This window comes from Corynebacterium uropygiale (assembly GCF_021568315.1).
Classification (GTDB): Bacteria; Actinomycetota; Actinomycetes; order Mycobacteriales; family Mycobacteriaceae; genus Corynebacterium; species Corynebacterium uropygiale.
The window spans coordinates 112,083-196,076 of sequence record NZ_JAKGSI010000005.1 but is presented as its reverse complement, the minus strand read 5'-3'; the positions used below and the strand labels follow the sequence as shown (position 1 = coordinate 196,076).

Sequence of the window (83,994 nt, the reverse complement as noted above, 5' to 3'; positions counted from 1 at the left end):
CCGCCAGCGTTCGTCCTGAGCCAGGATCAAACTCTCCTAAAAAGAATTTCAGAAAAACAACCAAAACCCCACCCACACCACCACCAGATGATGCGGCAAGAGCCTGATACCTGAAACAAACAAAAAAAAAGAATTGCTCTTGAACCAAAAAACAATCAATCAATCATGACACAAACCACAACCATCAATGCCAGCAAGAGCACCAGCAACCACCACACCAAAAGGCATGATGTCAGTCGTATCCTATGCCACGAGGTCATGATCACCCACCCCACAACGGGGCAACATGGCCACCCACATGGTGGTCATGCCAGGTCACAAGACAAGGCAAAAAAGTACATTGGCTCACTATTGAGTTCTCACACAACACCACCACACACACCCCATACACACACCACCCCACCACCTGCCCACCAGAGCAAGAAGAAAACTTGGGATAATGCCGCGTGTCATGGTTCCCGTGTGCGGCAACAAACGACTACCTTACACCCACCACCAGGTGGACACAAATCATCGCCTGGCCAGCATCTTTTGTCCCAGGATGTTGCCACCCTGTCGCGCTGACTCCGGTAAATGTACACACCCCACCCAGGATCACACAAACCCCCAGCACAACACGGGTTTTTCCGGCTAGTGGTAACAGGCCATGAGGCCTCCGTCGACGTTGATGACGTGGATGGGGGTGTCGAAGACGTCGGTGAGGATGTCATCGACCATGACGCTTTCCATGGGTCCGGCGTGCTCGACGGCACCGTTCTTCAGCATGCAGACGTAGCTCGCGTAGCGGGCGGCGAAGTTGATGTCGTGGAGGACGACGACCACGGTCCGGTTGAATTCGTGGGCAGCGCGCTCCAGATGCTTCATCATTTGGACGGAATGGGCAATGTCGAGGTTGTTGAGCGGCTCGTCGAGGAGGACGTACTCCGTTTCCTGGCTCAGAACCATGGCGACGTAAGCGCGCTGCCGCTGCCCTCCCGACAGTTCATCGAGGTAGCGATGCTGGAGCGGCTCTAGGTTGAAGAACTCAATATAGCGGTTGATGATCGTTTCATCCTCGGCCGTGAGCCGTCCCTTGCTGTGCGGGAAGCGCCCAAAGGCAACCAACTGGCGCACCGACAGCCGTGTTACGAAATGGTTCTCCTGGCGGAGGATGGAGACGACCTTGGCGAGGTCCGTGTTGCTTGTGGCGTCGACGTTGAAGCCGCCGATATTGATCTCCCCGCCGTCCTTTTTGATGAGGCGGCCGATCATCGAGAGCATCGTTGACTTCCCTGCCCCATTCGGCCCGACTAGCGCGGTGAGCTCGCCTTTGGGGATCTCGAGATCGATGGGGCCGATGGTGTTATCAGTGGAATAGGTTTTTGTGACGTCGTGGAGGTGAATCACAGTCGGCCCTTTCGCAGAAGAACAATGAGGAAGACGACACCGCCGACCATTTCGATAATGATCGACACCACTCCCTCGCTGTAGACGACGTAGTTCATGATGAAGTACGCAGCAGTGAGGATGGCATACGCGACGAGTGCCGTCATCGGGAGGATGAATCGGTGATCGTAGCTATCGCAGAATTGGTAAGCCAGGGTAGCTGCCAGGAACCCGAGGAAGACCATGGGTCCAACGAGCGCCGTCGAGACTGCCATGAGAACCGCAACGGCGATGAGAATGATGATGGATACTGCCTTGTGGTTCACACCCAGGTTGGCGGCAACGTCCTTGCCCAGCGCAATGACATTGAGCTTCTTCGAGAGAAGAGCGATGACAAGAATTGCCACGAGGCACAGCGGAATGGCCACGGGGTAATAGGATCGATCAGCATTTGCCACGGACCCGTAGAGGCGCGACGTGAGGACATCGAACTCGGTCGGTGTGAGCAAGCGCTGCATGAATGTTGAGACCGACCCGAGGCCCCCGCCCAGGATAATGCCGACGAGCAGCATGACGTGCATATTTCCATGCTTGCCCGTCAGCAGCCACCCGTACAGCACGAGGGACAACCCCACCATGAGGACGATTTGAAGCCCGAACATCCCGACGGAATCCGCCGCGACCATCCCCGCAACACCAAAGAAGAACACTGTGCTCGTATGGATGGCGCGGTAGAGGGCGTCGAAGCCCATGATGCTGGGCGTGATGATCCGATTTTCCGTCACCGTTTGGAAAACCACCGTGCCCACGGCCTGACACAAGGCCGTGAGGGCAATGGCGATGATCTGGTCCGCCCGCCGGTTGGCGATTCGCCAGAAAGCGACAGATCCTGGCTCGGCGGGGTTCTTATACGCGAGGAGAATCGCAGTGCATGCCGCGGCGATAAGCACGAGGATAAGAAGGATCGCCCAGTATTTCCGGCGCCCGGTGGCGTCGCGAAATGCACCTGTGCGGGGGCGTGATGCCTGGTGATTCGAGAGCTTAAGCACGGCGCTGCCTCCCCACGATGAGGGCAATAAACACGATGGCGCCGATGATTCCCAGGATCACAGCGACGGGCATCTCAAAGGGGGAAATGATGAGGCGCGCGAAGATGTCGCACACGGCGACCATTCCGATTCCCATGAGGCAGACCCAGGGGAGGTTGGAGCGCAGGTCGTCGCCTCGGAAGATCGACACGATATTCGGGACAATGAGCCCGATAAAGGGAAGATTGCCGACCACAACTGTGACGACGCCGGTCGCAATGGCCACCAGGCCGGTTCCCAGGAACACGATCCGCTGATAATTCACTCCGACATTCGTCGCAAAATCCTCACCCAAGCCGGCAACAGTGAGATAGTCCGCCATGATGAACACCACAATGACGACGAGGAGGACGATCCAGAGGACTTCATATTGACCCTTGTAGACGGAGGTGAAGCTCCCCTGCAGCCAGACGCCGAGGCTCTGGGTCATCTCGGTCTTTAAGGCGAAATACGTGCTCACCGCGCTCACGACGGCACCCAACATAATGCCGACGATCGGCACGACGAGAGAAGAGCGCAGTGAGATCCGGCGCAGGAAGAGGAAGAAAACCATCGTGCCGATGAATGCGAACACGATAGCGAAGACCATCCGCGTGAGGATCGTGGCCTCGGGCAAGAGGAACAGGACGACGAGGAGACCCAAGCCTGACCATTCCGTGGTGCCCGTCGTCGTGGGCTCAACGAAGCGGTTGTGCGTGAGCATCTGCATGATGAGCCCGCACATGGCCATGGCGGAGCCGCTGAGGACAAGGGCGATTGTCCGCGGAACGCGGGAATCCATGAATTTCTCGAAGCCATCGGCCTGCTCGAAGATGTGGTATTCGCCGGTCAGGAGCGAAATGACCAGCACGATCGCGACGACCAGGATGGCGAGGAGGAGACCTCGGGAAGCCAGCGGCGGCCGCGTGCGCTGTCGGCGGGAAGTCCGGGTGGTCATGGGAACCTTTTCTAGACGGAGTGTCTGGTCTGGGGACAGCAAGAACCGGAGTAACCGCCTCAGTGCGGCTACCCCGGTGCAGGCTTAGTGGAGAGAGCTCATTACTTCTGAGATTCGAAGAGATCGGCCATCTCGTTGAGGATCTCCGTGTAGGTGATGATGTTCTCGTTGGTGTAGGTGTCATCCGGCGCGTAGTACACGGCCTTGCCCTTGATCGCCTTCACGTTCTTCAGGAGATCGTTGTTCTCAATGACGTTCTTGGCGGGCTGGTAGTCCTTGTCCCCACGCTTGATGGCGGCGTCGCGATCCATGACGAGGATGATGTCCGGGTCGGACTGCGCGATGGCCTCGACGGAAATGTCATCACCCTTGTGGTTGTCGGAGGCGTTCTCCACCTCGAGCGCCGGCGTGAGGCCGAGCAGGTCGAAAATCGCGCCGTAGGTGCGGCCCTTGTGCGGAGCAATGTACCCGATCTCACCACCGGACACGTTCACCGCCATGACCTTCTTGGAGGGATCATAGGCCTTCTTCGCGCGCTCGACGGCGGCCTCGAAGTCAGCGATGAGCTTGTCCGCCTCGGACTCCTTGCCGAACACCTCGCCCAGCGTCTTAACCTGGCGCTTCAGTTCGGAATCGAGGGGCTGATCCTCGCGGGGGTCGAGCTCGATGATCGGGACGTCCGGGGTCAGCTCCTTGATGGCGTCATACTGGCGAGCGAAGCGCTGGCCGTTGATGATGAGGTCCGGGTTGGCCGCCACGATGGCCTCGAGGTTCGGGTCGCGGTGGCTGCCCAGGTCCACGATGTCATCGTTGTTCTTGTAGTGCTCCACGGTGAAGGGCACGATGGGCTTAGGAGCCGCAACGAGGTTAACGCCCCAGTTGTCCAGGATTTCGAAGGCACGGTTGTCCGTCGCCACGACGCGTTCCACCGGGCGCTGGATGGTCTGGGTTCCGTGGTTGTCCTCAATCTGGAGTTCACCGGAGGCGGCCGCCGTCGACACGGCGGAGGAGGCGCTCTCCGAGGCGCTCGAGGCAGTAGAGTCACCGCCCTGCGAGCAGGCCCCCAGAGTGAGGGCCATAGTGGTCAGCACAGCAGCGAGGTAGAAGGGCTTCTTCATGATGTCCTTTTCGTCCACACGATCACAGTCGAGTTCTCACAGCACAGCTCATTTATCAGAAAAACCTGAATTTTCACCCAGTGAGAACTTAGTAGTTGAGTCTAACCAAAGAGTCCCAACTAAAGCAACCCTTGCCTTGATAACAGAACTCAGCAAATGCGCCGGTAGGCACGCATTAGGTGCAGCGAACTGTGCTTTAGTCTCCCTATCGGGAGTGCTTTCCATCCCACATGGGTCCATCTTCACCCCCAATGGAAGTCAAACTCCCCGCCTTCTCGACGCGTGACTCGCCGCACACTGGGTCCTCGTCACGTATAAAAATGGAGCATTGGATAAGGAAATTCGGGTAACGTCGAGGCCATGAATCTGTACCGTGGACGTCGCCGTGGACCCAAGCCCCAATTCACCGAAGCTCATCTGATTGAGGCTGCGCTCAAGGAGGGGTTGGATAACTTCACACTCACGGGGGTGGCCAAAGACCTCGGCGTGTCCACGCCCTCCCTCTACCGGCTGATTCGCTCGCGTTCTGACCTCGTCGACCTATGCCTGCACCACTTGGCGCGGCAGTTCCCGCACAAGAAGCCGTCGGTCTCCGAGAAGGAGCCGGATAGCCCGCGCTGGCGGGCGCTCCTGTGGGGCTATGTCGATGACTTCTGGGATCTCATGCAGCAGCACCCCGGTCTGGGGATTTCCATCGCCACGCACCCCGGTGCCCATGCTCACGCGCAGCCCTATATCCATGCTCTGTCCCAGGAGTTGATCGAGGCCGGCTTCCCGGGGAATCCGAAGCAGGTGGACTTTGTCATCGACTACATCGGTGACCTGGTGATTACCACCGATATCTTCATCACCAGCATGCGCGCCCACTACGACAACGGCGACCGTGGCATCGATGTTGCTCGCCGGCGTCTTTCCGAGCAGGCACAGATGACCGGGCAGAACACCCACATCCCTGCCACGGAAAGCTGGGTGGCCCGAGGAGGACTGGACGCGAAGGTCACCTACCTCCTCAACTCCATCGAAGCGGGCATCCCCCTCCCCGAGATGGAGGACTAAGCCCCAGAGCTCGGGGCCCGGCACCTGCGGCGAGCGGCTTAGGCGCCGTAATGCAGCCAGACGGCCTTCGTCTCGGTGTAGCATTCGAGCGCCTGCGGCCCCATCTCCCTACCCCATCCCGACTGCTTGTACCCGCCCCATGGCGCAGCCATATCCGGGATGGGAAGCATATTGACAAAGACCGCACCAGAGCGGATGCCGTCGGCCAGTCGCTGACTTTCGGCAATATCGCGCGTCCATACCGACGCGGCCAGCCCATACTGCGAACCGTTGGCGCGGGCGATGACCTCATCGAGGCCATCACTGCCGTCGTAGGACATCACGCTGAGTACTGGGCCGAAGATCTCCTCCCGGGCAATGGTCGCGTCATCAGTCACACCGCTGAAGATGGTGGGCTCAATGAAATAGCCCTCGCGGTCCAGACGATTACCCCCTGTGACGAGCTCCCCTTCGCTCCTGCCGGCGTCGATAAGCCGCGTGACGTGCTGAAGGTGCTTCTCCGAGACAACCGGGGTGAGCTGGGCATCTTCCTCTTTACCAGCGCCTGCCCGCATGGAGGTGACAGCCTTCGCGAGCTTGTCGACGAACTCATCGTGCTTGCGAGAATCAACATAAAAGCGGGTATATGCCGCGCAGACCTGACCAGAGTTGAGGAGAGCGCCACCCACATTCCCGGCAACGGCCTGATCAATGTCAGCGTTCGCCGTGATAATGGAGGGCGCCTTGCCGCCGAGCTCGAGCGTCAGCCGTTTGAGATTCGAGTCAGCGGAGGCCTTGGTGATGATCTTGCCGGTGGCCGTCGAGCCGGTGTAGGAGAGGTGGTCGACGTCCGGATGCGAGGACAGTACCGCGCCGACTTCTCCCCCACCGGTCACAAGGTTCACGACGCCGGCCGGGACGCCCGCCTGTTCGCACAGCTCCACGAGCCGGATGGACGTCAGCGGCGTGACCTCCGAGGGCTTAATGACCACAGTGTTTCCCGTTGCCAGCGCGGGAGCGAGCTTCCAGGCCAAGATCATGAGCGGGAAGTTCCACGGCGTGATGAGGGCATTCACCCCCACGGGTTCGCGGCGGGTGTAGTGCAGGGTGTCGGGGAAACTCACCGGATTGGTGGTCCCTTGAATCTTGGTGACAAAGCCGGCGAAGTAGCGGAAGTGATTCGCTGCCCCCGCGACGCTCACGTCCCGAGCCACGCCGATGGGCTGACCCTGGTCGAGGGTCTCGAGCTGCGCGAGCTCCTCGGCATGAGATTCGATGAGGTCAGCAATGTCAAAGAGCAGCTTAGCCCGCTGAACGGGCAACAGTCCCGCCCACTCGGGTCGGGTGAGAGCCTCACGCGCAGCGGCGACGGCATCGTTGACCTGTTGTTCGCTGGCGCTGGCGACGTCGTGAATGACGTGTTCCGTGGCCGGATCGATGGTCGGGATGCTCTGCCCGGCACCTTCCACCCAGGAGCCGCCGATATATTGCTGCTGCGTTGACTTGACGTGCGACATTGTGGTGTAGCCTTTCTCTTTCCCGCGTTGGTGATGCGGGTCACGTATGTGGCTCACCAGTGTAGGTGATTCGAGTCACGCGAACTTGCGCGCACGTGCAGACGAGTAGTGGATTTCGGCACGGAGTTCCGAGCGAGCTGGAGATGGGGTTGCGGGGAACCTAGCGGCGAGCGGCATCACGGACCGCGCGACGCGCAACTCGGGGCGAGACACCAAAACGCTCCTTAAAGACCCGCGAAAAGTGAGCGGCATCCGGGATACCGCAGCGCGTGGCGATGGTGCTAATCGATATGTCGTCGAATGTCTGGTCATGGATCATGGAGTAGGCCTTATCGAGCCGCTTGCGCTTAATCGTTGCCGCCACACTGGCCTCCGAGGAGGAGAACACCGCATAAAGCTGGCGCAAGGAGATGAAATGAGCTTTCGCGACCGTCGCGGGGTTGAGGTCGGGATCCCCCAAATGGGCCTCGATAAAGCTATGGACACTGCGGATGAGCTGGCTATTGCGGTCGAGAGAGTAGCCCTCCCCTTCAGCCGTCGCGAGGAGAATGGGACGCAAAATAGCCACCGACATATCGGCAAGCTGCCCGCCCGTTCGCGTCTCCAGCTCATCAAAGTTCTTCGCCAACTCTGAGAAGAAGGCGCTGACGACGGAGCTCAGTCCCCCGCCCTTCGTCAGAGTGATAGCAGTAAGATTATCGAGGATATCTCGCGGAATTCGGGCGTCTTTCTTGGGAACCATGACGATGAGGATCCGGCACGAGGTGGGGAACGAAATATCGTAGGGGCGGGCGGTGTCATAAATGGCGATGTCGCCCTCATTGAAATACGCCGTGCGGCCGTCTTGCTGGAGTACGCTGGTCCCTTCGAGAACGACGGTGACCTTGATCTTCCCTTCCTCAGAATCCGAGATGAGATCTTGCGTACGGCGAACGGCGTGCGGACTCGCCTCAATGAGGATAAAAGTCGTGCGACCCACATCCTGGCGCTTCACTGATCCAGAAAAAGGCTCTGCGCTACGCGGAAAGATGGCAAGAGGAACAACGCTGGAGCGCACAAACTCGCTGAATACGGGCATATCAACCTTGCCGGGAGTCTGCATCATGCCCACCACCGCCCTTCACGAGTCCGAGACTTTTCCCGATATTTCCCGCGGCCCGGCGCATGGTCCGCGGAATGAGCTCCCCGGGTCCAGGTGCCGCGCTACGCATCTATCCTAAGCGCACGGGGAGGCAGACGTGCGCAGATTCGGGCACGAGGGCCGCATTGGGATTCGAGGAGACGGTTCGGACGCTCCTGGCCAGTTGCCTGCGGCAGCGTGGCGAGCACAGCAGTGAGCAGGCTAGAGTTGTTTCATCTGGCGGAACCTGCACCGAGATGAGGTACGTAACATCGGGGGTAATTCCTTAAAGGGGAGATTGACGGACGAAACGGGGTGTTTCGTGGGGCTTGTGCGGAGCTTCCGTTAGGGTTGTCGAGGTACAAGCAGTGTTTATATATCCATAAATGCGCCCTGCCTTTCGCTGCTCTTTCCCGCTATAACCCCTGCTAGAATGCGAAAAATCCCCGGTCAAACGACCGGGGATTGAATCGCTATTGTGGAGCTGCCGGGGATCGAACCCGGGTCCTCCGACATCTTGCCAGGGCTTCTCCGTGCGCAGTTTGCGCAACATCTCTGCTCGGCTCTCCGGATCAGGCAAACATGTCCGGATGATGAGCCCAGCCACCGGTGAAAAGTCCCCTCAGGCCCCGTTGGCCCGGCCTGAAGGCAAGTTCCCTGAGTCGATGCCGGCGTCCGGGGCGGGAACGACCCCGGGGCCGACAGACACGCGCTCGCTAATTAGGCAGCGAGGGCGTAGTCACGCTGAGAGTTCTTCTCGGCGCTTATTCGTTGCTACGACGCTTACGGTGGTCTCTAGCCTGCACCGGCACGCTTCCCCTGGCTCAATGCGCGAAGTCGAAACCATGTCAGCCCCTTGTTCACACATCGCGATGGTGGAGCGCACAATCGCGAGAGGTAATCCTAGTTCATCTCCATCGCTGCGGCAAGTCTCCACGGGGAGGATGAGACTTTAGGGCGGGGATCACGTATTGTGACTCAACACGCGATTGAGAACTTGCTTCGACTGCACGGCGAATGCGCACGGCACGTCGTTTTCGAAGCCCGACACACAGCAAGAAGGTGGGCCGGTGAGCTCGAAACAACGTACTGAAGAAAGAACTATCCAGACGAAGGACACGTCACAGGAGTCCTCGTCGCGGCCCAAGGGGCTGCTGGGGGTCATCGAATGGCTCGGGAATAAACTCCCCGATCCTTTTTGGCTCTTTGTGATTTTGGGGATTCTTGTCCTTATTTCCAGCTGGATCGGCGAGCATCTGGGAATGTCGGCCATGAACCCCTCCACTGAGGAGGAGGTGCACGTCGAGAATCTTCTCTCCGCCGAGGGCTTCCATAAGATCTTCACGGAGGCCGTCAATAACTTCATCTCCTTCCCACCCCTGGGGCTGATTCTCACCGTGATGCTTGGCATTGCGGTGGCGGAGCACTCGGGGTTGATCGGGGCGGCGATGCGCGGCGTCGTGAATAAAGTGAGCCCGAAAACCCTGACGTTTACCGTGGCGCTCTTGGGAGTGACGGGCTCCATTGCCTCGGATGCGGTGTACGTCATCCTCATTCCACTTGGGGCGGCCGCGTTCAAGCAGATGGGAAGGTCCCCCGTGGTGGGCGCGATGGTCGCCTTCGCGGCGAGCTCGGCTGGCTTTAACGCCTCGCTCATCCTCAATATCACCGACGTCCTTCTCGCTGGGATTTCCACATCGGCGGCGTCGATGATCGATCCGGAGTATGAGGTCGGGGCTCTGGCGAACTATTTCTTTGTCATTCCCTCGGCGATCGTCCTTGCGCTCATCATTACCGTCGTGACGGAGCTCTTTATGTACCGGCGGACTCATGAGCTGGTGGACCACGATGATGTGGATTATGAGGCTGCGAGCTTTACTCGCCCCACCGCCTCGCACGAGGACGAGGAGGATGTTGAGTCAGAAGACGTCGAGCTCACGCTCCAACCCCATGAGAAGCGAGGGATGCGCTGGGCGAGCGTGGTGAGCATCGTCGTTCTCGCGGCATATTTTGCGTTCCTCTTTATCCCGGGATCTCCGATGCGCGGAGAGGGCGGCTCGATTATCCAGTCGCCGCTCATCACGGGTGTGGCCGTGGCGATCACGGTGTTTTTCCTTGCGGCGGGCATCGCCTATGGCCTGGGGGCCGGCACCATTTCTTCGGGTAAAGATGTCCCCGAATTCATGGCCGAGGGCCTCAAAACGCTGCTCCCCATGCTGGTGCTGTTCTTTGTGGTTGCGCAGTTTATTGCGTACTTTAGCTGGTCGAACCTGGGAACATGGACGGCGATCAAGGGGTCGGAGCTTCTCACCCACTTGGATCTCCCTCACCCGGTACTGTTCCTGTGCTTTGTGCTGCTCGTCGCGGTGCTGAATCTGCTCATCACGTCGGGTTCTGCGCAGTGGGCGCTCATGGCCCCGATCATTGTGCCCATGATGCTCCTTGTCGGCGTCTCGCCGGAGGTGTCTCAGATGCTGTTCCGCATCGGTGATTCCCCGACGAATATCATCACCCCGATGAGCCCGTATTTCGCTCTCGCCCTCACATTCCTTCAGCGCTATCACAAGAATGCTGGGGTGGGCACGCTTATGTCCCTGGCTATCCCCTACTCGGTGAGTATGTTGCTGGGCTGGTTCGTCTTCTTCCTGGTGTGGTATTTCCTAGGAATCCCGCTGGGGCCGGGCGTTCCCATCCGCTAGCCTATCCGCTAGCCAGGAGGCAAGAACCACCGCATGGTTCACGTCCCGGTCACGCGCCGCAAAAAGCAGCGTGACCGGGCCTTTTTCTGCCAGCTTTTCTAGCGACTCCACGTCATTATTGGAGACGGCAAGCTCCTCCCTATAGCGACGGGAAAACTCCTCGAATCGCTCAGGTTCATGGTGGAACCAGCGGCGCAGATCTGGGCTCGGGGCCACGTCTTTCAACCATGCGTCCAGCGGCACATCCGCCTTCTTGATCCCGCGCGGCCAGAGGCGATCCACCAACACCACGGCGCCCTGGGCAAGCCCAGGATCCTTGAGATAATCGTGAATCTTCAGCGTGTGAACGTCAGTTTCTCGCGCCATAATCAGGCGGTCATCCCCTTCACCCGGCGGCCCAGCTCGCGGACCACTTCGCGCTCTTCAGTTCGGCGCTTAATGTCCTGGCGCTTGTCATAGTCCTGCTTACCCTGAGCCAGCCCCAGCTCCACTTTCACGCGCCCGTCCTTGAGGTAAAGGGACAACGGGACGAGGGTCTTATTCCCATCGCGGACTTTTCCATAGAGGCTGTCGATCTCGCGGCGGTGCAGAAGCAGTTTCCGCGTCCGACGAGGAGAGTGATTAGTCCACGAGGCCATCGAGTACTCCGGGATGTGCAGCTGGCGGAGCCACACCTCGCCGTCGTCGATTGTGGCAAAGGCCTCCGCGAGGGAGGCCCGCCCCTCGCGTAATGACTTAATTTCCGGCCCGACAAGCACGATGCCGCACTCGAATGTATCGAGGATGGTGTAGTCGTGCCGCGCCCGCCGGTTTGTCGCGATGACCTGCCCGCCAGGCGCCTTCTTCTTTCTGTTCTTTTTCGCCATAATGCCCCCTACCCTACTCAAGGGACAGGGGGCACGGGAAGAGAGGCTCGGGCTGTCATCCAGGCCGAGTGCCTGGCTTACTTCCTTACGTAGGCACGCAGCGTGACCTGCGCCGTCACCGCCGCGAAGATAATGCCCACGATCACCACAATGGGCACCACTTCCCAAATCTGGCCATTCGTGATGGGCGCAATGAGACGGGATTGATACAGGCCGGCCAGGGCCTTATCCAGCACCACGGCCTTCCCGAGGAAAAGCCCCGCCGCCGCAAGAATGGCACCGAGAATGGCCGCGACCGCCGCCTCAATAACGAAGGGCGCCTGCGTATACCAGCGAGACGCACCCACCATACGCATGATCGACATCTCGTGACGGCGGTTAAACGCCGCAATCTGCACCATATTCGCGATCAGGAAGATGGCTGCCACGGCCTGAATCGCTGCGATAAGGAAGGTCGCGTTACGGACGGAGTCCAAGTTATCGACGGCGCCTCGCAGGTCATCGACCTGATCGACCACGGCAGACACCTGCGGGAGATCACGCACCGGATCCAGCGCCTCCGTGTTCAGCGGATCCTCCAGGCGGACGTGGATGGCCGCCGGCAAAGCATCCGGCGAGGTCTCCTTCACCAGCTGCGGGTCAGTGTGCTGGAAGATCTCCACAAAGCGCTCCCAGCTGGCCTCGCGCGAACGGTACGTCACGGACTGGATGCCGTCGGCACCCTCAATCTTGTCCATGACTTCGCGGCAGGCATCGGAGGAGCAGTCCTTGTCCTTGGCGGAGATGTCCTCGTTGAGTTGGACCATCACCTCCACTCGGTCGAGGTAAATCTCCTTGGTTCCCTGCGACATGTTGGTCACAAGGATGCCCGTTGCGAGCAGGGCGAGGGAGATCGCGGTGGTGATGACCAGGGCGATCGTCATCGTGATGTTGCGGCCGAGACCCCGGAAGGCCTCCCGAAAGACAAATCCAGTTTTCATCCTCAGTTCCTCCTCCCGGGCTTAGCGGGATTCCCCGTAGACGCCGTGGGCATCGTCGCGCACCAGGCGGCCGAGGTTTAGCTCAATGACGCGCTGGCGCATGTCGTCGACCGCGCGCTTGTTGTGGGTGGACATGACAACCGTGGTGCCAGTGCGGTTGATGCGGCTCAAGAGGTTCATGATGCCGTCGGCGGTCTCGGGGTCGAGGTTGCCGGTGGGCTCATCGGCCAGCAGCACGAGCGGGCGGTTGACGAACGCCCGCGCGATCGCGACGCGCTGCTGCTCGCCGCCAGACAACTCGTGCGGCAGTCGGTTGGCCTTGGCCTCCAGGCCCACGAGTTCGAGGGTTTCGGGGACGAGCTTCTTAATCGTCTCCTTCTTCTTCCCGATGACCTCGAGGGCAAAAGCCACATTGTCATAGACCGTCAGCTTGGGCAGCAGGCGGAAATCCTGGAACACGTAGCCAATGCGCTGGCGAAGCTTATTCACCTGGCGCCCCCGGAGCTTATTGACGTGGAAATCAGACACCCACACATCGCCAGATGTGACATTCTCCTCGCGGATGAGGAGCTGCAGGAACGTCGACTTCCCCGAGCCCGACGGGCCAATCAGAAAGACAAACTCGCCCTTATCAATGGTCAACGAGATGTCACTGAGCGCTGGCCGCGTGGAAGTACGGTAGGTCTTGGTTACCTTGTCGAACGTGATCACGTGACCACCATAGCGTGACTAGTGGTACAGATGAAACACGTGTGACTAAAGATAAAGCTCGACGCCGGCCCGGGCGGCCCTAGTCCTTCTTCTGCTGCTCCGACATCCGCCAGCGGATCCCCGCCTCAAGGAAGCCGTCAAGGTCGCCGTCGAGAACCTTCTGTGGGTCATTGACCTCGTAGTTCGTTCGCAGGTCCTTGACCATCTGATAGGGGTGCAGCACATAGGAACGCATCTGGTTACCCCAGGAGGCGTTGCCGCCGGCGCCCAGGGCGTCGAGCTCCGCGCGCTCCTCGGCGCGCTTCTTCTCCAGCAATTTGGCCTGGAGGACTCGCATCGCCGACGCGCGATTCTGCAGCTGAGACTTCTCGTTCTGGCACGTGACCACAATGTTGGTGGGCAAGTGCGTGATGCGCACCGCGGAGTCCGTCGTGTTGACCGACTGGCCGCCAGGACCGGAGGAGCGGAACACATCCACGCGAATGTCCGTGTCGGGGATATCAATGTGATCCGTCTGCTCGACGACGGGAAGCACCTCGACCTCCGCGAAGGACGTCTGGCGCCGGCCCTGGTTATCGAAGGGGCTGATACGAACGAGGCGATGCGCCCCCTGCTCCACAGACAGCGTTCCGTAGGTGTACTCACCATGAATGACCAGCGTGGCGGACTTAATCCCGGCCTCCTCGGCGTAGGAGGTGTCGTAAATCTCCACCTTGTGGCCTTTCTTCTCCGCCCAGCGGATATACATACGCATGAGCATTTCCGCCCAGTCGGATGCGTCGACACCACCAGCGCCCGAGCGGATGGTGAGAACCGCCTCGCGCGCGTCGTACTCCCCCGAGAGCATCGTCTTCACCTCGAGGGCCTCGATCTCCTCGCGCAGGTCCTTGAGCTCCGCGAGGGCAAGCTCATCGCCCTCCCCTTCCTCTTCCGCGAGCTCGAAGAGGACCGGCATGTCGTCGAGCCGCTGCCGCAGCCCACGCAGCTTCTTGAGGCTGCCCTGCACGTTGGACAGCTCGGAGGTCACCTTCTGCGCGTGCTCGGGGTCATCCCACAGGGAAGGGTCGGCCGCCTGGGTTTCGAGCTCGCGAACCCGATCAGACATCTCATCCGGGTCCATCACCTTTTCGATGGTCCCGAGAGTGGTCTCCAGGTCGTCAAGAGAGGCGCTGATTTCCGGTCGCATGACTTCGCAGTGTAGCGCCCCACCTCCTGCCCCGACGCTGCAGGGCACGCAAAGGGAGGGCACAATGGGCGCCATGCAGGAGTCAGTGCGCACCTTTCTCGATACTCATGACACCGCCGATGACCTCACGCTTGCCCGGGACGTCGTCCGGGAGGCGGGGCAACTCGCCCTCCGCATGAGGCGGCAGGGCCTAACCACCGAGTTCAAGACCTCCATCTCCGACGTCGTCACGGAAGCCGACCGCGCCGCCGAGCACTTCGTCTCCACCGTCCTCCGCGAACTCCGTCCCGACGACGGCATCCTCGGCGAAGAAGGAGCCAGCGCCCCCTCTACATCAGGAAGGACATGGGTCATTGACCCCGTCGACGGGACGTACAACTTCACCTCGGACTTTGATTACTGGTGTTCCGCCCTCGCCCTGGTGGAGGGCCCCAGCTCTGCACCGACGAGGATCCTGCTCGGAGCCGTGCACCGCCCGAGCACTGACCACACCTGGGTGGGCGGCCCGGAGATCCCCACCTCCTGCAATGGCGAAAAGCTGCCCAGTATGAGTACGGAAGGGCGGTCGCCGCGCCTCGCTGAGATTAGCCTGGGCACCTACCTGCACCCCAGCTGGATGCACCGCGAATCCGTTCTCTCTGCCTGGCTCGGCGTCGCCCGCTCCCCCGCCACGATCCGGATGTTCGGCGCGGCCTCCGTCGACCTCGCTCTCGTTGCCTCCGGGGACCTGGGTGCCTGGATGCAGCACAGCGTGAAGGACTGGGATTGGCTGCCGGGGCTCGCGCTGGTAGAGGGCGTCGGCGGTGTGGGACGCGGCGTTGAGGCCGGCGGAGTCGAGTGGAAGATCGCTGGCCCGCGGGAGATTGTCGACGAGATCGAGGCGCTGCTCAAGGACTAAGCACGCTCCCGAGGCCCGGAGAACGCCGCGGCGGGCGCTGGCCATAGAAACCGGGCGTGCGCCGCCGCACACGGACCGTACAATGAGGCCCATGACCTCTTATGCTGATGATCTTGCCTGTGCCCTGGAGCTCGCCGATGCGGCGGATGCTCTCACCCTCGATCGCTTCGGCGCAAGCGACCTGCGCGTAGATTCCAAGCCCGACATGACCCCGGTCTCTGACGCGGATCTGGCCGTCGAGAAGGCCATCCGCGAGAAGCTCAGCGAAGCCCGGCCCGTGGACGCGGTGCTCGGTGAGGAATTCGGCGGGGATGTGGCTTTCGAGGGGCGACAGTGGGTGATTGATCCCATCGACGGGACGAAGAACTTTGTGCGCGGGGTGCCGATCTGGGCCACCCTCATCGCGCTTCTCGACGACGGCGTGCCTGTCGTTGGCGTTATCTCCGCGCCAGCGCTCAAGAGACGCTGGTATTGCTCGCAGGGGGGCGGCGCCTGGCGGACGTTTGACGGCAGCTCCCCCAAGCGCCTGGAGGTCTCGGGCGTGAGCGATCTGTCCGATGCCTCGCTATCCTTCTCCTCGCTGTCCGGGTGGAAGGAGCTGGGGCTGCGGGAGCGCTTCATCGACCTGACAGACCGCTGCTGGCGGCTCCGCGGATACGGGGACTTTTTGTCCTATTGCCTCGTCGCGGAAGGAGCCGTGGACATCGCGGCCGAACCGGAGGTGTCCCTCTGGGATCTTGCGGCGCTCTCCGCGCTGGTCACTGAGGCAGGCGGCGCCTTCACCTCCCTCGACGGCGAGCCGGGACCTCACGGCGGCAACGCCGTGGCCACGAACTCGCACCTCCACGAGGTGGTTCTCTCCGCGCTGCGCTAAGCAGCGGGGCTAGCTGGGGTGACTAGCCAGGGAGGTTAACCAGCGAGCTGGAATCCGGCCCCTGGCCCGCCGCTGGCGTTGAGGTCGGCCATCGTGGCATCGGCTCGGCTTACAACCGTCGGCATGTGCAGGGGCCCCTGCAGCGGGCTACGGCAGGCGAGGGCGTAATTCGGGTAGGCCCCGCCCGACACCGTGCCGACGAGGCGGTCGCCCTGAGTCACGGGTCCGCCGGAATCCCCCTGCATCGCGCACACCTGGGTGAGGATGACGCGCGGCTGGGTGCTCCAGGTGATGCCGCACGTGGTCCCGGTTCCCACCCCGGACTTGCACACCGTCTGTCCCGGGGCTGGCGCCCCGCCCACGCTATTCACGGTGACCCCGTTGTAGCTCCGCGTGACCTCGGCATTCTCGCCGAACTGGATGACGGCATAATCCTGCCCCGGGTTGCTCGCCACCACTCGACCGCTGGGCCCGATCTTCCACGAGTCAGCAGACATCACGGCATCTCCGACCTTCCCGCAGTGACCAGCGGTAATCCCCACCTTGTTGCCCTGCGCGTCATAGCCTGCCACCGCCAAGGTGCAAATCATGGAATTCCCCACGAACACCGGCGTGCCCGGACCGTACAGGGACTTGCCTTGAGCCTCGAGCTCGCGAGACGCGGCGGGGATATCCGGGGCGTCAAAGAAGCTGCCTGCGACGCGCTGGAGCACCACCGGGTCCAGGGGTTTTCCTGCCAGCACGCGAGCAAGCAGGTCATTCGTCCAGTGATAGTTGGGACCATCCGGGCCGGGGTTCGCGGGGAAAGCCTCCGGCGCAATGGCGGCATTACCGTCCGAGGCCTCCGCGGCGTCCAGCGATGGCGTCGACACCCTCGAGCGCAGCTGTTCCGGCACTGCGCGGAACAAGGATTCATCCACGGCTCGGGTAACCGAGGGATCGACGTCGGGAACACTCATTCCGACCTCGGCGAGCTGGGCGCGCACGCGCTGGAGAGCATCCGCGCTGTCGATCACCGCGAGAGGCGGCTGCGCAGGCTCAGCATTCACGGGGGTGTTCTGCGAGGTAGGCGCAGGATCGGCCTGCGCTGCCGGCACAGAAAGGATGGGGCTGAGGGCAACCAACCCCGCAAGACTCAAACACGCGGCCGCCCTGCCGCGTCGGTGGAAGAAGGAGCGCATGACCTCATAATGGCACAGGGGTCGGACATGACTTCGGCGTTTCTCCTGGACACGAGGCCCAATCCAGGAGGTCAGAAGATTACAATTTGACAACACTTCCTTAAGCGCTGGTGGCTTTCCCGTTTTCCGGCTGGCCATACAGACGATGGTGGCCCCTGACGCAGAACGCGCCCCCGAATGGAGGTAGCCGCCAGGGGATCGCTCCCCTCGACCACGCGGGGAGTTCAGCCATAGGGTGACAGCGTGAATGACACGACAACGCCTGGAGCATGGGGCTCGACGGCAAGAGCAGATGGGGCTACCCGCACAGCTGCGACCCGCCGCATGCTGGTGGACTGGGTGGGAGAGCTCCCCGGAAGCCCAGAGAACCCCATGGCCTGGGTATCCGGCATCCGCGCGCTGCGCCGGGCGTTGTGCAGTCCGACCCGGGCGAAAGCTCTTCAGGCGCTGGATCTGCTGCGCATCGTGGCGTCGGCCCATGGTCAGCGTGTCATTCGCCAGAGGGGGTGGGCGCCGTTCATTGATGTGTGGCGGGCTGCCCTGTGCTCGCCCACGGGCTCGGAGGAGCTCGCCGTTCTTCGCACGCTCACCAGCAGATTTCTGGCCCCTGACCCGCTCTATTCTCCGGGGACGCTCTTTCGCGCCGGAATAGGGCTCACCACGCAAAAGCTCCTGCTCACGGAGGAAGAAAAGCGGATATTTCTCAATTTCAGCATGCTCTCTGAGGATCCCACGTGCCCCATTGTTGCGTGTGAGCCATGGGGGCGGCCGATGAGCCCGCGGGATCCTCTCGAGAAAGAACTGTGGCTGGCTTTCATTCGTTTTCGACGCCGCTATCCCCATGTCCGCTGTTTGGGGGATATTCTTCATCCGGGTTTTCGTTATCAAGGCCCGGGAACTATTGACGGGATTCCCATTGATTCCACGGTGATTCGTGAGCTGGCCGCCGGGCGCACCGGGGGAGAACATCGGGATCTTGCCGCTATTCTCCTGGCGCAGATTCATCCGGGTGATGCCGTGTATCACCACACGTTGAGCCTCATTCAGCGAAGCCCGAACCCGCTGCACACGGCGGTGAGTCTCGGTTTTCCGGAGTGGCTAGTGGACCACGAGAATCGCGTCCGCCGGCCTCTCTTTCTCCCCGTCCCCGGCCGATGAGAGAGCGTGGGGCTTCGGGGCGAAACACTGCAGCCCCGCTGAATTACTCGAGAATTACTCTGCGTGGGCCTCGCCCTCGCCTTCCCCACTACCCTGTTCGGCTTGCTGGCGTGCCCGCTCTTGCTTGATGAGGACAAGGTCATCCGGGGTAATGAGGCGGGTTTCAATGCAGTATTGAATAGCGGAAATCCGGCGATTCACCGCCATCTTGGCATTCGACCCAGTGAGCCCGGGTACTCCCCGGAGAGCCAGCTCCTCACACAACTTGGTGATGCGCTTCTCCATGCGTTTGGGGTGTTTCTCCCAGTGGAGGCGGCGGGTCCCCTCGGTGAAGGTTTTCAGTGCGCCGAGGTCTCCGGTTTTCAGCGTCTCTTCCGCGAGGGCGACGACGGCCACCTTGATGTCCTCATCCAGTGGGTCGACTTTCCACGTTGCCGAATACGTCTCAGCAGAGCGGTGATCCCTTCGCGGGCTACCATCCGGGGCGCAGCAATCGGCGTCGAGAGTATAGCGCTGATCCTGGATTCGAATGTCAATGATGAAGTACTCCCACTCCACACACACGCTGGTTAGAGGCATGATCGTGTGGAGTAAGTTGCCGGAATAGTCCGTGATGTAGACGCGATAATGCGGGGAGGCGTTGGCGATATGCCAGCGGTTATTGATGACTGCGATTTCGAGGAGAACGCGGTGCATAAAGGGGTTGTCCTCGCCGACGAGGAGGTCCCCCTGGCGGCCGATGGTGAATGGGCGGTCCGGTGGAATGCACGCTTCGCCGTTCGTGCTCCCGATATACAGCGGCGGCAATTGATTTTGCTGGTTGTGTCCAGAGTCAGTCATGATCGCGTGAACCTCGCTCTCTTAGTGGGTTGAGTTCTGATGAGACCATGCTTCAAGGACGCGCATGGCCTGGCCACATTGTCGTTCTTCTTTGCTGATCCCGTCCCCGGTGCTCCACAGGTCGGGGGCACCGCGATCGACTTGGATGGCAAGGGCGTCATGCCCCCAATCCTCGACAGCGCAGACCGTCGATCTGATTCCATCCGCATCCTGGTAATCACTCGTGGTCTGGACGCGCACCCGCGTGCCGTCGGATAGCGCCTTATCGCGATTCTGTTGCACCCTAAAGAAGGACTGAAGCGCGCTATCTTTCGCGCGGCGGACGGATTCAGAATCCGAGGAGCCAGAGGGATTGAAGAGATAGAGGGTCCATCCCTCGCTGTGCTGAATCGAAGGATTCGGGCTCTTCATACCTATCGCGAGGGCACAGCCCGCGTGAACATCCACGTCCTCGTCCTGCGGGGACGCGACATCAAGGGCTTCGATCGCATCGAATCTGGAGCCCTCCTGAGCAGCGTTGACGCTCGCCAGGACATCCGTGCTGGGGCATGCGCCCTGCAGGTGAAGCGAGCCCTCGGGTGCGAGCCGGTGGCGAGGGCCGCTCCCCCGCCCACCACGATGAGCGCCGCAGCGCCCGCGACCACAGCCTTCTTGGCACGCCGGCGCCGTCGAGCCCCCGTGAGGGCGTCACCAATATCCGTGATGAAAGCGGTGCAGCTCTCGGGGCGCTCTGCGGGATTGACCGACAGGGCTCGGCGAAAGAGCTCATCTACACTGCGTGCGCCTGCTCCGGGATAATAATCGGAAAATCGCGGGCGCGGGGCGTGTTTCTGGATGTCCGCATAGGCGGTATAGATCTCCCACGAGTGTGCGGAATCTGTCCCCACCTCCAGGGGGCGCCGCCCGCAGAGCATTTCGAAGACCATGACGGCGAAGGCATAACGATCCCGCGTGGGATGGGCCGCGGATTCCTCGAAACATTCCGGGGCCATATAGGCTGGTGTGCCACCCATGGAACGGTGCCCTTCGCCTGCCATGTTGAGGCCGAAATCGGAGATCAGCGCTCTGAGTTGGCCGCTTCGGTGCCCAGAAACGACGATATTTCCTGGCTTAATATCGCCGTGGACCACCGGGCGATCGAGCCGATGAAGACCATCGAGTGTGCCCGCCACCTGGGTGAGAAGGGTGAGGAAGGTATCGCGCTGACGCACCGGGTCCCACCCGGACTCATCCATGAAGTCTTTCAGGCGATACAGATCCCCGTATTCCCCATAGGCCATGGTGAACCACGGGCAATTCACCGATGTGGTAGGCGAGCGCACCACTCCCGTCCGGTAAACCGGAACAATTCCGGGGTGTCCGGTCTGGGATGCGCGTCGGGCCTCATCCCATTGAGAGGACACGTCGAGGGGATGACGTGGGGTCAATAATTTGAGGCACTCTGTCCGCTGCAGGTGCGTATTGAGGACCTCATACACCTGGACTGATTCCGCGAGGAAGAGAGGGCGGACGACAGAATAATCATCGACGGTCTCGCCGTAATGGAAAACTGGGTGAACTCTGCGCATAGATGACCTGATAATCGCGAGCCCTTAGCGGGATTTTTGGGCTTCGAGTGCGCGTTCCATCCAGTCAGGATCCATGGGGGTGAGTTGTTCGTACGGAGGAACCACCTTCTTTGAAGATTTCAGCGCGTACATGAGCGGATGACCGTCGAACCAGATTTGGGCTGAGCGATCATGCGCGCGGCATTCCCACTGGGTCTTCTTGTGCTGCGGCTCTGCGCTGAATGTTCCCCACTTGCAGGAGAATTCTTCCGTCCCGGAGGAGGTCTCGGCCACAAGATCAAGCTCTTGCGGCATGGGATCGCCCTGAGTCATGGATTCGGCGGCATCCGCAGCGGCTTTCACGAAGGCATCCGGAATGGCCTTGCAATCACCGTCAACCGGGCTTAAGCAGGTGAGATCGTGAATCATGAGTCCCTGCGCAACCTCTTCCACGCCAGGAGGCAGCTGGTTCAAACCAGGCGCCGTACATGCACCACCGCTGGGATCTTGCCCTTTATCACAGGTGGGGAGGCGGTCACGATAGATATCGACGTACTCAGGGCTGCTGCTCTCTTGCCCGGCCCCGCCAGCGGCGGCGGAAGAATCGGATTTCTCTGAGAATGAATCGCCAGAAGCAGCCCACCATCCCAGTGCAATCGCCGCGAGAATAACGAGGACGCCGACGACACTCAGCACAATAACGAGCGTCCGCTTGGAGTCACGGGGAGCTCCTGCCTGCTGTGTGGGCGGCAGCGGCGGTTGAGCGTATGCCGTCTGGCCCGGCATCGGAGGCTGCCCAGCTGGGGGCACGGGCTGCTGTCCATAGGGGGTGTTTCCATAGGGAGATCCAGCAGGAGGTGTGGTGGCCTGGCCATACGCCGGCCCCGTCGGCGGGGGCGTGGTGGGCTGGCCTCCCTGAGGAGGGTTCGATGCACCCTGCCACTCCCAGGGGTTCCATGTCTCCTCATCATCACGGCGTTGCTCGGCCACGTGAACGATTTCCTTCGTGTGAGAATTCTTAATTCTCTCTCATGCTAAACGACAATAACCTTCTGGACAATATCGAAATCTTCGTATCCAGGGAGCACATATTTCACCGCAACCCAGTAGGTTCCCTCCTTGTAAATCTCCAGGTTGCCTTCAGTGGCGATCATGAAACCATTCATCCAGTGGTCTGGAAACTCCCACTCCGACTTCGACAGCTCCTCCCCATTTGCCTTGAAGACCTTCACCGCAGCCTTCATTTTCTTGTTGTTTTTATTGCCGAGGTCCCTCACCGTATGACGCATCGGAATGACGGCAGAGCCAGTTTCCTCATCGATCGGGTACGTCATGCATCCCACAGAATCACCCTTCAAGAAGGTGTGCTCCAGGTAGCTGAATCCGCTCTCCCTGGTCGCCTTCTTCGAGTACTTCAGCTTCACATCACCTGAGGAACCGAACTTGTCAGCCTTCTTCCCCTTGTGGGGATTCTTCACCCACTCCTTGAGCGTCGTCTTGTCCGAGTTCGAGGACTTCTGCTTAGCCATCACCATGACGTTGCCGCTCTGCTCCGAGCCAAGCGACTGCGCAGCCGCCACTCCCTCACTCACCGCACCGAGGCTCAACGCCGCACACAGTGCCACAACCGGAATCCGCTTCATCGAGGTCTTCATGACCGTCCCTTTCTGCCGAAGGCTTTCTCTCTGACGCCCTTCACTCTGCGCGACATCCCGACCCCTAACCAGGGGAGCTCTCCCCCGACTTCCATTTCCCCAGCTCAATACCTATTTCCAGCAATGTGTCGACGACGCCCACCCCGCGCGAAAAAACTATGAACCCCTCGGGAACCTTCTTGGAACCACTGGGGTCTAAGGGGGTAATTCCGATCCTTCGACACCCAAAGGAGGCCCCGACAGTGACTTCGGAGCTCTCACCCCCACGCCTCACCGTCCTCCTCTTCTCCCTGCTCACCACCGGCGCTCTGTGCACGGGCTGCACTCAACCCACCGAGCAGGCGAGCGAACACGCTGCTGCGGATACCCCCGCCTCCACAAGCAGCAGCCCCACGATCCACCCGTCCGCCCTGGACCCGAACCGCCCCTTCCCCATCGGCGACTTCGACAGCACCGACCCCAACTTCCGACCACGGGACATCTGCGCCGAGATCACGGATGAGATGGCTGCAGAAATCGGATTGGGTCCGAGTATCACTAGAGACTTAGCATCACAGAATCAGTATGTGCACCATTGCTCCTTCAAATCTCCATATGAGGACACTTTCGCCCTCTATCTTGTTTCCTCGGACGCTTTCCCGAAGGAGAATGTCGAGAAGACAACACGCATCATAGATGATTCATTTTTCACCGACATCCCTGATATTTATACTTTTGTAATGCCGCAAAATACCGGCGATTGCCACGCAGGGATGAGCACCAAAGAAGGAAGGCTAGGTGTTTTATATTCGGAACCCGACAGTTCAAACACCCAGGAACGCCTCTGCAGTGAAGCTGCCGGAACACTAAGGAAACTCTACTTATCTCTCGGAGGGGTACATGAATATTAATATAAATAGTCGATCACTCAAGCAATCTGCCTCGAATATCAGAGATCTTGTATATCGGATCCAAGCTGAGATCAACTCATCCGAAATCCACAACACTCTCGCGGCATATTCTTTGGTCTCAGGCCTCGACCAACTCGCGGCCAACCATTCGAGCGCCCTGAGTGGACCGTCTAACTCCGCTGCGCAAGCCTTGAAAGAATACAGCGACCAGTTGCAATGGGTATCTGGCACGCTTCTCCAAACCGTCGCGGCCTACGGTGACCAGGAGATTTTCAACACCAGGGGTATAGGTCTCGCCGATATCCACGGTGTGAGGATCAACCGTAAGGAATACCTGAAACCCCAACCCATGCCCACCATCGCTCCGTTTGCATTCGGTACGCCGGTGGTTGCCCCATCACCGAAGCTCGAGCTTCTTGCCCATCAATTCCACGCAACCAACCCGGCACAGGTCGAGCTGACAGCGCAGTCGTGGCGTACGTTGGGGTCACATATTCAAGAAGTCGTTGCTGAGCTCGGCAGAATCAGTAGTGCCATGACGTCCTCGAATGAGGGTGAGGTCATTAATAAGGCCGCAGAAAAGCTTCAGCAGCTCAGTGCCTCGGGACAGAATTTCGTCGCTAATGCAGCGGCGATGTCGGCGTCAGTTTCCGCGCTCAACGCTATTCACGCCGCCGGTATGGAGATGGTTCATGCCATGCAGGCTGTGGTGGCCGCGAATAGTACTGATCCTGCACGGGCTGCCATTATTGAGCAGTCTCTCCTGCAATCATTCCCTTCGCTGTTTACGCCGCAGGTGTTGACCGGAGTCCCCGTCATTCGGCACCTCATGGAAATTCCACCAGCTACTGGTGCCGGCGGCAGCGTCACCATGGGAATGAACTCGGAGGGCTCAACACAACGGCCAAACATTGCTGCTGTCGTACCGCCCGGGCAGATGGCTGAACACCTCGCCCGGGCGGTGGAAGATCACACGGGCTTCAGCCTGCAGCGCCCCGGCGCAGCCGACTTCCCAGCCCACTCGCTGGCACAGATCGGCACGCAGGCTGCGCAAGCAATCCCCGGTGCTCTGCAGGCATCCGGGCTCCACCACGGCATCGGCGCCCCGACGACCCAGCCCGCTACACTGTCCCCCACAGGTTTACACGGTGCCTCACACACCGGGCTGGGGACGCCGGGCGGGTACGCCTCGCTCGGGGCACACGGATTGTCCGGCTCAGGTGCTTCGCACGGTGGAATGCACTCGCGCTTCGGTGGGCTGGGAAGCCTCGGAGCCACTGGGATGAGCCCCCTTGGCGCAGGCGCAACCAGCAGCCTCAATGGCCTCGGGAATGCGGGGGCAGGCTCTGCCCGCGGGAGCATGGGTGGTCTGACTGGATTTGGGTCCGGTGGCTCGTCGTCGGGAACACAGTCCAGCGGGATGCGAGAAAACACCATGATGTCCGGGCATGGGGGCGCTGGCTCGGCGGCCGGACAGCGACGCAAGGGCCGGGTGAAGACGGTGACGAGCGCCGTCGAGAGGGAGGGGAACCTTCTCGACCTCCTGGGGCCGCGGCCCAAGGTTGTCCCTCGTGTCATCGGAGATTGGGTGCGCGGCTAAGGAGCCGCCACTCAGCGCCCACCCGGGTAGCCCTCCCCGCTAGTTGCCGGGGAGGGATGCCTGGCCCGGCTGCCAATAGCCGAGCATGAGGTCCTCGACGTCATGGGCGGCGTCCAGCAGGCGGTCCCAGTCAAAACGCAGCTCCGCTGGGCGCTCCGGGTCAAAGAACCACTGGGAGAACAAGGAGGTACAGGGTTCCTCGACGGCGCCCACGCGCAGCAACGCCAGCTGCGCCGCGCCCTGGCCCGTCGCATGCCACCGCGGATCCTGGAACAATCCGGCGTTCGGGCGGAACTCCGCCACCGGATCAGACAACCACATCCGCGGCACCAACTCGCCCTCCATAATGCGCACCGTACAAATCACGGCCTCGTCCATGAACCGGCGAGTACCCACAAACTCGGGATTCACCTCAACGCTGTACCAGCAATTCTCCAAGGAGAGATTCTGCGGAGCCATCACGCCCAAAGCGCAATTGTCACCGTGGACTTTCACAATGCTCGGCGCGCCCTGCAAATCAGGGGACTCGCCGCCGTCGACAACAATGATCCCGATCCGCGCCACATTCGCCACAAGTGGCCACAAATCCTGCTGCTCAGGTGCCAAGAGGTGGCGATAATGGGCGCGCAGATTGCTCCCCGCCGTCGTGCGCACAGGGAGCCGCTGGTACTGGACCTCGCGGGCCTGTGCGAGAGTATCCGGGTCTGCGCCGGAGACATTCGAGCTATCGGCGTACTCCTCCCCATCCCACTGCACAGTCACCGCATCGGGACGCAGCGCGCAACCATAGAGATTCCACTCATCGACGGGAAGCACCACCGGATGATCCGGCTCAGGGCCCTCGGCCAGCGCGCCCGTGAGGCCGGCGAGCAGCGGATGCACCCCCACCATCCGGCTCGCACGATCAAAGAGACGGCGCTCGCGCGTCCACCGCTCCTGCGCCGTCGGGCACACCTCAATCAGAGCATTGACATCCACGGGCTCCACTGTAGCCGCAGCTCACCTTCTCATTCAGCAGAGCTCCCCGGCCACCGGCCGGCCCTCATGGAAAGCGAGGACGTTGCCCAAGCCGCGTTCCACAGTCTGCTCGACGACCTCCCTCGTGAGATACGCCAAATGCGGGGACAGCACCACGTTCGGCATGGAGCGCAGCTGGGCCAACGCCGCATGATTGATCGGAGCCGCCGAATGATCCTGGAAGTACAGGCCCTCCTCACCCTCCAGGACATCGAGCCCAGCGCCACCCAGATGGCCGCTCACCAGGGCATCCGCCAACGCCTGCGAATCCACCAGCGGCCCGCGAGCACAATTAATCACAATCGCCCCCGGCTTCATCCGCGCGATCGACTCCGCGCCGATAACGTGACGGTTCTCCTCAGTGAGCGCCGCGTGGAGAGAGACAATATCGCTGCGTTCCAGCAGCTCATCGAGCTCCACATAGGTGAGAAGGTCACCAATGTCCTCCCGCGGATACGGGTCAACCGCCAGAATCTCGCAGCCAAAACCAGACAGGCATCGGGCCACCGTGAGTCCAATACTTCCCGCCCCCACAATTCCCACGGTCTTGCCATGCAATTCCTGACCCTCGAGGTTATCCGCCCGGAAATCCTGGGCATCAAACTTCCGCATCATCTGGCGCGAATTCCGGGACACCATGAGCATGAGCAAGACCGCATATTCCGCAACAGAATGAGGCGAATAGGCGATATTCGCCGCCTTCATACCGGCCGCGCGGGTGGCGTCGAGATCAATATTGTCAAAGCCGATGGACCTCGTGCAGACATAGCGGCACCCCGCCGCCTTCGCCGCGCGGATAATCTCCGCGTCCACGGCCCCACCCGATACAGAGAGGGCATCGACAGCAGCGTCCTCAAAATCCTCAACGCGTGGAGCACGCTCAAAGATGCTGAGCTCCCAGTCGGGGTGTTCACTTTCCCACCGCTCATAGAACGGCGTTTCTCCGCGGGTGGCGTCATACACCGCAATACGCATTGTGTTTTCTCCTTGTCTTAGTTGTGTGAGTGCTGCGCGGCCGTATCGGCCGAAAATGTTTCATGACCGCCGGCCACGGTCAGCCACGAGCTCAGGGAGTGGAGCTCAGTGGGCTCGACGGCAAAGGGATCCGCAGTGAGCACGGCGAAGTCCGCCCACTTGCCGGGCTCAAGAGTCCCCTTCTCATGCTCCTCATGGTTGTAATACGAGGCATAGGCGGTGTAGGTGAGCAGCGCCTCATAGACGCTCACCGCCTGGGCGGCAGCCTGCGGAATGTCGGATCCCACCGCCCGGCGGGTCACTGCCCCCTCAATGCCCACCCAGGGGTTGACCGTGGCCACCGGGGCGTCGGAGCCGCACTGCACGATGACCCCGCGGTCCAGCATGTCCCGGATGGGGAACAGCCGGTTGTGGCGCTCCGAGCCCTCCGGGCCCAGGCGGTCATGGCTGAAGCTCTCAAAGTTCACCCACCAATTGGGAGAAAGCTGCGGATAGACCGGGAGGCCCTCGATTTTCTCGTAGAAGTCCCGGGGCGGAATGGTGCAATGAGCGAGGTAGAGGCGCCGCGCATCGCCGATCGCCGGGTCATAGGACTTCCGGAAGGCGTCAAGGACCATGTCAATGGCGCGGTCCCCAATAGCGTGGATGCAAAGCTCATGCCCTTCCTGGTAGCGGCGTCGGACAATGTCATCGAGCTCCTCCTGGGTGAACGAGGGCTCGCCACACGTCGAGGGATCATCAGAATAGGGCTCCCACAAATATGCGGTACGGCCGCCGACGCCCCCATCCGAGAGGTATTTCACCGGACCAATCTTCAACCACTCGTTGCCGAACCCGGAGACAATTCCCCGGTCATTCGCAGAATCCGGGTACCAGGTGAATCCTAAACGCATGAGCGGGCCGTGAATCCGGAGAATCTCCTGGTACAAACGCGCACCCTCCGGATTATCCTCCTGGTAGACCTGAAGGGTCGTCAGACCATAGCCCGCGAGCTCACGCAGATAGGCGCTCATCGCGGTGATATTCGACTCCAGCGATGGCTGCGGAATATGCGGCTGTACATATTGCGGATAGGCCTGATCGCGGATGACGCCCGTCGGGCGATTCCCCTCCCCGCGGGCAATCTGGCCACGAATTTCTTCCTCGAAGTTCTCATCGATCCCGCAGGCTTCCAGCGCCGCCGAATTGAGGGAATGGAAGTGGTGGCAAAACGAGCCCGCAATGATGGGAACATCGGTGGGCACGCGGTCAAGAACTTCACGCGGCGGGTAGGCCCCCTCCGCCAGTTTTGCCATGTTCATGTTCTCCGCGGTAAACCACAGGCCCTCCGGAACGTCCTCACAGTGCGCGGAGAGAAGGTCAACGACATCGTCCCAGCTCCGAGCAGACGACAGATCCACCCTCTGGTGGGTGAGCATGTCCAGGTAGAGGTGCATGTGCGTATCTTCCAGGCCCGGGATCGCGGCCCGGCCGCCCAGGTCCACCACCCTGCGGGCCTCGTAGCGGTTGAGTTCCTCCGCCGTGCCCGTCGCGACGATCCGGCCGTTGAGCACGCCAAGTGCCTCGACGGTCTCGCCCTCCGAGCGCATGGTGTAGAAGCGGCCGTTGGTGTAGATGGAATCAAGAATCATGGGAACTCCTTCAGTGGTGAGGATGGGAATGAGCGAAGTGTGAGGCGCATGGCGAGGCCTAGCCCGCCCCCGCCGGCCCGAGAACCGCGGACGACACCGCAATGACAATGGGCAACGAGATGAGCATGAAGAGGTAGGAGGCGGTGACGGCCGTCGAGACAAACTTCACGTTGAGGCGATAGGTGTTCGCGAAGATGACGTTGAGGGTGGCGCAGGGCATCGCGAGGAGGAAGACGACGACGCGCTCGACGTCCCCGGGCAGCGGGAGCACCGCAAAGAGCGCGATGCAGAGGAAGGGGATCGCGAGGAGACGGATCGCGGGGATGATGAACGCCCACTTGTCGCGGATGAGCTCGCTGAAGGACATGGAGGCGATCGCGAAACTGATGATGAAGAGGGAGAGCGGGGTCATCATAGAGCCCACGGCGTCGAAGGCTTTGAGGATGACCTCCGCCACGGTGGTCTCGTGCCAGCGCCAATAGGGCTGGAGGAAATAGAAGACCATCATGATGTACGTGGCCACCATGTTGGTGTTAATGAAGAGGCCCTTGGCGTTAATGCTCTTTTCTCCCGAGAGGATGATCCGCATGAGGGAGAACATGCAGAGATTCCACGCGATATTCAGGGAGATGGCGTAGATGAGGCCCGTCGATCCATAGAGCTGCTGGGCCAGCGGGATACCAATAAATCCGACATTTCCAAAGACGTTGAGAGAGGCGAAGAGGCCCTCGGATTTATCGGGCAGGGTGATCCGTCGGGCCACGCGGAGAAGCAGAAGCGGCGCCAGAATGTAATAAGCGATAGAGATCCCAAAAACGATGAAGAATCCCTTCGCCACCGAGGGGTCATACGGTGAGCCTGCGGACGCCAGAATGGTGACGGGGAGGACGCCTTGGACGAGGAGGGTGGACATTCCGACGTTGAGGGTGGGGGTAATGACCCCCGCCTTCGACAGCGTGAAACCCACCGCCAAGATGAGGAACACCATGATGAGGAGAGGGAGTGTCGAGGCCATGGTCACTCCTATCTAGTCATATGTGAGGTGGACGTTTCCTCCGGAGCCTATGTGTGCTGCACCACTATACTGTTCGCAATGGCTGATCCCCGCGAATTAAGGAGAGCCCTTGGCGGAAAGCACCACATCCACTCAGCAGATTGGCGTCTTAGACCAGAAGCGCCGCAGCCTCCTCGCCTGTCTCCGCCGCGCCCCGCGCATGAGCTGGACGGATGTGGAGCGGGTCAGCGCAATCCCTGCCTCCACCGCGCGCAGGTGGTGGCGGGAGATGAACGAGGAGGGCATCGCCAGGCTGGGCGTCGAGCTCTATCATCCGGCGGCGCAGCACTCGCTCAGTTTCGTCAGCCTGCGCATCGAGCCCGCCCTGCGGGAGGACGTCTTTCGGGCTTTGCAGCGGCTGCGTAGCGTCGTGTTCATCGAGGACCTTCTCACCGTGACCGACGCCGTCTGTCAGGTCTTGAGCTCCTCCCTCCCGGAGCTCGAGCGGCGCATTCTGCCGCACATCCGCGCGATTCCCGGCGTGCGGAAGGTCACCGTCCTCGTGGCCTCGGCCATCCATACAACCGGCGCACTCTGGCAGGACGCCATCCTTGAGCCCGAGACCATCGCGCGCTGCCAGCGCATCCACTCGCTCGCCTATCCGCGCCGCTCCCCCGCACCCCTCAGCCCCCTCCAGCGGCGGGCGATCAGCGAGCTCGCCTTCGACGCCCGCCTCAGCGCCGCGGATCTCGGCTCCCGCCTGGGCATCAGCAGCGCGCGGGCGGGGCGCCTCATCCAATCGCTCTTCGGCCGCGATGACGTGCGCTTTCGCATCGGCATGTCCCCCGCAGCGCTGGGCTACCCTCTCATGGCCACCTACTATTGCGACGTCCACCCGGAGTCGCGCGCCGCGCTCATCGAGGCAGCAACGACCATCGCGCGGGCCCGGCTTGTCGCCTCCCTCATCGGCCGGCCCTCAGCGGTCTTCGCCTGCTACGCCACCGATGTGCAGGACATCGACAGAATCCACGCAGCGATGAGCGCCGCCGTCCCGGAGGCCCGCATCGGGGAGGTGGCCATTTCCACCCGGCGGCGCAAAGATCACGGGTGGATCTTCGATAGCACCGACCGCATCATTGGTTTCGACGGCGGACCCGAATGGCCTGAGAAATTCCCCGGGAATGGGGGCGGGGCGGTTTAGTCGGCGTCCGTGGAGAGCGCCGCCACGAAAGCCTCCTGCGGCACGGAGACCGAACCGATGGACTTCATGCGCTTCTTTCCGGCCTTCTGCTTCTCCAAGAGCTTGCGCTTACGTGAAATATCGCCGCCATAACACTTGGAGAGGACGTCCTTACGCAGAGCGCGAATATTCTCACGCGCAATAATCTTGGATCCAATGGCCGCCTGCACCGGAACCTCAAATTGCTGGCGGGGGATAAGCTCCTTGAGCTTCACCGTCATCTTGTTTCCGTAGTGCTGGGCGTGATCCTTATGGACGATGGCGCTAAAGGCGTCCACCGGATCGCCCTGGAGGAGAATATCCACCTTCACCAGGTCGGCCAGCTGCTCGCCGGCATCCTCATAGTTGAGGGAGGCATAGCCCTTCGTCCGGGACTTCAGCATGTCGAAGAAATCGAAAATGATCTCACCGAGCGGCATAATGTAGCGCAATTCCACGCGGTCCTCGGAGAGATAATCCATCCCCTTCATCTGTCCACGCTTGGATTGGCAGAGTTCCATCGTGGGGCCCACGAAATCCGCTGGCACGATCACTGTCATCGAGACGATCGGCTCGTAGACCTCGCGCAGCTTCCCGCCTGGCCAGTCGGAGGGGTTATGGACCACCGTCTCCGTGCCGTCCTCGGCGATCACCCGGTAGTTCACCGACGGAGCCGTCGAGATGAGATCGAGATCGAACTCGCGCTGCAGGCGGTCGCGGGTGATCTCCATGTGGAGCAGGCCGAGGAAGCCGCAGCGGAAGCCGAAGCCCAAGGCCACGGAGGTCTCCGGCTCATAGGACAGCGAGGCGTCGTTGAGCTGCAGCTTCTCCAGCGCGTCGCGGAGATCCGGGAAGTCCGCCTGGGAGATCGGGAAGAGGCCGGAGTACACCATGGGCTTGGGCTCCTCGTAGCCCTTGAGGGGGCGCTCGGCGCCGCCCTTCGCCCAGGTCACCGTGTCCCCCACCTTGGTTTCGCGGACATCCTTCACGCCGGTGATGAGGTAGCCGACCTCGCCGGGGCCCAGGCCCTGGCAGGGTTTCGGCGTCGGACTCACAACACCGATCTCGAGGATGTCGTAGTCGACGCCCGTCGCCATCATCGTCACGCGCTGGCGAGGCTTCAGGGTGCCGTCCATGACGCGGACGTACGTCACCACGCCGCGGTAGGTGTCATAGACCGAGTCGAAGATCATGGCGCGGGCCGGCGCCTCCGGGCCGTACTCGGAGCTCGGCGGGGGCACGAGCTCACAGATCTTGTCGAGGAGCTCCGGGACCCCCTCACCCGTCTTCCCGGACACCCGCAGCACATCCTCCGGCTCGCAGCCGATGATGTTCGCGATCTCCAGGGCGTACTTCTCCGGATCGGCCGCCGGAAGGTCGATCTTGTTGAGGACCGGGATGATCTCCAGGTCATTCTCCATGGCCAGGTAGAGGTTCGCGAGCGTCTGGGCTTCGATGCCCTGGGCGGCGTCGACGAGGAGAATGGCACCCTCACAGGCCTCGAGGGCGCGGGAGACCTCATAGGTGAAGTCGACGTGACCAGGGGTGTCAATGAGGTGCATGACGATCTTCTCGCCCTGCGCCGCCCCCGAACGGGGCACCCACGGCAGGCGCACGTTCTGCGCCTTAATGGTGATCCCGCGCTCCCGCTCAATGTCCATGTTGTCCAGGTACTGATCGCGCATGTCACGCTCATCCACCACGTGCGTGAGCTGCAGAATGCGGTCAGCGAGGGTGGACTTCCCGTGGTCGATGTGAGCGATAATGCAGAAATTTCGGATCCGCGCGGGATCCGCAAAAGTCTGTTCCGCGTAATTCTCCGGCATAGGAATAACGAGGGCCCTTTCTTCGTCCAGTTCGATCCACTACCCTACCGCAGTAGGACACCACCACCAGCCTCAGCATAAGGACAGACTCTTCCGATGAGCACTCGACAGTCCGCCCCGCGACGCCAGCGACGCTGGAAAGAGAAACTCTCCAGCTTCTTCGACACTCCGCCTGCGCATCCCTTGGAGGCGGGGCTCGACCGGATCAACCAGCGGCTGGGGCTCCACGAGGGGCAGGAAGACACCGGCACCCACGCGGAGAGCGCGGTGAGCGTCGAGCGCACGGAGAATCTTGCGCGAAGCATCTACTACGCGCCGGACATGGACGGGCAGGCCGAGCCGGGGGAGATCGTGTGGATCTGGGTCCTCTGCGACGGCCCCTCGCAGCCGCCGAGGGAGCGGGCAATCCTCGTCATCGGGCGGACCCGGCACACCATCCTCGGCCTGCTCATCTCCCCCAACCCCGACCACGACTCCGAAGAAGAGTGGCTGGAGATCGGCAGCGGCCAGTGGGACACCTCGGGACGGCAGTGTTGGCTCCGGCTCGACCGCGTCCTGGAAGTCAGCGAGCTCGGGATCCGCCGCCAGGGGGCCGTTCTTCCTCGACGACGCTTCGAGCGCGTCGCCCAGCGGCTGCGCAAAGATTTCCAATGGGTATAGGGCTGTGCTAAGATTTCCGCCGTTGTTCATCTACTGATCCGCCTCCCGTCGAGCCGCCACCGCGCGCGGCGCAGGGCGATGGCCAGGACCTTGGGGTCATCGGGAACAGTGAGGACACACCCTCCCCGGTCCGCGGGTGGGGGCTGTTGACCAAGAAAGACTAAGAGGTTTTGCACGATGGCTAACATCAAGCAGCAGAAGAAGCGCGTCATCACCAACGAGAAGCGTCGTCAGCGCAACAAGGCGATCCGCTCCGCGGTGCGCACCGAGATCCGTAAGTTCCGCGAGGCCGTGGCCTCCGGCGACAAGGCTGCCGCCGAGGCTCAGCTGCGCGTCGCCTCCCGGAAGCTCGACAAGTCCGTGAGCAAGGGCGTCTTCCACCGCAACAACGCGGCGAACAAGAAGTCCAACATGGCTCGAGCCCTCCACAAGATGGAAGGCTAAGAATCCATCACCCGGACGCTTCCGTCGTCCAGGACCTCCACGTGAGCGCTCATGGCGCGGGCAAGATCAAGCCGCTGCCAGGAGCCAGCGGGGCCCTGATCATCGAGCGGAAGACCCGCAGGACCGGCGGTCTGTTCCAGAACAGACCGCCGTTGTTCGTATGTGAGCTCGGGGAAAGCGTTGATGAGGAGATCGGGGGCCGCCTGAGGGACGATCATCGGGGCATCCGTCGGCAGCACCGGATCAAAGCCATAGGACATGCGCTCGCTGTAGTGCTGCACCGCGTTGGCATCGTAGGGGGTATCGCGGGCCACGCAGTTCGCGAGGGTATCCCCGCACCGCCACTCCAGCTCTGAGCGGATCTCCTGCGCAGCGGCCTCGAGGTTCGCCCGCATCCGCGGATCATTCCACCGATCCGCGGCCGCCGCCGTGCCCGTCATCCGCCCGCCGATGACGTCGAGCGGATAGTGCACCCCGAGCACGAGGCGGTTGTAGCCAGCCTCGGACCCACGGGCGAGAAGCTGGGGTGCAAGCTCCGGCAGCATGGCGGCGAGGAACGTCGTCGTCCACGTGGCCTGGTTAGTGTGCCCCGAGGGGAAGGACTTGCTGTTCGGGTAGGTCTCCACCCCCGGCACCTCATAGCGCTGAATCCGATCCGGGTAGGCAATGAAGGGGCGGGGGTTGTTGTACATTTCCTTCTCGACGAAGGTGCTGCTGGCCAGCCCGCCAGCGCGCGCCGTCACACCGCCAAAGAGCATGACCGTCTTGGGCAGGCGATTCTCCCGCAGCGCGTCCCGCAGATGACCGCCGAGCTCCTGGCCGAAAGCATCCGTGAAGAGCCAGAGGACTCCCTCGTCCTCCGCGGTGGCGTCCTCGTGCGCGCGGTCGATGAGGGCGGGGTTCGCGGCGGCCTCGTGATTAATTCGGCTCACGGTGTCAATGTTGCGCTCCATGAGCTCCGGGTTATGTTCCCTCAGCTGAGGAAAAGAATCAATGACCGAATAATAGATCCCATACGGGTGCGAGCTGATATCCGACAAATACCAGCGATACTCCTCCGGCGGGAAAGCCTGGGGAACCGGCGCCCCATCGTGGAACACCGGCGGATGGAGGGCCGGAATATTCGCGATGATGTTCGGCGCGGCAGAGGCCGTCGGGAGAAGCCCCGCCGCGGGGAAGCTCGCCTGCTGGCCACCCGGGGCGAGGGCGCTCATCGCGAGAACGCTTGAGGCCATGAGCACCGCCCCACCTGCGCGAATGCCCCAGCGGCGCGCGCCTTCGCGCCAGCCCCGGGCGCGCCTCAACTTCAGTTCTTCGTTCCCCTGTGCGTTCACGAGCCCTCTTTCTCCCTTGGTGTCCCTGTCCTCAGTGATTCCGCGGCTACCGGCGCGGGCCCGGGAATCCCCGGGCATCCCCGGCGCGGTCGCGACGTTCTCACCCTAATGTGCCCAGTAAACACGAAGACAACGCGGAGGTAAAAAGCAGGCAACAAAGATGACGACAAAGAAAAGTCCCGTTAAAATCTTTGCCCCAGCCCAGCGCTCAGGTTGTTAGCATTTCAACCTGTTCCTAGCGTGAGATTTATGCTATCGAATCGTGTGAATCGCCGAACTTTCCTCGTTGGATCTGCCGCTACCCTCGCCGCCGGTCGTACCGCGACGGCGCTCGCCCAGGATGAGAACCCCGGCGCCCCCGCCCCCGCGGGCGAGGACGGCCCGGCCCCCGTCTTCTGCCACTCCGTCGCCTCCGGGGATCCCCTCCCCACCGCCGTCATCATCTGGACCCGCGTCACCCCCAGCCCCGACGCCGCCCCCGGCTCCGGGCTGGGCGAGCCCACCGATGTGCGCTGGGAGGTCCTCGCCGATGATGACAGCAACACCATCGTCGCCAGCGGCGACCTGCGCACCTCCCCCGAGCAGGACCACACCGTGAAGGTCGACGTCAAGGGACTCCAACCGGACACGCGCTACCGCTACCGCTTCCACGCACTCGGCCAAACCTCCCGCGAGGGGCGCACCCGCACCGCCCCCGCCCCCGGCGCGCCCAACGATCACGCACGGATCGCCGTCTGCTGCTGCGCGAACTACGAGGCCGGCTTCTTCCGTGGCTACCGCGAAATGGCAGACCGTGAGGACATCGACTACGTCCTGCACCTCGGGGACTACACCTACGAATACCCCACGGGCGGCTACCCCGGCCCGTTCCAGGAAACCGTCCGGACCGTCGCCCCGCCCAACCGGACCACCACGCTCACCGACTACCGCATCCGCCAGGGCCACTATCACCTGGACCCGGATCTTGCGGACATGCGGGCGTCGAAACCCCTCATCTCCGTGTGGGATGACCACGAGTTCGCCGACAACAACTGGCGCGACGGCGCCACCGGCAACACCATCCAGCCGGGGGATGACTACCAGGCGATGAAAGCGCAGGCCATGCAGGCTTACCAGGAGTGGATGCCCATCCGCGAGCTGCCGCTGCAGCGGACGGTGCGGTGGGGGTCGCTCATGGACATCATCATCCCGGACCTGCGCTCCTTCCGCGATAAGCAACTGCAGATGGGGACCTGGGATCCCAAGCAGAGCATGCTGGGAGGTGAGCAGTTCACCTGGTTCAGCAACGAGCTGAGAAACTCGGAGGCAACGTGGCGAGTTATCGGCAATGAGGTGATGTTCGCGCCCATGACCATTCCGCTCACCATGGATCCGAACATCCAGGCGTGGCTCACCGACAAGCTGGGGCTCCCGCCGCAGGGCATCCCCTACAACACCGACCAGTGGGACGGATACCAGGCGGAGCGGCAGCGCATCCTCGATCAGCTCGCCGAGGACGGCAAGGGCAACACCGTCTTCCTCACCGGCGATATCCACAGCTCCTGGGCCAACAGCCTCCTCGCGCGCGGGAGCAGCGGGGACACCGTCGCGACGGAGTTCGTCTCCCCCTCTATCTGCGCGGCGAGTCCCTTTGACACCATCGCGAAGAAGCGAGAGCTTGCCGAGCCGGTGCGCCAGGCCATCCGGGCTGCCGAGCGCACCCTCTGCCAGGCGGATTACTGGGTGAAGTGGGTGGACCTGGAGCACCACGGCTACCTGCTGGTGGACTTCACGCGGGATCGCGCCCTGGCAGAGTGGCGGCACGTGGACAACGCCCAGTCCCCCGACACGCCCTTCTACACGAACTTCGCGTTCCAGACCTTCCCGGGCCGCCCAGGCGTCTACTACCTCTAGCTAGAGCTAGTTCTCGCTCTCTTCACCTGCGTCCGGCCCCGCGGCGTGGAGGCGCTCGACGAGGTCAGGGCGCCCGAACATCTCGGCGCTCTGGAGGGCGGTCGGGTGCCCGGCCTGGGGGTCCGCACCGGCGTCGAGGAGGAGATCGATGACCGCGTCCTCCTTCTTGAAGATGGCCCCGGCCAGCGGGGACTGGCCGCGATCATTGAGGGCGTTGACGTCCGCGCCGTGGCGGATGAGCACCTCCAGGACGTCGGCATTGCCGTTGTAGGCGGCGAGCATGAGGAAGGTGTTGCCGTCCTGGTTCGCGAGGTCCGGGGGAAGCCCCTCGGCGAGGCATTCGTCCATCGTGCGGACGGCGTCGGGGCCGCCCTGGCGGCACAGGTCAAAGAGTTGGGTAGCGAATTCGCGCACGTCGTCGGGGATCTCGATGTCCTGGTCCTCGAACGGCTCGTCTGCTGGGTGCTGAACCTCTGTCATGGTGCCCCAGTGTATCGCGGCGCGGCCGGGCGAGGCGCCCCTCGAGCCCTAGCGGGAGGCCATGAGCGAGATCCTGCGCACCGCATCCTCGATAGCAAAGTCCGGGTCACCGCCCTGCCCCTTGACGTCGGCCTCGAGGTCCGCCACCAGGATGACGGCCCTACTGATGGAATCGCCATTCCAGCGGCGGGCGGCCTTGAGGGTTTTGTCAACGACGAACGGCGGCATGCCGAGCTCCCGGGCGAGCGCCTGGGCCGTGTTCCGTCCCCCGCGGGTGGAGTACACGCGGGCGAGGGCCCCCACCTTGGCGCTCAACGCCGCGGCCAGCGCCACCGGGGAGGTTCCCAGCTGCAGGGCCCGGCGCGTCGAGGCCACGGCGCGGGAGGTCTCACCGGCGCAGGCGGCATCGGCGATGTCGAAGCCGCTCACCTCCGCGACACCGGCGTAGTACTCGTGCACCTTATCCGCCGTGACCTGGCCGTTCGTGTCCGCCACGAGCTGGCTGACGGCGCTGGCAAGCTCGCGGAGATCCGAGCCCACCCCCTCGGCCACCGCGCGGCTGATGTCCGGGCTCACGCGCACCCCGTGGCGTCGAAACTCCTGGGTGACCCACCCCATGAGCTCGTGCTTCTTGATGGTGGGGGCCTCGTGGACCTCGGCGATCTTCTTGAGCTTCGTCGCCAGCGCCTGCGCGCGCCCCTTCCCCGAGTGCATGACGATGAGCCAGATCCCGGGGGCCACGTCCACGGCGGCGTTAAGCAGCAGCTCCGCGGGTTCCTTGCCGGCGCTCTGGGCCTCGGTGATGATGACGACGCGGTCCTCGCCAAAGAGCGAGGGGCTTAGCGCATCAATGAGGTCAGGCACCGTGATGTCCCCCGCCCGCATGCTCGTGATGGGGATCGAGTCCCCCTCGGGGCTCGTGCGGCGAATGTCCTCGATGATCTCGTGACGGACGCGTTCGGCGAGGAACTCCTCCTCCCCGAGGATGAGGTGGAGCGGCGCGGGTCGAGAACTCATAGCCACCATCGTGCCACAGCTAGAAGCGACCATCGGCGGCGTGTTGGGTCCCGTCCGCGTAGAGGGTGACCGGCCCATCCCGGGCGGGATAGAGCACCGGCACGCCATCCGAGGTGACCGTGGGCCGCGCCGAGCGCCTCCCCTCCCCGGACCTCACCACGATGACCTGCGTTCCCGCCGCGACACTGCCCACCTGCTCATCATTCTCGACGACGACCACCCGCAGCGCAGCGAGGTCCACGGGCTCCGGCCCCGGGCGCGGGAAGAAGACCCACGCGCCCCCAAGCAGCAGCACTCCCGCCACGCTCTTCCGGTAGCCGGCGGCGAGCGCCCACAGCAGCCAGCCATAGGCCACCATCACGATGCTCGCGCCGAGGAGGCCGTCGGGAACCTCGATGGTGGAGTGAGGAACCCCCTGGCACCAGGCGGCCACGCCGTGGATCCACTGGGCGGCGGGCTCGAGGAGCCAGAGAAGTGGGCGTTCCAGCCCCATCCCACACTGGGCAAGCAGCGCGGCGATGAGGCCGAGCACGGTGATGGGGGTGACCATCGGTGCGGCAAGGATGTTCGCGAGGACAGCGACGAGCGAGACCCTCCCGGTGACCAGGGCGATGATGGGCATGGTGACGACGTCCGCGGCGATCGCCACCGCCAGCGCGCTCAGCAGAATATGTGGGGCCCGAAGCCAGACGAGGTGGCGCAGAATGAGGGGGCTGAGCGCGACGATGCCCACCGTCGCGGAGACGGACAGTGCGAAGGCCGGGGAGACGGCCAGATCGGGGTCCCAGAGGAGAAGAGCGATGACCGCGAGGCAGACGCTGTGGAGGGGCTCCATGCGCGCGGAGCGAATGACCGCGATGAGCCCCACCAGCCCCATGACGGCCGCGCGAATGACGCTCGGCTCTGTCCCGACCAGCGCCACGAAGCCGAGGAGCCCGAGCGCCGCGGCGAGCGACTGGCCCACCGGGCCGCGCGCCGCCGCCCGCGCGAGCAGCACCATCGCGGTGGTGACGATGGCGACGTTCGATCCACTCACGGCGCTGAGGTGGGAGAGCCCGGTATCGATGTAGAGCTGCCGGGTGACCTGGTCCTGGAGGGAGGTATCACCCACGACCATCCCCGGAAGGAGCGCCGCGGCGTCGGGCTCCACCCGCGCGGAGACGGCATCGCGGAAGGTCTCCCGGGCATGGGCGGCCCAGGCCGCGCTCCCCTGGGCGGGCTGAGAGACATCGCAGGTCACCGCGTGGAGAAGGACCTCGCCCAGACCGGGGCGCGAGCTCTCCCCGACTGTCACCCTGGCGCTCACCCCGGCGCCCGGGACCATGCCGGTCGGCAGCTGCGTCGCCGCGCACATGAGCGGCACGCGGGAGGGATAGCCCGGAACGCTGACCTCGAGGAACCAGCCTCCCGTCTCCATGGGCCGGGGGCTGCTCGCGACCGTTGCGCTGAGTTGAGAGCCAAAGTGAAAGGCCTGGGCCGCGTGGAGCTGGACGCCCACGATGACGGCCGCCGCCACACCGCAGCCGCCCAGGAGGATCGCCTGCCCGGGCGCGCGGCAGGCAAGAGCGATCCCCAGCGCCGCACAGAGGATCCCCACGGCCACTCCCCAGTGGCCTCCGCAGAGGAGCGCGAGCATGACGGCCCAGGTGAGAAGGGCTGCGGGAAGGAGTCGGAGCTCGGACATCCTAGAGCCTCACATGATCCTTGATCGCGGCGAACTTCGCCGGGCCGATGCCCTTGACGTCCATGAGCTGCTCCACGCTCTGAAAACCGCCTAGGGAGTCCCGGTGCGCGATGATCGCCTCCGCGGTTTTCTGCCCCACCCCGGGGAGGGCAACAAGATCGGCCGCCGAGGCCGAGTTGAGCGCCACCATCCCTGATCCCGCTGCCGCGCCCCCACTGGCGCTGCCGGACGCTGAACCCGCTCCCCCTGCCCCCGCACCCGGCGCGCCCGCCGCGGAGGGGCCACCCGCACCCGCCGGTGGGAGCTCCTCCCCCGCGGCGGGGACGTAGAGCTGCTCACCGTCGCTGAGCTTCTGGGCCAGGTTAAGGGCATGAACCTGGGCATCCGGGTAGGGGGCGGCGTGCCGGAGGGCATCATCCACCCGCGCCCCGGGGGCGAGCGTCACGATCCCCGGGTGCTCCACCGCCCCAACCACGCTCACCACCAGCTCCGACCCCTCTTCCTGGGCATCGGAGCTCCCCGGGGTAGCCTGCGCGCTGCTCCTCGCGCTCGCACCGAGGCTCTCCGATGCCAGCACCGCCGGCAGTTCCGAGAGCGCGGAGGAGGCGAGCTCTGAGCTCTGGGTGTCCTGCCCGCCGCGCCACAGCAGCGCGCCCAGCAGGGCGAGTACGAGGAGCAAGAGGGCGCACAGACCCCCGATGGCCTGCGGGATGCTCACTCGCCACCGCGGCGTCGGGTAGCTGACGGCCATGAGCTCCTCCTCGCCGGTGGGCCGGAGGAGGTCGGCGAGGCGGTCTTTCACCCGCGGGCTCGTACTGCGCTTCATAGGCGCTCACTGTAGGAAGAGCCGCTCTATTCTGACAGGGCCGCTGCGCGGGGTTGTGGATAACCCCGGTTTTTAGTGACGCGTCACCGAGATCCTGGGGATAACTCCCCGGCGACCATGGACACACCCATGGCACCCTGCCCGCAGTGGACGGCGAGAGCCTCCGGCATGTCGACGACGAGCACGCTCGTCCCCTCCGGCATCACGGAGCGAAGGAGCTCCTCCAGCCGCTCAGCCCGATCACGCGCCCCCACATGTTGAATCGCGACGAAGGCCGGCGCCCCATGGGCCTCCTCCTGGACGAGCTCCGCCAGCTTCGCGCAGGCTTTGGTGGGGGTGCGCGTCTTGGCGACAACGCCCAGGCGGCCGTCGTCAAGAGCCATGATGGGGCGGGCCCCCAGCGCGGAGGAGAGCACGGCGGTGGTGGCGGAAACGCGCCCTGACCTGCGCAGGGAGTCGAGGGTGTGGAGGTAGACCCACGTGTGGGAGCGCGCCAGAGTGCTCGTGGCGATCTCCTCGCACTCCTCGAGGCTCGCCCCGTCGCGGGCGAGGCGGGCGGCGGCCATCGCGGCGGCGCCCGTGGCCATGCCCACGGAACTCGTCGGGATGACGCGAACGAGCCCGTCGAAGAGGGCGGCGGCCGTCGTCGCGGCCTCGAAAGTGGAGCTCAGCCCCGGGGGAAGGTGGAGGGCCACGACGCCCTCGTCCCCGCCGCGCTCGAGTTGACGCGCATAGCAGGCGGTGAGTTCGAGGGCGTTGAGGCCGGCCGTTCCCGCACCGCCGGCAGACTCTTTCTCCCCCTCGGGGGAAGGAAGAATATGCAGGTCAACGACCGTGATGTCAAGGGCCTTCACAATGTCCGCGGGCACCCCCGCCGAGGAGTCCACCACGATACGGACCGCCATCTAGATCACCCCGGCATTCCAGGCGTCGAGGTACCACTGCGCCTCCGGCATGACCCCCGTTGCGGCGCGCGCCTCCCGGAAGCTCACGGGGGCGTTGGGATTCTGGGGGTCAAAGACCGGCCGGGCAGCCAGCTGAGACCAGGACGTGTTCCTCAACCCCGAGAGCAGCGGATAATGCTCCACCGGCCAGCCGAGAAGGCGGGAGGTCAGGGCGGAAATCGTCCCGCCATGGGCGACGACGAGCACCGCGCTGCCATCCCACTCCTCATAGGACTCCATGAGCTCCTCGATAACCGGGCAGGCCCGGCGGCCCACCTCGACGCGCGACTCCCCGCCCGGCGGGGCCCACGTGGCGTCGTGCCGCCAGATCGCGCGGGCGCCGGGCTGCTCGACGTCGACGTCCGCAGTGCGCCGGGATTGCCACTCCCCCAGGTAGGTTTCGCGCAGTCGGGCGTCGGTTGCGACGGGAAGCCCCAGCTGGGCGGCGATGATCTCCGCGGTGGTGCGGGCGCGCGTGAGATCCGAGGCGAGGATCCGAGAGATCCGCAGCTCGGGCGAGTCCTTCATCCGGACGAAAAACTCCGCCGCCCGGCGCGCCTGGCGCCGCCCCTCCTCCGAGAGCTCGGTGTCCAGCTGGCCCTGCATGCGGCCCGTGGCGTTATAGGTGGTCTGCCCGTGGCGGAGCAGAATGAGACGGCGCGTCATCGACCCTTCCCTATCTACAGTTCCCCGGCGTCCGGTTCCTCGGCGATGAGGGGCAGGTCCTCCACGGACTCCGCGACGCGCGGATCAATCTCATCCCCCCACTGCCCGGGGCGCTCCGGCTCCGGCAGGCCCTCGATCTCGACGAGGGGGCAGTCCCGGTAGAGCCGGTCCAGGCCATAAAAGTCGCGCTCCTTGTCGCGCTGGACGTGGACCACGAGTCCGCCGTAGTCCAGCAGGACCCAGCGGTTCTCCCGGTTGCCCTCCCGGCGCAGCGGTTCCTTCCCTTCGGCGGTGAGGGCGTCCTCGACCTCGTCGACAATGGAACGGACCTGGCGCTCGTTGTCCGCGGAGCAGATGACAAACACGTCGCTGATGGCCATGACATCGGACACATCGATCGCGGCGATATTTCCAGCGTTCTTCTCATCCGCCGCGCGCGCGGCAATGCCCGCGAGGCGGATAGAATCCTGGGATGCAGTCACTCGATTCCTTACTCGTAAATAGTGCTTACTGACGTACGTTAGAACCCTACGATACCGTCTGTCCCCGATAGAGCCGCCGTTTGGCGATATATTGGACCACCCCATCGGGGACGAGGTACCACACGGGGCGCCCCTGCGCGGCCCGCGCGCGGCAATCCGTCGAGGAGATCGCCATCGCCGGGATGTCGACGAGCAGCACCCGCTCGCGGTGCACCTCCGGGATGATGTCCTTGTGGAGCTCGTAGCCCGGCCGGGTCACCCCAACGAAGCGCGCGAGAGCGAACATGTCCTCCCAGTCCCGCCAGGTGACGATACTGCGCAGCGCGTCGGCACCGGTGATGAAGAAGAGCTCCGCGCCCGGGTAGAGGGCCTGGATGTCGTGGAGCGTGTCAATCGTATAGGTCTCCCCGCCGCGGTCGATGTCTACGCGGGAAACCGAAAAGCGCGGGTTCGACGCCGTCGCGATGACCGTCATGAGATACCGATCCTCCGCGGGGGTGACCTCCCTGTCCGCCTTCTGCCACGGCTGCCCGGTGGGGACGAACACGACCTCGTCGAGGTCGAAACGATCAGCCACCTCACTCGCGGCCACGAGGTGGCCGTGGTGGATGGGGTCGAAGGTGCCTCCCATGACGCCGATGCGGCGGGGGGTGGGGGCGTCCTCGTGCGGCGTTCTCATGCGCTCATAGTGTACGCGGGGGTGTGGGCGACCCCGCCGTGGGGAGCGGCTGGCGAGGTCCCGTGGCCGTGGCGTGCGGAACGGGGTGGGCGTCGAGCCCCTCGTACCGCTTTCGCGCAGGTCCGCGCGCTCATGCGGGACTGCAATCTAAAGCTCACCTTCCTTGTTTGTTGCGCGGAACTGCCGAACAATAGAGGTATGACGACGCCCACACCAACCCTCCACCGCGATTCGCTCGAGCAGATCGCCGCCACCGTCGAGGACCCCACCCGCCTGCGCACCCGACTCATCGACCGCGTGGCCTACGCCTCCGACGCCTCCCACTACCTCAACACCCCGGATGCTGTGGTGATCGCCCGGGACGCCCAGGAGGTGGGCCGCCTCCTGCGTACCGCCCGCGACCAGGACATTCCCGTCACACTCCGCTCCGGCGGGACGAGCTTGTCTGGTCAAGCCTCGGGCTCCGGGCTCATGATCGACGTGCGCAAGAACTTCCGTCGCGTGGAGGTTCTCGACGACGGGGAGCGCGTCCGCGTCCAGCCCGGCGCCACCGTCCGCCAGGTCAACGCCGCGCTGGCGCCGTACCGGCGGAAGCTGGGCCCGGACCCGGCCAGTGAGTCCGCCTGCACGATCGGGGGCGTCATCGCGAACAACTCCTCCGGGATGGCCTGCGGAACGGAGCTCAACACCTACCGCACTCTCGAGTCCATGGTGCTGGTGCTCCCGAGCGGCACCGTGATCGACACGGGCTCCCCCACCGCGGACCGGGATCTCGCGGCGCAGGAGCCCGAGCTGGTGGACACGCTCACGCGCCTGCAGCGGCGGGTGCGCGGCAACGAGGAGTCCGTCGCCATCATTGAGCGGCACTTCTCCCTCAAGAACACGATGGGCTACGGGCTCAACTCCTTCCTCGACTTCGATAAGCCGGCGAAGCTCCTCGAGCACCTCATCATCGGCTCCGAGGGGACGCTTGGCTTTGTCGCGGAAGCCGTCTTCCGCACCGTGCCCATCTCCCCACTCACCGCGACGACCGTGGCCGTGTTCTCCGACCTCGACGCCGCAACGCGCGCCCTGCCGAGTCTTGTCCAGTCAGGAGCCGCCACGCTCGAGCTCATGGACTCCACCTCCATCACCGTGGGCCAGGAGCTCGGCAACGTGCCGGCCGCCATCACCGGCTTTGAGGTGAAGTCCCACGCGGCGCTCCTCATCGAGTACTACGCGGATCACGAGGACGAACTGCGCCGCACCATGACAGACGGCGACGCGCTCCTCACCGACCTTCCGCTCTTCTCCCCCGCCACGCTCTCCACCGACGCCGCCGCCCGCGCCCGGGCCTGGCACTTCCGCAAGGGGCTCTACGCGTCCGTCGCCGAGGCGCGGCCCGCCGGCACGACCGCCCTCCTCGAGGACGTCGTGGTGCCCGTCGAGTCCCTCGCGCCCGCCTGCGAGAGCCTCCAGGGGCTCTTTGATCGCTATGGGTACCAGGACTCCGTCATCTTCGGACACGCGAAGGACGGAAACATCCACTTCATGCTCACCGATCGCTTCGAGGGAAGCGAGGCCCTCGGGCGCTACGACTCCTTCAACGACCAGATGGTGGACATCATCCTCGCCGCCCACGGCAACCTCAAAGCCGAGCACGGCACCGGGCGCGCCATGGCCCCCTACGTGCGGCGCCAGTACGGCGACGAGCTCTACGACGTCATGGTGCAGCTCAAGAGCGCCTGCGACCCCACCTGGATGCTCAACCCCGGGGTCATCCTCGAAGAAACGCCCGGCGCCCACATGAGCAACATCAAGCTCATCGAACCCGTGGATGAGGAAACCAACCGCTGCGTCGAATGCGGCTACTGCGAGCCCGTCTGCCCCAGCCGCAACCTCACACTCACCCCGCGCCAGCGCATCGTGGTGCGCAGGGCCCAGGCTCGCGCCGAAGCCGCCGGCGATCACGAGACCGCCCGCGAACTCGCCTCCTCCTATACATACGACGGCATCGACACGTGCGCCGTCGACGGCATGTGCGTGACAGCCTGCCCCGTCGGCATCAACACGGGCGACCTTGTCCGGCGCCTGCGGCGCGACCGCCATGAGAACGCCCCCATCAAGTCGCGCGCCTGGGTCTCCGCGGCGCACAACTGGGGCGTGGCCAGCCGCACCGGCGCGATGGCTCTCACCTCCGCCGCGACGCTCCCCACCGAGCTCATCACCCGCGTCACGGACGTCGCGCGCTCCCTGGCGGGCTCGGATGTTGTCCCCCGCTACGCCGAGGGGATGCCCAAGGGCGGCCGCGAGCGGCGGCGCTGGGCTGGGGACGTCGGCGCGCCGCTGGCTCCCATCGTGGGTGTGTACCTCCCCGCCTGCGTGAACTCCATGTTTGGGGCGAGCAGCGGGGCTGGGGTGAGCGATGCCTTCGTCGAGCTCCTCACGCGCGCGGGCATGGCCGTGCGGGTGCCGGAGGACATCGAAGGCCTGTGCTGCGGAACGCCCTGGTCATCGAAGGGCTTCGCCGCCGGGCACGAGGTCATGGCGGAGAAGGTGCGTCGAGCGGTGCTCGAGCTCAGCGACGGCGGCGAGCTCCCCGTCATCAGCGACGCCGTGAGCTGCACGGAAGGCTTTGAGAAGATCCTCCGCGACAGCGGAATTCGGGTGGTGGACGCCGTGAGTTTCATTGCGGAGAATGTGCTCGACAAGCTGGAGATCACCCGTCCGCTGAAGCAGATCGTGCTGCACCCCACTTGTTCCTCCACCCATATGGGTGTGACAACCGACATGGAAAAGATCGCCTCCGCATGCGTCGGGCCGGAGGGAGAGGTCCACATCCCGAAGAACTGGGGCTGCTGTGCCTTCGCCGGAGACCGCGGAATGCTCCACCCGGAGCTCACCGCATCCGCCACGGAGGCCGAGGCTCGGGAGGTAGATCTGCTTCACAGTGCCCACGGCGATATGGCTCATGCCTCGTGTAATAGGACGTGTGAGCTTGGCATGAGTCGCGCGACCGGCGCAGAGTACCGACACATTGTGGAGTACCTCGCCGAAGCGACCGCCTAAATTTGCACACCTTTTCTCGCAAATCTGAGAAAATCCCGAGAAACGGCACCGCCTCCCGGTGCCGTTTTTCCGTTCCTTAGCCTTAGTAGCTACAGAAAACTAGCACGCCAGAGCCATAATTTTAACTGCTTTACACCTGTTGTAAATGTGTTACGCTGAGTCCATGAGCAAAGATCCCCACAGCAGCAAGCTTCCGCTTCCCCCTATGACAGCCACCTTATGGGGGACCCCGGAAGAGAAGAAAGAGCTCTCTCCGAGCATCCAGAAGATGCTGAAGAAGCTCCTCAACGCAAGCTCAGACAACGTTCAGCATCCCGCTGAGAACGAGATCAAGATCGCTGAGTCCCGTCTCGAAGAAGACGACCTCAACGCCCTCCGCTCCATCGTTGGGGCCGAGTACGTGAGCACCGAGCCGCTGCAGCGTCTGCGCCGCGCCCGCGGCAAGTCCTACCCGGACCTCATGGACATGCGTTCCGGCAAGACTCTCGACGCCCCGGATGCCGTCGTCGCCCCTGACACGGAGAAAGAGGTCCTCGAGATCCTGCGCCACTGCAGCGAGCGCAAGATCGCGGTCGTGCCCTTTGGTGGCGGCACGAGCGTCGTCGGCGGCGTGAACCCGGTGCGCGAGAACTTCCGCGCCCTCATCACCGTGGACCTGACCCGCTTCGACAAGCTCGAAGATGTGGACACCGTCTCGCTCGAGGCCACCCTCGGCGCCGGCCTCTCCGGCCCGCACGCTGAGATGCTCCTCGAGAAGCACGGCCTCCAGATCGGCCACTACCCGCAGTCCTTCCCGTACGCCTGCATCGGCGGCTACGCCGCCACCCGCTCCTCCGGGCAGTCCTCCGCGGGCTACGGCCGCTTCGACGAGATGGTCCGCAGCTTCACCATCGTGACCCCGCAGGGCATCATCCACGTCGGCCACAACGCTCCGAAGTCCGCCGCCGGCCCCGACCTGCGCGGCCTGTTCCTCGGCTCCGAGGGCACCTTCGGCATCATCACCCGCGTCCGCCTGCGCGTCCACAGGATCCCCGAGGTCAAGCGCTACGAGGCCTTCAGCTTCAAGGACTTCGAAGCGGGCGCCAACGCCGTGCGTCAGGTTGTCCAGACGGGCACCGGCCCCACGGTCATCCGCCTCTCCGACGAGATGGAGTCCAGCGTCAACCTGACCTCCACCGACTCCATCGGTGAGTCCGACGCCGACCAGCGTGGCTGCCTCTGCCTCACCATGTACGAAGGCACCGACGACCACACCCGCTCCCGCCACGAAGAGACCCGCAAGCTCCTGCTCTCCCTCGGAGGCAAGTCCCTCGGCGAGGGCCCGGTCCGCCAGTGGGAGAAGGGCCGCTTCGGCGCCCCGGTTCTCCGCGACGGCCTCCTCGACAACGGCGCTGTCTGCGAGACCCTCGAGACGGCCACCGACTGGTCCAACGTTCCGCGGCTGAAGAAGGCCGTCACCCAGACCATCGGCGACCACCTGGCCAAGACCGGCACCCCGGTCCTCATCATGTGCCACGTCTCCCACGTCTACAAGGGCGGCTGCTCCCTCTACTTCACGATCATCGCGGGCCAGGATTCCAAGGATCCCGAGACTCAGTGGTGGAACACCAAGAAGGCGGTGTGCCAGGCGATCGTCGACAACGGCGGTACCGTCTCGCACCACCACGCCGTTGGCCACGACCACCGCGACTACCTCCCCGAGGAGATCGGTGAAACCAACATCTCCGTGCTCTGCGCGGTGAAGAACCACCTCGACCCTGCCGGCATCCTCAACCCCGGCAAGCTTATCTAGGCCCAAGGAGTAATTTCCATGACCCCGAACCCCGAGGCCTATCCGCTCTCCACCGTTGAGATCAACCGGGTAGCCCTCCTCACCAATCCGAAGGCTGGCAAGGGCGGCGCATCGAAGGCCGCCGAGATCGCACGGCATACCCTCACCAAGACCGACGTCGACGTGGTGGGTATCTCCGGGTCCTCCGCCGAGGCTTCCAAGCGTCTCGCCGAAGAGATGATTGCCGACCCCGACATCGACGCCCTCGTCGTGTGCGGTGGCGACGGCCTCATCAACCTCGCCCTCCAGGCGCATGCCAACTCCGGTACCCCGATGGGTATCATCCCCGCCGGTACCGGCAACGACACTGCCCGGGCCCTCGGTATTCCGCTGGATCCTCGCCGCGCCGCGCTCACCGTCATCCGCGGTTTCACGACGACGTGTGACCTGGGCCAGCTCACCGACGCAGAGGGCAACCAGCGCTACTTCATGACGATCGCCTGCGCTGGCTTCGACTCTCTCGTCTCCGACCGTGCGAACACCCTCGTGTGGCCGCACGGCAAGGCTCGGTACAACCTGGCGATGGCCGTGGAGTTCAGCAAGTTCCACTCCATCCCCACCCGGATCACCCTGGATGATTCCACCGTGATCGATGACGACGTCACGCTCTGCGCCATCGGAAACACCAGCACCTATGGCGGCGGCATGCGGGTCTGCCCGCACGCTGACCACCACGATGGCCTCTTCGACATCACCGTCATCCACCGGATCAACCGTCGCAAGGCGGCCCGGAACGTCTCCCGGTTCTTCACCGGAGAGTTCGAGGGCTTCCCTGAGGCCACGATTCACCGTGCGCACTCGGTTGAAATCCACATGCCCGGCATCAACGTCTATGCCGATGGCGACTTCATGTTCCCCTCCCCCGTCACGGCGACCGTCGCCACGGCTGCTGGACGGATCATCGTTCCTCGCCCCTAGGAGTTCCCCATGACACACGCAGACAATCCGGCGGTCTCGCCACCCCACACGTGGCGGCGTAAGTTGCTCATCCGTGCGGGACTCGTTCTCCTCCTCATCACCCCTCTTCTCATCGCGAACGCCTACATGTGGTCGATGTGGGATCCGTCCCACTACATCCGCGATGTCAAGATGGCGCTGGTGAACGAGGACAAGGGCACCCAGCAGAACGGCCAAGAAGTCAGCTTCGGTAAGGACGTTGTCAAGGGCCTCATCGATACGGAGTACCTCAACCTCGAAGAGGTCGACGCCAACCAGGCGGAAGAAGGTCTTCGCGATGGTACCTACATGGCCACCATCTCCATCCCCGAGGACTTCTCCAAGAAGGTTGCCTCTGTCATCGACCCCAAGCCGCAGCAGGCCAACGTGATCATTGGCTACAACGATCACTACGGCACCAACACCCCCTTCCTGACCTCCGGCCTCATGGCTGGTATTCAGCAGGGTATCCAGAAGGGTATTTCTGAGGGCTACGGCGCTCAGATCCTCGATGGTATGAACCAGCTGGGCGGCGGCCTCAAGGAAGCAGCCGACGGCGCCAAGCAGCTTGACGACGGCATGGCCCAGCTCAAGGACGGCACCGAGCAGGGTATCGACGGCGTTATCCAGCTGAAGGACGGCACGGCGCAGATCCGCGACGGTGCTGCTCAGCTCGATGACGGCATGGCCCAGCTCCAGGACGGCACCGGCCAGCTCGGCGATGGTGCTGCCCAGATCGACGACGGTGTCGGCCAGCTGACCGGCATGCTCATCCCGCTTCTCCGCCAGGCTGGCGGTGTGGCTGACGGCCTCCGTCCGGTCATCAACGCCCTCGAGCAGGCTGGTCTGCACGCCCAGGCGCAGCAGATCCGTGACAACATCTCCATGCTGGACAACAGCAACCCGGAGGCGCTCGCCAACCAGCTGCAGAAGCTGAAGGACGGCACCGCCGAGATGCGCTACAACCTCACCGATCCCTCCGCTCCGTACCTTTCCGGCGTCATTCAGCTGAAGGATGGTACCTCTCAGCTGCGGACCGGCTCGGTCCAGCTCGATGATGGTATGGCCCAGATGAAGGACGGCACCTACCAGCTCGACGACGGTGCTCGCCAGCTCAAGGACGGTACCGCCCAGCTGAACACCGGCCTTTCGGAGGGTGCAAAGCAGGCCCCGGAGATCAAGGACATCAAGACCTCCTCGACGCAGATCGCTGTCCCGGTCTCCTACACGCAGGACTACCGCCACCCGGTTCAGACCCTGCAGGACCTCGCCGACCCGACCTCCAAGAAGCCTGACGCTGGCGTCACGCTCATCATGGTTCTCGTCTTCGGCTTCCTCATGATGGCGGTGATCAGCATGATCGCTCCGCACGTGCTCGGCAAGAAGCGCCGCCTGCACATCGCCGGCCCGATCCTCTCTGGTTTCGCTCTCGTCGGTGCCATCAACCTGGTCGCCCTCCTGGTGCTGACCCTGTTCTCCAAGCTGTGTGGCTTCAACATCCCGCACTTCTCCTACTGGATCTTGCTGATCCTCCTGGCAGCAAATGGAACCGCAACATTCCAGATGTTCAGGGTGGTCTTCGGCAGGCTTGTGGGTGCGATTGTGGCTCTGGGCTACTACGGTTACGGTGTTCTCTGCTTCGGTGGCGTGTGGCCGTATCAGATGACGCCTGGTCCGCTCAAGGTCCTGAACCACATCCACCCCATGTCCTACGCTCTGGATGCCTACTCCGGTTCGGTTGATAAGAACTTCAACAGCTCCTTCGTTGTTGGTGTTCTGGTCCTCATCGTGACCACCATCCTGTTCCTCGGCATCTCCATCGCGGTCCGCTCCATCCAGCTGAAGAAGCTGGCTAAGGTGGAGGCCGGAGAATCGACGGACGTGCCTATGGGAGACATGAATGCCCGAGCGTAATAGCGCCCCTGACCTGGATATCAGCGCCGAAGGATTCGAGACTGGCGCCCTCTATCGAGACGACACGGATCGCATGATCATGAGGTCCTCCCGATACCTGATCATCAATCAGGGGATCCTCGGCACCACGATGGCCGCCATCGCTCGGGCGGCCGGGATATCCAGGCCGACGCTCTACGCTCGCTACCCCAACTTGGACGCCATTGTTCGCCAGGTGCTCAACCTGGAGATCATCGGCTTGCTGGAATGCGCCTTCCCCATCGCGAACGATGTGGACTCCCTCATCGAGTCCGTCATCGCGGTGGCGGAGAAGGCAGTGGACAACGAGCTTCTGACGTCCATCATTCAGCACGACCCCGAAGCGCTTGTCACTTATCAATACAAGCGCCTCGGCCGGTCACAAAAGACCTTGATCCGGTTTACCCGGAACATTATTTCCAAGCTCCAGTCAGCTGAACCCGAGCCCGGGGGACGCTGTATCCGGCGCGATGACCCGGAAGTCCTCGCCGCCTTTGTACTCGCCACGACCCAGGCCGTGGCCCTGCAGTCCAAGGCGCTGGTCTCCGTGCTCTCCGAGCGTGCGGATTGGAAGCAAGAGCTTGGCAAAATCCTGGAAGGATATCTAGTCCATGTCCGTGTCGACACACAATCCGAATGCGGCCCTCAACTGGGAACGCCGGACGAGTGACCTGAAGGATCTCCGAGCAGAGAACGCTGCCCCGATTGACCTCATCGTCATCGGCGGCGGGATCACTGGCGCCGGCATTGCGCTCGACGCCGCGAGCCGTGGTCTCTCGACCGTTCTCGTGGAGAAGCACGACCTCGCGTTTGGTACTTCGCGGTGGTCGTCCAAGCTCGCCCATGGTGGTCTGCGTTACCTCGCGAAATTCGAGATTGGGATCGCTCACCACTCCGCCGTCGAGCGGGGCATCCTCATGGAACGCAACGCTCCGCACCTGGTGCACGCACTTCCCCAGGTCACTGCGCTGGCGTCGGATACGAACCTTATCCAGAAGGCGGCGGTTCGCGCCGGCTACCTGGCCGGTGACGTCCTCCGCATCACCGCGGGCACCAAGGGCCGCACGCTCCCCCACTCCCGCTACGCCTCCGCGAAGCGGACCGTGGAGCTCTGCCCGCAGGTGCTGCGCGACAAGCTGCGCGGATCCTGGGTCAACTACGACGGCCAGATGATTGACGACGCCCGCGTCGTCACCGCGGTCACCCGTACTGCGGCCGAGAAGGGCGCCAAGATCCTCACCTACTGCGAGGCGACGAACGCCACGGGTGACTCCGTCGAGATCCACGATCGTCTCACCGACGAGACCTTCACCCTCCGCGCCGCCGCCGTCATCAGCGCGACGGGTGTGTGGGCGCAGGGCCTCGACAAGAGCATCAAGGTTCGCCCGGCCCGCGGGACCCACCTTGTTCTCGACGCCGAGAAGCTCGGTAACCCGCAGGGTGCTCTCACCGTGCCGCTGGAGGGCTCCATCTCCCGGTACCTATTCATCCTCCCCGAGCAGCACGGGCGCTGCTACCTCGGCCTCACCGACGAGGACGCCCCCGGCGAGATCCCGGACGTCCCGCCGACGCCGGAAGAGGACATCGACTTCCTGCTGCGCGGCATCAATCGCGCCCTCGAGGAGCCGATCCGCCGCGAGGACGTCAAGGCGGCCTTCACCGGCCTGCGCCCGCTCATCGAGCCGGAGGATGACAGCGGCAGCACCGCCGACCTGTCCCGCCGCCACGCGATCCTCGACGCCAAGGATGGCCTCATCTCCATCACGGGTGGCAAGTTCACCGAATACCGTCTCATGGCCGAGGAAGCCGTGGACCACGCCGTGAAGGTTCGTGGCCTCAGCGCTCGTCCGTGCAGGACCCGCAATCTGCCGCTCGTCGGCGCCCCCACGCACCCGATGTATGGACACGTGTCCAGCACCGACCTCTCCGGTATCCCGGAGTGCATCGTGCGCCGCTTCGGCAACGAGGCCCCGAACGTCATCGACTCCTGCACCATTGATCGTCCCTACGATCTCATCCCCGGTGTCCCGGACGTCACCCGCGCGGAGATCGCCTACGCGGTCACCCACGAGGGCGCGATGAACGTCGATGACATCCTTGACCGACGTACCCGCATTGGCCTCGTGCCGGAGGACCGCGAAGCAGCCCTCGCCGAGGTGACCGACATTGTCAACGAGCTGAGCGAAAACCGCCGCCCAATCGCCTAGAAAGGACCATCATGACCTCCCAGAAGGTACGTACCCTCACTGGACGCCTCAGCGTGTGGGCTCAGGTCAACCACCCGGTTGGCACCGCGAACCTCATGCGGAAGCTCACCTCCTCTTCTTCCCACAAGAAGAAGGCCCCGACCGGACCCGAGTCCGGCCCCAAGGTTGCTGGCCTTGCCGCCGCTGACGCCGCGGCCAAGATCCCGCACCCGATCACTCTTGCGGACCGGACCGACGGCATCGCCCTGGCGAACCGCGCCGCCCGCATCCCTGGCACCTTTTAAATCCCCCAAGGAGAAGAACTCATGACTCGACACCGGCGCGTGCTGGGCTGTGTGGCAGCTGCGCTCTCTGCCACCCTCCTCGTCCCGAACGCCGCGTATGCTTCGGACCTGCTGTCTGGCCCCGTGGTTGCTCTCAACAACCACCTGGGCACCATTCCGAACCTTCAGCAGGACATCGTCCCCCAGGGCTCCCCTGGCTCCAGCCAGCTCTCCAGCGAGACTGGCGTGACGGGTCTGCGGCTCACCGCACCCTTCCAGTCCGAGCCCGGCCCCATCCGTCAGCAGTTCGGTGAGCCTGGTCCTCACCCGACCGCCTCGACCCTGCCGACCACCGATTGCGGACCCTTCTACACCTTCTACAACGAAGTGCTCCGCTTCATGCACGGCAACAACATTCCGGCTCCCTGCTACGGCACGATCCCGGAAGGGCCGAACTCCCCGGTGGGCTACCAGTTCATCTACCCGACGGACCTGGGCGCCGATGAGCGCGTGCCGGTCATCGTTCTCTCCCCCGGTATTGGCGTGGAGCCTGGCATGATGCAGCGTCACGCTGAGTTCTATGCCTCCCACGGCTACGTGGTGGCTCTGGGCTACTCCGGGACCAACTGGTTCGGCGCCCAGATGGCTCTGTCGGCCGTTGCCGCGCACCTCGCGGACAACGATGCCAACAGCCCGCTGTACCACCACCTGGACTTCTCGCGTACGGTGCTCGTCGGCCACTCGGCCGGTGGTGGATCCGCTCTGCGTATGGCGGGCCTCATGGATGGCCTGCTGCACCAGGTCGGCCGGGCTGATGCTCGCGTCGTGGGGACCGTGGGCATCAACCCGGGCCCGGCAGACTTCAGCCTGGCGTCCCCGCCCTCGAGCGTCCCGACCCTGGTTCTGCCCGCCGAGCACGAGTCCCTCGTGCCGCACCCGCTGTCGCGCATCGCTTTTGATCGCGCGACCGGCCCGAAGTGGTGGGCCGTCGTCAAGGGTGCCGAGCACGGCGTCTACCTTGACGCCTCCGACAAGTCCGTCTACGACTCGCTCGTGGTCTCCTTCTCTGACTACCTCACCCGCGGCGACCAGAATGCCGCGAAGGTCTACGAAGGCGATGGCTACCTCCTGGCCAACGACCCCGAGCTCATCAACGTGGAGCGCTACTAAGTGTTCCACTGGGAACGGGGAACCGCCCGCACGCATTAGACTGTGGGCATGTGCGACGGTTCCCTTCGTTCCCCCTCCTTCCCCCTGGTGCGCGTCCTCAGCACCGGGGGGACCATTGCGTCTACGCATACGTCCCGCGGTCTCGTCCCCACGTTGAGCGGCGAGGAGCTCCTCGCCCCGCTGCGGGAGGAATTCGCTGACCGCCTCCGCCTCGACGTCCGATCCGTCCGGCACCTCGACTCCTCATCCATGAGCGCCGCGGACCTCGATGACCTCGCCGCCCACGTACGCGAGGCCCTCGCCGATCCCGACATCTCCGGCATCGTCCTCACCCACGGCACGGACTCCATGGAGGAAACCGCCATGGCCCTCCACCTGCTCTGTCCCCCGCGCATGCCCATCATTCTCACCGGCGCCATGCTCCCGGCTGATTCCCCCGCCGCCGACGGCCCCCAGAACCTTCGCCTCGCGCTGCGCTGCGCCTCCAGCCCCGACTACCGGGGCGTTCGCGTCGCCTTCGCCGGACACTGCCTGCCCGCCTGGGGCCTCCTCAAGACGGACACCCACGCCGCCGAGAGCTTCGCCTCCCCCCTCCCCCGCACCGGGCGTCCCCCGCGAAGCCTCGCCCCCGATGTGGCCGCGCCCCTCCCGTCGCTCGCGGGCATCGAGGTCCCCATCATCACCGCCTACCCCGGCGCGCCGCGCTCCCTCATCGAGAGTGTTCTCGACGCCGGGGCCCGGGGCCTCGTCATCGAGGCGATGGGCGCAGGCAACGTCGGCCCGGAGCTCGGCGAGGGCATTGCCGCCGCCCGGGAGAGGGGCGTGCCCGTGGTCTTGAGCAGCCGGGTGCCCTTTGGGGAGATCGCCACCACCTATGGGGGTGCGGGCGGAGGCGCCGAGCTTGCCGAGCTCGGTGTCCTGGGCTCTGGCGTGCTGCGCGCCCCGCAGGCGCGCATCCTGCTCATCGTGGCGCTGGCGCTCGGGCGGGAGCCGGCGGAGCTCCTCGCCCTCGGGGAGCCGGGCGCCTAGCGAGCCCCGGTCCGCGGTGCTCTAGGGCCGGATCTGGCCTTCGCCTTCAAGGATCCACTTGGTGCTCGTGAGCTCCGGCAGGGCCATGGGCCCGCGGGCGTGGAGCTTCTGGGTGGAGATGCCGATCTCTGCGCCCATGCCGTAGGCCTCCCCGTCGGTGAAGGCCGTGGAGGCGTTAATCATGACGGCGGCGGCGTCGACCGCGGAGGCGAAGCGCTGCGCCACGCGGGTGTCCGTCGTGGAGATGCCCTCGGTATGCCCCGTCGAGTAGCGGGCGATGTGCTCGAGGGCGCCCTCCACGCCGTCGACCATGGCCCACGCGATGTCGTTGGAGAGGTACTCGCCGGCCCAGTCCTCCTCGGTGGCGGGGATGATGCCCTCGAGCCCGAGGCGCTCCGCCTCCGCCGGCTCGCCGTGCACGCTGACCCCGGCCTCCTGGAGGCTGCGGATGATGTGCGCCTGCTGCTCCTCGGAGAGGGCGCGATCGACCAGCACCGTCTCCGTCGCGTTGCACACACTCGGCCGGCGCGTCTTACCGTTGATGACCAGCGTAATGGCCTGATCCACCTCCGCGGCGCCATCGATGTAGAAGTGGCAGTTGCCGGCACCCGTCTCGATGGTCGGCACGGTCGCACCCGTCACCACCGCCTGGATGAGACGCGCCGAGCCGCGCGGAATCACGAGGTCCACCAGGCCCCTCGCCGTGATGAGGTCCGTAACGGAATCGTGGGAATCGCACGGCAGCAGCTGCACGGTCTCCCGGGGCAGCCCGTGCTTCTCGACGACGTCCTGCAGCGCACTCACCAGCGCCTCGTTGGAGTGCCGGGCGGAGCGGGACCCCCGCAGCAGAGGCACGTTGCCGGACTTGATGGCCAGGCCGAAGGCGTCCACGGTGACGTTGGGGCGGGCCTCGTAGACCATCCCCATGACCCCGAGCGGCACCCGCACCTTCCGCATGCGGATTCCGTTGGGCATGACGGAGCCACCAACAATCTCACCGATGGGGTCCTTGAGCCCCGCAACCTGGCGGAGGCCGTCGGCAATCCCGGCGACACGCTCCTCATCGAGGCTCAGGCGGTCCAGCAGGGCGTCGGTGAGCCCAGCCTCCTTCCCGGCGGCGAGGTCCCGGGCATTCGCCTCGAGGATCCCCGCCCGGGCCGGGCCCTCGAGGGCCTCGGCGGCGTCGAGGAGAAGGGCGTTCTTCTCCGCCGACCGCAGCGCTGCAATGAGAGGCGCGACCTTCTTCGCGAGGCCCGCCTTCTCGAGCACCTCGGCGCGCTCGGCGGCGCGCTCTTCGCTCAGGGCGCCCGTCGTCGTTGTGGATGCATCAGCAGTCACCTGTGAGTTAGACATAGCCCGCAGTGTAATAGGGGCGAACCGGGGGTTACACCCGGACGGGCGTGCTCCTTCCCCATTTTCTCAGCAAGTGCTAATTTATTTTCTACCATTTGACAGGCATTCTCAGAGTGAAGGGTGACCCCCATGTCTGACACCAACCAACAGCCCGGCCGGGAGGTGTTTTCCAGCCGAGCCGCGTTCCTCTTCGCGGCCATCGGATCGGCGGTGGGGCTGGGCAACATCTGGCGCTTCCCCTACGTCGCTTATGACTCCGGCGGAGGCGCCTTTCTCGTACCCTACATCGTGGCACTGCTCACAGCGGGCATTCCGCTTCTCTTCTTCGACTACGCGATCGGCCACCGCTTCCGCGGCTCGGCGCCCAAGTCCTTCCACCGCTTGCGCTCCTGGGCGGAGCCGGTGGGCTGGATCCAGACGGGCGTCGCCTTCTTCATCACCATCTACTACTCCGTCATCGTGGGGTGGGCGCTGCTCTATGCGTTCAAGTCTCTCTCCCAGCCGTGGGGGGACGACGCCGACAGCTACTTCTTCAACGACTTCCTCCGGATGGATGCCTCGCACCTCATGACCCTGGACTTCGTGTGGCCGATCACGATCGCACTGCTCGTGGTGTGGGTGCTCGTCATCGGCATCCTCGTGGCGGGCGTGGACCGGGGTATCGGTATCGTCTCGAAGATCTTCATCCCGCTGCTGGCGGTGCTCTTTATCATCGTCGTCATCTTCTCTCTCACCCTCGACGGGGCGGCCGAGGGCCTCAACGCCCTCTTCACCCCGGACTGGTCGGCGCTGAAGAACCCGACGGTGTGGCTCTCCGCCTATGGGCAGATCTTCTTCTCCCTGTCCGTGGCCTTCGGCATCATGCTCACCTACTCCTCCTACCTCAAGCCGCGCTCCAACCTCACCGGCACGGGCCTTGTGACGGCCTTCGCGAATTCCTCCTTCGAGGTGCTCGCCGGCGTGGGCGTCTTCTCCACGCTGGGCTTTATGGCCATGCAGTCGGGGGTGCCCATCAAGGAGGTCGCGACCTCCGGGATCGGCCTGGCCTTCGTCGCCTTCCCCACCGTCATCTCCCAGATGGGCGGCTTCCTCGGCGGCGCCTTCGGCTTCCTCTTCCTCCTCTCCCTCTTCATCGCGGGCATTACCTCGCTCATGTCGCTGCTCGAGGTGGTTGTGGGCGCCGCGCAGGATAAGTTCAACCTCTCCCGCTCGAACGCGGTGCTGGGGATCGGCGGCGTCATGGCCGTCATCGCCCTCATTCTGTTCCCGACGACGAGCGGCCTGGTGAGCCTCGACATCATGGATAAGTTCACCAACTCGGTGGGTATCGTGGCGGTGGCCATCATCGCGATCGTCGTGGTCGACTGGCTCCTCCACCGCACCGAGGAGCTGGCCCTTCACCTCAACGCGGTATCTTCCTTCCGCGTGGGCAACATCTGGCGGATCTGCGTCGCCAACCTCACCCCCGTCGTCCTCTTCGTCATGCTCTTCCAGGAGATCATCACGCTCGTCGACACCCCCTATGGCGGCTACACCGCCGGGCAGGTGGTGCTCTTCGGCTGGGCCGTGCTGGCGGTCATCTTCATCGGCTCCATGATCATGACGATCATCCCCTGGCGCGGCGAGCAATTCCTCGCCGGTCCGCCCGGCTCGGACTTCGGCGTGCGCACCGCGCGCAAACTCGAGGCCCGGCCCCCCAAGCAGGCCATTGAGCTCGACGACACCGCCGCGACCACCAAGGAGGAGAAGAAATGACCGGCATCGCCATCGTCATGATGACCCTATTCTGCCTCGTCATCTGGGGTGGGCTGGCACTAGCCGTCGTCCACATGCTGCGCCACCCGGACGAGACTTCCGGCCACCTCGGGGATGACCCGAACCTCAGCAGCGAGGTGCTCCAGGAGATGGAGCGGGCCTAAGGGCGGGGCCTAGTAGCCCCGGGCCACGTCCACCTCGGTGGGCATGGTCTCCCCGCGCTCGAAGGCCGCGGCGTTCTTCACGGCGAGCCCGCCCATGAGGACGGTCATCCGCTCCCGGGTGTTCGCGGTATGCGGGGTGATGAGCACCTGCTCCATCTCCCACAGGGGGTGCCCGTCCGGCAGCGGCTCGGGGTCCGTCACATCGAGCGCGGCCCCCGCGATCTCCCCCGCCCGCAGCGCATCCACGAGGTCATCCGTCACGACGAGGCCACCGCGCCCCACGTTGACGAGGATGGCCTCCTTCTTCATCTTCCGGAGGGTCTCCGCGTTCACCATGCCGCGGGTGCTCTCGGTCAGCGGCGCAAGAAGCACGACGATATCCGCCCGGGCCCACACGCCCTCCTCCGTCGCGCGGTCGATGCGCACGCTCTCATCCGCCGAGTCCACCTCACGGCCCGAGGAGGTCACCGCGATGATCCGCGGCCCGAAGGGCCGGAGCAGACGGATGAGTTCCTCGCCGATCCCGCCCGCGCCGATGATCGCCACCGTCTTGTTGTCATAGAGCCAGGTGGTCTCCGCGTCCATGCGCTCGTTCACCGACCAGGACGCGGCCCGCGTGACCACCTTGTGCATGTGGTAGAGGCCCAGGATGAGCCCCACCGTGGACTCCGCGACCGTCGGCGCGAAAAGCCCCTTGGCATTCGCCCAGCGGACGGAGTCGGTGAGCTTGCCGGCGTCGAGGAGGCCGTCGAGACCCGCGAAGCAGGTCTGGACATAGCGCAGGGAGGCGGGGAACTCCGGGCACTGCTCGCCGCTGCCGTTGAAGACGAGGAAATCGATGCCCTCGGGGAGGTGATCCTCGGGGGACTCGATGTACTCGTGGCCGGCGTCGACCAGCTCGCGGACCGTGCTCTCCCACGCGCGGGGGTACATGGAAAACTTCATCTCGCTGCCTTTCCTCCTGTCCAGGGTGTGGGCCGCGCGGCACCGCGCCGGGCCCCCTTGCATCCTAGGGCACGAGGCCTCCCCGCCTCCGGGCGCGTCTACCCCCGGCGGTAGGCTAAACACCAGAAACATTAATTTTTCTCACGTTAGCTAAGAAATAGAAAAGAGACGTCTCGTGACCTCCACTGCGAGCCCCGAGGCCGAGCGCATGAGCGCCGGCCAGTTCACGATGAAAGTCCTCAACGGCATTTCGCTGGCCGTCGTCGTGACTCTTGTTCCCCAGGCGCTGCTCGGGGAGCTCCTCAAGGCCCTCCTGCCCATCTTCCCCGCAGGTCAGCCCATCATTTCCCTCGTCAATCTGGCCTCCACGCTGCTGCCGGTGATGATCGGCATCCTCGTGGCCGTGCAATTCCGCCTCACCCCCATCCAGACGGCCGTGGTGGGAATCTGCGCGCTCCTCGGCTCGGGCGTGGCCTCCCCGGCCGAGGGCGGAGCCTTCACCTTCAAGGGCACGGGCCTCGTCATCAACAGTGGCCTCACGGCGGCGCTCGCAGTGGGGATGGTGCTGCTCATCGGCGAGAGGCTGGGGAATTATACGATCCTCCTGCTCTCGACGCTCACCGTGCTCATCGTGGGCAGCATCGGCGCCTTCGTCACCTACCCCGTGGTGAAGATCTTCACCCTGTGGCTCGGGCAGCTCATCAATGGGACGACGACGCTCCAGCCTATCCTCATGGGCCTCATCCTCTCCACCCTCTTTGCCGCGCTCATCGTCTCCCCCATCTCCACCGTGGGCATCGCGACGGCGATCTTCATGGACGGGATCGCGGCGGGAACGGGCAACCTCGGCTGCGTCGCCGCGGGCATGGGCCTCATGGTGGCCGGGTGGAAGGCCAACGGCTTCGCGAACAGCATCATTCACATCGTGGGCAGCCCCAAGGTGCAGATGGCGAACATGTTCGCCCACCCGAAGGCGATGGCCCCGCTGCTCACCAACGCGGCGCTACTCGGCGCCATCGGCGGCGCCTTCGGGGTGAAGGGGACGCCCGTGTCCACCGGATTCGGGATCACGGGCCTGGCTGGCCCCCTCGCCGCGCTCAACGACCCGGAGTGGGGCTGGACCCTCTCCAACGTCGGCATCGTGGCCCTCTGCTGGGTGGTCCTGCCGCTACTCTTCGCGTTCGTGTTCAGCGCCCTGTTCGAGCGCATCGGCTGGGTCCGCCCCGAGCACTACGCCCTGCGCTTCACCTAGGGGTCGGCGCCCGGGGGCGGCACCGGCGCCAGCACAGCGCCGGCGCCCCGCGCTAGATCGCGCGGCCGGGGCTCAAAATCCCCTTCGGGTCGAGGGCCTTCTTCACCGCGTGCTGCGCGGCCATGGTGGCCTCGTCGAACTGCATGGGCAGCTCGTGGTGCTTGTAGATCCCGATCCCATGCTCGCCCGAGATCACGCCCTCCAGCTCGATGGCGGCCGCCGTGATGCGGTCGGTCACGTGCTGGGCGGTCTCCCAATCGCCGTCGACGACCTCGATCATGGGGTGGAGGTTGCCGTCACCGACGTGCGCGACGATGCGCACCTGGTGCTTCTCCTCCGCCGCGATCTGCTCGATGCGGCTGATGAGCTCCGGCAGGCGCGGCACGGGCACGCCAGTGTCCCCCTGGACCCACACGGCGCGCTTCTGCAGCGCCGGCAGGGAGAGCTTGCGGGCGGCCATGAGCCCGTCGCCGGGCTGGCGGCGCACCTCCTGCGCGCCCTCCTGCTCTGCGCACTCGCAGGCGATGTCGATGCTCCGGTGGGCGTTCTCCCCCACCGCCATGCCGATGATGAGCGCCGCCTGCGGCAGCGGGAAGCCTGCCTGGTTGTCTTCCTCCACCCAGCGGACCACGGTGGCGTCGAGGAGCTCCAGCACCTCGAGGTCCGCACTGGAACGCACCATCTTCACGACGGCGCGGCCGGCGTCCTCGATGTCATCGAAGCTCGCGAGGAAGGTCTCCGGCTCCCCCTGCGGGACGGGGGTCAGCCACACGGTGGCCTCGGTGATGACGCCCAGGGTTCCCTCCGAGCCGACGAACAGCTGCGTGAGGTTGAGGCCCGTGGCGTTCTTGATCGTGCGCCCGCCGGTGCGGATCACGGAGCCATCGGCCAGCACCACGGTGAGCGCGGCGACGTGATCGGCCGTCGTGCCATAGGCGATGCAGCGCAGCCCGCCGGCGTTCGTGGCGATGGTTCCGCCGACGGTGGCCCGGGAGGAACTGGCCGGGTCCGGGGCATAGAAGAGCCCGTGGGTGCGGGCCTCGGCGTCGAGGTCCTCCACGATCACCCCGGCCTCCACGACGGCGAGGCGGGCGTCGGCATCAATCCCGAGGATGCGGTTCATCTTGTGCATCGCGATGACGAGGCCGCCCTCATAGGGCAGCGCGCCGCCGGCCAGCCCCGTGCCTGCCGACCAGATGCTCACGGGCATCTCGTGCTCGTGGGCGAAGGCGAGGATCGTCGAGACGTGCTCCGTCGAGCGCGGCACGATGACCGCGGCAGGCATCTCCGTCTCGACGGAATCCGGCACCTGGGCGGAGTCCCGGAGGAAGGGGGCCATGGCCTCCGGCTCGGTGAGGACGTCAACCTCGGCGGGGAGGTTCTGGCGGAGAGAAGAAATATCGGCGCTAGACATGGGAGTCATGATAGCCGGCGGGGGTATTAGAGCCTGCTGGCGTAGTGCGAGAGGTAATCCGCGTGGACGACGGAACGCTGCCGGCCCTCCGGCAGATCCTCCGTCCGCTTACCAATGAGTTCGCGCAGCTCAGCGGCATCAAAGCGCACCTCGCCGCGGCCGACGCTCTGCCCCTCCGGGCCAGTGATGTCGACGATATCGCCCACCCGGAACTCCCCCTCCACGGAGGTGATGCCCACCGCGAGCAGCGAGTGCCCGCCGGAGGTCACGGCGTCCATCGCACCCTGGTCGATGCGCAGCACACCGGAGGAGTCCGCCGCGTGGAGGGCCCAGAACTTCCACGCGGAGATCCGGTCCCCGCGCGGGTGGAAGACGGTGCCCACCGAGGCATCGTCAAGGGCCGGACCCACGTTCTCCGCCGCAGCGAGCAGCACGGGCACGCCACCACGCGCCGCCAGCCGCGCCGAGGCCACCTTGGAGGCCATGCCTCCTGTTCCCACCTTGCCGCCGTCGCCGGCGATCACGCCCTTGAGATCGTGTCCGGTGCGGACCTCGGGGATGAAGCGGGCCTCGGGGTCCGCCGGGTTGCGATCATAGAGCCCATCCACGTCCGAGAGGAGCACGAGCGCATCCGCCCGCACGAGGTGCGCGACGAGCGCCGCCAGGCGGTCATTGTCCCCGAAGTGGAACTCCGAGGTAGAGACGGTGTCATTCTCATTCACGATGGGCACCACCCGCATCTTCTGCAGGCGTCCCAGGGTGCGCTGGGCGTTGCGCGCCCGCGAGCGGATGCCCGCGTCCGAGGCGGTGAGCAGCACCTGCCCGATGGTGCGGTGATAGCGAGCGAAGGAGGCCGCCCAGTGGTGGGCCAGGTGCACCTGGCCGACGGCCGCCGCCGCCTGCTTGGTGGCCAGGTCCTGGGGGCGGGACTGCAGTCCCAGCGGCGCCATGCCTGCGGCCACCGCGCCGGAGGAGACGATGATGATGTCCGTCCCCCGCGCCATGCGAGCCTGGAAGGCGTCGACAAAGCGGTCAATCCGTCGGGGGTCCGCCCGGTGGTTCTCATCCGTCAGCGAGGAGGAACCGATCTTCACCACAATGCGCTTTGCTGAAGCCAGCTGCTCTCTCAACCCCGGGAGGCTGCCGTCGGCGGCCTCCACCGAGGGGGTGGGCACTCCGGCGCTGGGAAACTCGGGGGTTTCCGCCTCGGCGGCGCCATAGGGGTGCTGAGGGAGAAAGTCTGGATTGTTCACAAAGAATCTTATCCTTCCCAACGATCGCGGCGGGCTTCTTCCCCGTCGCCAAAGTCGTATTCGTCGATGAGTCCTCGACGCGCCTGCGAGGCGCGCTTGCGCTCTGCGGCGCTGCGGCGGCCTGTGCGTTCCAGGCGGGCATCGGTTCCTCGGCCGGAGAGGGGCACCTCTCCCCCGGCGGCGGTCATGGGCTCCCACTCGAAGGTGATGTCCCCGATGCTCACGGTGCAGCCCTCCTGCGCGCCGGCGGCGAACAGGGCGTCTTCCACGCCCAGCTTGTTCAGCCGGTCCCCGAGGTAGCCCACAGCCTCGTCGTTCTCGAAGTCCGTCTGGAGGATCCAGCGCTCCGGCTTCCTCCCCGTGACGATGAACCCATCCGGAATCTCCGGGTCCGGGTGCACCTCGAAATCGTGGCCTTCGCCGCGGGCGTCCACGGCACGGGGCCGAATAATAGTATGCCCGGCATCAGATTTCACGACGGGCCTCTCCTTGCGGGCCTTCTGCACGATCTCGAGCAGCTTATACACGAGGGGGTCCAGGCCCCGCCGGGCTACCGCGGAGATGATGAACACGGGCCAGCCGTACTTCTCCTCCAGGTCCTCCTTGACGAACTCCGCGAGCTCCTCCGCGTCCGGGACGTCCGCCTTGTTGAGCACGATGACCCTCGGGCGTTCCCGCAGGTCACCGAGGCCTGTGTCCTCGTCGAGCGCGGACTGGTAGGCGGCGAGCTCCGTCTCCAGGGCGTCGATGTCGCTCATGGGGTCGCGGCCGGACTCGAGGGTCGCGCAGTCGACGACGTGGACGAGCACCGCGGTGCGCTCGATGTGGCGGAGGAAGTCGAGCCCCAGGCCCTTGCCCTCGCTGGCCCCGGGGATGAGGCCGGGCACGTCGGCGATGGTGAAGCTCTCATGACCCACATTGACGACGCCCAGGTTCGGCTGCAGCGTGGTGAAGGGATAATCCCCGATCTTGGGGCGCGCGGCGGAGAGCACCGAGATGAGGGAGGACTTCCCCGCCGAGGGGAAGCCGAGCAGGCCGACGTCAGCCATGGACTTCAGTTCGAGGACGAGGTCCTTCTGCTCCCCCGGCTCGCCCTTGAGCGCAAAGCCCGGGGCCTTACGGTGCTTCGAGGCGAGCGCCGCGTTCCCCAGCCCGCCGAAGCCACCGTTCGCCGCGATGAATCGGGTGCCGGGCACGGTGAGGTCGGCGAGCGTTTCGCCCTGCTCGGTGAGCACGACAGTGCCCACCGGGACGGGGAGGATGAGGTCCTCGCCGCGCTTGCCATTGCGGTGATCGCCTGCGCCGTTGCCGCCACGCTCGGCCTTGATGTGCGGGCGGAAGTGGAAGTCCAGCAGGGTGTGGATCTGGGTGGACACCTCGAGGATGATGTCGCCGCCGTGGCCGCCGTTGCCGCCGTCGGGGCCGCCCAGGGGCTTGAACTTTTCGCGGTGGACGGAGGCGCAGCCATGGCCGCCGTCGCCAGCGGTGAGATGCAGAACCACGCGGTCGATGAAACGGGCCATGGTCGAAGAACCACTCTCCTTGGATTTGAGGTTGGGTGTGGGGCGAGAGAGACCGAGAAAGGCCGAGAGAGGAAACGAGATAAGAAAAGAGCACATCCCCTCGTCACGCTGTCAACGTAGCAAGGAGCTGTGCTCTGTCGAGAATGCTGCGGAGTCTTAGGCCTCGACGGGCTCGTTCTCCACGATGTTCACCATGCGGCGGTTGCGCTTGATGGAGAACTTCACTGCGCCCGGCTTGAGGGCGAACAGCGTGTCGTCCCCACCACGGCCAACGTTCTCACCGGGGTGGAACTTGGTGCCACGCTGGCGGACCAGGATCTCCCCGGCCTTCACCTGCTGACCACCGAAGCGCTTGACTCCCAGGCGCTTCGCCTCGGAATCGCGACCATTGCTGGAGCTGGATGCACCCTTTTTGTGTGCCATGTCTGTTGTCCCTCCCTTAAAGGAAACTCGGGGCTGAAAGCCTTACTTGATACCGGTGATCTTCACGACGGTCAGCGGCTGACGGTGACCCCAGCGACGCTTGTAACCGGTCTTGTTCTTGTAGTGCATACCACGGATCTTCGGCCCTTTGACGTGCTCGACGATCTCAGCGTCAACGCTGACGCCAGAAAGCTGATCCGCGGTGGACTTAACATCGGCGCCATCGACGAGCAGAACCGGGGTGAGAGCCACGGACGAACCCGGCTCACCCTCGATCTTCTCGACCTTGACGAGGTCACCTTCGGCAACCTTGTACTGCTTTCCGCCGGTCTTGACGATCGCGTACATAGGAGGGTTACCCCTTATCTAAACTCGACTCAGGCGGCCGGCACCCCAGCTGCCTGAAAGGACAGGTACTGATTTCATTCAGCCCTGGCACCACACCCACCACGGGTAGACCAAGGCTGCGACTGTCAAAGCCTACACCCCTGGGAGCAGGAATATCAACTCGGCAGTTCGCCGGGGGTAAGCACCCCTGCCATGCGGCAGGGCGGGCCCGCGAGCAGCGCCGGCCCGCCTCACCGTCAGCGGCGCCGGCTCATGCGTCGGACCGCGCGACGGCGGCCACGTCCCGAGCCGTGCTCGGAGCGACGGGGCGCCTGGCTTTCCGTCGCCTTCTCCTGCTTCGCCTCCGTAGCCTTCCCGCCGGCCCGACGCCCGGCACGCTTCTCCGCACGCTCCTGCCGCGCGGCCACGCGGGCCCGTCGGACGGCGCGGCGGCGGCCACGCCGGGACTGCTGCACGGTGACTTCGGTCTCGTACTCGGCGACAGCCTCCGGAGCCTCGGATGCCTCCGGCGCATCCTGGGCCTGCGCATCCTCGCGCTCCTTGGGCCGGTGCTCCTCGCGGGCCTGCCGCCCCGAGCCACGCTTCCGCTGCGCGCGGCGCGGGCGCTGCCGGTGCTCATCGTGCTCCTCGCGCACCTCGGCCTCCCGGTTGTCGGGCGTGGGCTCCTCGGCGGGCGCCGGCTCGAAGTCCTCGGGCGTGGGCCGGTGATCCGAGCGTGAGTTCCCGCGGGTCTTCCGCTTGCGCCGTGGCGAGGCCTCGAAGGCAGCCAGGGCCTCCTCGTAGCTCTGCGCCGGGGCAGCGTTCTGGGCAGCGTTCTGGGCGTCTTCCTCCGCGGCCGTATCCTCCGCGGAGTCCTGCTCCTTCGGCTCCTCCTGGGCGCGGCCCCGACCACGGCTGCGGCCTCGTCCGCCCCGGCGGGAGGAACGACGGCGACGGCGCGGGCCGTACTCCTCCGCGTCCTCGATGTCCTCCTTGACGACGGCAGCCGCCAGGTCCTCGATGCTCGTGGCCTCGGACTCTGCGGCGGATTCCGGGGACTCGACGTCGAGCCCCTCGGGGGACGCGGAGTCCTCGGTTTCGGCATCGCGCTGGCGGTGCATGGCGGCGACCGTCGGGTGCTGGGACGGATCCTTGCGGCCGCGGCGCGACTTCGAGGCGGCCTTCTCCGCCTTCTCCTCGGCGTGATCGACGGGATCCTGGTGGACGAGGATGCCGCGGCCCTCGCAGCATTCGCACTGCGTGGTGAAGGTTTCCAGGAGGCCGGTGCCGACCCGCTTGCGGGTGAGCTGCACGAGGCCCAGGGAGGTGACCTCGCTGACCTGGTGGCGGCTGCGGTCGAGGGCGAGGGCCTCGGTGAGCTTGCGGAGCACGAGGTCGCGGTTCTCGGGCAGCACCATGTCGATGAAGTCGATGACGATCATGCCGCCGATGTCGCGAAGGCGCAGCTGGCGAACGATCTCCTCGGCGGCCTCGATGTTGTTCCGGGTGACGGACTCCTCGAGGTTCCCGCCGCTGCCGGTGTAGCGGCCCGTGTTGACGTCGATGACGGTCATCGCTTCGGTGCGGTCGATGACGAGGCTGCCGCCCGAGGGCAGCGGCACGGTGCGGGCGAGGCCCTGCTCGATCTGCTCATCGATGGCGTGGTGCGCGAAGGCATCCTTGCCGTCGTGTTCGGAGGAGCGGAAGTGGACGAGCCGATCCGCGAGGTCCGGCGCCACCGAGGTGACATAGGCGTGGACGCGGTTCCAGGAGCGATCGCCGTCGATAATGAGGGTGCTGAAGTCCTCGTTGAAGAGGTCGCGGACGACCTTGATGAGGACGTCCGGCTCCTCGTACATCGTGACGGGCTTGGCGCCCTTGGAGTTCTTCTCCTTCTGGGTGCGCTTCTCGATCTGCTCCCAGCGCTCGTGGAGGCGGTGGACGTCGGCGGCGATGGCCTCCTCGTCCACGCCCTCCGCGGCCGTGCGGATGATGGCCCCGCCGTCCTCGGGGACGACGCGCTGGAGGATGTCCTTCAGGCGGCGGCGCTCCGTGGTCGGCAGCTTGCGGGAGATGCCGGCGTTTCGGCCCTTGGGGACGTACACGAGGTAGCGGCCCGCGAGGGAGATGTGCGTGCTCAGCCGCGCGCCCTTCTGCCCGATGGGATCCTTGGTCACCTGGACAAGGACCTGGTCGCCATTGTGCAGAGCCTGCTCGATGCGGCGCTGACGCCCGCCGAGGCCGGCCCCACGCCAGTCCACCTCACCCGCGTAGAGCACACCATTGCGGCCCACTCCGATGTCGATGAACGCGGCCTCCATGCTCGGCAGCACGTTCTGCACGCGGCCGAGGTAGATGTTCCCAATCATCGAGGCCTGCTCCTCGGAGGTCACGAAGTGCTCGACGAGCTTCCCGTCCTCCAGCACAGCGATCTGCGTGACGCGGCCCGGGTGGCCGTCGTGACGCTGCCGCTCGCGGACGATCATGGTGCGCTCGACGGCCTCGCGACGCTCGAGGAATTCCTTCTGGCTGAGCAGGTGGCGGCGGCCCGCGTCGCGCATCTCCGAGCGGCGGCGGCGCTGGGCTTCGAGGCGGGTGGAGCCGCGCAGCGCGACGGGCTCGTCGACGTGCTCGACCTCCTCCTTCTTCTCCCGCTTCTCGTGCTTGTCATTCTTGTCGCCCTTATCGCTCTTCTGCTGGCGCTCCTTGCGCGCATCCTTCCCGGTGGAGCGGTTCTTCGAGGTGCTCCGGCGGGTCCGACGACGACGCGGCCGCGAGGATCCCTCCGCGGACTCCGCATCCTCGTTCTCCTCGAAGCCGGACTCCTCCCCCTCGGCGCTGGTGTCCTCGGGCTCGACGGGGCTCGGCGCCATGAACACCGGGTAGGAGGCCGCTTCCTCCTGGTGCTGCGGCGGGGTGGGCGGCGGGACGAGATCCGATTCGGCGAGCTCCCGCTCCACCTTCTCCTCGATCTGGTGGATCTCGTTGGCCACGTTCTTCTCGACGCGGTGGCGGATCTTCTCCAGCGGTTCTTCCTCGGGGGTCTTCTCCTCCTCGGGGACGTCGGCCTGCTGGGCCAGGTGATCGAGGACGCGGCCGGCCTCCTCGACGGACAGCGTGGACATGGCCACCTTGACGAGCCCCACGGTCTCCAGGGCGAGGACCATGTCCTTCGAGGTCATCTTGAGCCGCTTCGCCAGAGCGTGGACGCGGATCTTCTCCGGCAGCTCCGAACGATCAAACTCGGCGGCGAGCTTCACGTTCTCCGGCACCTCCGCGTTGTTCGTGGCCTCCGCGTTCTCCGGCGCGGTGGGCGCCGCGGACGTCGTCGTCTTCTTCGTATTCTTCTTCTGCGTTGCGCGGCGACGCCGCGAACGAGACTGTTCAGCCACAGGCTGCTCCTCTTATGCGAAGCCGGGGGCGCTCCACCCGGGCGCTGGCGAGCGTCTCTTCCGCTTCGCCGCCGCCACACGAGTGGGCTCCCGCACCGGCCATTGTGTTCAGGTTTCTAGGTCTATGAGGCGTATACGCCGTGTCCCATTGTCGCATAGACGCACCCGAGGCCGTGGCGTCGCATCGCCCCCACCCCGAAAAAAGGGAGGAGAAGCACATCCCCGCACCTGGCGCAGCGGCCAGGACGCGGGGGCACCGGAGGATACGGGCTAGCGATAGGAGATGGCCACCCTCCCATCGACTTTGCCATCCACGAGCCGACGGAAGACGTCGTTGATGTCCTCCAACTCGCACGTGCTCACCCTGGGTTTGACGAGGCCGCGCGCATAAAAGTCCAACGCCTCCTCCATGTCCTGACGTGTCCCGACAAGCGAGCCGCGGATGCTCAATTGTTTAAACACGATGTCGAAGATGGGAGCGGGGAATTCTCCCGGCGGCAGCCCGTTGAAGACGATCGTGCCGCCGCGCCGCGCCATGTCGATGGCCTGCCCAAACGCCGAGCGGTGTACCGCCGTCACGAGCACGCCGTGGGCTCCACCTCCCGTGATCTCCCGGACCCGCTCCCCGACGTCGAGCCCCTCCTCCGAGGCGTCAACGACAGCCTCCGCCCCCAGCGACTGCGCCAGGTGCAAGGCCTCCTGCCGGACGTCGAGGGCAATCACCCGCATGCCCATGGCCGTGGCGTACTGGACGGCCACGTGCCCCAGCCCGCCCACACCGGAGATCACCACCCACTGTCCGGGGCGGACCTCCGTGTTCTTCAGGCCCTTGTACACGGTGACGCCGGCGCAGAGGATGGGCGCGACCTCCACGGGGTCCGCGCCCTCCGGGATGACGGGGGCGTAGCGGGTATCGACGAGCATGTACTCGCCGAAGGAGCCGTCCACGGTGTAGCCGCCGTACTCGGCGGACTCGCACATGGTTTCGCGGCCCGTTCGGCAGAACTCGCAGGTCCCGCACGCGGACCAGAGCCAGGCATTCCCGACGATGTCCCCCACCTTCACGGGATGCTCCCCGGGGCCCAGGGCTACCACCTCCCCGACACCCTCGTGGCCGGGGATGAAGGGCGGGGCGGGCTGGACGGGCCAGTCGCCGTCGGCGGCGTGGACGTCGGTGTGGCACACACCCGAGGCGATGAGGCGAACGAGGGCCTGGTAGCGATCCGGCCGGGGAAGGACCGTGGGGCCGACGGCGAGGGGCTCGCCGAAGCCGGTGACGGTGGCGGCGCGCATGGTCTCGGGGCCGGGGTGGATGGTAGTCATGAGGTGGATCCTCTCTCTCGCGCACGGTGGCCGTGCGAGTGGTGAATGGTTCGTATGGCCTCACCATAATTGTGATCCACGCCTCATGCGTGAGTTTCCCTTAAAATCTTCTTAAGAATTTCTTATTGACATTGAGTGCCATTATGCGTGGCCCGCGGAAGGCCTCTGAGCAGCAGAAAAGGCACCCTCGAGGGGTGCCTTCACGGGGGTGCCGAGGATTAGTCGGCGAGGTTCGGGAACCAGATGGCGATCTCGCGCTCCGCGGACTCCGGGGAGTCGGAGCCGTGCACGACGTTCTCGCCCACGCTCAGGCCAAAGTCACCGCGGATGGTGCCCGGGGTGGCCTTGGACACCGGGTCCGTGCCGCCGGCGAGCTGACGCCATGCCTCGATGGCGCGCTCCCCTTCGACAACACCAGCCACCAGCGGGCCGGAGGTGATGAAGTCCACCAGCTCACCGAAGAAGGGCTTCTCCTTGTGCTCCGCGTAGTGCTTCTCAGCGGTCTCGCGGTCCGCAACGCGCAGGTCCATCGCCGCGAGCGTGAGGCCCTTCTTTTCGATGCGGCTGATGATCTCGCCGATGTGGCCGTGTGCAACGCCGTCCGGCTTAATGAGAATGAGGGTGCGTTCAGTCATGGCGGTAAGTCTAACAGCCCTCCCCCGCCCTGGCCTGCGCCCCACGCGCTACATGTGCTGTGTGGTGAGCAACCCTCGCTTCATCCGCTCGATGAGGTTGCTCCGCAAGTGCAGCAGATACCACCAGACGAGCACAAAGATGATGCCCACGATCCCCATCGAGGCATGCACAATCAACCCGCCCAGCAGCACAAAGACCTGCAGCCCCACGGCCACCCACAGCCCCCAGGAGAAGCGCTGAAGGAAGGCGAGGAGCACGTGAGCCCCACCAACCACGCCGACGTACACCTGGTTCAGGGTGGTCCAGTAGTGGCCCTCGTCGATCCGCAGGATGACGGTGAGCACGAGGAAGACCGTGATGGCCTCCATGATGAGCGTGCCGGCCTGGACCCCGCGCACCCCCTTCATGGGGTCTTTCGCGGGGGCGTGGCCGGGCCCGAGGGGCCCGTACTCGATGGGCTCGTCCTTCTTGTCCTTCTTGGAGCCGCCGATGCGCCTCATGCTGGATCCTTTCCGAACAGCGTGCGGGCCTCCCCCGCAGTGACCACGGAACCCGTGATGACAATCCCCGAACCCGACTGGATCTCGGCATCCTCCGCCAGCTCGACGGCCAGCTCGATGGCGCCGGGAAGCGAGGGCGCCTCGTGGACGCGCTCCTCCCCGAAGATGAGCCGCGCTTCCTCCGCAAGCTCCTCCGCGGGGAAGGCCCGCGGAGAGGAGTTCTGGGTGCACACAATCTCCGAGAGGTGCGACTCCAGCTCCTTGAGGATGCCCACGTGGTCCTTGTCACCGAGCGTCGCGACCACGCCGATAAGGCGGCTGAAGTCGAAGTCCCGCTCGATGGCCTCGCCGAGCGCCCGCGCCCCGTGGGGGTTGTGCGCGGCGTCGAGGAAGGTCGTGGGCGTCGAGCGGACGCGCTCGAGGCGCCCCGGGGACTCGACAGAGGCGAAGCCCTCCTGCACCGTGTTGAGGTCCAGCGGGTGGCCGGGTGCCGCACCGAAGAAGGCCTCCACCGCCGCGAGGGCGAGGGCCGCGTTGCGCGCCTGGTGCTCACCCGAGAGCGGAAGCACGATGTCCGGGTAGTCGCCAGCCAGCCCGCGCAGCTCCAGCTGCTGCCCGCCGACGGCGACCCGGGAGCTCACCACGCCCCACTCCACGCCCTCGCGGGCGACGGCGGCATCGACGGACACCGCCTGCTCAAGGAGGACGCGCATGGCCTCGGGCTCCTGCTGCGCGATGATGGCGATGTTCTCCGGCGGGGTGAGCAGGTCGCTCGTGTCCCACCGGGAGTGGATGATCCCGGCCTTCTCCCCGGCGATCTCCGCCAGGGTGTCGCCCAGGTAATCGGTGTGGTCGAGCCCGATGGGAGTGATGACGGCGACGTCGGCGCTGATGACATTCGTCGCGTCCCAGCGTCCGCCCATCCCTACCTCGACGACGGCGACGTCCACCGGGGCGTCTGCGAAGGCGGCATAGGCGATGGCAGTGAGGACCTCGAACTTCGACATCTTCTGCCCGAACTTCTCATCCACCATCTCCACGTAGGGTGTGATCTCCCGCCACGTGCGCACATAGTCCCGCGGGTGGATGGGGGTGCCGTCGATCGCGATGCGCTCGGTGACGAGCTGGAGGTGCGGGCTCGTGGTGCGGCCGGTCCGGCGGTGGAAGGCGCGCAGGAGCGCCTCGATCATCCGGACCACGGAGGTCTTCCCGTTGGTGCCGGCCACGTGGATCGCCGGGTAGGCGCGCTGCGGGGAGCCCAGGATGTCCATGAGCATCTCCATGCGCTCGAGCGTCGGGTCGATCTTCGTCTCCGGCCAGCGGGTATCGAGCTCCGCTTCGACGGCGACGAGCTCGCGGAGATCCTCGGCGGTGACCTCCGCGGAGGCCGGGGCGTTGCGCTCGGCCTCGAGGTTGCCCAGGCTGAGCTTCAGCCCGTCCTCCGTCAGCTCCACGTTCTCCTGCACTAGTTCAATGCCTCCAGTCGCTGCGACAGGCGATCATATTCTTCCTGGGCCACGCGCTGGCGCTCGCGAATCTTCTCCACGACCGCCTCCGGCGCCTTGCTGAGGAAGTTCTCATTCCCCAGCTTCTTGCCGGTGGTATCCAGCTCCTTCTGCGCCTTCGCGAGGTCCTTCTCCAGGCGCTTGCGCTCGGCCGCCACGTCGACGGTGCCAGAGGTATCGACGGCGACGTCCAGCGTGCCCTCGCTGAGCCGCACCTCCACCGAGGCGGACTCCTGGAAGCCCTCCCCCGGCTCCTCGATGCGGGCGAGCGAGCGGAGCAGGTCCTCCTGCTCGGCGAGGTCCACGGCGCCGAGGTCCATCCGGCCCGGCACCTTCTGGGAGGGCTTGACCCCCTGGTCGGAGCGGAAGCGGCGCAGCTCGGTGACGAGCTTATCCAGGTCCGCGATCCGCCGGGCGGCGCGCTCGTCGCGCTCGGCGCCGCCGTTGGTGTCCTCCGCGGTGGGCCACGGGGCGATGGTGATGGACTCCTCCCCGGTGAGGGCGGTCCACAGCACCTCGGTGACGAAAGGCATGACCGGGTGGAGCATCTTCAGCACGACGTTGAGCACGCGCCCCAGCACCACCTGGGTGATCTCACCGCGACGGCGCTCGGCCTCGCTCGCGGCGTCGAGCTCCCGCGGGATCTGGACCTTCGCGATCTCCAGGTACCAATCGCAGAAGGTGCCCCACACGAACTGGTAGAGCTCCTCGCTGGCTTTGGCGAACTGGTAGTCGTCGAGGTAGGAGTCCACCTGCGCGCGGACGGCCTCCAGCTCGTCGAGGATCCAGCGGTCGGCGTCACTGAGTTCCTCCCGGGCCGGGAGCTCGCCCACCACCGCGCCGTTCATGAGGGCGAAGCGGGTGGCGTTGAAGAGCTTGGTCGCGAAGTTGCGGGAGGACTGGGCGGCGTCCTCGCCGAGGGGGAGGTCCACGCCCGGGTTCGCGCCGCGGGCCAGGGCGAAGCGGAGGGCGTCCGCGCCGAAGCGCTCCACCCAATCCATCGGGTCAATGCCGTTGCCCAGGGACTTCGACATCTTGCGGCCCTTCTCATCGCGGACGAGGCCGTGGAGGTAGAGGTCCGTGAACGGGATCTGCGGGCGGCCCTCAGCCGCCTCGCCGAGGATCTCCGGGGTCGTCGTGCCGGCGAAGGTGCCGAACATCATCATGCGGGCAACCCAGAAGAAGAGGATGTCATAGGCCGTGACCAGCACGGACGTCGGGTAGAAGCGCTGGAGATCCGCGGTGGAGTCCGGCCAGCCCATCGTCGAGAAGGGCCACAGCGCGGAGGAGAACCACGTGTCGAGGACGTCGGGATCCTGCTCCCAGCCCTCGCCCTGCGGGGGTTCCTCGTCCGGGCCGACGCAGACGACCTCCCCCTCCGGGCCGTACCAGATCGGGATCCGGTGCCCCCACCACAGCTGGCGGGAGATGCACCAATCGTGCATGTCATCGACCCAGTCGAAGTAGCGGGGCTCGAGGGCCTTCGGGTGGATGACGGTATCGCCCTGACGGACGGCGTCGCCGGACATGCGGGCCAGCTCATCCACCTTGACGAACCACTGCATGGACAGGCGGGGCTCGATGGCCTCGCCGGAGCGCTCCGAGTGCCCCACCGAGTGGACATAGGGGCGGATCTCCTTGACGATCCGGCCCTGCTCGCGCAGCGCCTCGCACAGCGCGGTGCGGGCCTCCTCGCGGGTGAGCCCGTCGAAGCGGGTGCCCGTCCCCGCGATGCGCCCCTTCTTGTCCATGATGCTCGGCATGTCGAGGTTGTGCCGAAGTCCCATGGCGTAGTCATTCGGGTCGTGGGCCGGGGTGATCTTCACCGCGCCGGTGCCGAACTCGGGGTCGACGTAGTCATCGGCGATGACCTTCAGCGTGAGGTCCTCGCGGAAGGGGTGCGGGAGCTCCGTGCCCACGAGGTCGCGGTAGCGCTCATCATCCGGGTGGACGGCGATGGCAACATCGCCCAGCATGGTCTCGATACGGGTGGTGGCCACGACGACGTGCGGCTCGTCGTCGTTCATGGAGCCGTAGCGGAAGCTCACAAGCTCGCCCTCGACGTCCTTGTACACCACCTCAATGTCGCTCACGGCGGTTTCCAGGACCGGGGACCAGTTCACCAGCCGGTGGGCGCGGTAGATCATGCCCTTGTCATAGAGCTGCTTGAAGATTGTCTGGACGGCCGTGCTCAGGCCCTCATCCAGCGTAAAGCGCTCGCGGGACCAATCGAGGGAGTCGCCGATCGCGCGCATCTGCGTCGTGATGGTGCCACCATACTTGCGCTTCCACTCCCAGACCTTCTCGATGAAATCCTCGCGGGAGTAGTCCCAGCGGGTCTTCCCCTCGGTCTCCTTGAGCATCGCCTCCACCTTCGTCTGGGTGGCGATACCCGCGTGGTCCATGCCGGGAAGCCAGAGGACCTCATAGCCCTGCATGCGCTTGCGGCGCACGAGGGCATCCGCCAGCGTGTGGTCCAGGGCGTGGCCCATGTGCAGCTGGCCAGTCACATTAGGAGGAGGCAGCACGATGGAGAAGGGCGGCTTCGAACTCGATACGTCAGCCGTGAAGTACCCCCGATCCACCCATCGCTGGTAGATATCAGCCTCATGCGCCTGGGGTTCCCAGGACGAGGGCAACGCGTCTGCCCGGTTCTTTCCCAATGTTTTGTCCTTTCCGCGTCAGGTACGGCACCTATCCTAGCGATGAGCCTGGACACGGCCGGAACCGGTGCTCACGCTCATCGACCAGCCGTCTTCCGGCAGCTCGATGCGGATTTCCGCAATGCCATCACTATCAATACTGAGGGTCTCCTCGACGAGCGGCCCCTCATCCGTCCGGGTCACCGGCAGGGCGCGGAGCTCCTCCTCGCTGAGCTGGGCGTCGGCCCCACGCAGCGCGGGATCGAAGGGCACGACGACCTCCGCGAGCGTCGCCACGTCGCCCGGGGTGAAGGCCGCATCCATGTCGGTGTACTCGACGAAGCGGAACCAGCCGATGTTGTGCGCCGCCCGGTAGCGGCGCGTGATGTGGGTCCCGCCCTGCACCGCACCCGGGGCGAGGAGGGGGTCGAAGCTCACGGCCTGCCCGGCGTCCATCTCGCGGAAGACCCCGATCCCGCGGGAGCGGCGGTCGGTGAGGAAGAACTCGGCGCTGGGGTCGGCGGCGATCGCGAGCCCCACCGCGGTGGAGGCCGTCGGCAGCGGGGAGCGGTGAACCCGGCGCCCGCAGCGCTCGCGCACCATGCGGGGGACCAGCGGCAGCGCCGTCGCCCCGCCCACGAGGTAGACGCCCGCGATATCCGTATCCACCAGGGAGTTCTCCGCGCCCACGAGCGGCTCCATCGTGCGCAGGGTCTCCTCGACGAGCGGGCGGATGCCCTCGTAGAACTCCTCCACAGGGATGATGATGTCCTCCTCGCCGAGTTCGACGACAATCCGACGCGACTGCGGCTTCACCGCCTCCTTCGCGCTGCGCACCTCGTCGAGCAGGCGGCAGCGGGCTCGCCGGCCGAAGGCATCCTCCTCCCGCTGGGCATGGCGCAAGGCGATCGAGGCGAGGACCTCATCGAAGTCATCCCCGCCGAGACGCGCGATCCCGCGCGAGGCGAGCACGTCGTGGCGGTGGCCGTCGATCCGGAGGAGGGAGACGTCGAAGGTGCCGCCGCCCAGGTCATAGACGATGATGCTCCGGCGCTTCGAGTTCAGGGTGCTCGCGTGGCGATGCGTGTACTCGAAAGCGGCGGCGCTCGGCTCGTTGACCAGCGCGAGCACCGTGATCCCGGCGCGCGTGAGCGCATCCATGGTGAGCAGCCGCTGGGCGCTCGGCGCGTGCGCCGGCACGCCGACGACGGCCTCCGGCGCCGAGTCATCCCCATGCTGGCGCTGGTAGCGGCGGATACTCTGCGCGATGGCCTCGGCAAAGACCCCGAGCACCTCCGCGAGCGGACGCGTCTCCTCTCCCATGTCGACGGGCGTCTCGGCCGTCACCTGCCCGGAGGAGAGCAGCCTCTTGAAGCTGCGCACCAGGCGTGCCGGCTCGCAGCCAAGTGCCTCCCATCCGGCCCGGAGCTGTCCGGAGCCGTCGAGGGCGACGACGGAGGGGATGTATTCTTCCGGATCACCGCGGTGGTTGGCCACGTTGAGAACCGGGTAATTCCCCCGATCAACAGCGGCGATGACGGTACGGGTGGTGCCAAAGTCAATGCCAAAGCGCATGCTCTTGACTGTAGACCACGTGCTGGCCTTGCACGCGCGAAAGCCCCGCGCACAGGCGGCCACGGGGGCAGCCCTGCACGCGGGGCGTTTTCTGTCTCTCGGAGTCGAGCCGAGATCCCACGCGGGATCCACGGGCTCCGAGGAGAAAACTAGGAGAGGAGGTCCTTCACGGCCTCACGCTCGCCGCGCAGCTCCTCGACGTTGGCGTCGATGCGGGCGCGCTGGAAGTCGTTGATCTCCAGGTCGGGGATGATCTCCCAGCGGCCGTCGACGGCGCGGGTCGGCAGGCCGGCGACGAGCCCGGCGTCGACACCATAGGAGCCATCGGAGACGACGGCGGCGGTGCACCAGGAGCTGGAGCCCTGGATCCAGTCGCGCATGTGGTCGACGGCAGCAGACGCCGCGGAGGCGGCGGAGGACTTGCCGCGGACCTCGATGATCTCAGCGCCGCGCTTGGCGACCCGCGGGATGAACTCTTCGGTGTACCAGGTGTGGTCGACGAGCTCGGTGAGCGGCTTGCCCTGGGCGGTGGCGTAGGTGATGTCCGGGAACTGGGTTGCGGAGTGGTTGCCCCACACGACCATGTTCTCAATGTCGGTGGTGGCGATGTCGAGCTTCTCTGCCAGCTGGGACAGGGAGCGGTTGTGGTCCAGGCGCATCATCGCGGTGAAGCGGTCGGCCGGAACGTCCGGGGCGGCGTGCTGGGCGATGAGGCAGTTGGTGTTGGCCGGGTTGCCCACGACGAGGACGCGAATGTCATCCGCAGCGTGGTCATTGATGGCCTTGCCCTGAGGACCGAAGATCTTGCCATTCGCACCGAGGAGGGCGGAACGCTCTTCGCCCTTGCCGCGCGGCTTCGCGCCCACGAGGAAGGCGGCCGAGGCGCCGTCGAAAGCCTCCTCCGGCTTGTCGCTGATGCTGATGTTCTTCACGAGCGGGAAGGCGGAGTCATTGAGCTCCATCGCGACGCCTTCCACCGCGCCCATCGCGGCCGGGATCTCCAGCAGCGAGAGTTCAATCGGCGTGTCCTTGCCGTACACATCACCATTGGCGATCCGCCACAGCAGGGAGTAAGCGATCTGGCCAGCAGCACCGGTGACAGCGATCTTCTTCGGGGCCATACTTAATCCATCCTTCCATCCTGGAGGTTTGGGCCGGAGTGGCTCCGGCCCACTGTCCTTCCCTAGCCTAGCGCCAATGCTCCGCATCGTCCGCGGGAGATTAGTCACCTTTCTCAATTCCACACATGTCCCCCATTTACCCCCGAATGTGGAGCAACTACCAGGACTTTTAGGGCTTCTCCGGAAGAAACACAGAATGTCATAGCCTCAAGTTGTGTCTTTAAGGCACCATAGGAACAGCAATCGCACGCTAAATATATGACCATTGCGCGATGCGTGGGAAGGATCTGCCGGAATGAGTGTTGGGGACGCCGTCACCAACGGCGCGGACGGGGCTGCCACCCCACGCGACGTCATCGCCGTGGCGCTCGAGCTTTTCGCCAAGAAGGGCTACTCGGACGCCAAGTTGGAGGCTATTGCCACCAAGTCGGGGATGTCCAAGCGGATGATCCACTACCACTTCGGCAACAAGAAGGGCCTCTACCTCCGCACCCTCGCGGAGGCCGTGCACCGCATTCACCCCGACCCCTCCGCCCTCGAACTCGATAGCTCCGTCCCCGTCGAGGGGGTACGAAAGATGGTCGACGCCATCTGGACCCAGATGGTCGCCCACCCCAAGGAACTCACTCTCCTCGTGGGGGAGAGCCTCCGCAACAACGCCCGCCTGCGCGATACTGCTCCCCTCGCCGACGCCTCCGAGCTCACTCTGCACCTGGACAAGCTCCTCATGCTCGGCCAGGACGCGGGCGCCTTCCGCCCCGGCATCTCCGCGGAGGACGTCTTTACCCTCATCGCCTCCTTCGCCTTCTACCAGGTCTCGGCCGACTCGGTGATGATCAACCTCCTGGACATCGACATGAGCCGCACCGTCAACCAGGAGGGCATGCACCGGCTCGTCATGGACACGGTCCTCGCGTTCCTCACCTCCAACATCCCGTCCACGGGGCAGTCGAGCTACCTCGCCCCCGAGGGCGAAAACGACGAGCCCCAGTCCGCCGCCGGGATCTACTGCCCGGGCGCCTAGCTGCCGCGCGGCGGGTGGCCGTCGAGACCTCTCCTCCCCTGACAGCCAAGGGGGTGGGGCGTCAAGAACTCGTCCATCCCTTCGGGCGGGCCCTGACATCTTCTTGACGCCGTCAAGCGAGTAACATGAGCCGCCATGATCGGACCTCAACCGAGGCTCTCGCCCCAAGCGCGCGTGTGCTGGGGTTTTGCAGGACTCGTCGCCTTGGGCACCCTGCTTCTCTGCACACCGTGGGCGAGTGCCGGCCCGGAGCCCGTCGCTTTTCCTGACGCGCTCTTTACGGCCACCTCCGCCGTGAGCTTGACGGGTTTGATTACCGTCGACACCGCGACGGCGTGGTCAACCACCGGGCGGATCATCATTGCACTTCTCATCCAATTCGGGGGCCTCGGCTTCATGACCGTGGCCTCCCTGCTCACCCTCGCGATCTCCGGGCGGCTCGGCCTCACCCGCGGCGAGGACGCCCAGGCGGAAGGCCGGGGCGTCGACCGCGGCGAGGTGGCCTGGGTGGTGCGCACGACGGTGCTCTTCTCCCTCGGGGTGGAGCTCATCGTGGCGATCGTCATCGGGACCCGCTACGCGCTCACTCACCCGGGGCAGGGAATCATCCATGCGGTATGGTTTGGCGTCTTCCACGCGATTTCCAGCTTCAATAACGCGGGCTTCGCTCTCCAGAGCGATAACCTCATCAGCTTCGCCCACGACGCCCTCATCCTCCTCCCCCTCGCCTTCTCCCTCATCATCGGCGGTATCGGCTTTCCCGTTCTCCTCGAGTTCGCCCGGCGCGTCCGCTTCATCCTCTTCCACCAGGGCCACCTCCGGCGCTGGTCGCTGACCGCCCGCTTCACGGCGATCGGTACCCTCAGCCTCATCATCGCGGGCACCCTGCTCGTGGGCCTCGCCGAGTGGAACGGGGCGCTGCGGGCCGTCGGCACGAATCCGCTGCTCAAGGGGGTCAACGCCTTCTTCGCGGGGGTGAGCCCCCGTACCGCGGGCTTCAACGCCCTCGACTACGCGGACTTCCACCCCTCGACGCTGCTGGGCACGGACATCCTCATGGTCATCGGCGGCGGCACCGGCGGCACGGCCGGCGGCGTCAAGGTGACGACGGCAGCCGTGCTCACCGCCGCGGTCCTCGCGGAGATCCGCGGCCTGCGCTCGACGAGCCTCGGCGCCCGCACCGTCCCCACCCACTCCATCCGCCAGGCGCTCGCCGTGCTCACGCTCTCCGTCTTGCTCGTCATCGGGGCGGTCACGGCGCTGCTCTTCCTGGCGCCCCAATTCAGCACGGATCAGATCGCCTTTGAGGTGTGCAGCGCCTTCGCTACCGTCGGCCTGTCCACCGGCATCACCGCGGACCTTCCCATCACCGCGCAGGTGGTCATCATGTGCCTCATGTTCGCCGGCCGCGTCGGCCCCCTAGCCCTCGCGACGGCCTTCGCCTCCCGACAGAAACCCCGCTACTACGACTACCCAGAGGAGCGTCCTTCCATTGGCTGAATACAGTACCCCGCGTCGTCGCCGCCGCCTCTTCCTCCCGAGCAGCGGGGCGGAATCCACCCCCGTGATCATCCTCGGCATGGGCCGCTTCGGGCAGGCCCTGGGCGAGGAGCTGCAGTCCCGCCGCGTGGAGGTCCTCGCCGTCGACGCCGACCAGCGCCGCGTCCAGGAGCTCGCCGACGACTTCGACCACATCGTCTGCGCGGACACCACCCAACCCAACACCCTCAAGCAGCTGGGCGTGGCCGATGCCAAGCGCGTGGTCATCGCGATCGGATCCGACCTGGAGTCCTCCATCCTCACCGCCTCCGCGGTGGTGGACCTCGGGGTGCCCGCCATCTGGGCCAAGGCCGACAGCGCCGCGCATGAGAAGATCCTCCGGCAGATCGGCGTCCACCACATCATCATGCCGGAGGCCGACACCGGCCGGCGCATCGCGCACCTCATCGACGGCCAGGTCACCGACTTCATCGAGTTCGACCCCGGCTTCGCCCTGGCGAAGATGGTCCTGCCCGAGCACGCGGAGGGGAAGACCTCCCGGGAGATCCGGGCGACGGGCGCCGGGGTGGCCGTCGTCGCCCTCAGCCGCCAGGGCAGCGACTACATGCTGCCCTCCCCCAAGGACCCGCTGCAGCCGGGCGACCTCGTGGTCATGGCCGGCTCCGCGGATGACCTCGAGGCCTTCGCCGCGGACTAGGCGGCCGAGCGGTCGCGGATGAACTCGGGGGTGGCCTCCCCGCGGACGGCCTCGGCGGTGACGACGACCTCGCTGATCGTGTCATCGTCGGGGAGCTCGAACATCACGGGCACGAGGACCTCCTCCATGATGGCGCGGAGCCCCCGGGCCCCCGTCCCGCGATCCATGGCCTGCTCCGCGATGGCCTCCAGCGCCTCCTCGCGGAAGGTGAGGTCCACCCCGTCCATGCGGAAGAGCTCCTGATACTGCTTGACCAGGGAGTTCTTGGGCTCGGTGAGGACGCGCACGAGCGTGTCGCGGTCGAGGCTCGAGACGGTGGCGACGACGGGAAGCCGGCCGATGAACTCCGGGATGAGCCCGAACTTCACGAGGTCCTCCGGGCGCACCTGCGCATAAATATCCTGCTCGGCGAGGTCCTGGGCGGAGTCGATCTCCACCCCGAAGCCCAGGCCCCGGCGGCCCACCCGCTCCTGGATGACCTTGTCCAGGCCGGCAAAGGCGCCGGCCACGATGAAGAGGATGTTCGTCGTGTCGAGGTGGATGTACTCCTGGTTGGGGTGCTTGCGCCCGCCCTGCGGGGGGATGGCCGCGACCGTGCCCTCGAGGATCTTCAGCAGCGCCTGCTGCACGCCCTCGCCGGAGACGTCGCGCGTGATGGAGGGGTTGTCCCCCTTGCGGGTGATCTTGTCGACCTCGTCGATGTAAATGATTCCCCGCTCGGCGCGCTCAATGTCATTGTCGGCCGCCTGGATGAGCCGCAGGAGGATGTTCTCCACGTCCTCGCCCACGTAGCCGGCCTCGGTGAGGGAGGTGGCGTCCGCGATAGCGAAGGGGACATCAAGGAGCCGCGCGAGCGTCTGCGCGAGGTACGTCTTGCCTGAGCCCGTGGGCCCCAGCAGCAGGATGTTCGACTTGGAGAGCTCGACGGTGTCCTCGTCCTCCTTGAGCACGCGGCTGCCGGTGGTGTGCCGCGCGTTCTCCTGGGCACGCACGCGCTTGTAGTGGTTGTACACCGCGACGGAGAGGGTGCGCTTGGCCGCGTCCTGCCCGACGACATAGCGGTCAAGGAACGCCGCGATCTCCGAGGGGCGGGGAAGCTTCGGCTTGGAGGAGGTGGGCTCGTCCGTGGACTGCGCCATCTCCTCGGCGATGATCTCGTTGCACAACTCGATGCATTCATCGCAGATGTACACTCCGCCGCCGGCGATCAGTTTCTTC

The 83,994-nt window shown here is 64.9% G+C and carries 73 protein-coding genes and 1 other RNA gene (1 of these 74 cut by a window edge); 26 read left to right on the top strand and 48 right to left on the bottom strand.

Features of this window, described 5'->3' with window-relative positions:
• Nucleotides 1–630 precede the first annotated feature (630 nt).
• The 4 genes from L1O03_RS10430 to L1O03_RS10415 form a co-directional block, all read right to left on the bottom strand.
• Nucleotides 631–1,386, bottom strand: coding sequence for an iron ABC transporter ATP-binding protein (locus L1O03_RS10430; RefSeq protein ID WP_236119733.1), 756 nt, complete (start codon nucleotides 1,384–1,386; stop codon nucleotides 631–633).
• Entirely contained in the window at nucleotides 1,383–2,414 is a 1,032-nt protein-coding gene (locus L1O03_RS10425) for an iron chelate uptake ABC transporter family permease subunit (protein WP_236119727.1), read from the bottom strand. The genes L1O03_RS10430 and L1O03_RS10425 overlap by 4 nt, the downstream gene beginning before the upstream one ends.
• The gene (locus L1O03_RS10420; protein WP_236119726.1) at nucleotides 2,407–3,390 is read right to left on the bottom strand and encodes an ABC transporter permease; all 984 of its coding nucleotides are present in this window, start codon (nucleotides 3,388–3,390) and stop codon (nucleotides 2,407–2,409) included. Before L1O03_RS10420 ends, L1O03_RS10425 begins: the two co-directional genes overlap by 8 nt.
• A gap of 101 nt (nucleotides 3,391–3,491) precedes the next feature.
• A complete protein-coding gene (locus L1O03_RS10415) occupies nucleotides 3,492–4,508 on the bottom strand; it encodes a siderophore ABC transporter substrate-binding protein (RefSeq protein WP_236119784.1) in 1,017 nt (338 codons plus the stop codon).
• 444 nt (nucleotides 4,509–4,952) lie between these two features.
• Here L1O03_RS10415 and L1O03_RS10410 point away from each other — a divergent pair, with 444 nt between their 5' ends.
• The gene (locus L1O03_RS10410; protein WP_236119725.1) at nucleotides 4,953–5,564 is read left to right on the top strand and encodes a TetR/AcrR family transcriptional regulator; all 612 of its coding nucleotides are present in this window, start codon (nucleotides 4,953–4,955) and stop codon (nucleotides 5,562–5,564) included.
• Nucleotides 5,565–5,602: 38 nt separating this feature from the next.
• Here L1O03_RS10410 and L1O03_RS10405 read toward each other — a convergent pair whose 3' ends face one another.
• The 3 genes from L1O03_RS10405 to ssrA form a co-directional block, all read right to left on the bottom strand.
• Nucleotides 5,603–7,060, bottom strand: a complete 1,458-nt coding sequence (locus L1O03_RS10405) for an aldehyde dehydrogenase family protein (protein ID WP_236119724.1) — start codon at nucleotides 7,058–7,060, stop codon at nucleotides 5,603–5,605.
• A 160-nt stretch (nucleotides 7,061–7,220) separates the two neighbouring features.
• Nucleotides 7,221–8,165 (bottom strand): AraC-like ligand-binding domain-containing protein, encoded by a 945-nt coding sequence (locus tag L1O03_RS10400; protein ID WP_236119722.1) that lies wholly within the window; start codon nucleotides 8,163–8,165, stop codon nucleotides 7,221–7,223.
• Nucleotides 8,166–8,656: 491 nt separating this feature from the next.
• Nucleotides 8,657–9,036: a transfer-messenger RNA gene (gene ssrA, locus L1O03_RS10395) on the bottom strand.
• 214 nt (nucleotides 9,037–9,250) lie between these two features.
• Here ssrA and L1O03_RS10390 point away from each other — a divergent pair.
• Nucleotides 9,251–10,879: an AbgT family transporter gene (locus L1O03_RS10390; RefSeq protein ID WP_420830331.1), complete on the top strand. Its 1,629-nt coding sequence runs from the start codon at nucleotides 9,251–9,253 to the stop codon at nucleotides 10,877–10,879.
• Here L1O03_RS10390 and L1O03_RS10385 read toward each other — a convergent pair.
• The 5 genes from L1O03_RS10385 to prfB form a co-directional block, all read right to left on the bottom strand.
• Nucleotides 10,841–11,245 carry a DUF488 domain-containing protein gene (locus tag L1O03_RS10385; protein ID WP_236119721.1) on the bottom strand — a complete coding sequence of 135 codons (405 nt, stop codon included), beginning with the start codon at nucleotides 11,243–11,245 and terminating at the stop codon, nucleotides 10,841–10,843. The genes L1O03_RS10390 and L1O03_RS10385 overlap by 39 nt on opposite strands.
• Before the next feature lie 2 nt (nucleotides 11,246–11,247).
• Nucleotides 11,248–11,745: an SsrA-binding protein SmpB gene (gene smpB, locus L1O03_RS10380; RefSeq protein WP_236119720.1), complete on the bottom strand. Its 498-nt coding sequence runs from the start codon at nucleotides 11,743–11,745 to the stop codon at nucleotides 11,248–11,250.
• A 77-nt stretch (nucleotides 11,746–11,822) separates the two neighbouring features.
• Entirely contained in the window at nucleotides 11,823–12,725 is a 903-nt protein-coding gene (gene ftsX, locus L1O03_RS10375) for a permease-like cell division protein FtsX (RefSeq protein WP_236119713.1), read from the bottom strand.
• A 21-nt stretch (nucleotides 12,726–12,746) separates the two neighbouring features.
• Nucleotides 12,747–13,436, bottom strand: coding sequence for a cell division ATP-binding protein FtsE (gene ftsE, locus L1O03_RS10370; RefSeq protein WP_236119710.1), 690 nt, complete (start codon nucleotides 13,434–13,436; stop codon nucleotides 12,747–12,749).
• A gap of 79 nt (nucleotides 13,437–13,515) precedes the next feature.
• Nucleotides 13,516–14,622 carry a peptide chain release factor 2 gene (prfB, locus tag L1O03_RS10365; protein WP_236119709.1) on the bottom strand — a complete coding sequence of 369 codons (1,107 nt, stop codon included), beginning with the start codon at nucleotides 14,620–14,622 and terminating at the stop codon, nucleotides 13,516–13,518.
• Nucleotides 14,623–14,695: 73 nt separating this feature from the next.
• Here prfB and L1O03_RS10360 point away from each other — a divergent pair, with 73 nt between their 5' ends.
• Nucleotides 14,696–15,520, top strand: coding sequence for an inositol monophosphatase family protein (locus L1O03_RS10360; RefSeq protein WP_236119707.1), 825 nt, complete (start codon nucleotides 14,696–14,698; stop codon nucleotides 15,518–15,520).
• Nucleotides 15,521–15,611: 91 nt separating this feature from the next.
• On the top strand, nucleotides 15,612–16,394 hold the full coding sequence (gene hisN / locus L1O03_RS10355; protein WP_236119705.1) for a histidinol-phosphatase: 783 nt from the start codon (nucleotides 15,612–15,614) through the stop codon (nucleotides 16,392–16,394).
• Nucleotides 16,395–16,429: 35 nt separating this feature from the next.
• Here hisN and L1O03_RS10350 read toward each other — a convergent pair whose 3' ends face one another.
• A complete protein-coding gene (locus tag L1O03_RS10350; RefSeq protein WP_236119701.1) occupies nucleotides 16,430–17,443 on the bottom strand; it encodes a S1 family peptidase in 1,014 nt (337 codons plus the stop codon).
• Between the two features lie 375 nt (nucleotides 17,444–17,818).
• Here L1O03_RS10350 and L1O03_RS10345 point away from each other — a divergent pair, with 375 nt between their 5' ends.
• Nucleotides 17,819–18,733 carry a hypothetical protein gene (locus tag L1O03_RS10345; RefSeq protein WP_236119700.1) on the top strand — a complete coding sequence of 305 codons (915 nt, stop codon included), beginning with the start codon at nucleotides 17,819–17,821 and terminating at the stop codon, nucleotides 18,731–18,733.
• Between the two features lie 54 nt (nucleotides 18,734–18,787).
• Here the strand turns inward: L1O03_RS10345 and L1O03_RS10340 are convergent, their stop codons facing one another.
• The 5 genes from L1O03_RS10340 to L1O03_RS10320 all read right to left on the bottom strand — a co-directional run bounded on the left by L1O03_RS10340 (nucleotide 18,788) and on the right by L1O03_RS10320 (nucleotide 22,775).
• Nucleotides 18,788–19,573, bottom strand: coding sequence for a hypothetical protein (locus tag L1O03_RS10340; RefSeq protein WP_236119699.1), 786 nt, complete (start codon nucleotides 19,571–19,573; stop codon nucleotides 18,788–18,790).
• A gap of 21 nt (nucleotides 19,574–19,594) precedes the next feature.
• On the bottom strand, nucleotides 19,595–19,984 hold the full coding sequence (locus L1O03_RS10335; protein ID WP_236119698.1) for a hypothetical protein: 390 nt from the start codon (nucleotides 19,982–19,984) through the stop codon (nucleotides 19,595–19,597).
• A 2-nt stretch (nucleotides 19,985–19,986) separates the two neighbouring features.
• Nucleotides 19,987–21,141 (bottom strand): serine/threonine-protein kinase, encoded by a 1,155-nt coding sequence (locus L1O03_RS10330; RefSeq protein WP_236119697.1) that lies wholly within the window; start codon nucleotides 21,139–21,141, stop codon nucleotides 19,987–19,989.
• Nucleotides 21,142–21,165: 24 nt separating this feature from the next.
• Complete coding sequence (locus tag L1O03_RS10325; RefSeq protein WP_236119696.1) at nucleotides 21,166–21,816, bottom strand: hypothetical protein; 651 nt, start codon at nucleotides 21,814–21,816, stop codon at nucleotides 21,166–21,168.
• 338 nt (nucleotides 21,817–22,154) lie between these two features.
• Nucleotides 22,155–22,775 (bottom strand): hypothetical protein, encoded by a 621-nt coding sequence (locus L1O03_RS10320; protein WP_236119694.1) that lies wholly within the window; start codon nucleotides 22,773–22,775, stop codon nucleotides 22,155–22,157.
• Between the two features lie 242 nt (nucleotides 22,776–23,017).
• On the opposite strand from L1O03_RS10320, the gene L1O03_RS10315 reads away from it, so the two are divergent.
• Both L1O03_RS10315 and L1O03_RS10310 read left to right on the top strand, forming a co-directional pair.
• The gene (locus tag L1O03_RS10315; protein ID WP_236119692.1) at nucleotides 23,018–23,665 is read left to right on the top strand and encodes a DUF3558 family protein; all 648 of its coding nucleotides are present in this window, start codon (nucleotides 23,018–23,020) and stop codon (nucleotides 23,663–23,665) included.
• Complete coding sequence (locus L1O03_RS10310) at nucleotides 23,655–25,265, top strand: hypothetical protein (protein WP_236119690.1); 1,611 nt, start codon at nucleotides 23,655–23,657, stop codon at nucleotides 25,263–25,265. The genes L1O03_RS10315 and L1O03_RS10310 overlap by 11 nt, the downstream gene beginning before the upstream one ends.
• 39 nt (nucleotides 25,266–25,304) lie before the next feature.
• On the opposite strand, the gene L1O03_RS10305 is transcribed toward L1O03_RS10310, so the two are convergent.
• Genes L1O03_RS10305 through L1O03_RS10290 form a run of 4 tightly spaced genes read right to left on the bottom strand, consistent with a single transcriptional unit; the run spans nucleotide 25,305 to nucleotide 29,903 of the window.
• Nucleotides 25,305–26,243, bottom strand: a complete 939-nt coding sequence (locus tag L1O03_RS10305) for a hypothetical protein (RefSeq protein ID WP_236119688.1) — start codon at nucleotides 26,241–26,243, stop codon at nucleotides 25,305–25,307.
• Nucleotides 26,244–26,276: 33 nt separating this feature from the next.
• Nucleotides 26,277–27,257: an NAD(P)-dependent oxidoreductase gene (locus tag L1O03_RS10300; RefSeq protein WP_236119687.1), complete on the bottom strand. Its 981-nt coding sequence runs from the start codon at nucleotides 27,255–27,257 to the stop codon at nucleotides 26,277–26,279.
• A 17-nt stretch (nucleotides 27,258–27,274) separates the two neighbouring features.
• Nucleotides 27,275–28,888: an amidohydrolase gene (locus tag L1O03_RS10295; RefSeq protein ID WP_236119686.1), complete on the bottom strand. Its 1,614-nt coding sequence runs from the start codon at nucleotides 28,886–28,888 to the stop codon at nucleotides 27,275–27,277.
• A 58-nt stretch (nucleotides 28,889–28,946) separates the two neighbouring features.
• Entirely contained in the window at nucleotides 28,947–29,903 is a 957-nt protein-coding gene (locus L1O03_RS10290; protein ID WP_236119685.1) for an AEC family transporter, read from the bottom strand.
• 109 nt (nucleotides 29,904–30,012) lie between these two features.
• On the opposite strand from L1O03_RS10290, the gene L1O03_RS10285 reads away from it, so the two are divergent.
• Complete coding sequence (locus tag L1O03_RS10285; protein WP_236119684.1) at nucleotides 30,013–31,083, top strand: Lrp/AsnC family transcriptional regulator; 1,071 nt, start codon at nucleotides 30,013–30,015, stop codon at nucleotides 31,081–31,083.
• Here L1O03_RS10285 and lepA read toward each other — a convergent pair.
• The gene (lepA, locus tag L1O03_RS10280) at nucleotides 31,080–32,927 is read right to left on the bottom strand and encodes a translation elongation factor 4 (protein ID WP_236119683.1); all 1,848 of its coding nucleotides are present in this window, start codon (nucleotides 32,925–32,927) and stop codon (nucleotides 31,080–31,082) included. The genes L1O03_RS10285 and lepA overlap by 4 nt on opposite strands.
• A 96-nt stretch (nucleotides 32,928–33,023) precedes the next feature.
• Here lepA and L1O03_RS10275 point away from each other — a divergent pair, with 96 nt between their 5' ends.
• Nucleotides 33,024–33,587 carry a type II toxin-antitoxin system PemK/MazF family toxin gene (locus tag L1O03_RS10275; protein ID WP_236119682.1) on the top strand — a complete coding sequence of 188 codons (564 nt, stop codon included), beginning with the start codon at nucleotides 33,024–33,026 and terminating at the stop codon, nucleotides 33,585–33,587.
• A gap of 177 nt (nucleotides 33,588–33,764) precedes the next feature.
• A complete protein-coding gene (gene rpsT / locus L1O03_RS10270; protein ID WP_236119681.1) occupies nucleotides 33,765–34,031 on the top strand; it encodes a 30S ribosomal protein S20 in 267 nt (88 codons plus the stop codon).
• Here rpsT and L1O03_RS10265 read toward each other — a convergent pair.
• Entirely contained in the window at nucleotides 34,028–35,266 is a 1,239-nt protein-coding gene (locus L1O03_RS10265) for an acid phosphatase (RefSeq protein ID WP_236119680.1), read from the bottom strand. The genes rpsT and L1O03_RS10265 overlap by 4 nt on opposite strands.
• A gap of 363 nt (nucleotides 35,267–35,629) precedes the next feature.
• Between L1O03_RS10265 and L1O03_RS10260 the strand changes: the two genes are divergently transcribed.
• The gene (locus L1O03_RS10260; protein ID WP_236119679.1) at nucleotides 35,630–37,258 is read left to right on the top strand and encodes an alkaline phosphatase D family protein; all 1,629 of its coding nucleotides are present in this window, start codon (nucleotides 35,630–35,632) and stop codon (nucleotides 37,256–37,258) included.
• Between the two features lie 6 nt (nucleotides 37,259–37,264).
• Here the strand turns inward: L1O03_RS10260 and L1O03_RS10255 are convergent, their stop codons facing one another.
• The 8 genes from L1O03_RS10255 to nadD all read right to left on the bottom strand — a co-directional run bounded on the left by L1O03_RS10255 (nucleotide 37,265) and on the right by nadD (nucleotide 44,036).
• A complete protein-coding gene (locus L1O03_RS10255) occupies nucleotides 37,265–37,738 on the bottom strand; it encodes an ankyrin repeat domain-containing protein (protein ID WP_236119678.1) in 474 nt (157 codons plus the stop codon).
• A 48-nt stretch (nucleotides 37,739–37,786) separates the two neighbouring features.
• Entirely contained in the window at nucleotides 37,787–38,755 is a 969-nt protein-coding gene (gene holA / locus L1O03_RS10250; protein WP_236119677.1) for a DNA polymerase III subunit delta, read from the bottom strand.
• Between the two features lie 19 nt (nucleotides 38,756–38,774).
• On the bottom strand, nucleotides 38,775–40,439 hold the full coding sequence (locus L1O03_RS10245; RefSeq protein WP_236119676.1) for a ComEC/Rec2 family competence protein: 1,665 nt from the start codon (nucleotides 40,437–40,439) through the stop codon (nucleotides 38,775–38,777).
• A 1-nt stretch (nucleotide 40,440) separates the two neighbouring features.
• A complete protein-coding gene (locus tag L1O03_RS10240; RefSeq protein WP_236119675.1) occupies nucleotides 40,441–41,265 on the bottom strand; it encodes a ComEA family DNA-binding protein in 825 nt (274 codons plus the stop codon).
• 83 nt (nucleotides 41,266–41,348) lie between these two features.
• Nucleotides 41,349–42,170, bottom strand: a complete 822-nt coding sequence (locus L1O03_RS10235; RefSeq protein WP_236119674.1) for a DegV family protein — start codon at nucleotides 42,168–42,170, stop codon at nucleotides 41,349–41,351.
• Nucleotides 42,171–42,875: a histidine phosphatase family protein gene (locus tag L1O03_RS10230; RefSeq protein WP_236119673.1), complete on the bottom strand. Its 705-nt coding sequence runs from the start codon at nucleotides 42,873–42,875 to the stop codon at nucleotides 42,171–42,173.
• Nucleotides 42,876–42,889: 14 nt separating this feature from the next.
• Nucleotides 42,890–43,357, bottom strand: coding sequence for a ribosome silencing factor (rsfS, locus tag L1O03_RS10225; RefSeq protein ID WP_236119672.1), 468 nt, complete (start codon nucleotides 43,355–43,357; stop codon nucleotides 42,890–42,892).
• Between the two features lie 46 nt (nucleotides 43,358–43,403).
• Nucleotides 43,404–44,036: a nicotinate-nucleotide adenylyltransferase gene (nadD, locus tag L1O03_RS10220; RefSeq protein ID WP_236119671.1), complete on the bottom strand. Its 633-nt coding sequence runs from the start codon at nucleotides 44,034–44,036 to the stop codon at nucleotides 43,404–43,406.
• 198 nt (nucleotides 44,037–44,234) lie between these two features.
• Here nadD and L1O03_RS10215 point away from each other — a divergent pair, with 198 nt between their 5' ends.
• The 9 genes from L1O03_RS10215 (at nucleotide 44,235) to L1O03_RS10175 (ending at nucleotide 56,452) form a co-directional block, all read left to right on the top strand.
• Entirely contained in the window at nucleotides 44,235–47,084 is a 2,850-nt protein-coding gene (locus L1O03_RS10215; RefSeq protein ID WP_236119670.1) for an FAD-binding and (Fe-S)-binding domain-containing protein, read from the top strand.
• Between the two features lie 205 nt (nucleotides 47,085–47,289).
• Nucleotides 47,290–48,876, top strand: a complete 1,587-nt coding sequence (locus L1O03_RS10210) for an FAD-binding oxidoreductase (protein ID WP_236119669.1) — start codon at nucleotides 47,290–47,292, stop codon at nucleotides 48,874–48,876.
• 18 nt (nucleotides 48,877–48,894) lie between these two features.
• Nucleotides 48,895–49,833 (top strand): diacylglycerol kinase, encoded by a 939-nt coding sequence (locus tag L1O03_RS10205; protein WP_236119668.1) that lies wholly within the window; start codon nucleotides 48,895–48,897, stop codon nucleotides 49,831–49,833.
• 9 nt (nucleotides 49,834–49,842) lie between these two features.
• Complete coding sequence (locus L1O03_RS10200; RefSeq protein ID WP_236119667.1) at nucleotides 49,843–51,765, top strand: YhgE/Pip family protein; 1,923 nt, start codon at nucleotides 49,843–49,845, stop codon at nucleotides 51,763–51,765.
• Nucleotides 51,752–52,453 (top strand): TetR/AcrR family transcriptional regulator, encoded by a 702-nt coding sequence (locus tag L1O03_RS10195; protein WP_236119666.1) that lies wholly within the window; start codon nucleotides 51,752–51,754, stop codon nucleotides 52,451–52,453. The genes L1O03_RS10200 and L1O03_RS10195 overlap by 14 nt, the downstream gene beginning before the upstream one ends.
• Nucleotides 52,395–53,990, top strand: a complete 1,596-nt coding sequence (locus tag L1O03_RS10190; protein ID WP_236119665.1) for a glycerol-3-phosphate dehydrogenase/oxidase — start codon at nucleotides 52,395–52,397, stop codon at nucleotides 53,988–53,990. Before L1O03_RS10195 ends, L1O03_RS10190 begins: the two co-directional genes overlap by 59 nt.
• An 11-nt stretch (nucleotides 53,991–54,001) precedes the next feature.
• Nucleotides 54,002–54,274, top strand: a complete 273-nt coding sequence (locus tag L1O03_RS10185) for a hypothetical protein (protein ID WP_236119664.1) — start codon at nucleotides 54,002–54,004, stop codon at nucleotides 54,272–54,274.
• A gap of 21 nt (nucleotides 54,275–54,295) precedes the next feature.
• On the top strand, nucleotides 54,296–55,423 hold the full coding sequence (locus tag L1O03_RS10180) for an alpha/beta hydrolase family protein (RefSeq protein WP_236119663.1): 1,128 nt from the start codon (nucleotides 54,296–54,298) through the stop codon (nucleotides 55,421–55,423).
• Nucleotides 55,424–55,471: 48 nt separating this feature from the next.
• On the top strand, nucleotides 55,472–56,452 hold the full coding sequence (locus tag L1O03_RS10175) for an asparaginase (protein ID WP_236119662.1): 981 nt from the start codon (nucleotides 55,472–55,474) through the stop codon (nucleotides 56,450–56,452).
• 21 nt (nucleotides 56,453–56,473) lie between these two features.
• Here L1O03_RS10175 and L1O03_RS10170 read toward each other — a convergent pair whose 3' ends face one another.
• Nucleotides 56,474–57,805, bottom strand: coding sequence for a glutamate-5-semialdehyde dehydrogenase (locus L1O03_RS10170; RefSeq protein ID WP_236119661.1), 1,332 nt, complete (start codon nucleotides 57,803–57,805; stop codon nucleotides 56,474–56,476).
• A gap of 129 nt (nucleotides 57,806–57,934) precedes the next feature.
• On the opposite strand from L1O03_RS10170, the gene L1O03_RS10165 reads away from it, so the two are divergent.
• A complete protein-coding gene (locus L1O03_RS10165; RefSeq protein WP_236119660.1) occupies nucleotides 57,935–59,560 on the top strand; it encodes a sodium-dependent transporter in 1,626 nt (541 codons plus the stop codon).
• Entirely contained in the window at nucleotides 59,557–59,724 is a 168-nt protein-coding gene (metS, locus tag L1O03_RS10160; protein ID WP_236119659.1) for a methionine/alanine import NSS transporter subunit MetS, read from the top strand. The genes L1O03_RS10165 and metS overlap by 4 nt, the downstream gene beginning before the upstream one ends.
• A 9-nt stretch (nucleotides 59,725–59,733) precedes the next feature.
• On the opposite strand, the gene L1O03_RS10155 is transcribed toward metS, so the two are convergent.
• A complete protein-coding gene (locus tag L1O03_RS10155) occupies nucleotides 59,734–60,669 on the bottom strand; it encodes a D-isomer specific 2-hydroxyacid dehydrogenase family protein (RefSeq protein WP_236119658.1) in 936 nt (311 codons plus the stop codon).
• A gap of 229 nt (nucleotides 60,670–60,898) precedes the next feature.
• Between L1O03_RS10155 and L1O03_RS10150 the strand changes: the two genes are divergently transcribed.
• Nucleotides 60,899–61,921 carry a PTS sugar transporter subunit IIC gene (locus tag L1O03_RS10150; RefSeq protein ID WP_420830333.1) on the top strand — a complete coding sequence of 341 codons (1,023 nt, stop codon included), beginning with the start codon at nucleotides 60,899–60,901 and terminating at the stop codon, nucleotides 61,919–61,921.
• A 52-nt stretch (nucleotides 61,922–61,973) separates the two neighbouring features.
• Here L1O03_RS10150 and L1O03_RS10145 read toward each other — a convergent pair whose 3' ends face one another.
• From L1O03_RS10145 to L1O03_RS10085, 13 genes are all read right to left on the bottom strand, one after another.
• Nucleotides 61,974–63,335 carry an FAD-binding oxidoreductase gene (locus tag L1O03_RS10145; protein WP_236119657.1) on the bottom strand — a complete coding sequence of 454 codons (1,362 nt, stop codon included), beginning with the start codon at nucleotides 63,333–63,335 and terminating at the stop codon, nucleotides 61,974–61,976.
• A 26-nt stretch (nucleotides 63,336–63,361) separates the two neighbouring features.
• Complete coding sequence (proB, locus tag L1O03_RS10140) at nucleotides 63,362–64,465, bottom strand: glutamate 5-kinase (RefSeq protein ID WP_268914282.1); 1,104 nt, start codon at nucleotides 64,463–64,465, stop codon at nucleotides 63,362–63,364.
• Nucleotides 64,466–64,596: 131 nt separating this feature from the next.
• Nucleotides 64,597–66,111 (bottom strand): GTPase ObgE, encoded by a 1,515-nt coding sequence (gene obgE, locus L1O03_RS10135; protein ID WP_236119656.1) that lies wholly within the window; start codon nucleotides 66,109–66,111, stop codon nucleotides 64,597–64,599.
• Nucleotides 66,112–66,267: 156 nt separating this feature from the next.
• Nucleotides 66,268–66,534, bottom strand: coding sequence for a 50S ribosomal protein L27 (rpmA, locus tag L1O03_RS10130; protein ID WP_236119655.1), 267 nt, complete (start codon nucleotides 66,532–66,534; stop codon nucleotides 66,268–66,270).
• Nucleotides 66,535–66,576: 42 nt separating this feature from the next.
• Nucleotides 66,577–66,882 carry a 50S ribosomal protein L21 gene (gene rplU / locus L1O03_RS10125; RefSeq protein WP_187974100.1) on the bottom strand — a complete coding sequence of 102 codons (306 nt, stop codon included), beginning with the start codon at nucleotides 66,880–66,882 and terminating at the stop codon, nucleotides 66,577–66,579.
• Between the two features lie 236 nt (nucleotides 66,883–67,118).
• Entirely contained in the window at nucleotides 67,119–70,133 is a 3,015-nt protein-coding gene (locus L1O03_RS10120; RefSeq protein ID WP_420830332.1) for a translation initiation factor IF-2 N-terminal domain-containing protein, read from the bottom strand.
• Between the two features lie 390 nt (nucleotides 70,134–70,523).
• Nucleotides 70,524–71,576 (bottom strand): zinc-dependent alcohol dehydrogenase, encoded by a 1,053-nt coding sequence (locus L1O03_RS10115; RefSeq protein ID WP_420830330.1) that lies wholly within the window; start codon nucleotides 71,574–71,576, stop codon nucleotides 70,524–70,526.
• 218 nt (nucleotides 71,577–71,794) lie between these two features.
• Nucleotides 71,795–72,211: a nucleoside-diphosphate kinase gene (gene ndk / locus L1O03_RS10110; RefSeq protein WP_236119653.1), complete on the bottom strand. Its 417-nt coding sequence runs from the start codon at nucleotides 72,209–72,211 to the stop codon at nucleotides 71,795–71,797.
• 48 nt (nucleotides 72,212–72,259) lie between these two features.
• The gene (locus L1O03_RS10105; protein ID WP_236119652.1) at nucleotides 72,260–72,712 is read right to left on the bottom strand and encodes a DUF4233 domain-containing protein; all 453 of its coding nucleotides are present in this window, start codon (nucleotides 72,710–72,712) and stop codon (nucleotides 72,260–72,262) included.
• The gene (folC, locus tag L1O03_RS10100) at nucleotides 72,709–74,178 is read right to left on the bottom strand and encodes a bifunctional tetrahydrofolate synthase/dihydrofolate synthase (RefSeq protein WP_338026155.1); all 1,470 of its coding nucleotides are present in this window, start codon (nucleotides 74,176–74,178) and stop codon (nucleotides 72,709–72,711) included. The genes L1O03_RS10105 and folC overlap by 4 nt, the downstream gene beginning before the upstream one ends.
• A complete protein-coding gene (locus tag L1O03_RS10095) occupies nucleotides 74,178–76,880 on the bottom strand; it encodes a valine--tRNA ligase (RefSeq protein WP_236119651.1) in 2,703 nt (900 codons plus the stop codon). The genes folC and L1O03_RS10095 overlap by 1 nt, the downstream gene beginning before the upstream one ends.
• A 36-nt stretch (nucleotides 76,881–76,916) precedes the next feature.
• On the bottom strand, nucleotides 76,917–78,434 hold the full coding sequence (locus L1O03_RS10090; RefSeq protein ID WP_236119650.1) for an Hsp70 family protein: 1,518 nt from the start codon (nucleotides 78,432–78,434) through the stop codon (nucleotides 76,917–76,919).
• A gap of 149 nt (nucleotides 78,435–78,583) precedes the next feature.
• On the bottom strand, nucleotides 78,584–79,555 hold the full coding sequence (locus L1O03_RS10085) for a malate dehydrogenase (RefSeq protein WP_236119649.1): 972 nt from the start codon (nucleotides 79,553–79,555) through the stop codon (nucleotides 78,584–78,586).
• A gap of 295 nt (nucleotides 79,556–79,850) precedes the next feature.
• On the opposite strand from L1O03_RS10085, the gene L1O03_RS10080 reads away from it, so the two are divergent.
• The 3 genes from L1O03_RS10080 (at nucleotide 79,851) to L1O03_RS10070 (ending at nucleotide 82,776) form a co-directional block, all read left to right on the top strand.
• Nucleotides 79,851–80,579, top strand: coding sequence for a TetR/AcrR family transcriptional regulator (locus L1O03_RS10080; protein WP_236119648.1), 729 nt, complete (start codon nucleotides 79,851–79,853; stop codon nucleotides 80,577–80,579).
• Between the two features lie 135 nt (nucleotides 80,580–80,714).
• Nucleotides 80,715–82,079, top strand: coding sequence for a TrkH family potassium uptake protein (locus tag L1O03_RS10075; protein WP_236119647.1), 1,365 nt, complete (start codon nucleotides 80,715–80,717; stop codon nucleotides 82,077–82,079).
• Entirely contained in the window at nucleotides 82,072–82,776 is a 705-nt protein-coding gene (locus L1O03_RS10070) for a potassium channel family protein (RefSeq protein ID WP_236119646.1), read from the top strand. The genes L1O03_RS10075 and L1O03_RS10070 overlap by 8 nt, the downstream gene beginning before the upstream one ends.
• Here L1O03_RS10070 and clpX read toward each other — a convergent pair.
• On the bottom strand, nucleotides 82,773–83,994 hold the 3' portion of the coding sequence (gene clpX / locus L1O03_RS10065) for an ATP-dependent Clp protease ATP-binding subunit ClpX (protein WP_236119645.1). 68 nt of this gene lie beyond the right edge of the window; the window shows 1,222 of its 1,290 coding nt (coding positions 69–1,290); its start codon lies off the right edge, out of view; it ends in the stop codon at nucleotides 82,773–82,775. The two genes, L1O03_RS10070 and clpX, sit on opposite strands and share 4 nt — an antisense overlap.

Excerpts from the sequence above, each read along its gene's own strand:
- L1O03_RS10420 (WP_236119726.1), bottom strand. The coding sequence starts at position 3,390 with ATGACCACCCGGACTTCCCGCCGACAGCGCACGCGGCCGCCGCTGGCT.
- L1O03_RS10415 (WP_236119784.1), bottom strand. The coding sequence starts at position 4,508 with ATGAAGAAGCCCTTCTACCTCGCTGCTGTGCTGACCACTATGGCCCTC.
- L1O03_RS10405 (WP_236119724.1), bottom strand. The coding sequence starts at position 7,060 with ATGTCGCACGTCAAGTCAACGCAGCAGCAATATATCGGCGGCTCCTGG.
- L1O03_RS10400 (WP_236119722.1), bottom strand. The coding sequence starts at position 8,165 with ATGATGCAGACTCCCGGCAAGGTTGATATGCCCGTATTCAGCGAGTTT.
- L1O03_RS10385 (WP_236119721.1), bottom strand. The coding sequence starts at position 11,245 with ATGGCGCGAGAAACTGACGTTCACACGCTGAAGATTCACGATTATCTC.
- smpB (WP_236119720.1), bottom strand. The coding sequence starts at position 11,745 with ATGGCGAAAAAGAACAGAAAGAAGAAGGCGCCTGGCGGGCAGGTCATC.
- ftsX (WP_236119713.1), bottom strand. The coding sequence starts at position 12,725 with ATGAAAACTGGATTTGTCTTTCGGGAGGCCTTCCGGGGTCTCGGCCGC.
- prfB (WP_236119709.1), bottom strand. The coding sequence starts at position 14,622 with ATGCGACCGGAAATCAGCGCCTCTCTTGACGACCTGGAGACCACTCTC.
- L1O03_RS10360 (WP_236119707.1), top strand. The coding sequence starts at position 14,696 with ATGCAGGAGTCAGTGCGCACCTTTCTCGATACTCATGACACCGCCGAT.
- hisN (WP_236119705.1), top strand. The coding sequence starts at position 15,612 with ATGACCTCTTATGCTGATGATCTTGCCTGTGCCCTGGAGCTCGCCGAT.
- L1O03_RS10340 (WP_236119699.1), bottom strand. The coding sequence starts at position 19,573 with ATGACTGACTCTGGACACAACCAGCAAAATCAATTGCCGCCGCTGTAT.
- L1O03_RS10335 (WP_236119698.1), bottom strand. The coding sequence starts at position 19,984 with ATGAAGAGCCCGAATCCTTCGATTCAGCACAGCGAGGGATGGACCCTC.
- L1O03_RS10330 (WP_236119697.1), bottom strand. The coding sequence starts at position 21,141 with ATGCGCAGAGTTCACCCAGTTTTCCATTACGGCGAGACCGTCGATGAT.
- L1O03_RS10320 (WP_236119694.1), bottom strand. The coding sequence starts at position 22,775 with ATGAAGACCTCGATGAAGCGGATTCCGGTTGTGGCACTGTGTGCGGCG.
- L1O03_RS10310 (WP_236119690.1), top strand. The coding sequence starts at position 23,655 with ATGAATATTAATATAAATAGTCGATCACTCAAGCAATCTGCCTCGAAT.
- L1O03_RS10300 (WP_236119687.1), bottom strand. The coding sequence starts at position 27,257 with ATGCGTATTGCGGTGTATGACGCCACCCGCGGAGAAACGCCGTTCTAT.
- L1O03_RS10295 (WP_236119686.1), bottom strand. The coding sequence starts at position 28,888 with ATGATTCTTGATTCCATCTACACCAACGGCCGCTTCTACACCATGCGC.
- L1O03_RS10290 (WP_236119685.1), bottom strand. The coding sequence starts at position 29,903 with ATGGCCTCGACACTCCCTCTCCTCATCATGGTGTTCCTCATCTTGGCG.
- lepA (WP_236119683.1), bottom strand. The coding sequence starts at position 32,927 with ATGCCGGAGAATTACGCGGAACAGACTTTTGCGGATCCCGCGCGGATC.
- L1O03_RS10275 (WP_236119682.1), top strand. The coding sequence starts at position 33,024 with ATGAGCACTCGACAGTCCGCCCCGCGACGCCAGCGACGCTGGAAAGAG.
- rpsT (WP_236119681.1), top strand. The coding sequence starts at position 33,765 with ATGGCTAACATCAAGCAGCAGAAGAAGCGCGTCATCACCAACGAGAAG.
- L1O03_RS10265 (WP_236119680.1), bottom strand. The coding sequence starts at position 35,266 with ATGGCCTCAAGCGTTCTCGCGATGAGCGCCCTCGCCCCGGGTGGCCAG.
- L1O03_RS10255 (WP_236119678.1), bottom strand. The coding sequence starts at position 37,738 with ATGACAGAGGTTCAGCACCCAGCAGACGAGCCGTTCGAGGACCAGGAC.
- holA (WP_236119677.1), bottom strand. The coding sequence starts at position 38,755 with ATGAGTTCTCGACCCGCGCCGCTCCACCTCATCCTCGGGGAGGAGGAG.
- L1O03_RS10245 (WP_236119676.1), bottom strand. The coding sequence starts at position 40,439 with ATGTCCGAGCTCCGACTCCTTCCCGCAGCCCTTCTCACCTGGGCCGTC.
- L1O03_RS10240 (WP_236119675.1), bottom strand. The coding sequence starts at position 41,265 with ATGAAGCGCAGTACGAGCCCGCGGGTGAAAGACCGCCTCGCCGACCTC.
- L1O03_RS10235 (WP_236119674.1), bottom strand. The coding sequence starts at position 42,170 with ATGGCGGTCCGTATCGTGGTGGACTCCTCGGCGGGGGTGCCCGCGGAC.
- L1O03_RS10230 (WP_236119673.1), bottom strand. The coding sequence starts at position 42,875 with ATGACGCGCCGTCTCATTCTGCTCCGCCACGGGCAGACCACCTATAAC.
- nadD (WP_236119671.1), bottom strand. The coding sequence starts at position 44,036 with ATGAGAACGCCGCACGAGGACGCCCCCACCCCCCGCCGCATCGGCGTC.
- L1O03_RS10215 (WP_236119670.1), top strand. The coding sequence starts at position 44,235 with ATGACGACGCCCACACCAACCCTCCACCGCGATTCGCTCGAGCAGATC.
- L1O03_RS10210 (WP_236119669.1), top strand. The coding sequence starts at position 47,290 with ATGACAGCCACCTTATGGGGGACCCCGGAAGAGAAGAAAGAGCTCTCT.
- L1O03_RS10205 (WP_236119668.1), top strand. The coding sequence starts at position 48,895 with ATGACCCCGAACCCCGAGGCCTATCCGCTCTCCACCGTTGAGATCAAC.
- L1O03_RS10200 (WP_236119667.1), top strand. The coding sequence starts at position 49,843 with ATGACACACGCAGACAATCCGGCGGTCTCGCCACCCCACACGTGGCGG.
- L1O03_RS10195 (WP_236119666.1), top strand. The coding sequence starts at position 51,752 with ATGCCCGAGCGTAATAGCGCCCCTGACCTGGATATCAGCGCCGAAGGA.
- L1O03_RS10190 (WP_236119665.1), top strand. The coding sequence starts at position 52,395 with ATGTCCGTGTCGACACACAATCCGAATGCGGCCCTCAACTGGGAACGC.
- L1O03_RS10185 (WP_236119664.1), top strand. The coding sequence starts at position 54,002 with ATGACCTCCCAGAAGGTACGTACCCTCACTGGACGCCTCAGCGTGTGG.
- L1O03_RS10180 (WP_236119663.1), top strand. The coding sequence starts at position 54,296 with ATGACTCGACACCGGCGCGTGCTGGGCTGTGTGGCAGCTGCGCTCTCT.
- L1O03_RS10175 (WP_236119662.1), top strand. The coding sequence starts at position 55,472 with ATGTGCGACGGTTCCCTTCGTTCCCCCTCCTTCCCCCTGGTGCGCGTC.
- L1O03_RS10170 (WP_236119661.1), bottom strand. The coding sequence starts at position 57,805 with ATGTCTAACTCACAGGTGACTGCTGATGCATCCACAACGACGACGGGC.
- L1O03_RS10165 (WP_236119660.1), top strand. The coding sequence starts at position 57,935 with ATGTCTGACACCAACCAACAGCCCGGCCGGGAGGTGTTTTCCAGCCGA.
- metS (WP_236119659.1), top strand. The coding sequence starts at position 59,557 with ATGACCGGCATCGCCATCGTCATGATGACCCTATTCTGCCTCGTCATC.
- L1O03_RS10155 (WP_236119658.1), bottom strand. The coding sequence starts at position 60,669 with ATGAAGTTTTCCATGTACCCCCGCGCGTGGGAGAGCACGGTCCGCGAG.
- L1O03_RS10150 (WP_420830333.1), top strand. The coding sequence starts at position 60,899 with ATGAAAGTCCTCAACGGCATTTCGCTGGCCGTCGTCGTGACTCTTGTT.
- L1O03_RS10145 (WP_236119657.1), bottom strand. The coding sequence starts at position 63,335 with ATGTCTAGCGCCGATATTTCTTCTCTCCGCCAGAACCTCCCCGCCGAG.
- obgE (WP_236119656.1), bottom strand. The coding sequence starts at position 66,111 with ATGGCCCGTTTCATCGACCGCGTGGTTCTGCATCTCACCGCTGGCGAC.
- rpmA (WP_236119655.1), bottom strand. The coding sequence starts at position 66,534 with ATGGCACACAAAAAGGGTGCATCCAGCTCCAGCAATGGTCGCGATTCC.
- rplU (WP_187974100.1), bottom strand. The coding sequence starts at position 66,882 with ATGTACGCGATCGTCAAGACCGGCGGAAAGCAGTACAAGGTTGCCGAA.
- L1O03_RS10115 (WP_420830330.1), bottom strand. The coding sequence starts at position 71,576 with ATGACTACCATCCACCCCGGCCCCGAGACCATGCGCGCCGCCACCGTC.
- ndk (WP_236119653.1), bottom strand. The coding sequence starts at position 72,211 with ATGACTGAACGCACCCTCATTCTCATTAAGCCGGACGGCGTTGCACAC.
- L1O03_RS10105 (WP_236119652.1), bottom strand. The coding sequence starts at position 72,712 with ATGAGGCGCATCGGCGGCTCCAAGAAGGACAAGAAGGACGAGCCCATC.
- L1O03_RS10090 (WP_236119650.1), bottom strand. The coding sequence starts at position 78,434 with ATGCGCTTTGGCATTGACTTTGGCACCACCCGTACCGTCATCGCCGCT.
- L1O03_RS10085 (WP_236119649.1), bottom strand. The coding sequence starts at position 79,555 with ATGGCCCCGAAGAAGATCGCTGTCACCGGTGCTGCTGGCCAGATCGCT.
- L1O03_RS10080 (WP_236119648.1), top strand. The coding sequence starts at position 79,851 with ATGAGTGTTGGGGACGCCGTCACCAACGGCGCGGACGGGGCTGCCACC.
- L1O03_RS10075 (WP_236119647.1), top strand. The coding sequence starts at position 80,715 with ATGATCGGACCTCAACCGAGGCTCTCGCCCCAAGCGCGCGTGTGCTGG.